The sequence below is a fragment of the Streptomyces sp. NPDC048419 genome, assembly GCF_043200415.1.
GTDB lineage: Bacteria > Actinomycetota > Actinomycetes > Streptomycetales > Streptomycetaceae > Streptomyces.
Window position 1 is genome coordinate 441,223 of the sequence record NZ_JBICXT010000002.1, and the last position, 114,059, is coordinate 555,281.

Sequence of the window (114,059 nt, forward strand, 5' to 3'; positions counted from 1 at the left end):
GGCCCGCACCAGGGTCGAGGTCACCAAGGACGAGACCGGCGTCGTACGGGAGGCCCGCACCCAGGCCCTCGCCCCCCGCGCCACCTCCGGAAGCACCGCCGACCTCCCCTGGACCAACGCGGCCGAGGCCCCCGACGCCGTGGTCCTGCGCCGCAGACGCAACGGCAGCTGGCGGCCGGTGACCGCGGCGGCCTTCGCCCGCGAAGTCACCGCCGTGGCCAAGGGGTTGATCGCGGCGGGCCTCGAACCGGGCGGCCGGGTCGCGGTGATGTCCCGCACCCGCTACGAGTGGACGGTCCTGGACTTCGCGATCTGGGCGGCGGGCGGCCAGACCGTCCCCGTCTACGCCACGTCCTCGGCCGACCAGGTGGAGTGGATCGTCCGCGACTCCGAGGCCCGCTTGGTCGTCGCCGAGACCGCCGAGAACGCGGCCACGGTGGCGACGGGCACGGCCCGCCACGAACACCCGCCCCGCGTCTGGCTGTTGGACGAGGACGCCCTCGCCGACCTCACCGCGCTCGGCGGCGACCTGCCCGACGAGGAGGTCACCAAGCGCCGTACGGCACTCACCCCCGGCACGACCGCGACGATCTGCTACACCTCCGGAACCACCGGAAAACCGAAGGGCTGCGTGCTCACCCACGCCAATCTGCACGCCGAGGCCGCCAACACGGTCGAGCTGCTGCACCCCATCTTCAAGGAGGTCACGGGCCAGGTCGCCTCGACCCTGCTCTTCCTCCCGCTCGCCCACATCCTCGGCCGCACCCTCCAGATCGCGTGCCTGATGGCCCGTATCGAGATCGGTCACTGCCCGAGCATCAAACCCGACGAACTCAGGCCCGCGCTCAAGGAGTTCCGGCCGACCTTCCTCGTCGGCGTCCCGTACCTCTTCGAAAAGATCCACGACACCGGCCGCGCGACCGCCGAGAAGATCGGCCGCGGCGCCTCCTTCGACCGCGCGGACCGCATCGGCGTCCGCTTCGGGGAGGCGTACCTGAACAAGTTCCTGGAGACGGGCAAGGGACCCGGCCCCGGCCTCTACGCCGCCTGGGCCCTGTACGACCTGCTGGTCTACCGCCGCGTGCGCAAGGAGCTCGGCGGCCGCATGCGCTACGCCATCAGCGGCGGCTCCCCCCTCGACCGCAACCTCAACCTGTTCTTCTACGCCGCCGGCATCATCGTCTACGAGGGCTACGGCCTGACCGAGACCAGCGCCGCCGCCACCATCGTCCCGCCGCTGAAGCCCCGCCCCGGCACCGTCGGCGTCCCGGTCCCCGGCACGGCGGTGCGCATAGCCGAGGACGGGGAGGTGCTCATCAAGGGCGGGGTCGTCTTCGGCGCGTACTGGAACAACCCGGCCGCCACCGACGCCGTGCTCCAGGACGACTGGTTCGCCACCGGTGACCTGGGCGCCCTCGACGAGGACGGCTATCTCACCATCACCGGCCGCAAGAAGGACATCCTCGTCACCACCGGCGGCAAGAACGTCTCCCCGGCCGTCCTGGAGGACCGCCTGCGCAGCCGCCCGCCGATCGGCCAGTGCATCGTCGTGGGCGACAACCGTCCCTTCGTGGCCGCCGTCATCACCCTCGAACCGGAGGCCGTGGAGCACTGGCTGACGGTCCGTAAGCTGCCCCGGGACACCCCCATGTCCGAGGTGGTGCGGGACCCGCGCATGCGCGCCGACGTCCAGAAGGCCGTGGACTACGCCAACGAGGCCGTCTCCCGGGCCGAGTCGATCCGCGCGTTCACCCTGGCGGAGGGTGAATTCACGGAGGACAACGGCCTGCTCACGCCGTCGCTGAAGATCAAGCGCCATGCGGTGACGACGGCGTACGCCGAGGAAATAGAGGCGCTGTACGCCCGCTGACGTCCCTGGACCGGTCACTCAAGCGGGTGACCCATGTCGAGCCGTCCGACTCAAGTGGGGCAATAAGGTTATATATGACTAAGCGTCACTGAACATAGGATCTGCGGTGAAGGAGGACGAATGATCCCTCGCCGCCGGTCCGCCCTCGTACGGCTGGCACTCATCACCGCCGGAGTGCTCACGCTGGCCTCACTCGCCTGGGGCCCGATGTCCTCGCTCGACGACGACCAGAACCCGGACCCGCCGCCGGTGGTACCCACCGCGCCCGGCCCCACGCCCGCGCCGGCGGAGGTGCCGCCCTTCCCCGCGGGCGCGGACAGCGAGCGGCCCGCGTTCGGCGCCTTCCTCGACTCCGAGGCCGCAGGTGTGGCGCGGATGCAGAAGTTCAGCAGCTGGCTGGGCGGCACCGAACTGCGCGTCGGGCACACGTATCTGCCGGGCGACGTGTGGAGCAACATCGAGGGCGGCAACGGCTTCCTGGACGGCTGGGCCCAGTGGCGGCGGGCCGAGGCCGACCGGATGCTCGTGCTCAACGTCCCGCTGATGGAGCACAACGAGGCGGATTTCTCCGACACGGCCGTCAGGCGGCTGCTCCGGCGCGCCGCGGCCGGCGCCTACGACGAGCACTTCCGGGTCCTGGCGCAGCGGCTGGTCGACCTGGGCGCGACCGACACGATCCTGGTCCTCGGCTGGGAGATGAACGGCACGACGTACACGCACCGTTGCGGCCCCGACCCCGAGCACTGGAAGGAGTACTGGCGGCGCATCGTCACCGTCATGCGCTCGGTGCCGGGCCAGAAGTTCAGGTTCGACTTCGCCCCCACCCGCGGCACGGACGCGATCCCGTGGCCGGAGTGCTATCCCGGTGACGACGTCGTCGACATCGTCGGCATGGACTCCTACGACCAGCCCCACGGGATGTCCTTCGACGAGCAGGTGTCCGAGCCCTACGGTCTCCAGTTCCACGTGGACTTCGCGCGCCGGCACCACAAGCCGTTCTCGTATCCGGAGTGGGGCCTGTTCCGCAACGGCGACGACAGCACGTACATGCTGCGGATGCTGGCCTGGATGGACGAGCAGAAGCCGCTGTACAACACGCTCACCGACTACTGCCCGCACGGCGTGTGGCAGTGCGGCGGAAATCCCCGGGCCTCCGCCCTGTACCGAGCGGTGCTGTCCGGCGCCCCCGCGCCGAGGCCGGCACCGGGTCCGCCGGTCCCCGCCCCGCCAGGACCGCCGACGCCGCCCGCGGTGACCCCTCCGAGGCCGACACCGGTGCCGCGACCGACACCCGTGCCGACGCCGCCTCCGAAGTGAGCGCTACCCGTGCGCCTGGAGGTCGGGCTTCCTGCGCAGGACCTTCTTGGCCGCACGCCGGGCCGTGGCGTGCGAGACGGAGGCCGCCAGCAGCGGCGCGGTGAGCGGACCGGCCATCAGGAGACGTTCGTTGTGGACCGTCTCGGGACACCAGCGGTACTTGTACGGCTCGTCACCGCGCAGCATGCTCAGCACCCGGCCCTCGCCGCCGGAGGCGAGTTCGCTGGACGCGCGCAGCAGCATCGTCGCCACGTCCAGCTTGCTGTCCCGCAGCCGCGGATGGAAGCCGTACAGATACTCGCCGGTCAACCCCCCTGACAGCAGATGGAGGTTGACCGCGACCACCGTGCCCTCCAGCAGGAACTCGGTCACCGCGGCCTGCCCGGAGCGGGCCATCGGGACCACCGAGCGGGTCAGATGCTCCACGAACCGTGGCCGGGTGTGCTCCGGTGTGACCTTCTTGCCCTCCCACTGGAGCCGGTGCAGCTCGATCAGGCGCCGTACCGCGTCCTCCGTCTCGTCGTGGCCCACCACGCGCCATTCGACACCGAGCCGGCCGATCCGGTTCACCTTGTTGCGGATGCGCTGGGCGCGCGTCGTCGGCAGCCGCTTGATCAGGTCGCTCATGGGCAGGGCGGGCAGCTCCAGGCACGTCGAGTCGCGCAGACGGCAGCGCGGACCGCGCCAGTGCCGGTAGATCTGCTCCACCGCGCTGCCCGGCCGGACGTCGCGGAAGTCGACCAGCGCGGTGCGGGCCGCGCGGGCCAGGGCGTCCGCCAGTGCCTGGCCGCCCTCCTCGGCGGCCGCCTCGTCGAGCAGCACGTCGCGGAAGTCGGAGATGGCGCCGCCGATCGGCACCAGCCGGGGCACCGGTCGCCGCACGCTCATCAGCGGTGCGGCGCCCACGAGTTGGCGATCCCGCCGGACCAGGAAGAGCCGCAGCCCGCCGGGTGTGCCGTACGACAGCCACCAGGAGTGCAGCCAGGCGTGGGTCTGGAACGGCGTCGCCGACGGGCAGGACGCGTGCAGCCGTCCCCACTCCTCCGCCAGCGCGGTGAACGCCGCCTCGTCCGTGCACAGTTCGACCGACAGGGCGCGGCCGGCCGCGCTCACCCGAGCTTCCCGTGGGCGTCCACGGCGTGGGTCGGGGCGGGCACCGTCGCCTGCTCCCGGACGGCCTCCGCGGACCGCCGCGGCCGCGCCAGCAGCGCGAGGCCGCCGAGCAGACCTCCGGCGCTCGCGCCCACCAGCCCGGTCAGCTTCCAGGACGGCGACGACGGCTCGGTGGGCCGCAGGGCGGGGGAGAGCCGCTCGAGGCGGATGCCGGTGGCCTTCTTGGTGCGGTCCGCCTGCGTGACGAGCGCGCCGGACACCGCGTTGGCGATGCCGGCGGCCCGGGCGGGGCTCGAACCGGTCGCCGAGACCGAGACCATCGGCGCGTCCGGCGAGGAGGCGACCTGCACGCTGTCGCGCAGCGCCGCCGCCGGTACGCCCGCCGTCCGCTGCGCGTCCCCGAGCACCGCGAGCTGCGGCGCCACCCGGCCGTACGCCTGCGCGAAGCCGAGCGCGTCGGCGCAGTCGACGTCCGAGCGGCCGGCCGCCACCGCGACGACGGAACTCGTCGCCGTGTACTGCGGCGGCTTCGCCAGCCCGTACGCGCCACCGGCCACGGCGCCGAGCAGCGCGCCGGCCGGCAGCAGCCACCACGTGGGCAGCCGCCTCGCGCGGGCGCGCGCACGGCGCGACAGCCGGGCGGGTCGAACGGGGTTGTCGGTCATGAGGAACTCACTTCCAGGGTCGAGCCGGACAGAGCGGCCGTGTACACATCCATCAACTGCCGGGCGCTGTTCGCGATGTCGTAGCGGCGCACGGCGTCCGGCGCGGTGCGCCCGCCGGGGCCCGCCGCACGCAGCCGCAGCAGTTCCCGCGCGTACGCGCCGGAGCCGCCGGTGATCCGCCGGGCGCCGGGCGCCGCGTCCGGCGGCAGGTCCTGCACGGCGGGGCAGCTCGCGTACAGCACGGGCAGCCCGGCCGCCATCGCCTCCACCACGGCCAGCCCGAAGGCCTCCTCGGCCGACGGCGAGGCGAGCACGTCCATCGCGGACAGCAAGGCGCCGACACCGGGCGCGTCGTCGCCGGGGCCCGGCAGATACGGCCGTTCGCCGGCCAGCACCAGCCGGTCCGCGACCCCGAGCCCCCGGGCGAGGCGCCGCAGCGCCTCCACCTCGGGACCGCCGCCGACCAGCAGCAGCCGTACGTCACCGGGCAGCCGGGCCAGCGCGTGCACGAGCAGGTCGAAGCGTTTGCCGGGGGCGAGGCGCCCCACCCCGCCGATCACGTACGCGTCCGCGGGCAGCCCGTGGAACGCCCGCGCCTCCTTGCGCCGCACCTCGTCGAAGGCGAACCGGGAGGCGTCGATGCCGTTCGGGACGACGTAGATGCGCGACGCCGGCACGCCCCACTGCCGCAACCGCTCGGCCACCGCCGGGGAGACGGCGACCGTGGCACGGCCCAGCCGCTCACCGGCCAGGTACAGCGCCCGTACGCCCGCGGTCAGCGGCCGGCCCTCCAGCCGGGTGTCGCCGATCGAGTGCTCGGTGGCGACGACGGCCCGAACTCCCGCCAGCCGCGCGGCGATCCGGCCGTAGAGGCAGGCCCGGTACAGGTGGGTGTGGACGACGTCGTAACGGCCGGCGCGGATCAGCCGGGTGAGGCGGGGCAGCGCGGCGAGGTCGCGGTTGCCGCCCATCCCGAGGTGGGTGACGCGGACACCGTCGGCCGCCAGGCCCGCGGCGACCGGGCCGGGGTTGGTCAGGCCCACCACGTCGCACTGCGCGGGAAGGTGCCGCAGCAGCAGCCGCAGTTGCTGTTCCGCACCCCCCACACCGAGACCGGTGATGACGTGCAGCGCCCTCACGCGGCCACCACGGCGCGGCCGAAGCGCCGGGCCAGGCGCCGCTTCAGCTCCAGCCGGGGCGCGGTGTCGGCCCGGCCGAGGTGGATGCGGGGCAGCGCGAAGTCGCCGCAGCCCTCGGGACCGGGGGAGATCGCGCAGGCGTAGCGGTAACCGGCCCGGCGCACCGCGGTGGCGACGCGCTCGTCCAGGTAGCCGTACGGGTAGCAGAAGCCCTCGACGTCGCGGCCGGTGATGTCGGCGAGCAGCCGTCGGCTGTCGCCGACCTCGCTGTGCAGCACCTCGTCCGTGGTCCTGGTCAGGTCGAGGTGGGTCAGGCCGTGCGAGGCGACCTCCATCCCCGCCGCCGCGACCCGGCGGATGCCGTCCGTGTCGAGCAGCGGCTTGCGCGGCCCGTGGGGCTCCCAGCCGTTCTCGCCGCCGAGCCGCCCGGGCAGCACGAACACGGTCGCCGTGCACCCCCAGCGGTGCAGCACGGGCAGCGCGGTACTCGCGAAGTCGGCGAACCCGTCGTCGAAGGTGAGCCCGACCAGGCCGCGCTCCGCGCCGCGGGCGCGTGCCGCGAGCAGTTCCCGCATGCTCACGCCGCGCAGACCGCGGCCGGTCATCCAGGCGAGCTGGCGGCCGAGGCGTTCGGGGGTGACGGTGACGTTGTACGGGTCGTCCGGGCAGTCCGAGACGGAGTGATACATGGCCACCCAGGCGGCCGGCCCCCGCCGGGCGAGGGTGCGCCCGGGCGGTCGTGGGTTGGGCCCGGCCGTGGGCGATGCGGTGGAAACGTCAGTGACCATGGCCCACCTTTCGTGTGACGGAGTTACGGATGTACTGCGCGACAGGAAGCAGGAGGGACCGGGCGCCGGCGGCGTCGAGAAGCCAGGCCAGCGCCAGGAAGACGGTGGTCACGCAGGTGCAGCAGGCGGCGACGGCGGCCGCGGGGGAGGCGAACAGCCCGGAGCAGAACAGGCCCGCCCCGGTGGCGCACACCGCCGCGAACAGCGGCCGGGCCAGCTCGGCGAGGAGGCGGCGCACGCGCACGGGCACGCTGCCCGGGCCCAGGCCGTGCAGCAGGAGCAGCGCGGTGCCGGTGATGCCGGCCGCGTTGGCCGCGGCGATGCCGCACGCGCCCCAGGGCCCGACGGCCCAGGTGCCGACGGCGACGGTGGTCAGCGCGCCCACGCCCATCGCGCCCAGCGGGAACCAGGTGGTACGGCCGGCCGCGAAGTACGACCGCACGAGCGCCCCCACCAGCGTCTGCCCGAGCAGCCCGGTCGCGTACACCCGCATCACGGAGGCGGTGGCGGCGGTGTCCCGCGCGGTGAACGCGCCCCGCTGGAAGAGGAGCTGGACGATCTGCGGGGCGCAGGCCAGCACCACCGCGGCGCCGAGCAGGACCAGAGAGCCCATCAGCACCAGATCCCGCTCGACGCGGTCCCGGGCCCGCCTGGTGTCGCCCTCGGCGATCGCCTGCGCCACCACCGGGAAGGTGACGACGCACACCATGCTCGACAACGACATCGGCAACTGGGCCACCTTCTGCGCGTAGTTGAGGTGCGAGATGGCGCCCGCGGGCAGCCCGGAGGCGAGGTAGCGCTCGATCAGCACCTGCGACTGCCGGCACAGGGCGAACAGCAGCACCGCGCAGACGAGGCCGGGCGCGAGCGGCCGGCCGCCGTCCCCGTCGTAGGCGAGGGCCCGGCGTCCGGGCCGGCGGGCCAGCCGCCGAGCAAGGGCCGGCGCCTGTACGGCGACCATGAGGCACCCGCCGAGGGCGACGCCGAGCGCGGCGGCCCGCACGCCCCAGTGCGCGCCGAGGACGAACATCGCGGTGATGATCGCGACGTTGTAGGCGATGTAGATCGCGCCGGGCGCGAGATACGAACGGTGGGCGCGCAGCGCCGCGCTGCAGTACCCGGCGAGACCGAAGCTCAGCACACAGGTCGCGGTCAGCCGCGTGCAGGCGACGGCGAGCGACACGTCGCGCAGACCGGGCGCGAGGACGGACACCACCAGCGGTGCCCCGGCCACGAGCGCGGCGGACGTGGCGGCGAAGGCCAGGCACAGCCGGGGCAGCGAGGAGGCGACCAGGGCGCGCACGGGGTCGGGCCTGCCCCTCCCGCGGGCCCGCAGCGCCAGCGCCGCGCTGAACGCCGGCACCAGCACGAACGACAGGCCGTCCTCGATCAGCAGGGTCGCCGCCAGTTCGGGCACCGTCCAGGCCACCAGGAACGCGTCGGTCTCCGCGCCGGCGCCGAAGAGATGCGCGAGCGCCTGGTCCCGGCCGAGCCCGAGGACCGCCCCGGCGATGGAGAGCGCCGCGCTGAGCAGGGTCGCCCGGGCGAGGAAGCGGCGCGAGGGCGCGCCGCCGACCGGACGGGCGGCAGCCGGGCCGGAGCTGCCGCCCGCCGGGAGCGGGCCGCCCGTACCGGTGATCCGGTCCGGCGCACCCGCCGTCCTGGCGGGTCCGGGCCTCACAGGGCGCCCGATTCCGCGCCCGGTTCCGTGGCCGGATCCGTCGCCGACGAGCCCGCCAGCGCCCACCAGGCGACGAAGCCGAAGCAGACGGCCGTCATCGTGGTGGAGGGTCCGCCGATGTCGGCGTAGAGGAAGTTGACGAGCTGCCACAGCAGCAGGCCCGTGGCCGCGAGGGCGCAGTCCCGGGCGCGTCCCGCGCGCCGCAGCCGGCGCAGCGAGCAGACCAGGAGGGCCGGCCAGCTGCCGGCCACGGTGAGCAGGCCCAGCAGGCCCTGCTCGCTCAGCAGCAGCATGTACATGTTGTGCGGGGAGAGCAGGGGCTGGCGCTTGTAGGCCTGGCCGGCGCCCCCGGTGTCGCTGCCCGACGACAGCGCGAGCGAGGCGTGGGCGTCCCGGTAGGCGGGGAAGGCCTTCAGGCCCACGCCGGTCACCGGGTGCTCGCGCCACATGTCGGTGGCCGCCGCCCACATGGTGTACCGGTCGACGACCGACTGGTCCGGCGCGTCGGTGACCTGGGTGATGCTGGTCAGCCGCTCCTGGAGCGCCGCGGCGCCCACGCCGAACCCGCCCACGAGCACCACCGCGGCCGCGCCCGCCGCCGCGAGCACCGCCAGCGCCCGCCGCACACCGGCCAGCAGCAGCTGCGTACCGCAGGCCACGGCCGTGGCGATCCAGGCGCCCCGGCTGAAGGACAGCGCGAGCGGCACGAGCAGCGCCAGCGCGCATCCCGCGGCCACGATCCGCTGCCGCCGCGCGGGCGTCCCGAGCGCGAGAGCGGTCAGGGCCACCACTCCGCAGGCGACGACGCTCGCCATCCCCATCACGTCGGACGGCCCGAAGGTGCCCACCGCCCGGATGTCGGCGCCCTGGTACGAGGCGCCGGTCCCGGTGAGGTACTGGTGCACCCCGACCGCGCCCTGCCACAGCGCGAGCCCGGCCAGCGACCACAGCACCAGCCGCGCGTCGCGCCGGCCGCGCACCAGCAGCACGACGGCGAGCGGAACGAGCACGAACACCTGGAGATAGCGGGCCAGTCCGGTGATCCCGTCACCGGGCGTCATCGCCCCGGTCGCGGCGACCGCGATGCCCACCACGGGCAGCCCGAGCACCACCGCGGCGGTCCGGGTCAGCGGACGCCGCGCCTCCCGTACGGTGCGCACGGCGGCCCAGAGCACGGCCAGTCCGCAGGCCGCGTCGGCGGGCGAGGCACCGCTGTCCGACGCGGACGGCAGCCCCATCAGGGCGATCACCGCCACGACGGGCAGCACGGGGGCGACCCGGCCGAGCACCGCCGGCGACGGCACGAACGGTACGGAGGCCGCCGAGGGAGAGCTCACCCGCACTCAGCTCCCCGTCGGCCGCACGAACAGCACCGCCGTGCGCACGAGGATGCAGATGTCCTGCCACAGCGACCAGTTGTCGATGTAGGCGTTGTCGAAGCGGCACCGGTCCTCGATGGAGGTGTCGCCACGCAGCCCGTGGACCTGGGCGAGCCCGGTGATCCCGGTCCGCATCCGGTGCCGCTCCCGGTAACCCGGATGGGTCTGGCTGAACACGGCGACGAAGTAAGGCCGTTCGGGCCGCGGCCCGACCAGGCTCATGTCGCCGCGGCACACGTTCCACAGCTGCGGCAGCTCGTCCAGCGAGGTGCGGCGCAGGAACTGGCAGAAACGGCTCATCTCCTGCTCGTTCGCCACGCTCCAGCGGGTCGCCGCCTCGTGCGCGCTGGCGGGCCGGTGGGTGCGGAACTTCAGCAGCGTGAACGGCCGCCCGTCCTTGCCGATCCGTTCCTGCCGGAACACGACGCCGGGCCCGTCCATGACCCGCAGCACGACCGCGCACACCAGCAGCACCGGGCAGACGAGCAGCAGCAGCGAGCCCGACAGCACCAGGTCCAGCACCCGCTTGCCCAGACCGCCGCGCCTGTGCCCGCCCGCCGGCCACAGCAGCCGGCGCGAGAAGCCCGCCAGCTGCCCGGCACTTTCCCGCCGCCCGCCGAAGCCGTACGACGGCGAACCGGCGTCCAGCTCCCACAGCACGCAGCCGTACGCGGCCAGGTCACGCAGCAGGGCGGTGCGTTCCACCCGGGTGGCGGGCCCCACGACCAGCACGGTCTCCACGCCGTTCTGGATGACCGCCCGGTGCGTCTCCTGGTCCGTGGTGAGCACCGGCAGCTTGGGGCCCTCGCCCGAGCCGGTGAGGAGGTCCAGGGAGTCGGTGACCAGGCCCACCGGCCGTACGCCGCAGCCCGGTTGGCGCAGCAGCGCCGCCGCGACCGGCCGGGCCGCCGCGACCGGTCCGACGATCAGGGCGGGCTCGGGCCGGCGCCGGGCGGCCCGGCGTCCGTGCGCCGCCCGGCCCGCACAGGCCGCCGCGCAGTGCACGCCGAACGCACCGGCCAGCACGGTCAGCGGCACCGGCCGCAGCGGGGAGAACGCCGCCACCGCCGTCCAGCCGACGCCGATCCGCCCGCAGACGGCGGGCAGTTCGTCGAGCACACCGCGCACGAGGGCGGTGTCGTACAGACGGGCGTGCCGGTTCAGCGCCATCACGCCGAGCGCCAGCAGGGCGATGACCAGGGGATACGCGAGGGCTCCGGGCACGACGAGCGCCCCCAGCAGTGCGGCGGCGGAGTCGGCGAGGGGCAAGAACACCCGGGAGGCCCGCCGCGGACGGCGGCGGCTGCGTCCGGCGGGCAGTCGGCGTCCGGCCACGGGGCCGCGCGGCGGGAGGACGGAGACAGCGCGCTCTGCCGCCCGCGGCTGCTGCCCCGCAGGAGGGGGAACGGTACTTTCCGCAGTCATCAGGTGATGCACTTCCTGCTCTAGTTGGATACGACGGCAGGCGTGACGACGATGCCGGGCAAGGCGCGGTACACGTCGATCACTGCGTCCGTCGCGTGTCGTAGATCGTGGGCGGCGAGCACGTGCCGCCGGCCCTGTGCGCCCAGCGCCGCGCGCAGCGGCTCGTCCCGCAGCAGCGCCGTCGTCGCCCGCGCCAGCGCGCCGGGGTCCTCCGGCGGCACCAGGCAGTGCGGCACCAGCTCCGGCGGCAGGCTCTCGCGCGCTCCGTCGACGTCCGTGACGACGACCGGCCGGGCGCAGGCCATGGCCTCCAGCGGGGCGAGGGCCATGCCCTCCCAGCGGGACGGCAGCACCACGACGTCGGCGGCGCGGTACCAGGGGGCGGCGTCGGCCGCGGTACCGGCGAAGGTCACCGAACCGGGCGCCGCGGCGCGCAGCCGGTCCGCGTCGGGACCGTCGCCGACCAGCACCAGGCGCGCACGGGGCAGCCGCCGCACCACCTCGGGCCAGGCCCGAAGCAGTACGTCCTGCCCCTTCTGACGGCACAGCCGGCCCACGCACACCACGAGCGGCCCGGTCCCGGACCCGGCGCGGTCACCCTCCGGAAAGAACCTGAGGGTGTCGACCCCGTTGGGGATCACCTCCCAGGCCGCGCCGATTCCGACCCGCTCCCCGGTGCGCCGCTCCGCCTCGCTCACGCACAGCACACGCGTCGCCCACCGCGCCCCCCACCGCTCCCAGCCCAGCGCCATACTCGCGACGACACCGTGCGCGGCCTCGAACGACCAGGCGTGCGGCTGGAAGACGGTGGGGATACGGCCGCGTACGGCGAGCCGGGCCGCGAGGCCCGCCTTGGCGCTGTGCGCGTGCACCAGATGCGGGCGTACCGCGCGCAGGATCCCCGTCAACTGCCGTACCTCACCGGGCAACCGGTGCCCCGGCGAGCGGGTCGCGTCCCAGCGCAGCACCGTGCAGCCCTGCGCGCGCAGCGTGTCCGACAGCGTGCCGCCCGCCGGACAGGCGACGGTCACCCGCAGCCCCGCGGCGAGCTGAGCGGCCGCCAGGTCCGTCACGACCCGCGCGACTCCGCCCTCGACGGGCTGGGCGACATGCAGGACGTGAGGGACGCGTGGGGAATTACTCATGAGCGACGCTGCCCTTCCGAACAAAAGAGTCCGAGCCGGGGGCCAAGACGTGCGGCTCGTGTTCTTGATATAAAATCCCGCACCCGTTCGAGAGCGTGCGTTCCGTTGTTCAACCGGCATCGCTGAAATCACGAGGTGAGCCACTCTAGCCGCTCATCCGTATTTAGCCGCGAACCCGCCAACTGTGTCGGAATGGTGGCGTTTCCATGGGCTATTTGTCATCTTCGGCCACCCATATGGAGCAGCGACCCTTGCAGGTCCGTTCGTATGAGTTCCTCGAACTGCAGGCGACAGGGTTTCCAGGACGTCCGACCCTCGTTAGGCGGGGGGAAGTGAGGCTTACAAAAGAAAGGCACACGATGAAGACTCTGAAGGCTGCCGCCGTCGTCGCAGGCTCCCTGGCCGTGGCCGGCGTCGCCGTGCCGGCTGTCGCGCTGGACATGCCGGCGCAGGGCCTGGTGGACAGCGGAAAGACCGTCGCGAGCGGCGTCCCCACGGCAGCCAAGGTGTCGACGAACTACGTGGGCAAGGACGTCGAGCAGGTGGCGCAGAACGTGAAGGACGGCGTGAAGACCAGCGTGAAGGGCGCCGGAGTGAAGACCCCCGTCGTCGGCGGCGCCCTGCCGCAGCCCGCTCTGCCGGGTTCCGTCGACGGGCAGCTGCTCGGCGGTCTTCCGCTCGGCAAGTAGCCGACAGGGGCGGTACTGCGCGCCCTCGGGTTCGACGATCAGGGCCGGCTCCATTCCGGGAGCCGGCCCTTCGGTATTTCCCGGGGGAGCGCAATCCCTGTGCGCTGGGCCAAACGAAGGACAGGCAGTGACCGTTACCGGCGCGGTGCCGTTGATCCCATTGGAACAGCCCGGCGTGGACCGCATTGCGGAGCGCCGGCAGGAATGTCGTGGCGGACGGGCGCCTTTCCTCCTTGTTGGCCGCCCCTTCGAGCGACGAACCTGCCGGACTTCGCCGGCCGCCTCCTGACCGCGGGGCCTGTCGGCGTCATTTGCAGCAGACGCTGACAGGCCCCGCGGCCTTTTTCTGTCCGTGCCACTCGGGTTCTGTTCGCGACCCGGGCACGGAAAAGCCGATGGCGGCCCACCGGAGAGTTCCGGCGGGCCGCCATCGGGCGAAAAGGCAGATCAGAGGAGCAGGCCACCCGCGTACCCGGAGTTCTGCGACTGGTCGACCTTGGCGGTGTTGCACGCGGCGTAGTGCGAGTTCGGGGCCAGGATGACACCGAGAACGGCACCGTTGGACCACGGAGCGATGCAACGACCGTCGACAACCGTGCCGTTGACGACGGCAACGCCCTGCTGCGGGGCGTTCACGACGACCGGCGACGACGAGAAGCCGTTGCCACCGGTGACGTCGGTGTTGTTGTCGCTGGCCGCGGCAGCCCCACCGGTCGCGAGGACGATGCCGGCGGCGATGGCGGAAATGGCCGTAACCTTGTTACGCATAAGATGCGCCTTTCGGTGGGCAGTTGGGGATTTCCGTGTTCCGAATGACTCGGAACAGGTCAGAGGAGCAGACCGCCCTTGTAGGCGGAGTTCTGCGACTGGTCGATGTCCGCCGTGTTGCAGGCGGCGTAGTGCGAGTTCGTGGCGAGGACGCCGCCGAGGACGGCGCCGTTGGACCACGGAGCGATGCAACGACCGTCGACAACCGTGCCGTTGACGACGGCGACACCCTGCTGGGGGGCGTTCACGACGACCGGGGAGGACGAGAAGCCGCCACCACCCTTGACGGTGGTGCAGTTGTCGGCCGCGGCGGTGCCTGCCGTGGCGAGGACGACGCCGGCGGCGAGGGCGGAAATGGCCGTAACCTTGTTACGCATGAGTTGCGCCTTTCAGAGCTGAATGTGGGTGTTGCACCTGATCCGACTTGCTCGGGCAGGGGTCAGAGGAGCAGGCCACCCACGTGGGGGGCGTTCTGCGACTGGTCGATGTCCGCCGTGTTGCAGGCGGCGTAGTGCGAGTTCGGGGCGAGAACGCCCGCGAGAACCGCTCCGTTCGACCATGGCGCGATGCAACGGCCGTCGACGACCGTGCCGTTGACGATGAGAACACCCTGCTGCGGGGCGTTCACGACCACCGGGGACGACGAGAAACCGCCACCACCCTTGATTTCGGTGTTGTTGTCGTGAGCCGAAGCAACTCCGACGCTGCTGACCACAGCGCCGAGGGTGAGGGCAGTGATGACCGCGAACTTCCTGGGCAACTCAGTTCCTTCCTCAATTCACGGTTGCGCACGCTTGCATACCAGGAAACCTTGATATGCGCGTATAAGTCACGGGAAGAGCGGCTAAACAGGGCTGATTCCATCGGATGGCGCAATGTCTGGTGCCCCGGCAGTGTCAACGGGGAATGGAGAGGGAATCCTTGCGGCCCAAATGAACGACAATCCGAAAGGCCGGGACGGGGGCCGGGCGGGGAAAGCCGGGCGCACTCCGGTCCAGGACGGGCCGTGCGGGGGCCGTAGGGACTGGGGGCCGACGCGTTTCCGGCCCACCGGAAGGGAGAGGGCCGGTGGGCCGGAGAGATGCTGCGTGGGTCCCGGCGGGTTCGCTCCGCCGAGTCCCGGGCGCGGTGTCGGTCTTGGGTCACGGCCGCGAAAGCGTCGTGAAGCCGTGAGGGCTTTCGCCGGTGCTGCCGACTCCTACTGTCTGCCTGGTGTCACTTGCCGAGCAGGCTGCCGAGGCCGGCGGACGTCGGTGCCTGCAGCGGGTGGACCTGGACGGAACCCCGGCCGGCCGGGTTGTGCACCGGGATGGTGGGCTGCTTGCCGGCGTTCGGGTCCATGCCGTCCAGGTAGACGCCGGAGGCGCCGCCCGAAGGCTTCTCGTCGAACGCGCTGCCGTTGGTGATCTTGCCGTCCCGGGCGATGCGCGTGACGACGTCGGCGGCCGGTACGACCGCCGGAGTGACCTTGGTCGGCGACATGACGCCGAGCAGGCCGGCCGAGGGGGCGGGCGCGACGGCGGCCGACGCCGCGGCTGCGGCACCGCCCACGAGCCCCGCGCCGATGGCCAATGCAGCAGTGGTGAAAACTGCCTTCTTCATGATTCACCTCGGTTGAAAGTTACCTCTGATCCGACGGCTGGAGAACATAGCAGTCGATGCACTGTGCAAATCGACGCGTTACTCCATACGCATGAAATTCGGAGGAGTGAAGAATGCTTTCCCAAGACGTCTTGCCGAGGGATTCACATCGTCGGTGAATCGATTGATCGTATGGTGCGCCGGGTGTCGGCCACACGGGTAGTCCGGGGGAGGAATTCCAGTGGGGTGCCCGGTGCTTCGGCGGGGCCGGCCGCCGAACGGCCCTACCCTCGCGGCCATGACCGCCGACAGCAGCAAATACACGCCGACCGCGTCCTCCGCCGGGGCCGCCGGGTTCACCGGATCGGCTCTCGGGAAGTCGCTCGTCTGGTCGGAGGAGTTCGACATCCCGATCGCCTGGGGCACGAGGTGGGTCGGTGACAGGACCAGCGCCTATCGCTACGCCGGTCACAACCCGGACGACAACAAGCTCGACTGGCTCGACCCGGGCTGCGTGACCGTGTCGGGCAGCGTGGCCACCTTCACCGCCACCCCGGCGCACCACACCCTCGAGAACGGCCGGCAGGCCTGGCGGACCGGCCTGCTCACCACAGAGTACTCCGACGAGGGCTTCCAGGTGCGTACCGGCGACTACGCGGAGGTCCGCGTCAAGCTGCCGTGCCGGGCGGGCGCCTGGCCGGCGTTGTGGACCTGGAAGGACGGCGGGAACGAGGTCGACACCTTCGAGTATCACCCGGACAACCCGCATCTGCTGGAGCTGTCCAACCATGTCAACGACGCCTGCACGTATTACACCGACGCCGACACGGTCGTCCCGGACGGGTGGGTGACCCTCGGCAGTCATTACGGCCAGCGCTCCGTCGACTGGTACGTGGACGGCGAGCGGGTCTTCCGGGACGGCACCGGCGTCGGCCGCGGCTGGTCGGCGTACCTGATCCTGAACCTCTCGCTGAGCGCGGGCGAGTACCACCCGGCTCCCTCCGGCAAGGAGCCGGTCACCTTCGCCGTCGACCATCTGCGCGTGTACCGCTGAGGGGTTCGCCCGGCGGCCGTCCCTCCAACGGGGTGTCAGCGGTTGCAGACCGCGACGGGCGATTTCACCGTGGGCTCAAGATCCGACGCATTCGAAAGGAACACCCATGCGTGGTCTGTCCGCACGGCGTATCGCGGCCACCGCCCTCTGCGCCACCCTTCTGGTCGGCATCACCGGTCCCGCCGCCGTCGCGGCCGACACGGCCCGGGAAAGCACCCATGCCTCGTCCCGGGGAGCACCCGTCCCCGGCGCGGACGCGCTGCTCGCCCAGGTCAAGAGCCTCGGTGACCTGGGCAGCGTGCTCACCCCGGTCTCCGCTCTGCTCGACGCGGTACTGAAGGCCGACAACGGCCAACTCTCCGCCGACGAGGCGCAGAAGCTCATCACCGCCGTGAAGGACGCCATCACCAAGATCACCGCGCCGGCCTCCACCGTGCCCGGTGCCGCGACCGCGCCGGTCGCTCCCCCGAACTCCACCGTGGCTTCGCCGGTGAAGCTGCCGTCCCTCTCGCAGCAGGGCGCCCACGGGAAGAACCCTGCGCCCAAGGACCTCAAGGCCGATGCGCTCGCCGGTCTGCAGAAGGCGCTGGACACCCTGCTCGCGGCGGTGACCTCCGGCGATGGGAGCAAGGTCGTCCCGGCGGTGACCGGCGTGCTGACCACGGTGGTCAACTTCCTCGCCGCGACGCTGCTCAACAGCGGACTGCCCGCCCCGAACCTGCCGGGTCTGCCCACCCTGCCGTCGCTGCCGTTGCCGGTGGGGTGAGCCTCCTGATGCGCCTTCGGTGATCCAGTGATCAAATGAGGTGAAGTGAGTTCGTGCACTCCGCCGCCGGGCCGTCTCTCATGACGGTCCGGCGGCGGAGTTTTTGCACCGTCGTCGTCCCGCGGGGATCTCATATGTCTTCCGGGCGCGGGGTTTCCGGCCCGGACGGAAGTCGTTGAGCGTGGCATCAGCTTTTCCCGTGCGGCGCCTGACGCCGCGAAAGGAACACGATGACGCTTCTGAAGGAAGATGCGCGGTGACCTCCACCCCGAGCGAGACGCGCCCCTTCGACCTCGCCCAGCTCGGCACGCTCGTCCTGCTGCCCTGGAGCAGCGGGGCCGCCGACGGTGCCGACATGCCGTATCTGCTGGCCTACTCCCTCGGGGACGCCGAGGGCGGCCCGCAGGCGACGGCCGCCGCGGTCGAGGGGCTGCTGGCGAGCAACGGGCTGACGGCCGGCGGAGCACTCGTCGACGGGACCGCTGCCGGAACCGGTCTGGCCATCACGCTGCGCGTCGAGGGCGGGGAGGCCGTCGTCGACCTGCCGCAGCTGGGCGCCCGGTGCGCCGCTCCGCCCGCCTGGCTGACGGCCGTCGCCGAACGCGGCTACGCCTACCTCGTGTTCACCACCCGCCCCTGGCCCGAGGGCAGACCGGGTCTGCCGATCGAGCCCGAGGCGCTGACCTCCTTCGTCGGCGCCGAGCAGACCCTGCGGGCCGCCGCACACGTCGTCCTGCCGACGCAGGGCCCGCACGCCTGATGCGGCGGGCCGGGAGCGGCCCCGCGCTCGCCGTGCTGCTGGTGCTCACGGGCGCGGCGGGGCTGCTGGCCTCCTGGGTCATCACCATCGACGAGTTCAAGCTGCTGAAGAACCCCGCCTTCGTCCCGGGATGCAGCCTGAACCCGGTGGTGTCCTGCGGCAGCGTGATGAAGAGCGCCCAGGCCTCGGTCTTCGGGTTCCCCAACCCGATGCTGGGCCTGGTGGCCTACGCCGCCGTGATCTGCGTAGGCATGAGTCTGCTGGCCGGCGCGGAGTTCCCCGGCTGGTACTGGCTGACCTTCGGGGCGGGCTGTCTGTTCGGGATCGGGTTCGTGTCCTGGCTCCAGTTCGAGTCGCTGTACCGGATCAACGCGCTGTGCCTGTGGTGCTGTCTGGCCTGGGCCGCGACGATCCTGCTGTTCTGGTACGTGACGTCCTTCGTCGTACGGGCCGGCTTCCTGCCCGCGCCAGGCCCGGTGAAGAGCTTCTTCGCGGAGTTCACCTGGGTGCTGCCGGTCCTGCACATCGGCGTCGTCGGCATGCTGATCCTGACGCGCTGGTGGGACTTCTGGACCGGCTGACCTCTACGGAGTGCCAGGAAAGGGCCGTTTGGCGGTATCGGTGGTGACGGTGCGACCCGACCTGTGGTTTACCGCTGCGGACATCAGGGTCTGTCCGAAGGAGTGAGCCATGACGGTCAGTGCTGACGACGGTGCGCCGACGGGCGCGGAGCAGGAGACCGGTATCCGGGCCGACGACGTGCCGGAGCGGCGGACATGGCGGGTGATAAGGCGCGGGCTGCTCGCCTCCGCCGCGGCCCTCGCGCTCGCCCCGCTGGTCGCCGCCACGCGCGCCCCGCGGCCCGGGGCCGGTGGCGAAGGCCCGCGGGACATGGAGGAGCAGGCCTTCGATGAGGTGTACCACGGCCGTCGCATCAAGGGCACACCGGAGGCCGGCGGGGCGTACGGGCCCGAGGGGTGCGCGTGGGAGGTCACCGTGGACGGCCATCCGTTGCATCTGATGCGCCGTGCCGACGGCACCTGGCTGACCATGGTCGATCACTACAGCTCGTACCGGACCTCGCTGGAGGCGACCCGGGCGGCCGTCGACGAGCTCGGGCCCGGGCGGCGGCTGCGCGATCTGGCGCCGAGTCCGTTCGGCGAGCGGGAGGGGCACATGGGGGGACAGCATGGCGTACGTGCGTAAGAACGTGGGCAAGCTGACGGCGGACGAGCGGCGGCGGTTCGTCAACGCGCTGCTGGAGATCAAATGGCGTGGCGTGTACGACGAGTTCGTACGGCTGCACATCTCCTACTACACCGCCGACGGCGACAAGGGGCTGCGCGCGGCGCACATGGGGCCCTCCTTCCTGCCCTGGCACCGGCGCTTCCTGCTGGACCTGGAGGGGGCGCTGCAGCGGGTCGACCCGTCGGTGACGGTGCCGTACTGGGACTGGACGCGGGACCGTTCGACGACGGCCACGCCCTGGACCGACGACCTGCTCGGCGGGAACGGGCGCAGCCCCGACCATCAGGTCGTCAGCGGGCCGTTCGCCTATGGGCAGGGCTACTGGCCGATCAAGGAGGGCGTCACCGACGGCGCGTTCCTCACCCGGAACTTCGGGCGCCCCCGGGACCCCATCGAGCTGCCGACGAAGAAGGACCTGGACGCGGCACTCGCCGACAAGGTCTACGACACCTCGCCCTGGGACTCCACCTGTACCAAGGGGTTCCGCAACAAGCTGGAGGGGTGGGGGACCGGCAGGGACCACGTCGCCTGGCGCAACCACAACCTCGTGCACCGCTGGGTCGGCGGCGCCATGCTCGGCGGTGCGTCCGTCAACGACCCGGTGTTCTGGCTGCACCACGCCTTCGTCGACATGCAGTGGACCCGGTGGCAGCAGCGGCACCGGAAGAGCGCGCGCTATCTGCCGGCCGCTCCGCCTGGGGCCGGCGACGACCAGCACGGGCGGATCGTGGCCCGGAACGAGAGCATGCCGCCGTGGAGCGTCACGCCGCGTGAGATGGAGGACGTGAGCGGGATCTACCGGTACGCCTGACCGGCCGGGCCGGGCTCTCGGCCCAGGCGCCGTACCGGTTCTCCGTCCAGGAACGCGCGGATGTCGTCCACCGCCTCGCGGTAGTACGTCTCGTAGTTCGACCGCGAGACGTAGCCGAGGTGGGGGGTGGCGAGCAGGCGCGGGGCCGTGCGCATCGGGTGATCGGCGGGGAGCGGCTCGGTGTCGAAGACGTCGACGCCCGCGCCGGCGATGCGGCCCTCGTGCAGTGCGGCGAGCAGGGCGTCCTGGTCGACGATCGCCGCGCGGGAGGTGTTGACCAGGTAGGCCGTGGGCTTGAGCAGGGCGAGTTCGGCCGGGCCGAGCAGGCCGCGGGTGCGGTCGCTCAGGGCCAGGTGGACGGAGACGTAGTCGCTGTCCGACAGCAACTCCTCCTTGGAGGCGGCGAGCTGGACGCCCACCTCGTCGGCGTACTCCTTGGTGAGGTTCTGGCTCCAGGCGCTGACGTGCATGCCGAAGGCGAGGCCCACGTGCGCGACCCGGCTGCCGATCTTGCCGAGGCCGAGCAGGCCGAGCCGGCGGCCGTGCAGGTCGGCGCCCACGGTCTGCTGCCAAGGCCCGCCGGAGCGCAGGGAGTTGGTCTCCTCGACGATCCCGCGGGCCAGGCCGAGCAGCAGGGCCCAGGTCAGTTCGACGGGCGGGGTCGAGGTGCTGGCGGTGCCGCACACGGTGACGCCGTGCGCCTCGGCGGCGGCGTGGTCGATGACGCTGTTGCGCATCCCGGAGGCGACGAGGAGCTTCAGCCGGGGCAGGCGGGTGAACAGGGAGGCCGGGAAGGGGACCCGCTCGCGCAGGGTGACGACGATGTCGAAGTCGGCGAGGACGGCGGCCAGTTCGTCCTCGCCGGCGAAGTGCCCGGGGAAGCTGACGGTCTCCACCCGGTCCGCCACGGGCGACCAGTCGGCGATCTCGGTCGCGACCTGCTGGTAGTCGTCGAGCACAGCGCAGCGCAGCCGCACGGCGGGTCCCTTCGTCGGTGTCTCGGTGCAGGTCAGTAATAGTCCCGCATGAGGGCGGTGGCCCAGTCGGGCTGGGTGGTGGGTCCCTGCGGGCCGAACTCGGCCATGTACGGCTTGATGTCGAGTACGGGGGTGCCGTCCACCGCGTCCAGGCCCTGGACGTGCAGGTCGAGCCCGTCGGTGTGCAGCAGGCGGCAGCGGGAGACGCCGAGGCGGCCGGGGCGGTTCTTGCCGCGCTGAGCGAAGATGCCGACGAGGGGCCAGTCGGTGTTGCCGCGCGGATGGCGGGCGCCGGTCTGGATCTTCCCCTCCGGCACGCGGTCGAAGTGGTAGACGACCTCCAGGTGGGAGAAGGCGTCCAGGCCGGCCAGCGCGTCGGGGCCGAAGCGGTCGGCGTCCAGGCGGATGACGGAGGTCACCGGACCCCAGTCGTCGTCCCTGACCTCCTCGCGGCCGCCGATCACCCGGGCGACCGGGTGGACGACCACTGCGGTGTTCTCCGGCACGGCAACTGCCTTTCGTCGGCGGGTTCTTGTGCCGGCAATTGTGCGTGATGGGCGTTCGGCCGGCGAGCTGCCGCGCCTTGGCCCGGACTGGGCGGCGTAGCCGCGGTCACGGCGAAGGCCGCGGTCCGGTCGTGCACGCGCGCGTGCGAGAGCCGGCGGAGTCGGCGGCATCGGCGGCGTCGGTGGACCGGGGCGACGACCGGCTCTCTGTGCACTGCGGGATCGCGCTGGAGTACGGGCCGCGGTTCAACGCCATGCGCCGGGAGCGGGCCGCGTGGGCGGCCACGCGGATCGAGTGAGCCTCTGTCCACAGGGGTCCGGACGTGCTCGTACGGACACCTAGACTGAACGGGCGCGGTGCGGCGCGCGGAACAGGGCGGGACGGGAGTAGGACTGTGGCGGCAGACACCGGTGGCTTCGAGGATCCCTCCGCCGAGGTGCTCACGGAGGCGGCCGCCGCCTTCGGGCTGCTGGCGTCCTCGGCCCGGCTGCACATCGTGTGGGCGCTGGCGCAGGGCGAGAGCGATGTCACGCATCTCGCGGACCGGGTCGGCGGCGCGCTGCCCGCGGTCAGCCAGCATCTGGCGAAGCTGAAGCTCGCCGGACTGGTGCGCTCCCGTCGCGAGGGCCGGCGCCAGATCTACTTCGTGGACGACTCCGACGTCGTGACCGTGGTCCGGGTGATGGTGGGCCAGCTGTCGGCGCGGGCCGAGGGGGCCTCCGCGCCCGTGCACAGGCTGCGCGGGACCGGTGGCTGACAGCGCCGCGGCCCCGGAACCCGCGGACGGCGCATCCGTCGGCCGGGTCTTCGGCGCGGTGGGGGAGCCCGGTGCGGCGACCCTGCTCCAGACGCTGCGGCACCTGGACAGCGGCCCGCGCGGCCTGACCGAGGCGCAGGCGGCGGAGCGGCAGGCCCGCGTCGGCCCCAACACGCTGCCGGGGCACCGGGAGTCCTCCTGGCCGACGGCGTTGCTGCGGAGTCTGCGCGACCCGTTCACCGCCGTACTGCTCTGCCTCGGCCTGGTCTCGGCGGCCGTCGCCTCCTGGGGCACCGCCTGCGTGATCCTCCTGCTGGTGGCGGTGAGCTGCGCGCTGCGGGCGTCCGGGGAGCACCGCGCCGACCGGTCCATGGCCGGGCTGCGCGGCCTGGTCGCCACCACGGCCACCGTTCTGCGCCGGGACGGGGAGGACCTGCCGCCGGACGTGCGGGAGATCCCCGTGGACGAGCTGGTGCCCGGGGACGTGATCCGGCTCGGACCGGGCGACCTGGTCCCGGCCGACGTACGGCTGCTGCGCGCGCAGGGACTGACCGTGCATCAGGCGCCGCTCACGGGCGAGTCGGCGCCCGTGGCCAAGGACGCCGACGACGCGGCGGCCACGGCCGGCGGCGGTGGCTTCGACCGGCCGCAGCTCTGCTTCCAGGGCAGCAGTGTGGCCTCCGGGAGCGCCACCGCGGTGGTTCTGGCGACCGGCGCGCGCACCCGGTTCGCCGCCGCGCACAGCGGTGACGACGACCGGCGGGAGGCCAGCGCCTTCGACCGGTCGGTGCACGGGATCTCCTGGATCCTCATCCGGTTCATGCTGCTGACTCCGCCGCTGGTCCTCATGGCGGGCGCCGCGCTGCGCGACCGCGGCCCGGAGACGCTGCCGTTCGCCGTCGCGGTCGCCGTCGGGCTGACGCCGGAGATGCTGCCGGTCATCGTCACCCTGTGCCTGGCGCGCGGGGCCTCGCTGCTGGCCCGGCAGCACGGCGTGATCGTCAAGCGGCTGCCCGCGCTGCACGACCTCGGCGCCGTCGACGTGCTGTGCCTCGACAAGACCGGCACGCTCACCCAGGACCGCCCGGTCCTGCACCAGGCCCTCGGCCCCGGCGGGCGGGACGACCCCGAGGTGCTGCGCTGGGCCGCGGTGAACGCCTGGTGGACCCTCCAGCTCGCCGACCTGCCCGCACCGGACGCCCTCGACGACGCGCTGCTGGACGCCGCCGACGAGGACGACGTCATGGCCTGCGACGGCGTGGCGGCCCTGCCCTTCGATCCGCTACGGCGCCTTGCCACCGCCGTGGTCCGTACGCCGGGCCGGCTGGGCGTGCACACCCTGGTCGTCAAGGGAGCCGCCGAGACCGTACTGGAGCGCTGTGTCCTCGCGGACGAGGAGCGCGCGGAACTGCTCGCGCTCGCCGCACGGCACGCGGACGAGGGGCTGCGGGTGCTGGCGGTCGCCACCGCCGGGCGCACGGCACGCACGCGTGAGTACACGCCGGCCGATGAACGGGGCCTGGAATTCCGGGGTTTCGTCACCTTCAAGGACGCGCTCGCCCCGACCGCCGCCGCGGCGCTGCGGGTCCTCGCGGGACGGGGCGTGTCCGTACGGGTCCTCACCGGTGACCATCCGGGCACCGCGGTGCGCGCCTGCCAGGACCTGGGCATCGACGTGCCGCCGGGCGGCGTCCTGACCGGTGAGCGCCTCGACGGCCTGACCGACGGCGAGCTGGCCGAGGCCGCCGCCCGTACGGTCGTCTTCGCCCGCTGCGCCCCCGAGCACAAGGCCCGTGTCGCCACCGCGCTCCGCGCGAGCGGGCACACCGTCGGCCACCTCGGCGACGGGGTCAACGACCTGCCCGCCCTGCGCGCCGCGGACGTCGGCATCGCACCGCGTGACGCCGTGGACGTCGCGCGGGAGAGCGCGGACCTGGTCCTCGCCGAGAAGGACCTCACGGCGATCGACCACGGCATCGCGGCCGGACGGTACGCGGGCGGCAACATCGCCACGTATCTGCGCATCACCCTGTCCTCCAACCTCGGCAACGTCATCGCGATGCTCGCGGCCGGCCTCCTGCTGCCCTACCTGCCGATGCTCCCGGCGCAGGTGCTGGCGCAGAACCTGTGCTTCGACGCGGCCCAGCTCGCCTTCACCCACGACCGGCCGCATCCTTCGGTGCTGCGCCGTCCGACCGTGCTGCGCCCGCGCCGGCTGCTGCGCTTCATCACGGGCTTCGGCGTCCTCAACGCGGTTGCCGACCTCGCCACCTTCGGGGTGCTGGCGTTCGCTCTGAGCGGGTTCGAGGGGCTGGCGGACGCCTCGGCGTTCCACTCCGGCTGGTTCACCGAGAACCTGCTCACGCAGGCGCTGGTGATGGTGCTCCTGCGCGCCGGGCGGCGGCATGTGGCCGGGGGAGGCCCGGGCCCGATCGGCTGGGCGGCCGGCGCGCTGGCCGCCGTAGGGCTGCTGCTGCCGGTGTCTCCGGCGGGGCCGCTGCTCGGGCTGTCGCCGTTGCCGCTGCTGTACTACCTGCTGCTGGCGGCCGTACTCGCCCTGTACGCCGTGGGGTTGGTGGCGGTCCGGGCGCGGGACGAGCGGCGCATCTAGCGTCTTGCCGAACCGGACTCGGTTTTCTTGGTTGTACAGTTGCGCAATGTAGCAACCATTAACCGTGGAGAAGGGTGGGCGGCATGCTCCGCAACGGACTGGAACCGTGGCACCTGCTGGTCGTGGCGATCGTCATCATCTTGCTTTTCGGATCGAAGAAGCTGCCCGAGGCCGCCCGCGGGCTGGGCAAGTCGATGCGCATCCTCAAGAGCGAGGCCAAGGCGATGAAGGACGACGACGGCGCCGTGCACTCCGCGCCCGGGGACGGCACGATCCACTGAGCGCGGGGCGTGGGGGCCGGGGGAGCCGCACTGTAACCGCGTTGTCGCAGCGTGTGCGTGTGGTGTAAACCACCTGCGCGCTCAGACACAGTTGCTATATTGCGCAATCATCCAATCCGTGGGGTGCGCCCTGACGTGCGGGGCGGTGTCCTGCTCCCGGCCGTCGCGCCGGCGATTGGCGTCGGCCAGAGCAGAGGGAGTGGGATTTGAGCGACCCCTGGGGCGAAGGCCGCGGCCGTTCGGCCACACGTGCCCGCTCGGCCGCGCGCGACAGGTCCGCCGTACGCGATCGCTCGGCGCCCGTGCCGCGCCAGCGCCACGCGGACGACGACGGACCCCGTCGCCCGTCGCACGGAGGCCGGGCGGCCGCCCGGCAGGCGACGCACTCCCGGGGACGCCGCTCGAACCGGCGGGCCAAGCCCGCAGTCCGGCGCAGGAGGTTCGCGCGCATAGCCCTGCTCACGGTGTCGGCGCTGATCCTGGTCACCGCGGGTGCGGGCGCGTGGCTCTACGAGCACCTGAACGGCAACATCAACAGCGTCTCGCTCGACGGCAAGGGCGGCCAGGAGAAGGCGGACGCCTTCGGCCGGACCCCGATCAACATCCTGGTGATCGGCTCGGACGGCCGGAACAACGCCGCCGACTGCAAGCTGGGCGGCGGCTGCGGCTCGGCGAGTTCGACCGCCGGGCACAACGCGGACGTGGAGATGGTGGTGCACGTCTCCGCCGACCGCTCCAACGCCACGGTGATGAGCATCCCGCGCGACACCATGACCGACGTCCCCGCCTGCAAGGACTCGGACACCGGACAGTCGACGCCCGGCTTCCACGGGCAGATCAACAGCGCGCTCCAGTACGGCGCGGCCTGCCAGGTCGACACCGTCCACCAGCTCACCGGCATCACCATCGACCACTTCGTGATGCTCGACTTCTCCGGCGTGGTGAAGATGTCCGACGCCGTGGGCGGGGTGTCGGTGTGTGTCAGCGACAACGTCTACGACACGTACTCGCACCTGAAGCTCTCCAAGGGCACGCACACCCTCAAGGGCGAGGCGGCCCTCGAGTTCGTCCGCTCCCGGCACGGCTTCGGCGACGGCAGCGACCTCGGCCGTACGGTCTCCCAGCACCTCTTCCTGGGCGCCATGATCCGCAAGTTCAAGAGCGCGGGCACCCTGGCCAACCCCGCCAAGGTCTACTCGCTGGCCGACGCCGCCACCAAGGCGCTGACCGTGGACACCGGCCTCGGCAGCGTCAGCAAGCTCGTCGACCTGGCGACCGACCTGAACAAGGTGCCGTCGAAACGGATGACGTTCACGACTATGCAGACGGCGGCCGACCCGACCAACGCCGACCGTGTCGTGCCCGCGGCCGCCGCGAAGTCGCTCTTCGCGACCATCGCCGGCGATCAGTCCCTGACGTCGAGCAACGGCAAGAAGAAGTCCGCGACGTCCGCGTCCCCGTCGGCCGTGGCCACCGTGCCGGCCTCCGAGGTCGCCGTGGAGGTCGAGAACGGCACCACCACCGCCGGACGCGCCTCGGTGATCGCCCAGGCCCTCACGGCCAAGGGCTTCAGCCAGAACACGACGACCGGCAATGCCCCCGCACAGTCCTCGAAGACGACGATCACCTACGGCCCCGGCCAGAAGGCGCAGGCCCAGACGGCTGCCGAAGCGCTCGGTCTGCCCGCCTCGCACCTCACCCAGGGCAGCACGGCCGGTGTGGTCCTCGTCATCGGCAGCGACTGGCCGACCGGCACCGCCTACGGCTCCTCGGGCGGCTCGTCCTCGGCCCACGCGGACACCCACGCGGCGGTCGCCGACGCCCACGCCCAGACCGCCGACAAGGCCAAGAGCTGCGCCAAGGTGAGCCCTTACAAGACGGTGCAGATCAACGGCGTCCCGATGACCCCGGCGCAGGCGTACGCGGCTGCATCCACGAAGAAGGACTCGGCGCCGTAGCGGGCCCGGGCACGGCTCCGCCGCCCCGGCCAGCAAAAAGCCCTCCCGGAAGGGAGGGCGGAGACGGTGCGCCCCCGGCAGGACTCGAACCTGCGGCCAAGCGCTTAGAAGGCGCCTGCTCTATCCACTGAGCTACGGGGGCCGGGTGTGTGGCCTCTGTCGTGGTGCCCGGTGCGGGCTGATCCGTGACGTCGCCGGGGACAAGGATAGGGCTGCCGCGTCCATGTCCCTGTTGCTTCGCCTCCGTGGCTCGATGTGGAGGTTCGGTGAAGCGGTCCTGATAATCGCAGGCAGGTACGAATCGTGCACCGCTTTTGGGCTCTGGCGCACCGGGTGTTGTGCACTCGTTATGCCTGGACTGTGCCCGCGTCCCAGTCATCCCTTCCGTCCCTTGTGTCCTATCGGCGCGCAGACATGCTCATATGCTTCAGAATTCCCCTAAAATTGGGCATTCTTCGCATGTGGTGACCTTGGACGTACGGCCTCAGCTGCTCGACGCACTCTCCGCCCTGCGCGACCGTGTCGCCGCCGCTCGCTTCCCGCTCCCTCTGGCGGGAGCTCCACGCGCGCGTGCCAACCGCGACGAACTGCTCGCACAGCTAGACGACTACTTGGTGCCCCGGTTGAAGGAGCCCGAAGCGCCCTTGCTGGCCGTGGTGGGCGGTTCCACCGGTGCCGGCAAGTCGACCCTCGTCAACTCGCTCGTGGGACGGCGCGTCAGCGAGGCGGGCGTGCTGCGGCCAACCACGCGGACACCGGTGTTGGTGTGCCATCCGGAGGACCATCACTGGTTCAGCGGGATGAGGGTGCTGCCCGATCTCACGCGCGTGTGGGTGCCCCATCAGGACGCCGGGGACGAGTTGTTGCTCCCCGGGGAGGACCCCGCGCGCGTACTGCGCGTCGAGACCGCCGACACGATGCCGCGCGGCCTCGCCCTCCTCGACGCCCCCGACATCGACTCCCTCGTGGCCGACAACCGCGTCCTGGCCGCCGAACTCGTCTGCGCGGCCGACATCTGGATCATGGTCACCACGGCAGCCCGCTACGCCGACGCCGTCCCCTGGCATCTCCTGCGCACCGCCAAGGAGTACGACGCCACCCTGGTGACGGTGCTCGACCGCGTGCCGCACCAGGTCGTCTCCGAGGTGTCCCGGCAGTACGGCGCGCTGCTCACCAAGGCGGGCCTCGGCGACGTGCCGCGCTTCACGGTGCCCGAACTGCCAGAGTCCGCCTGGGGCAGCGGGCTGCTGCCGGCCACCGCCGTGGCCTCGCTGCGGACCTGGCTGGTGCACCTGGCGCAGGACCCGGCCGCCCGTCAGCACGTCATGGCCCGTACCGCACAAGGGGTGCTCAACTCCCTCAAGGCGCGGATGCCCGAACTCGCCAGTGCCGCCGCCGCCCAGTACGCGGCCGCCCTGCGGCTCACCTCCGCCGTCGAGACGGCGTACGACAGCGAGCACGCGCGCGTGCGGGGGCGGTTGCAGGCCGGCGCCGTGCTCGCGGGGGACGCGCTGAAGCGGTGGCGAGCGTTCCCGCTCGACTGCTCCGGCAGTGAGCTCCTCGACGCGCTCGTGGAGAGCCTGGCGGCCCTCCTGCTGTGCTCCGTCGCCGCCGCCGACGAGCGCGTCGAGGACGCCTGGCGGCGCGAACCCGCGGCGCGCGCACCGGAGCTGACCGAACGCGACCCGTCCCTGGAGAGCGCCGAACACCGCATCGGGCTCGCCGTACGTCGGTGGCGGCGCGAACTCGAGGAGTTCGCCGAGGAGGAGGTGCGCGAGCTCGACCGCAACGTCGCGCCGGACCCCGAGCTCATCGCTGTGCTCGTCGCCACGGTGCTGCTGGGCGGCCGCCGGGCGCGCTCGGCCGGAGAGGGCCTCGCCGAACGGATCGGCGCACACGGGGCGCTGCGCCTGCGCGACCGCGGCGGGCGGCTGCTCACCGAGCACCTCGACCGGGTCATGCACACCGAACGCGAGCGCCGCCTCGCGCCGCTCGACGCCCTCGACGTCCACCCCGAGCCCCAGGCCGAACTCATCGCCGCGCTGTCCGTACTGCAGAAGGAGAGGTGACCGGTGACTGCCGTCACTGACCAGGACCACACGGATCACGCCGATCAAGCAGGCGACAAGGGCGCCACCGGGGACGGGCGTTCCGAGCGTCCCGATGAGGGCGCCTCCGAGGAGGGAACGTCCGGGAAGAAGGCCTCCGGGAAGAAGTCCTACGGGGCGGACACCTCTGGAGCGGACATCTCCGAGGCGGGCGATTCACGCAAAGGCGCCTCAAGAAAAGGCACTTCCGAAGGGGGCTCCTCCGGAAAGGGCAACACCGGGAGGCGCATTTTCGGGAAGGGCGGAAAGGGGCGCACCGGGGAGGCGGAAGCCTCGGGGCGCGAGTCCGACGGCGGCAGGCGCGACAGCAAGCGAGCGGAGAAGGGTGGCGGGCGCGAGAACGACAGCCACGCGCGCGTGGAGCGCGGTGACACCTCCCGTCGCGGGGACTCCGCTCGTACGGACGCCACGGATTCCGGCGGGGCCTGGGACGACGGGCTGATCGCGCGGCGCGTGAGCGAGGAGACCGCCGTGGCCGAGCATGTCCTCCCCGTGGAGACGCGGGGATACGGCGCCCAGGTCGCGGGACCGCTCGTGTACGACGCTCCCCTGCGGTCGCGGCTCGAGGCGATGCGGGAACTCGTGGGGCTCTCGCGCACCCGGCTCGACAGCCGGACGCTCGCCGAGGCCGGCCGAGTGCTGGACGAGGCGGCGGCGCGCCGCCGGCTGTCCGGACAGCACACCGTCGTCGCCATCGCGGGCGCGACGGGCAGCGGCAAGTCGCAGCTCTTCAACGCGCTGGCCGGGGTGCCCATTTCGGAGACCGGCGTACGGCGGCCCACCACGGCGACGCCGATCGCGTGCAGTTGGAGCGACGGCGGGGCGAGCCTCATCGAGCGGCTCGGCATCCCGCCCCGGCTGCGCCGTCGCCCACTGCAGAACCCCGAGACCGAGGCGCAGTTGCGCGGGCTCGTCCTGGTCGACCTGCCGGACCACGACTCGGCCGCCGTGCAGCACCGCGAGCAGGTGGACCGCGTCCTGGCCCTCGTGGACGCCGTCATCTGGGTCGTCGACCCGGAGAAGTACGCGGACGCGATGCTGCACGAGCGCTATCTGCGGCCCATGGCGGGACACGCGGAGGTCATGTTCGTCGTCCTCAACCAGACCGACCGGCTGCCCGGCGAGGCGACCGAACAAGTCCTCGACGACCTGCGGCGGCTGCTCGACGAGGACGGCATCGCGCTGGGCGAGTACGGCGAACCCGGTGCGACCGTGCTCGGGCTGTCTGCACTCACCGGTGAGGGCGTCGGGGAACTGCGCGAGGCGCTCGGCCAGTTCGTGGCGGAGCGAGGAGCGCCCGCGCGCCGGATCGCGGCCGACCTGGACACCGCCGCGGCGGGGCTCCGGCCCCTCTACGCCACGCGGCGACGGACCGGCCTGAGCGAGGAAGCGCGCGACGAGTTCGCCGCCCGGCTCGCGGACGCGGTGGGTGCCTCGGCCGCGGGCGAGGCGGCCGAACGGGCCTGGCTGCGCAACGCCAACCGCGCCTGCGGAACGCCCTGGCTGCGCCTGTGGCGGTGGTACCAGGACCGGTCCGAACCGGCCACGGGGCGGCTGTCGTTGCGCGCCCAGACGGACGAGGAGGCCACGGCCCGCCAGCGGGTCGAGCAGGCGGTACGGACACTGGCCGACCGGGCCTCGACCGGGCTGCCCGCACCCTGGGCGCAGGCGGTGCGCGAGGCGGCCGTACGTGGTTCTCAGGGGCTGCCCGAGGCGCTGGACTCCCTGGCGACACGGACGGGTCTGCCGCCGGGCCGTCCGCCGCGGCCCGGCTGGTGGCCGGCGGCCGTACTGGTCCAGGCGTCGATGACGCTCCTCCAAGTCGTCGGCGGACTGTGGCTGTTGGGGCAGATCGTCGGGTTCATGGCGCCGAACCTGGGCGTGCCGGTGCTGCTGATGCTGGCCGGGATCATCGGGGGGCCGATCGTCGAATGGAGCTGCCGCATGGCCGCACGCGGCCCCGCTCGCCGCTACGGCACCGAGGCGGAACGGCGTCTGCGGGAGGCGGCCGCCGGGTGCGGGAGAGCCCGGGTGCTGGATCCGGTGGCGGCCGAACTGCTGCGGTACCGGGAGGTGCGCGAGCAGTACGGGCGGGTGACGGGGGTGGGAACGGCCGGAGTGTGACGGCCGGCCCGCCGTCCCATGATCACTCGTCAGGGTCGTCCTGCGCCCACGTGTCCGGATGCTCGGCCGAGTGTTGGCAGGGGCGTTTGGCGGGGGTGTTCGGTAGGGGTGTTCGCTAGGGGTTTTTGGTAGGGCGCTCGTCCAGGTGACGAAGTTATCCACAGGCGGTGGATAGTCCACAGGGCTCAGCGGGCTCGGCCCGGCGGAGGCAGTCTGGCTCTGCGGCGATCACGGCACACACGGTCGCCGCGGCAGACGCAGCCGTACGGGACGAGCCCGTAGGCATGTCCGCCCGGGCCCCGGGGGCTGGGCGAGGGAGGGGTTCGTGATGAACGAGACGATCATCTGCGCCGTGGGGAACGTGGCGACGCAGCCGGTGTTCAGGGAGCTGGGGACGGGGTCTTCGGCGCGGTTCCGGCTGGCGGTGACCTCGCGTTATCTGGACCGCGAGAAGAACGAGTGGACCGACGGCCACACCAACTTCTTCACGGTGTGGGCGAAGCGGCAGCTCGCCCTGAACGTGTCGGCGTCGCTCAACGTCGGCGATCCCGTCATCGTGCAGGGCAGGCTCAAGGTGCGATCGGAGGTGCGCGAGGGGCAGAACTGGACGTCGGCGGACCTCGATGCGGTGGCGATCGGCCACGACCTCACCCGGGGGACCTCCGCATTCCGGCGCACGGGCAGGCCGGAGGCGGGTGCGACCGCCGCGGCTCAGCAACAGCCGGAGCCCAACTGGGAAAGTCCGCCAGGGGATTCGGACGGGGCCTCGGCCCAACAGGTCCCGGAGCCAGCGGCGGTGACGTGATGTCACTCCCTGCCCCGAGCTGACCGTACTGCGGCTTATCGGCGAATGCGTTCCGAGCGATCCGGTGGATTTGTCGATAAGCCCTGCTCACGTGCCGTGTTGGCGATAACGATTCCGATTCGGATCGCTTGTCCGACGGTATGACCGGCAAGCGCGGTGCGCCGCGTCCTTAGGATGCCGGGCATAGCTCTCGGGGCTTCTGATTCTGCAGGTGGGACCACACCCCCACGTCAATGGTCCTGCTCGAAGGGGAATTTGGTGCTTTCTTCTTTCTCCGCGTGGTCCGCACGCAGGCGGGGGCCCGCCCGCCTCGCCGCCGCGGCGTTGGTGTCCGGTCTCGTGGCCGTCGGTGTGTTCGCCGGTGCCGGAACGGCCGCGGCGGACACGCAGCAGACGACACAGAGCCAGGGCGGGGCGACCGCCACCATAGGTGCGCTCAAGACGTTCGGCGCCGCCGTGATCCACGACACCGGCGGGGACGAGCAGGTCTCGGCGGGTCTCTTCGAGATGTCCGTCGATGGCGGCGGCACCCTGCAGACGTACTGCGTCGACCTCCACAACCCCACCCAGCGGGACGCCAAGTACCACGAGGCCGCCTGGAGCGGCACCTCGCTGGGGACCAACAGCGACGCCGGCAAGATCCGTTGGATCCTGCAGAACTCCTACCCGCAGGTCAACGACCTCGCGACGCTGGCGGCTAAGGCCGGCGTCAAGGGCGGCCTGACCGAGCAGGACGCGGCGGCCGGCACGCAGGTGGCGATCTGGCGCTACTCGGACGGGGCCGACGTCGATGCCGTCGACCCGCAGGCCGAGCGGCTCGCGGACTATCTCCAGAAGAGCGCCGTCGCCCTGCCGGAGCCCGGGGCGTCGCTGACGCTCAGCCCGTCCGCGGTCTCCGGTCGCCCCGGCGAGCTGCTCGGTCCGGTGACCGTGCACACCAACGCGGACGGCGTGGCCGTGGCGCCGCCGGCGGACGCGGCGACCAGCGGGGTGCGGATCGTCGGCAAGGACGGCAAGCCGATCACCTCCGCGGTGAACGGCAGCCAGATCTTCTTCGACGTGCCCGAGGACGCCCCCGCAGGATCGGCCGAGATCACCGTGCAGGCCTCGACCACCGTGCCGGTTGGCCGCGCCTTCACCTCGGAGACCCGTAGCCAGACGCAGATCCTGGCCGGCTCCAGCGAGTCGACGGTCTCGGCACCCGCGAGCGCGACCTGGTCGCAGACGGGGGCGATACCGGCACTGTCGGCGGTGAAGAACTGCACCAAGGGCGGCCTGGACATCACCGCTGCGAACACGGGCGACGTGGCGTTCACCTTCGAGCTGATGGGGGCCGGGTACAGCATCCCGGCGGGGGAGTCCCGCACGGTGACGATCCCGCTGCGCGAGGACCAGGCGTACGACTTCACGATCAAGGGACCCGGCGGCCTCGGGAAGCGATTCGCCGGCGTGCTCGACTGCCAGACCCAGGGCACCGAGAGCGGCGACGCGACCCAGATCCTCAGCGCACCGAGCCCCGCGACGGTGGGCGGCACCGCGGACGACACCAACCTCGCCGCGACCGGCGGTTCCAGCACCACCCCGCTGATCGCGGCCATCGCCATCGCCTTCGTGCTGATCGGCGGCGCGGCGCTGGTGTTCCTGGGCAAGAAGAACGCACCGACGCAGGACTGAGCGGACGGCAGACACGGGTCCGCTGCCGCTCCGGGGGCATGGGTCCGCTGCCGCTCCGAGGCACAGGTCCTCCGTCGTTCTGGCCACTTGGGTCGACGATCGCCTGCGGCGCACGGGTCGCCGTCGGTCTGCGGGCAAGGGCCGCCGATCGCCTGCGGCGGCGCGGTCTACGCTCGCCTGTGGCGGCGCGGGCCCTCTGTGGCTCTAGGGGCACGGTCCCCGGTTCGTCTGCGGCGAGACGGGCCGCCGATCGCCTGCACCGGCACGGTCCTGGTTCGTTTGCGGCGGCGCTGTCTTCGTTCGCCTGTCGCGGCGCGGCCCTCCGTTGCTCCGGCGGCACGGTCCTCGTGCGTCCCCGGCAGCACGGGTCGCCGCGCGCCCGCGGGGGCGCCGTCCTCGTTCGTCTACGGCGGCACGGTTCCCGGTCGCCTACGGCCGCGCGGGTCCTCGAGCGATCCGGCCGTCGGGGCCCCGGACGGACCGTCCGGCGGGCAGGATGGGTTCATGGTCAATCCGGACGCACCGCCGACGCCTCGTGACGCCTCGGGTTCCGTTCTGTCCCTGTGGTCGAAGGACTCGGTCCTGTCGATCGGGTCGGTGGGATCGGTGCTCTCGATCGGCTCCGTCGGCTCTGCCCTGTCCGTCGGCTCGTTCGGCAGCGCCCTGTCCGCCGGATCGATCGGCTCGGCGCTCTCACTGATCTCGGCCGGCTCCTGGCTGAGCACGGGATCAGTGCTGTCCGCGCAGTCACGGTGGTCGGTACTGTCCTGGCGCTCCTCGCGCGAAGTCTGGTCGGCCGGGGCGGTGGGGGCGGCCCTGGCGGCCCTGCTCCTGGCCCAGAAGTCGCCGAGAAGGAGCACCGGCCACCGACCGTGACGGCCGCGCTACCGCCACCGACGGTGGAAGCGCAGGTCAGCGCCCTACCGCCATACGGGTTTCCTTCACAGGGTGGACGTCAGGCAAGATGGGGTGTATCTGCCCACTGCCAGATTTCAAGCTGCCGGACGGTTTCTCTTGGCTGAGTTCATTTACACCATGCGCAAGGCGCGCAAGGCGCACGGCGACAAGGTGATTCTCGACGACGTCACCCTGAACTTCCTCCCGGGTGCCAAGATCGGCGTCGTCGGTCCGAACGGTGCCGGTAAGTCGACCGTGCTGAAGATCATGGCGGGGCTGGAGCAGCCGTCGAACGGCGACGCCTTCATCTCGCCCGGTTACAGCGTCGGCATCCTGATGCAGGAACCCACGCTGACCGAGGAGAAGACCGTCCTGGAGAACGTCCAGGAGGGTGTCGCCGAGGTCAAGGGCAAGCTCGACCGGTTCAACGAGATCGCCGAGCTGATGGCCACCGACTACTCCGACGCGCTGCTCGAGGAGATGGGCAAGCTCCAGGAGGACCTCGACCACTCCAACGCGTGGGACCTCGACGCTCAGCTCGAGCAGGCCATGGACGCGCTCGGCTGCCCGCCCGGCGACTGGCCGGTCACCACCCTCTCCGGTGGTGAGAAGCGCCGCGTCGCGCTCTGCAAGCTGCTGCTCGAAGCCCCTGACCTGCTGCTCCTCGACGAGCCCACCAACCACCTCGACGCCGAGTCCGTGAACTGGCTGGAGCAGCACCTCGCCAAGTACGCGGGCACCGTCGTGGCCATCACCCACGACCGGTACTTCCTCGACAACGTGGCCGAGTGGATCCTCGAACTCGACCGCGGTCGCGCGTACCCGTACGAGGGCAACTACTCCACGTACCTGGAGACCAAGCAGACCCGTCTCAAGGTCGAGGGTCAGAAGGACGCCAAGCGCGCCAAGCGGCTCAAGGAAGAACTCGACTGGGTGCGGTCCAACGCCAAGGGCCGGCAGGCCAAGTCCAAGGCGCGTCTGGCCCGGTACGAGGAGATGGCCGCCGAGGCCGAGAAGATGCGGAAGCTGGACTTCGAGGAGATCCAGATCCCGCCGGGCCCGCGGCTCGGCAGCATCGTCGTCGAGGTCAACAACCTCAACAAGGCCTTCGGCGACAAGGTCCTCATCGACGACCTGAGCTTCACGCTGCCGCGTAACGGCATCGTCGGCGTCATCGGCCCGAACGGCGCCGGCAAGACCACCCTCTTCAAGATGATCCAGGGGCTCGAGGACCCCGACTCCGGCAGCATCAAGGTCGGCGAGACCGTCAAGATCTCGTACGTCGACCAGAGCCGCGAGAACATCGACCCGAAGAAGACCCTCTGGGCGGTCGTCTCCGACGAGCTCGACTACATCAACGTCGGCCAGGTCGAGATGCCGTCGCGTGCGTACGTCTCCGCCTTCGGCTTCAAGGGCCCCGACCAGCAGAAGCCGGCCGGCGTGCTCTCCGGCGGTGAGCGCAACCGCCTCAACCTCGCGCTCACCCTCAAGCTCGGCGGCAACCTGCTGCTCCTCGACGAGCCGACGAACGACCTGGACGTCGAGACCCTCAGCAGCCTGGAGAACGCGCTGCTGGAGTTCCCCGGCTGCGCCGTGGTCGTCTCCCACGACCGGTGGTTCCTGGACCGGGTCGCCACCCACATCCTCGCCTACGAGGGCGAGTCCAAGTGGTTCTGGTTCGAGGGCAACTTCGAGTCGTACGAGAAGAACAAGATCGAGCGGCTCGGTGCGGACGCGGCGCGTCCGCACCGTGCCACCTACAAGAAGCTGACCCGGGGCTGATCGATCTTGCGGCACATCTACCGCTGCCCGCTGCGCTGGGCGGACATGGACGCGTACGGCCACGTCAACAACGTGGTCTTCCTCCGCTACCTGGAGGAAGCCCGTATCGACTTCCTGTTCCGCCCGGACAAGGATTTCCAGCAGGGGTCCGTGGTGGCGCGCCATGAGATCGACTACAAGCGGCAGCTCGTCCACCGGCACGCGCCCGTGGACATCGAGCTGTGGGTCACCCAGATCAGGGCGGCGTCCTTCACCATCACCTACGAGGTGAAGGACGGCGACCAGGTCTACGTCCGGGCGTCGACGGTGATAGTGCCGTTCGACTTCGAGGCCCAGCGTCCGCGGCGGATCACCGCGGAGGAACGGGACTTCCTCGAGGAGTACCGGGACGACGACAAGGAGGAGGCCGTCGCCGCATGACGGTGCTCCATCTCGCCGACGAGGGGGAGGCGGCCGACCTCGCTGCCTTCCTCTCCCGGCTGATCCACTACGACCGTTCGGCGGCGGTACGGCTGCAGGCCGCCGGGACCGCGCTCGCCGTCTTCGGGCGGCCGCCGTCCTTCGAGGTGCTGGCGGTCCGCGCGGTGCGGCTCGCGAAGCCGTACGAGAACGGGCTCGACGTCACGCTGGACGTGACCGTCTCCGCCGGTGAACTCCTGGAGTCCGTCGACGAGTCGGCGGCGACGGCGCAGGTGCCGGCTGCGGTGACGGGGCCGCCGTGGGCCGGGGTGCTGCCGCCACGCGGCGGCTGGCGTGCCGAGTCCGGGCTGCCGGCGCCGAATGCGCTGCATGCCACCGTCCGCGCGGCGGTCGCCGAATTCCGGTCCCGTACGCAGGAGTTGCCTGAAGAGCGGCGTACGCGCGCCGAACTCGACCGGATCGGGCGGGAGATCTGGTCCCGGACGGTCGGGGACACGCGTCTTCCGGTACGGGTCGCGCACGCGGCGCAGTCGCTGGGCTTCCTCCGGGCCGATGTGCCCGTGGACCTGTTCTCGTCCGGGGCGTGGCTGCGGTTGCGTACGCCCTTCGGGTCTGTCGCCGTGCGGCGGGCGGGACTCGGGGCGCTGGACGTCAGCGTCCGCTGAAGTCTTCCCGCGGCGCGGGCCGTCAGTCGTGGTCGCTGTCGTCCGGCCATACGCCTATGTGGTCCGGCTCCAGTTCCAGGGCGACCCGGTCGCGCATGCCCAGGGTCTGCGTGTACTCGGCGGGGAGCTGGAGGCGGCCCGCGCGGTCGAGCATGGCGTATTCGCGTGCCACCACCGTCTCGCGGCCCGTCGCCTCGTCGACCTCGCTGCGGCGCAGGACCTCCGTGGAGGTGCGGCCGTCGCGGATGGCCACCGTGCGGCGGACCTCGCCGGCCACGGCCTGGTCGTGGGTGACGATCACGACGGTCGTGCCCAGCTGTTCGTTCGCGGTGCGGAAGGCGGCGAAGACCTGCTCCGCGGTGTGGGAGTCGAGTTCGCCGGTGGGTTCGTCCGCGAGCAGGACGGCGGGGTTGTTGGCGAGGGCGACGGCGATGGCCGCGCGTTGCTGCTGGCCGCCGGACATCTGGTGGGGGCGGCGGTCCCGGCAGTCGGGGATGTCCAGCAACTCCATCAGGTGCAGGGCGCGTTCGATCTGCTCGCGGCGTGACTTCCTGGGGTGAGCGGCCGTCGCCCGGCCGGTGAGCTGCATCGGGAGGGCGATGTTCTGGGCCGCGGTGAGGTAGGGCAGGAGGTTGCGGGAGGTCTGCTGCCAGACGAAGCCGACGGTGGTGCGGCGGTAGCCGAGGCGGTCCTTCGCGGTCATCGTGAGCAGGTCGCGGCCGGCTACGCGGGCCGCGCCCGCGGTGGGGCTGTCCAGGCCGGCGAGGATGTTCATGAGGGTGGACTTGCCACTGCCGGACGCGCCGACGAGGGCCATGAGTTCGCCCTCCCGGACCAGGAGGTCCAGGCCCTGGAGGGCCTGGACCTCAATGCCGTCCGTGGTGAAGATGCGGACCAGGCGGTCGCAGGTGATGAGGGCGTCGTGGCCGTAGGTGGGGCGGCTGCGGGCCGCGTCGGCCCGGGCGGCAAGGTCCGCCAGGGTGGGGTTGCTCGTGGTCATCGGAGGTCTCCTGCGGGGGTTGCCTGCTGGGGGAGTCGTTGACGCCGGCCCTGGGCGGGGCGCTGCCGGGGCGGGGAGCGCAGCCCGGCGGCGGGGTGCCGCCGCGAGGTGGCGGTGCGGCTGCCGTGGGAAGCCGTGCGAGAGCTCATCGCGTATCGCCCGCCCTCAGCTCCGCCACGGCCCCCCGCCGCCCCGTCCACCAGGCCTGTACCGCCGCGACTCCCACCGTCAGCAGGACGATCGCGGTCGCCGGGACCGCCAGGGACAGGGCGTCGGTGTGCAAGGCGGCTTCCTGCGTGGGGGATTGGGCCGTGGCCAGGGCGATGGCCGTCAGGTCGACGCCCGGGGACAGGAGGCGGATCGTGGCCCAGCCCGTCAGGGCGCCGCCCGCTGCCGCCAGCGCCGCCTGGGGGAGGGACTCCAGGATCAGGAGGCGACGCCCCTGCGGGCGGGTCAGGCCCATGGTGCGCAGGCGGGCCAGGAGCGCCGCGCGTTCGGGGGCGGTGCGGAGCAGGGAGAGGAGCAGCGCCAGGACGGCGTAACCGGCGCCGGCCGCCACCGCCGCGGTGTAGACGCGTTCGGCGCCCGACTGGAGGGGGGAGTCGACGTAGTTCGCCCGTTCCTCGGAGCGGAGTTGTACGTCCGCGGAGGCCGGGGCGACGCCGCGGAGGCCGGGTCCGTCGAGGTGGGTGCCGGTGAGCAGCAGTGCCGTCGGGCGGGATGCCGGGCCGGTCAGGCCGGCGCGGTCCACCACCAGGAAGTTGTCGCCGGTCACGGCGGGCGTGCGGGCCCGTACGGCCGCGATGCGGACGGAGATCGACGTGCCGTCCTCCAGGCGTACGGGGAAGGGCCGGGTGCCGTACGTCCTGGCGGTCGTGGGGGAGGCCAGCGCCGGGAGGGCGTCGCCGGCGCCCCGTCGCTTCAACTCACCTGCGGAGAAGGGGCCGATGCGGGTCGCGCGGGCCAACTCGGCGTAACGCGACGGGTCTACGCCCGCCAGTGGGACCGACTGGGTCAGGTCGGTCGGCCTTGCCTGGTACGTGATGCTCACCGGCGTCACGGCCCGTACGCCGGGTGTGCGGCGGATCCGGCCCGGCAGATCCGACGGCAACGCGCCCGTCGCCTCGATGCGCGCGTCGGCGCCGACCGTGAGAAGGGCCGCCTGGTCGCGTGCCTCGTGGACGCCCGCCAGGACCGAGCCGCCGAAGGCCGCCGTGGTGAGGGCGGTGAGCAGGGCCAGGAGGGGCAGGACCGCGGAGGCGGAGGTGCGGCCCGCGCGGGCCAGCGACAGGTGGCCGATCGCGCCGCGCAGACGGGCGGCCGGGCGGGCCAGGCCGCGCAGCGGGAAGGGGTAGAGGCGGACCAGCAGCAGGGCCGCGGCCACCCCTGTCAACACCGGCGCCAGGGAGGTCAGTTGGTCGCCCGACGCGCCCTGCCGGCGCAGGGTCTCCACCGCGCCCAGGGCCACGACGACCAAGGTGAGCTCCGCGACCGTACGGCGCCGGGAGGGCCGTACCGATGTCACGTCCGCGCGCGCGCCGTGCAGCCGCACCACCCGGTGGGCGGCCGCTGCCCGCAGGGGCAGGGCCGTGCAGGCGACCGCCGTGACCGTCGCCGCCGCCGCGACGGCGTAGGCGGCGCGCTCGCCCGGGAGTGCGAGCAGGGCCGCGCCGAGGCCCAGCGCTCCCGCGGGCAGGGCGACCACCGCCGTCTCGGCGGACAGGCGGCCCGTGAGGCCTCGCAGGGACGCGCCACGGGCGCGCAGCAGGGCGAGTTCGGTCCGGCGGCGGTCGGCGGCGAGGCCGCCCGCCAGCAGCAGGACGACGGCGGCCACGGTTCCGGTGCCGAAGGCGGCGACGGCGACCAGCGGGCGTACGCCGCCGCGGAGTTGCGTGAAAGCGGTCAGCACGTCGTCGAGGCCGGTGGTCACCGTCGTGGACGGGTCGGTCGCCGACCGCATCCTGTCCAGGGCCGGCCCTGCCTGCAAAGAGGCGATCGCCGACTTCAGGCGGTCCGCCTCATGGCCGTGGAGCACGGCGGGCGAGGGCGCCAACTGCCAGTAGCGCCACAGGTTTACGGGGGTGCCCAGCAGCGCCGGGGCGGCCTCGGGGGCGAGCAGCAGGGTGGCGCGCCAGTACTTGTCGTGGTCGGGGCCCGGCGCCAGGACCAGGCTCGGGCTGCGCAGCAGGGGCTCGGTGGACCAGTAGGCGCCGTCGGGGTCGCGCGGGGCGACGATGCCGGTGACCCGGACGGCGAGCGGGGGGCGTTCCACGCCGGGCACATGGACGACCGAACCGGGCTTGAGGTGCAGGCTCTTGGCGGTCTCCAGGGTGACGGCGGCCTCCACCTCGGCCGTCGCGGCGGTGACGTGGCGGCCGGCGCGCGGCAGGCGTCCGGTGCGGACCGTGGCGTGCTGCGCCAGCCCGTGCTGTGCGGCGAGGGTGAGCTGCGGCGGCAGCCCGCTCGGCCGCGGCAGCCAGGGGTCCGGTGCCGGCAGCGAGCCGGCGGTGCGCACCCCGTACGTCGACTGGCCGGGATCGACGGCGAGCGGGTGCGGGACGCCGGCGAGGACCTGCGTGTACTGCCCGCCGAGCGCGCCGGGGCGCAGCGCCTCCTCGCGCTGCTCCTGGGGCATGAGCAGGCCGGGCTGCTCGGCCGACACGTCCAGGCTGGTGCTCGCGGGCCGCGCCCGCTCCACGGCCCGGCGCAGACCGGCGTCCTCGTACCGGTCGACGGCCCGCGGGAACGCGGCCGCGAGACAGGCGGTCAGCGCCACGAGCACCGCCAGCGCACAGGCGGCACCGGGCGCGGCGCGCAGCCGCGTCCGGATCCATGGAGCCCGCACCGGGTTCATCCCGCTCATCCCGCTCACCCCCTCACTCCCCCTGCTCCCGCAGCGACACCGCCGGGTCACCCCGCCGGAGCGCCGGCACCGCCGTCACGAGCAGCGGTGTCAGGGCCACCGCCGCCAGCAGCAGGGCCACGTCCGGCACGGGGAGTTCGACCAGCACCCGCGGCACCGGGCGCGTGGCCTGCGCCGTCAGCACGATCAGCGGGATCACCGCCCGGGTCAGCACCGTGCCCAGCGCGGTGCCCACCACCAGGGCGAGCGCCACCAGGACGCCCTGCTCGACGGCGATCATGCGGGCCAGCCGGCGGCGCGGGGCGCCCAGGGCCCGTAGCACCGCCAGTTCGGCGCCCCGCTCCCGCAGTGAACCCGCCGCGCTCACCGCGAAGCCGACCGCGGCCAGTGCCGCCGCGACCCCGGCCGCCGCCGCGAACGCCGCCTCGGGGCCCGCGCCGAACGGGTCGTCCCGCAACTGCGCGGCCGTCTCGTCCCGCACCAGGACCTGCGACGGGTCGAGGTCGGGGAACGCGCGCAGGGCCGCGGCGACGCGGGCACTCTCGCCGGGATCGGTCCGCAGCCACCATTCCGTGGGCGTGATACTCGTCCCGTGCCGGGTCTCCAGCACGCGGTTCACGGACCGCAGATCGACCAGCAGACCGCCCCCGTTCGAGGAGCCGGTCGTCGGCAACTCCCGTACGGCGCGCACGATGTGCACCGGCACGCTCTCCCCGCCGACCGTCACGTCCAGCCGCTGCCCGGCGCGTGCCCCCGCCGACGTGAGGAACCGGTCGGTCGCCACCGCCGTGATCCCGGCCGGCGTGGGCTGCCGTACCTGCATCCGCACCGTCAGTGCCGGGGCGGCCCAGGTCTCGTCGGCCGGCACGTACCCGGTGCCGTAGGAGAAGGTCGGCGGCCCCGACGAACTCATGCCGAGCTTGGCGGGGTTGGTCTCCTCGTCCGGTGACGCGGTCTGCCCGTCGGTGCTCACGGAGGCCTTCCAGGAGACCGGCAGCGCCACCTTCCGCGCGGCGCCGTCCGTCCCCGTCGCCGTCAACCCGGAGAAGCGGAGCCGGTGTTGCTCGGGGTCCTTGATCGGCTGCGGCATCACCAGCTGCACGGCGGTGAGGGTCAGCGGTCCGCCGGACACGGGCACGTCCAGGGCGTGCGGCCGTCCGTCGGAGGGCAGTTGACCGGCCGGTACGTCGTACGGCGTCCCGTACGCGTCCTCCAGCGTGGCCGTCACGTCCGCCGTCGAGCCCGCGCCCGCCGAGCTGTGCAGGGACGCCGTCAGCCGCAGCCGGGTGGTGTGCGCGGGCACCTTCGCCCCGGCCGTCCGCCCCTTCGGGCCGAGCGCCGTGAGCAGCGGCCCTACGGATTGCGGCGCGAGGTCCCGGCGCATCAGCATCGTGTCCGCCGCGTGCGCGGTGTCCAGGGCCAGCAGCGTGGCCGTCCGGCTGCCGGCCAATGGGAGGTCGGTCCGCAGGACCGGCGCCGCCTGCCGCACGTGGGGGACGGCCGCGTACCTGTCCGTGCGCCCGAGCCCGCCCACCCCCTCGGCGAGGACACGCACCGGCGCCCCCGCCGCGAAGTCCGCCTGGTCGTCCTGCGAGCGGTCCCAGGAGGCGCCCTGCCCGATCGCGAGCATGCCGAGCGCGACGGCGAGGACCAGCAGCAGCACCGGGCCCGCACCGCGCATCGGGCGGCGGCTCAGCTGCCAGCCCGCCAGCGCCGCGGTCAGCCCGCGGCCGGCGGCCGCGCGGCGCTCGGCCAGCCGCGCCACCAGGGGCAGCAGCCGCAGGGTCACCACCGTGCCGGCGAGCAGCGCGAGGGCGGGCGCGGCGACCAGGAGCGGGTCGATGCCGAGGGTGCCGATGGGGGTCCCCCCGCTCGAGCGAATGTCGCCGGTCACCGCGCCCGACGTGTGCCGGCCGAGCTCCCAGTACGCCACCGCGGCCACCGCCAGCAGGCCCAGGTCCGCGCCCGCGCGCACCGGGGCGGGCAGGGCGTGGGCCCGGACCGGGCCGAAGCCCTCCACGGTCAGTGCGGGCAGCGTCACCGCCAGGGCGCACCCCAGCGCCACGCACGCGGCCACCAGCCACACCCCGGGCCGCCCCTCGGCGGGCACGTCCAGCCGCAGTCCGATCCGGGCCAGCGCACCGTGCCCGGCCAGCAGCCGGGTGAGCGGGCCCGACAGCAGGGGCGCGCAGACCACCGCGGGCACCGCCAGGAACAGCGCCTCCAGGGCGGCGAGCGCCGCGACCCGGGCGCGGGAGGCGCCGCGCGCCCGCAACAGCCGTACCTCGCCCGCGCGTTCGGCGCTCAGCAGCCGTGCCACCAGCAGCAGCGCACTGCCCGCGAGCAGCGCCAGCTGCAGCGCGACGATCAGCAGGGTGGAGCGGGAGACGAGCAGCGAGCGCTCGATCCGCCCGAGGACGTCGGGCAGGGAGGTGCTCGCGACCGTCGTGCCGCTCAGCGCGTGCCGCCCGCGCAGCGACGCGCTGCCCGCGCCGGCCGTCTCGCGCAGCTCACCGATCCGCCCGGTCGTCAGCGTCGAGAAGTCGGCCGTCGCCAGCCACGCGGACTGGCCGGCGCTCACCCGGCCGCCGCCGAGGACACCGGGGGCGGCGAGCAGCGGGCCGTACGTCGTGAAGCCGACCGTCTCGACGCCGCGGCCGCCCAGGTCGTCCAGCCGCCAGTAGGGCGCGTCCGGCCGGGCGGGCCGGTAGAGGCCGGTGAGCGTGACGCGCACCTTCGGGCCGCCGAGCCGGTCGGCGAGGGTGAGCCGGGCGCCGGGCTTCAGCCCGAGCCGCCGGGCGGCCGTCTCCGGGAGGGCGGCCTCGATACCGGTGCCGTCCCGTGGCGCCCGTCCCACGACGATGCGCACCTGCGTCGGGTCCAGCGCCGCGAGATACGTCAGGTCCGGTTCCCCGGACCGCTCGGCGGGCGGCTGGAGCGAGCGCGGAAGTCCGTACGGGCCCGAGCGCACCAGGGTCCGCACGGTCACCGGCAGCCCGTCGAACGTCCGCCGCGCGCCCTGCCGTACGGCGCTGTCGGCGGCCGCGCGCCCGCCGGCCGGCACGTCCGCCTTGACGATCAGGGCGCTGTCGGCGGCGATCTCGGGAGAGCGCAGCGAGTGGCGCAGGGCGGCGTCGCCGATCGCACCCGAGTAGGCGGTGAGCGTGGCCAGGACGGCGGTGGTCAGCAGGACGGTGAGCAGCGCGGCCGCGAGCAGGAGACGATGGGCGCGAGCCCGTAGCAGGACGAACCGTGCCACCGCACCGAACGCCGTCACGCCCAACCCCCGTGGTTGTCCAGACCTCCGGGCGATGCTGTCAGAGGGGGCGGCTCACGGGTAAGCGCTTGTACGGCGGGCTTGACCGGATCGTGACCGGATTCCGGCGTACTGCGACCGGAATCCGCACGTCATACGGTCACGGTCAGTCCGGAGTGTTGATCATCGACGCCGCGGCGTACGTCAGGTAGTTCCACAGCTGGGTCGCGTGCTCCTCGGACAGGCCCAGGTCGTCGACCGCGTCGCGCATGTGGCGCAGCCAGGCGTCGTGCGCCTCGCGGTTCACCGTGAAAGGGACGTGGCGCATGCGCAGCCGGGGGTGACCGCGGTTGTCGCTGTACGTCGTCGGGCCGCCCCAGTACTGGATCAGGAACAGGGTCAGGCGCTCCTCGGCCGGGCCGAGGTCCTCCTCGGGGTACATGGGCCGCAGGACCGGGTCCTCCGCCACGCCCTCGTAGAACCGGTGGACCAGGCGGCGGAAGGTCTCCTCCCCGCCAACCTGCTCGTAGAAGGTCTGCTCCTGCACCGTGCCGCGCCGAATCTCATTCACCCGTCCATGCTCTCAGACGGCGGGAACCAGGACTTGAGGCCTAGGGCCTGTCCTTCGGATCAGGCCCTGGGTCCCTCGCGAAACGCCGGATTCCGGATCGGGCCGCTCCGGCGCTCGCCTCGTGCCCCGGGTCGCAGGACAGTGGACGTATGGGCGCGCATGCTCTCGACGAGAGCGACAAGGACCTCGCCGACCTCGCGGCCTCGGCGCGGGCGGAGCTCGTGCGGGAGATCGAGGCGGCCGGGGCCTGGGCGGACGACCCGGTGTGGCGGGAGGCGTTCGCGGCGGTCCCGCGCCATCTCTTCGTGCCGTACTACTACGTCGGCGTCGTCGGCGGCTACGAACGGCGCTGGGGCGAGAGCCCCGATCCGCGCACCCGGGAGAAGTGGATGCGCGGCGCCTACGCGGACGCCCCGCTGGCCACCCGGCTGCGCGACGGCGAGCTGCTCTCCTCCAGCAGCCAGCCGTCGCTGATGGCGATGATGCTGGCCGAGCTGCGGGTCGAGGACGGCGACCGGGTCCTGGAGATCGGCGCAGGCACCGGCTACAACGCGGCTCTGCTGGCCCACCGGCTCGGTGACGACGGCCTGGTCACCACCGTCGACCTGGAGCCGGAGATCACCGAGTCCGCCAGGCGGCACCTGGAGGCCGCCGGGCACCACCCGGCCGTCGTCACCGGCGACGGCGCGCGCGGGGTCCCCGAACGCGCGCCCTTCGACCGGATCATCGTGACCTGCGCGCTGAACTCCGTGCCGCGCGCCTGGCTCGCCCAGTGCAGCCCCGGCGCCCGCATCCTGGCGCCGTTCGCCACCGGCCTGATCGTCCTGACGGTCCGGGACGCCGGCCGCGCGGAGGGGCGCTTCCTGCACACGCCCGCCTACTTCGTTCCGCTGCGCGGCGCGGGCCGCCCCGACCGGGAGCCGGACGACCTCGCCGGGATTCCGCGCCGGGCCAAGGAGCAGGAGCGGTTCCGGTTCCTGCTCTCCCTGACCCGCGGCACCCTCGGCCCGCAGGAGGCCCTCGACCTGTGGGAGCGCGAGGACCAGCCACCGCGCGAGCGCTACGGCATCACGGTCAGCGGCGAGCGGGAGTGGGCCTGGCTGGACGACCCGGAGGGGCCTTACGTGTGGCCCCTCCCGGTCTAGCTGCCAAGACTCAGCCGCGGCGGATCGTGATCGTCGTCCAGGCGCCCACGTGCACCCGGTCGCCGTCCTGGAGCGGCACCGGCACGAAGGGCTGGATCGGCTCCTCGGAGTTGTTGACCGTGGTGCCGTTCGTCGAGTTCTGGTCGACGACCGCCCAGCTGCCGTCCGGCTGCTGGACCAGCACCGCGTGCTGGTGCGAGACGCCCGGGTCCTCCGGCGGCACGGCCAGGTCGATGTCCGGGGTGTCGCCGGTGGAGTGCCGGCGGCGCCCGATGGTGATCTGGTTGCCGCTGAGCGTGCGCTGCTGCTCGGGCGAGTACGCGGGCAGGTTCAGGCCCGCGGCCTCGGGGCCGGAGCGCTGCATCATCGCCATGAAGTACTCGCGGTCCGGGCCGATCGTCGCCAGCCAGGTGGCCGGACCGGCGGGCGGCTGCCCGTAGCCCTGGCCGGGCGGCGGGGGTGGGGCCTGGGTCGGGCCCGGCTGCTGGGGGTAGCCGTAGCCACCGCCCTGACCGGGACCACCGGGGCCACCGGGGCCTCCCGGACCGCCGGTCGGCGGGGAGATCACCCAGTCGTCCTCACCGCCGCCGAAGGACGGGCCGCCGGGCTGCGGCGGACGCCCCGTCTCCTGCGGGTATCCGGGCGGGGCCGGCGGACCGGGCTGGTGGAACGCCTGCGGCGCGCCACCGGGGGCACCGGGACCGCCGGGCGCACCCGGGCCACCGGGACCGCCATGTCCACCGGGACCGGTGGGCGGCGGCGGGACCGGGCGGGACGGGTCCTGGCCGAAGCCGGAGGGGTCCTGGCCGAAGCCGGACGGGTCGCCGAAGGGGCTGCCGGGGCCCGACGGGCCCGCGGGGTCCGAGCCGTAGGGCGGGCTCGGCGGGATCGGCTCGGCGGGACGGTTCATCTGCGACGGGCGCGAGCCCTGGTACTCGTACGAGTCACCGGCGCCGCCGTACGACGGGCCGGGGCCACCGGGACCGGGGCCACCGGGACCAGGGCCGGGACCGGGCGGCTGCTGGAAGCGCACCGCCGGGCCGGGCGCCGGCGGGCGCGGGGCGGCCGGGGTGTACGACGTCGCCGTGTTCGTCAGGAAGTTCCACCGGCACTCCTCGCAGAACGGCGCGCCGCCCTCGCGGGGCGTACGGCACTGCGGGCAGAGCTCCGGCTCGTGGTCCGGTACGGCGGACAGATGGCCACGGCCACCGGGCTGAGGGCCCTGGCCGGGCGGCGGGAAGCCGTAGCCGCCACCGGGCGGGGGCGGCGGAGGGGGCGGGGGCACGGCACCGGCCATGCGGTGACCGCAGACCTCGCACCAGTCGTCGGAACCCGACTGGTGTCCGTTCGGGCAGGTCGGCATGTCGGCGCTTCCCCCTCTCCTTTTCCGGCCTTCCGGCCGGGTTTCTCCAACCCCAGGGGGGCCGGGCTCGCTCTTTGCCAGGTCACTTCTTTACGCGAACAGTCTTTGTCGACCGGGTTTCGAGCGTCATCTCGTCGGCCTCCTCGACCTTCGCCTTCAGTCGCACAGTACCGGTCGCGGCGTCGACAACGTCCACCACCTTCGCAAGCAGTTTCGCAGTATCCGCGTTTCCGGAGACACTGGCGAGTTGAACGGCACGGCCCAGTTTGGCCGTTGCTCCGTCGAAATCTCCCGCTTTGCGTAGATCGAGCCCCTGCTGGATGGCCTGTGCCAGTTCCGCCTGCCCCGTGTAGTGGGCGACCTGAGGGTTGATCGACGTGGACGCGGCCATGTCGTCGGTCCACACGGCCCGTACGAGGCCCTGGGCGCCGAGGTTCTGCGCGCTGCCGTCGGGCTGCGGGATGACCAGCGAGACCCGGGCGGCGAGCATCTCCTGGCCGATGCCCGCGGACGGCACCTCGACGCATACGTGGTAGTCACGGGACTCGTCGCCCCAGGAGCCGGTGGGGTAGTCCCCGGCGCGCGGACCCGCCTCCGTGCGGCGGTCGGTCAACTCCTCGACGGTGGGCGCGACTTGCTTGACGAACTTGATGGCGGTGCCGACCGGCGTCCACAGCCGCAGGGTGACGTCGGCGACCTCCTTGCCCATGGCCGTCTCCATCATGTGCGTGAAGTCGGCGGCGAGGCCGGCCGGGTCGGCGACGATGTCCGCCGTGCCGAGGAGCGCCGAGGCGATCCCTGTGACTTCTTTCACTTCCCAGTCGGTGCCCACGCCCCGTGCGTCACAGGTGAACCGTCCGGCACAGGAGTCCAGGGAGGCCTTGAGGTCCTCGGGCGACTCGTGCTCGTTGCGGCCGTCGGTGAGCAGGATGCCGTGACGGATGGCGACGTCGGCGGAGGCGAGCAGGCGGTCGGCCAGGCGCAGCCAGGTGCCGATGGCCGTGCCGCCGCCCGCACTGAGCTTGCGCAGGGACTGCTTGGCCTGCTCGCGGGTGGTGGCGTCGGCGACGGCGAGGCGCCCGCCGCCCGGGTAGACCTCCTTGGCGACGTGGGTGCCGCCGATCACCGCGAAGTGCACTCCGTCGCGCAGGGTGTCGACCGCGGCGGCCGTCGCGTCCCGGGCGTTGCGCATCTTCGTCGGCGGGTAGTCCATCGAGCCGGAGCAGTCGACCATGATCGCCACGGCCGCGGACGGGCCCTGTCCCGGCGTGTAGAGGTGGGGTGCGGCCACGGCGCTGCCGACCGTGCCGCCGCCGGTGGCGGTCACCGTGACGATGGCGTTGACCTCGCGACCGCCCTCCGGCAGGTACTCGTTCTGGTACACGTCCATCGAGAACTGCGGCACGTTCGACTTCGAGAAATTGGCCATGCCTACTCAAATCCCCCTTGAAAACCTCACAGTTGTGAGGTGATTCCTGGAAGTGGACCGGTCCCCTCCGGTCCGTCGAGACCGTCCCCGTACGCGGCCTCAGGCCGATCCTGCCCCCTGAGGCACGGCCGGGAACGGGACGACGGCCACTGTTACGTTGTCGTGGCCCCCGCCGTCCAGGGCATGGCCCACCAGTACGCGGGCGCTGTGCAGCGGACGGGTCGCGGCGTCCGGCGGGACGACCTCGGCCATCTCCTCCGCCGCCTCGGCGTAGTTCCACAGTCCGTCCGTGCACACCACCACCACGCCCGGCCGGTCCGGCTTGAAGGAAGCGGTGTGCGGCTCCAGTTCGTAGGCGTCCGCGCCGAGCCAGCCCGTGATCGCGTGGGCACGCTCGTCGGCGTACGCCTCGGCCTCGCTCATCAGGCCCGCGGAGACCATCTGCGCCGCCCACGAGTCGTCCTCGGTGAGCCGGGCCGGGGGCGAGGTGCGGTCCACCGGGATCCAGTAGACGCGGCTGTCGCCGACCCAGCCCACGACCAGCAGCCCGGGGGTCACGATCGCGCCGACGATCGTGCACGCCGGCGCGTTCTGGTGCGGGCTGTGCTCACGGGCGGTGGCGGGCTCGTCGGCCAGGGCGTTGACCGCGTGCGAGGCGGCCACGATCGCGTCGTGCATGGCCTGCTGCGGGTGGGTGCCGCGCGGCAGGGCGGTCAGCAGCGACTCGTTCGCGGCCCGTCCGGCGGCGAACGAGGCGTCGTCGGGGCGGGTCGCCGAGGAGACGCCGTCGCAGACCACGGCCACGGACGCGGGGGAGCCGTCCGGGAGGGTGGTCAGGCCGATGCCGAACGCGTCCTCGTTGCGGTGGTGGCGCAGACCGCGGTCGCTGACCGCGGCGATCGGTCCGGCCTCCTGCTCCATGTGGTCGCGCTCGCGGGGCTGGGCGTGCCCGCAGTTCTCACAGTAGCCGTCGCTGTCGACGCGGCCCGCGCGGCAGGCCACGCAGAGCTTGATGGGTGCGGAGAGGTCGGCGATGCGCGGGTCCGGTGCCTGGAGCGGGTACTCGTCGGGCTCCGGCGGCCGGTCGAAGCGCACCCCGGAGGCCGGGGAGACCGGCGAACCCGTGGGCTGCTCCGGCGGCAGCGGGGAGTCGCTCGAGTCCGTCCCGGGCAGGTCCGCCGAGCGGTGCGTCGCCGCCGGGGTGTCGGCGCTGTCCGGCTCCGCGGCGAGCGGCCAGGCCTCACCGCCGTCGCCGTCGGGCGAGGGCGGCTCCGAGCCGTTCAGGGCGATCGTCGGGTGGTCGTCCGGCGGTGCGGGGACCGCGGACAGGTCGTATCCGCACGCGCCGCAGAAACGGTCGTCCGACTCGAGCGGCCACTCGCAGCTCGGGCAGTTCGACAGGGCGGCCTGCTGGGGCATCTGCGACATCAACTACACCCACGTCCGGGGGCGGTAACGGTTGGCACGTTCCACCAGGTCGATCCTCTCCTCGCCGCCGGGCGCCAGCCGGGCCAGCGTGCGGTACGAACGCTCCAGGCCGAAGCGGAGGCCCCGCTCGTCCAGATCGCTGCCGAGTAGCGCCCGTTGCGGGACGGGCGCGGAACTCTGGCCTCCGGAGAGTATCCAGTCCAGCGCGCAGCCGAGGACCTCGGCCGACAACTGCTCCCGGCGCGCCGGGTCCAGACCGTAGGCGTCCAGCGCCTCGACCTGCCGCGCGGCGGCGGTCAGGTCGTCCAGGAACGCCACGTCACCTGCGGTCGCCGTACGCCCGCGCAACCGCGCCCGCACGGCGGCCACCCGCGCGGCCGTGTAGTGGATCGACGACTCCGGAACCGACTCCAGCGTCCGTACGGCGCTCGGCCGGTCCCCGGTGGCGAGCTGGACGCGGGCCAGGCCGAAGGCGGCGCTGACGTAGCTCGGGTCGGTCGCCCACACCAGGTGGTAGTACTCGGCCGCGTTGTCCAACTGGCCCAGCACCTCGGCGCACAGGCCGAGCGCCAGCTTGGGCGCGGGCTCACCCGGGAACGCGTCGTAGATCGCGTCGAAGGCGAGCGCGGCGCCCTCGTGGTCGCCCGTCACCAGCGCGGCGACGCCCCGGTACCAGACGACGCGCCAGTCGTCGGGCCGCTCCTCCTCCAGGTTGAGCAGGGCCTCCAGCGCGGTGTACGAGTCGCCGTTCTCCAGCCAGGCGCGGATCTGCCGCAGCCGTGTCTCGATCGACGGCGAGGGCGCGGCGGCCAGCGCGCCGAGCAGCTCGGCCGGCGCGGTCGTCATCAGGCCCGCGAGGAAACCGGCGTTCGGGTCGGAGGGGTCGACGCGGGGGACCGGCAGGGCGAGGGCCGCGGCGGGGGAGTCGACGGACTTGACGATCGACGGGGAGCCGTCGGGCGAGGAGGCCAGCCGGGGCTGCTGCTTGGCCTTCGGCAGCGCACGGGTCCCGAGCAGCGACACGTCCCCCTGCAGTTTGGGGAACAACTCCGTGTCGGTGACTCTGAGTTCGGGTCCGAACTGGGTCGACAGCGCGGGCCGCGCCCGCCCCGACTGCAGGGAGACGACCTCGCGCAGCACGCCCGTCAGCTGCTCCGCCATCTCCTGCGCGGAGGCGAACCGGCGGGCCGCGTCGGGGTCGGTGGCGCGGACCAGCAGGCGGTAGAAGGACTCGTAGGTGCGGAAGACCTCGATGTTGTCCGGGTCGGGCAGCGAGTCCACGAAGACGTTCGTGTAGCCCTGGAAGTCGAAGGTCAGGACCGCGAGCGTACGGGCGACCGTGTAGAGGTCGGACGCCACCGACGGGCCGACCTCGGCGACCTCGGGCGCCTGGTAGCCCACCGTGCCGTAGATCGCCGACTCCTCGTCGTCCATCCGGCGCACAGCGCCCATGTCGATGAGCTTGAGCTGGTCCTCGGTCTGGATGGCGTTGTCGACCTTGAAGTCGCAGTACAGCAGGTTGCGGCTGTGCAGATGGCCGAGCGCCTCCAGCGCCTCGATGCCGTACGCGCACGCCTGCTCCACCGGCAGCGGATCCCGCTTGCCCGCGGACGTACGGCGCGAATTGGCGATCTCCTTCAACGACTTGCCGCCGACGTACTCCATGACGATGTAGCCGTCCAGGGAGCCGGTGCGCTGGTCGAGGTGCTCGACGAAGTTGTAGATCCGCACGATGTTGGAGTGCTCGATCTCGGCCAGGAAGCGCCGCTCGGAGATCGCCGCCGCCATCGCGTCCTGGTCGCCGGTGTCGAGCAGGCCCTTGAGGACCACCCACCGGTCGGAGACCGCCTTGTCGACAGCGAGGTAGACCCAGCCGAGCCCGCCGTGCGCCAGACAGCCCACGACCTCGTACTGGCCGTGCACCACGTCGCCCGTCTTCAGCTTGGGCACGAAGGAGTACGGGTGGCCGCACTTGGTGCAGAAGCCCTCCGTACGGCCCGGCCGCTCACCGCGCGCCCGGCCGACCGGAGCCCCGCAGTCGGAGCGCGAGCAGAACCGCTTGCGCTCGGGGACCTCCGGATTGTCCAGGACCATCGCGCGCGGGTCGGGCCGCGGCACGTCCGGCACCAGCACCAGGCCCACGCCCAGCCGGCCGCGGCCGCTGGTGTTGGTGCTGGAACCGGAGCTGCGCACCGACACGGAACGGCTGGAGGAACGGCCGGACAGGGACCGGGAGAGCCGCCCGGAGACCGAGCGCCGCGACTTCGACGACTGCGAGGACGTACGCGAGCTGCTGCGGCTGCTGGACCGCGAACTGCCGCTGCCCCGCGAGCCCTTGCCGCCGCCCGTGATGCCGGTGGCCGGCGAGCTCAGCATGCCTCCCCCGGAGGGGGGACCCCCGGCCGAGACGACCGGTGCGAGGCCGCAGGTGTCGCAGTACAGCTCACCGCCGCCCATGTCCTCGTAACTGCCCTCGCAGCCCGGCCGCTGGCACTGCTGCTGTGCCTGGCTCATGACGTCACAGCACCCCCTTCGTCACTCACGCTCCCGGCCCCCTGCGGTCCACGGGTCCGCTCTGACCCGGCACCCGCGGGGTGCTCAGCGCTTCGGCGGCCGCGTGCTGATAGCGCAGCACGGCCTGTTCGGCGACGCGCAGGTCGCAGGGCGCGCTCCACAGCATGCGGCGCGCCGCGTCGTACCTCTCGATCAGGAACGGGTCCTCGGCGAGCCCGTGCCGGGCCACCTTCGCCTTGTACGCGTCGAGGCGGCCGCGCAGCTCCGCGCGGACCGCGAGCGGCGCGGTCACCGCGGTCAGCGACTCGCGGGCGCGCAGCAGTTCGTCCTCCGCCTTCTCCTCCAGGGACTCCAGGAGCGGGGAGAGCCGGTGCCACTGCGCGTGCCTGCGGTAGTCGGCGGCCGTCGCCAGCTGCTCCTGGAGCTGGGTCGGCGGACCGCTGACGACCGGCACCTCCGTGGCGGCGATCTTCGCGAGGACCTCCCCGCGCGCGGTGCGCGCCTCGGCGAGCGTGCGGTCCGCCCGGCTGAGCACGTCCCGCAGCCGCACCAGCCGCTGCTCGGCGTCCTGCCGGACGGTGAGCACGGCGTCGATCTCCCGGCGCACGTCCTCCAGGGCACGCGCCTCACGGTCGTAGACGGTGGTGTCCGGACGGCCGCCGCCGGGCGCCGAACTCCCTTGCGCGGGCAGCCAGTACGCGAGCGGGTCGGAGATCACCTGCTCGCGCAGGGAGGTCAGGGTACGCGTGATGCGCTCGAGGTCGTCGCCGGCCGGGTGCTCCCCGGGGCGCACGCCGACGGAGTGGGCGAGCTTACGGGTGCGCTGGAGCTCCGCGGCCAGTAGATCGATCCTCGCGGGCAGCGCCGACCAGACCGCGTCGGCGGTGACGACCATGTCCAGGCTCGTCGCGTACAGCTCGTTCATCACGTCGACCAGGGCGGCCAGCGAGAACCGCCGGCTGAGCTTGCCGGAACCGCCGTGCAGGGTCGGCGCGTTCGCCGTGACCGTGGCGGAGCCCGCGACGGTCACGGCATCGCCGCGCAGCAGTTCGGTCAGTTCCACGAGGTCCTCGTGGCTGGACCAGCGGCGCCGGGAGCGGATGTTCCGGGCGGAGCGCAACGCGTCGGTGTAGGCGTCGAAGTAGGTCCACAGCAGCGTGATCGACGCGTCCGCGGCAGCCCAGCGCTCCTCGGTGACGCCGGTGAGCTCCGCGCCCTCGAGGAGTCTGCGGCCCGCGTGGTCCTGCAGGGCGAGGAGCGAGGTCTCGATCGCCTCGTGCTCCGCGCCGAGCCGCGCCAGCGCACGGTCCACCTCGTCCCGGTCCATCACCGGCCCGGCGGGGTCCGTGACGCCCATCGATCACCTCTCGCTGCTGTCGTGTGCCGTCGTGTGGTCCGTGCCGTCCGGTCTGTGAAGTCCCTCTGATGATCGGTCACTTGTAGTGGGCGGCGGGAGGGGTCGCCGACGTCGACTTCTTGTCGCCCTGGTCCATGGTGGGGTGCAGCCACTTCGCGTACGAGGCGGCCCATCCACCGTTCTTGATGTAGTTCTGCAACGTCCGGTTGACCTGGCGTACCAGATCGTCGGAACCCCGTTTCATCGCCACGCCGTAGTACTCGTCGGTGAACAGACCGCCCTTCAGTTCGACCGTGGGGTCCTGCGCGGCCTGGCTCGCGGCGAGCGCGCCGTCGGTGACCACCGCGTCGACCTCGCCGAGCTGCAACTTCACCAGGCAGTCGAGCTGGTTGGGGACGACGGTGCTGATGTCGGTGGAGGCGGGGATCTTGCGGCCCTTGTCCGCCCGCAGGCTGTCGAGCGCGGTGGACCCCTCGGCCGAGCAGACCTTCCTCTTGGCGAGACTGCCGTCGTAACCGGTGATCGTCGAGGTCTTGGGTGCGAGGACCTGCTGGCCGGTCCTGAAGTACGGCGCGGAGAAGGCGACGTCCTTCAGGCGGTCGCAGTTGATCGTCATGGTGCGCACCACCATGTCGACCTCACCGCTCTGGATCGCCGGAACGCGCTGGTTGGTGGGGATGGCCTTGAAGGAGACCGCGTTCGGATCGCCGAGGAGGTCCTTGGCGATCTGGTGGACGAGGTCGATGTCGAAGCCCTCCAGCGCGCCGGAGGTGTTGTTCGGGTTGAGGTAGCCCCAGCGGTAGCTGTTGGTGTCGACGCCGACGATCAGCCGCCGGTCCTTGCGGGCCTTGATCTTGTCGACGACGTCCGTGCCGCCGCCGGACGGCGACAGGCTCTGGTCCTGCGGGGCCACGCCGTTGTCGCACTTCGTGTCCGCCCTGGCCTGGGTGCCGTGGGCGAGGCGCTGGCCGCCGCTGTCCGGGGTGCCGCTCGACTGGGTGCGGGGCAGCAGCAGGACGAAGGCCAGGGCCAGCACGCAGACGGCCGCCATCGCGCCGACCCCGCCCCAGCCCCGCAGCCCGGCTCGCAGACGTCGGGCCAGACGGTGTGCATCCATCTTCACGCCCCCTCTCACCGGTACTCCGACAGCCTGCGCCCGATGCCCAGCACCGCGCCGACCGCGCCCAGCACGGCCAGGACCGCGGCGCCGTACGGCAGTCCGGTCAACGCGTCCTTGCCGTTGCCCGCGGCCTGCTTGAACTCCGCCTGCTCGTGCAGGAGCGCCGTCTGCAGGGCCTTGTCCACGTTGTCGAAGCACACGCTCGTCGGATCCTTGCCGACGCCGATGACCTTGTCACGCGCCTGCTGGTACTCGCCCTTGTCGTTCAGGCCCTGGGCGACGCCGTGCCGGTCCTTCCACGCCTGCATGAAGCTGTTGGCGTCCTTCACCGGCTTCTTGCCCGCCGAGTCGTCCGCGAGGCCGTCGGCCTTGGTCAGCGACTTGGCCAGTCGGCCGATCTGGTCGTCGTAGCCGAACGCGTAGGCGTCCACGGGCTTGCCGCTCACGTCCTTGGTGTCCGCGCCGCGGCGGATCAGGCTGAGGTTCTCGTCGCTGCGGGCGGTCAGGGACGCGATGCGGGCGTCGTGCAGGACGTTGAGCGAGCGGACGCCGTGGTCGTAGGAGTCGTTCAGCCCGGAGCGGGCGACGGTGTGGCCGACGACCAGCCAGAGCAGCACCACCGCGGAGGCGGCCGAGGCGGTGACCAGGCCGTGGTTCAGCACCCGGTTGGTGCGCAGGTAGTTGCGGCGCTGGGCCCAGGCCAGACCGCCGAGCGCGAGGAGGCCGAGGCCGATCGCGGCCCACGGGAACGACTTCGCGTCGGCGTAGTCGGACTGGAGCCGCTGGTTCTCCTTCTGGTAGAGGTTCTCGGCCTTGGGCAGCATCTGCTGCTGCATCTGCTCGTTCGCCGCCCGCAGGTAGGCGCTGCCCACCGGGTAGCCCTGGCGGTTGTTGGCCCGGGCCGTCTCGATCAGGCCCTTGTACTGCGGGAGCAGGGTGTTGAGGTCCTCGATGGTCTTCGCCGAGTCGGACCCCGCCTTGGAGTTGGAGGCGGCGGTGACGAGCTTCTGCGCGGCGGTGCGGATGTCGTCCTCGTACCGCTTGCGCATGGCCGGCTTCTCCTGCGGGCCCGCGAGATAGCCGCTGGCCGCCGCCGTGTTGGCGTCGGCGAGGGAGCGGTAGATGTCGGCCGCGTCGGAGCTGAGCGGCTGGCTGCTGGTGAGCACGTCGTCGGCGGCCGTCGCGCGGTCGGTCATCTGCCAGGCGGTGACCGCGCCGAACGCGACGACGAGGAGGGCGACGAGCGCGCCGATGATGCGCAGCCGGCCGGGCTCCGTCGTCGCCGCTTCACGCAGCCGGTCGGCGCCTTCGGCGAAGGCCGTGCGGCGCGTGGCGGCGGGTGCGGGTGCGGGTGCGGGGGCGGGCGTGACGGCGGGGCCCGGGGGCGGCGGGGCAGCGGGCTGCCCCTGCTGCGGCGGTACGGCCGGCATCGTGGGCACGCCGGATCCCGGTGGCGCCGCACTGCTCTTCGGCGGGTGTGTCACTTCGACCTCCCCCATGGTCATCCGTCGCCGCAAGTATCCCTGGCGGGTGCTGCCGGCGGCAGGGCAGGGTTCCGCATCACCCTGCCCATGAATACGCCTGGGGAATCAGTTCGGTTCCGGTCCGGGGCCGGTGCCCCGGACCCTTGCTGCGGCCCGGCTGATTATGGCTGGCCGGAGCTCAGGATTCGAAGTGGGCGCGCACCCTTTCGTGCACCTCCGTCCCCGCGTCCACCCGGTCCAGGCCCAGCAGCGCGGCGCCCAGCACCGGACTCGCCGTCACCACCCGTGGCACCGCCTTCGGTGCCCGCACCGCCAGCAACTCGCGGATTTCGTCGCCGAGTTGGGGATGCTGGGCGGCCAGGACGCCGCCGCCGAGCAGGACCGGGGTCTCCTCCTCCAGCAGGTCCAGGCGGGTCAGGGCCACCGTCGCCATCGTGACCACCTCGTCGGCGAGCCGGTCGACGATCGCGCGGGCGATCGGGTCGCCGTCCGCCGCCGTCGCGAAGAGCACCGGCGTCAGTTCGTGGCGGCGGTCGTGCGGCACCTGCTCCAGGTGCAGCGCCTCGATCAGCGCGAGCATCGTGGGCAGGCCGAAGTGGGCCGGGAGCGTGCGGGCCAGCTCCGTGGGCCCGCCGCGGCCGTCCTCCGCGCGCGCGGCGAACCACAGGGCCTCCTCCGCCAGGCCCCACCCGCCGCCCCAGTCACCGGAGATGCGTCCTATCGCGGGGAAGCGTGCGGTGCGGCCGTCGGGGCGCATACCGACGCAGTTGATGCCGGCGCCGCAGACGACGGCCACGCCGCGCGGCTCGGTGATGCCCGCGCGCAGGATGGCGAAGGTGTCGTTGCGGACCTGCACGGCCGTGCCCCACGCGCGTGCGTGCAGCGCGGCCGCCAGCTGTTCCTCCTCGACGGGGAAGTCGGCGTTGGCCAGGCATGCGGAGACCTGGTCCACGGAGGTCACCCCCGCCGCGGCGAACGCGGTGCCCACCGCCTCGGCGAGGGCGTCCACGGCCGCCTCCACACCCACCACCGGCGGCCGGAACCCGCCGCCGCGGGCGGTGGCGAGGACGCTTCCGTCGGCCGCCACGACCGCGACGTCGGTCTTGCTGTTGCCCGCGTCGACGGCGAGGACACGTGCGGTCATGCCCACGCGAGATGCTCCCGGTTGTGTGCGATCAGCTGGTCGGTCAGGGCGTCCGCGTACGCGTACTGCCCGATGAGGGGGTGGGCGAGCAGGGCGCGGAAGACCCGGTCGCGGCCGCCGCGCAGCGCCGCCTCCAGGGCCAGGTCCTCGTACGCGGTCACGTTCGCCATCAGGCCCGCGTACAGCGGGTCGACGGCGGGCACCGCGAGCGGGAGCGCTCCCTTCGAACCCACGGCGGCCTGGACCTCGATCACCGCGTCGTCGGGCAGGAAGGGCAGCGTGCCCCGGTTGTAGGTGTTGACCACCTGGTACGGGCTGCCGCCCCCGCCCAGCAGCGCGGCCGCCAGGTCCACGGCCGCCTCCGAGTAGTAGGCGCCACCCCGCTTGGCGAGCAGCTCCGGCTTCTCGTCGAGGGCCGGGTCGCCGTACATCTTCAGCAACTGCCGTTCCATCTCCGCGACTTCGGCGGCCCGGGAGGGCTTGGTGCGCAGCTCCCGTACGACCTCGTCGTGGGCGTAGAAGTAGCGCAGGTAGTACGACGGGACCACGCCCAGGCGGTCGAGCAGGGTCCGGGGCAGCCGCAGGTCGCCGGCGATGGTGTCGCCGTGCTCGGCCAGCAGCTTGGGCAGCACGTTCTCGCCCTCGGGACCCTCCAGGCGTACGCCGGTCTCCCAGGTGAGGTGGTTGAGGCCGACGTGGTCGAGGTGCACGTCGGAGGGCGCGACGCCCAGCATGCCCGCGAACTTCCGCTGGAAGCCGATCGCCACGTTGCACAGGCCGACCGCCTTGTGGCCGGCCTGGAGCAGGGCGCGGGTGACGATGCCGACCGGGTTGGTGAAGTCGATGATCCAGGCGTCCGGGTTGGCGCGGTGGACGCGTTCGGCGATGTCCAGGACCACCGGGACCGTGCGCAGCGCCTTGGCGAGGCCCCCCGCGCCGGTCGTCTCCTGGCCGACGCAGCCGCACTCCAGCGGCCAGGTCTCGTCCTGCTCGCGGGCCGCCTGCCCGCCGACGCGGAGCTGGAGCAGCACGGCGTCGGCGCCGTCGGCGCCCGCCTCCAGGTCGGAGGTGGTGACGATACGGCCGCTGTGGCCCCGCTTGGCGAAGATGCGCCTGGCGAGGCCGCCGACCAGCTCCAGGCGCTCGGCGGCCGGGTCGACCAGCACCAGCTCCTCGATGGGCAGGGTGTCGCTGAGCCGCGCGAAACCGTCGATGAGTTCGGGGGTGTAGGTCGAGCCTCCGCCGACCACGGTGAGTTTCATACGTGGTTAACCCTTCACTCCGGTGAGCGTGACGCCTTCGACGAACGCCTTCTGGGCGAAGAAGAACACGAGGATCACGGGGGCCATGACCAGCACGGTCGCGGCCATGGTGAGGTTCCAGTCGGTGTGGTGCGCGCCCTTGAACGACTCCAGGCCGTAGGACAGGGTCCAGGCACCGGGGTTCTCCGACGCGTAGATCTGCGGGCCGAAGTAGTCGTTCCAGGCGTAGAAGAACTGGAACAGGGCCACTGCCGCGATGCCCGGCTTCGCCATCGGCAGGACGACCTTCAGCAGGGTGCGCAGCTCGCTGCAGCCGTCCACCTTCGCCGCGTCCAGGTACTCGTTCGGAATGGTCATCAGGAACTGGCGCAGCAGGAAGATGGAGAACGCGTCGCCGAACGCCATCGGGATGATCAGCGGCCACAGCGTGCCGGACAGGTCCAGCTGCTTCGCCCAGAACAGGTACATCGGGATGATGACCACCTGGGGCGGCAGCATCATCATCGAGATCACCAGCATGAGCGACAGACTGCGGCCGCGGAAGCGGAACTTGGCGAGCGCGTACGCCACCGGGATCGAGGAGGCGACGGTCAGGACCGTGCCCAGCCCGGCGTAGATCAGCGTGTTCTTCCACCAGGTCAGAAAGCCCGGGGTGTCGAAGACCTTCTTGTAGTTGGACCACTCCCAGGTGTGCGGGATCAGGTCCCGGCTGAGCGCCTGGGTGTCGCTCATCAGCGAGGTCAGGAGCACGAACACGAAGGGGAGGACGAAGAAGAGCGCGGCGGCGACGCCGAGCGAGTGGATCGCTATCCACTCCAGCATCGTCCGGCGCCGGGCCGTGCGCTCCGCGGGCGAGACCGGTGCCTTCAACTGCACCGGTTTGTCCAGGACTTGGGCCATGGTCAGTCACCTGCCAGGTTGAGACCGCCCCGGCGCCGCATCAGGAACGCGGTGAACACCATGGACAGGGCGAACAGGACCAGGGCGACGACGCACGCGGAGCCGTAGTCGAAGCGCTGGAAGCCGAGGTTGTAGACGAGCTGGGGGAGGGTCAGGGTCGACTTCTCCGGGTAGCCGGGCTCGAACTGGGTGCCCGCCCCCTGGATCACGCCGGAGGCGACCTTCCCGGCGATGAGCGGCTGTGTGTAGTACTGCATCGTCTGGATCACGCCGGTGACGACGGCGAACATGACGATCGGCGAGATGTTCGGCAGCGTCACGTACCGGAACCGCTGCCAGGCGGAGGCGCCGTCCAACTCGGCCGCCTCGTACTGCTCCTGGGGCACGTCGAGCAGGGCGGCCATGAAGATGACCATCAGGTCGCCGATGCCCCACAGGGCGAGCAGGGTGAGGGCCGGCTTGGACCAGCTGGGGTCGTTGAACCAGCCGGGGGCCGGGATGCCGACCTTCTCCAGGATCGAGTTGACCGGGCCCGTGCCGGGGTTGAGCAGGAAGGCGAAGGCCATCGTCGCGGCCACCGGCGGGGCCAGGTAGGGCAGGTAGAACAGGGTGCGGAAGACGCCCGTGCCCGTCTTGATCTTGGTGATCAGCAGGCCGACGCCGAGGCCGAAGACGACCCTCAGCGTCACCATCACCAGCACCAGCCAGAGGGTGTTGCGCAGGGCCGGCCAGAAGAAGGGGTAGTGCTCGAAGACGTACGTCCAGTTCTTCGTCCCGCTCCACGTCGGCGGCTTGAAGCCGTCGTAGTGCATGAAGGAGAAGTAGACCGTGGAGATCAGCGGATACGCGAAGAAGACCGCGAAGCCGATCAGCCAGGGCGACATGAAGGCGAGGGTGCGCAGCGCCGACCTGCGGCGCTTCGACGCCAGGGTGATCGTGGTCATTACTTCGCCTGCGCGATGTCCGTGTCGATCTGCGCGGCCGTCTTCTTCAGGCCGGCCTTGAGGTCGGTGACCTTTCCGCTCTCGTAGTCGTACCCGAAGTTCTGGATCGTCGTCAGGTACACGCCGCCGTTGATGGAGGCGGGAGACGTCGTGGAGTTCGGGTTCGCGGCGATGTCCAGGAACGTCTTGAAGCGCGGGTCGTACTTCAGCTTCGGCGACTTCAGGGCGGTGAGCGTCGAGGGGACGTTGTGGATGGCGTTGGAGAAGTTCACCACCGCGTCCGTGTCCGTGGTCATGTACTTCACCAGTTCCCACGCCGCGTTCTGCTTGTGGCTGGTGGCGGCGATGCCGGTGATGGTGCCGGTGATGTAGCCCTTGCCGTACTGGCTCGCCTGGTCGTCGGGGACGGGCAGCGGGGCCACGCCGATGTCGAACTTGGGCTTGGCGTCCAGGGCCATTCCCAGGCGCCACTCTCCGTCGAGCTGCATGGCCACCTGGCCGGTGTGGAAGGGGTGCTTGACGCCCCATTCGTCGCCGAGCTTGGAGCGGTAGGTCTCCAGCTTCCTGAAGCCGCCGAGGTCGTCGACGAGCTTCTTCTGGAGCGTGAACCCGGCCTGGAAGGCGGGGTCCGTGGCGAGCTCGGACTTGCCCGACTTGTCGAAGTACGTCGGCGAGAACTGCCCGAAGTAGTGCTCGGTGGTGGTCTCCCAGCCGTGGTAGTTCGGCATGAAGCCGAGCTGCTTGTAGCTGTCGCCCTGGGCGATGGTCAGCTTCTTCGCGTCGGTCTCGAACTCGGACCAGGTCTTCGGCGGGGCCTTGATGCCCGCCTTCGCGAAGGCCGTCTTGTTGTAGTAGAGCCCGTAGGCGTCGCCCAGCAGCGGTGCGGTGCAGCGGTTGCCGTCGAACTGCGTGTACTCGTTCATCGCCTTCGGGAACGTCGTCTCCGGGTCGATTCCCGCCTTCTTGAAGAAGGGGTTGAGGTCGACCAGGGCGCCCGAGGAGCAGAACTTGCCCACGTTGTTGGTGGTGAAGGAGGAGATGACGTCCGGGGCCTTGCCGCCGCCGGTGCGCAGGGCCTGGTTGATCTTGTCGTCGGTCATGTTGGCGACGACGTTCACATGGATGTTGGGGTGTGCCTTCTCGAAGCCGGCGATCAGGGAGTTGACGGCCTTCACCTCGTTCGGCGCGCTCCAGGCGTGCCAGAAGTTGATGGTCGTCTGCTTCGAGGCGTCGTCGTCGGCACCGGAGGAGGACTGACCGGTACAGGCGGTGGCGAGGAGGGCGAGGGAGGCGGACGCGGCCAGGGCGACGACCGCCTTCCGGGACGCTCCGGGTGCGACTTTCCAGGACTTTCCGGGCATGGCAAGGTCTCCCAGGTGCGGGACGGGGTGGGTGAGAGGGGAGGCGCGGGGTGAGGCCGAAGGGGCAGAGGTTCAGCGGGAGGTGTCGAAGACCTCGTCGCGGGTGGCCGCGAGCGCGCTCTCCAACGCGCCCCGCAGCACGGGATGTTCGGGTACGCCGCCGACCACGAGCCGGGGCCGGGAGGCCGCCAGCTCCTCCAGCTCGGCCTGGACGAGGGCGCGCAGCACCTCGCCGCCCATGGTGAGGGCGCTGCCGCTGAGGACGACGAGTTCGGGGTCGAGGACGGAGACGAGTGAGGCGAGACCGGTGGCGAGGCGCGTGGCGTAGGTCTGGAGCAGCTGCCGGTGCGGGCCGTCGTCGGACTCGGCGGCGCGGGCGACGAGAGCGGCGGCGGACTCGGCGTACGGTCCGGCCGGGATGTCCTCGATGCCCAGGCTGCGGGCCAGCTTCGGGATGGCCTGCGAGCCCGCCAGCTCCTGGTAGCCGCCGCTGTTGGCCTTGGTCACCTGGCGGACCAGGGGGACGCCCGGCACCGGCAGGAAGCCGACCTCGCCGGCGCCGCCGGTCCAGCCGCGGTGCAGCCGCCCGCCGAGGACGAGGGCGGCACCGAGGCCCCCCTCGTTCCACAGCAGCACGAAGTCCTCGTGCCCGCGGGCCGCGCCGAGTCGCTGCTCGGCGACGGCGGCGAGGTTGACGTCGTTCTCGTACTCGACCGGCATCGGCAGCGCGGCGGCGACTTCGTCGAGCAGGCTCGGGGTGTGCCAGCCGGGCAGGTGCGAGGCGTAGCGCAGGCGCCCGGTGTTCGGGTCGAAGGCGCCGGGGGTGCCGATGACGATGCGGTGGACGTCGTCCCGGGCGAGGCCCGCGGCCTTCACGGCGCCGTCGAGCGCGTCGGTGACCTGCCGGACGACGGGCTGGGCGGGCCGCCGGCCCGGGGTGTGCAGTTCGTAGGAGCCCACCGTGCGGCCGGTGACGTCGGCGACGGCGGCCAGGATGCGCTCCGGGGTGACGTCGAGCCCGGCGGCGTGGGCGGCGGCCGGATTGACCTCGTACAGCTGGGCGTTGGGGCCGGGCCGGCCCTCGGTGGTGCCGGTGGCGAGGACGAGGCCGGCCGCCTCCAGACGGGCGAGCAGCTGGGAGGCGGTCGGCTTGGACAGGCCCGTGAGCTTGCCGATCCGGGTGCGGGACAGCGGGCCGTGCTCCAGGAGGAGGTCGAGCGCGGCGCGGTCGTTCATGGCGCGCAGGACGCGCGGGGTGCCCGGCGTGCCGGCCGTTCCTGCCATGGGGGCGCCACCTGCCTTTCGACTGCCCGAAGCTTCTCATTGATCACTGTTAGGAAAGTTTCCTATTGGCTGGAAAGGAACGTAAGCCCAGGGCGAAGGGGGCGTCAATAGAAACCGCCCCCGAGGCAACAGACTCGTTACCTCGGGGGCGGTGGTGGTGCCGGCGGGCCGGTGGCCGCTACTTCGTCGGGGGCCGCTGCTGCACGATCGGGGACGCCGCCGCGGCCTGCGGGGACTCGCTGTTGGCGAACACCGAAGGGGCCGCGACCGCGGCCGTCGGGTCGGGTATCTCCTCCTCCGGCGGGGCCGTCGCGCCGCCCACGATGCGGATGTGCGCCGCGTCGAAGGCGCGCTTGATGCGCCAGCGCAGCTCGCGCTCCACGGTGAGGGACTTGCCGGGCATCGTCTTCGCGGAGACGTGGATCACCATCGAGTCCAGCAGCACGCTGTCCAGGCCGAGGACCTCGATCGGGCTCCACAGGAGCTCGTTCCAGGGCTCCTCCGCGCTCATCTTCTCGGTGACCTCGTCGAGTACGGCCTTGGCCCTGTCCAGGTCCTCGGACGCCTTCACGGTCACGTCGACGCCGGCCGTGGCCCAGCCCTGGGAGAGGTTTCCGATGCGCTTGACCTCGCCGTTGCGGACGTACCAGATCTCTCCGCCGGCGCCGCGCAGCTTGGTCACGCGCAGGCCGACCTCGATCACCTCGCCGGAGGCGACGCCCGCGTCGATGGAGTCACCGACGCCGTACTGGTCCTCGAGGATCATGAAGACGCCGGAGAGGAAGTCCGTGACGAGGTTGCGGGCGCCGAAGCCGATCGCCACGCCCGCGACGCCGGCCGAGGCCAGCAGCGGTGCGAGGTTGATCTGGAACGTGCCGAGGATCATCAGCGCCGCGGTGCCGAGGATCAGGAAGGAAGCGACCGAGCGCAGCACGGAGCCGATCGCCTGCGAGCGCTGGCGGCGGCGCTCGTTGTTGACCAGCAGCCCGCCGAGCGCGGTGCCTTCCGCGGCCTGGGCGGTGCGGGTCATGCGGTCGATCAGCTTGGTGATCGACCGCTGCACGATCACGCGCAGCACGATCGCGATCACCGCGATCAGCAGGACTCTCAGCCCGATCGCCAGCCACGTCGACCAGTTCTGCTCGACCCAGCTGGCCGCGTTGGTCGCGCCCTCCTGGGCGTCCTGGAGCGTGGGAACCGCCGGTGTCGTCGACTCCGAGGGGGTCGGTGACGGCGACGAACCGGCGGCCAGTAGGACGGCGGGCAAGGACACGGCGGGAACCTCCAGGTGCAACGATCCGCTCCACCGGCAGATGGTCAAGGTCACGAAAAGGTCACCGGCGGTGCGGGGGCACCACACTAGCGGGGCTTGGTGTGTGGATCCTTGCCATCTTCTGGGGAGAGATGGCGCTCACGTGGGGATGAACAGGTGGGATGAAGAGTTCGCCGTCCTGAGGATGAACGAGATGTGGTCGAAAACACTCCCAGCCCGTTACCGGGACATGGTGGCGCTTCCACCAGGCCAGAGGAGAGACTGACTGCAGATCGTCCCGGCGCGAGCCACGCGCCGCCGACGCACAAGGAGGCATCCGTGCCGCATGTCCTGGTCCTCAACGCGTCGTACGAGCCACTCGGCGTCGTACCGCTCCGCCGCGCGCTCGTCCTCGTCCTCGAGAACAAGGCAGTCTGCCTCGAGGAGTCCGGCGCCTTCATGCACAGCGCAACCGTCACAGTCCCCGCACCCAGCGTGGTCCGGCTCAAGCGATTCGTCCGGGTTCCCTATCGGGGGCCCGTTCCTCTCACCCGGCGGGCGCTCTTCGCACGCGACGGGGGCCGGTGCATGTACTGCGGTGGCGTCGCAACCAGCGTCGACCATGTCATTCCGCGCAGCCGCGGGGGCAAGCACGTATGGGACAACGTGGTGGCGTCCTGCCGCCGCTGCAACCACGTGAAGGCCGACCGGCATCTCTTCGAGATCGGCTGGCGGCTGCGCCACAAACCCGCTCCGCCCACCGGTCTGGCCTGGCGCATCATCGGCACCGGTCATAGGGACCCGCGCTGGCTGCCCTACTTGCAGCCGTACGGCGCGGAAGACGCCATGGCCCGGATCGACGGCATTTCCGCCTGACGTCCGGGCCTTCGCACACCCGTGGCCCCCAGGACACGCGGCACCTGGCGCCCGGCCCCGGGGCACCCCTGTGTCCCCGGGGCCCGACGTCGTGCTGCGCGGCCGGCTCCGGGGCGCGCGAAGGGCCGCCCGCACAAAGATCCGAGCCTGAGGCGTCCGACCGGCGCAGAACGTCCGGCGCAGAATGTGATGAGAGGCACGATGTTCCGTCCCGTACGTCTGCCCTCGCGCGGACGGGGTAGGGCTGCGGTAACCGTCGCCGTACTCGACCTAAGGAGGCCCCAGTGGCCGCATCGGCACATCTTCTGCTCTCGGCCCTTTCCAAACGCGAGGAGTTCGCCGGCTACGAACCCCATCTGTGCGCCTTCAGCGCGGAGGGCACCTGCGTCGAGACCCCGCTGACCAGCGAACCTCCCCTGCCGGACGCCGAGCCCCTCACCAGCGAACCGCCGCTCGCCGACGCCACGCCCCTGACCAGTGAGGCGGTGGGCCTCGAGCCGGACACCACGAGGCCCTAGATGACAGCGCAGGGGCCGGCCGAACCGCCCTCCGAGGACCTGACCCGGCTCGCCGCACTGCACGGCGTCGCCACCTCCTACAGCCCTTCCCCGGACCGCACGGTCGCGGCCTCCGCCACCGCCGTCACCCTCGCCCTCGCCGCCCTCGGCGTCGACGCCTCCGTCCCCGAGGCCGTCCGCGCCGCGCTCGCCGCCCGCGAGCAGGAGCTGAGCGAGCGGCTGCTGCCTCCGACGGTGGTGATCTGGAGCGGCGCCACGTCACCCGCGCTCACGGACCTCCCGGCCGGCACCCGGCTGCACGTCGAGACCGAAGAGGGCGAGAGCCGTTTTTCGGTCGACGAACTCCCGCCCGGTGTCCACCGGTTGACGGCCACCGCACCCGACGGCCGTACTGCTGAGGTCCACCTGGTCGTCGCCCCGCCCCGGCTGCCCACGCCCACCGCCCGCTCGTACGGCCTGCTCGTCCAGCTCTACTCCCTGCTCTCGCAGCGGTCCTGGGGCATGGGCGACCTCGGTGACCTCGCCGAACTCGGTGCCTGGGCAGGACGCGCGCTCGGTGCGGGCTTCGTCCAGGTCAACCCGCTGCACGCGGGTGTGCCCGGCGCCCCCACCGACCCCTCGCCCTACCGCCCCTCCTCCCGCCGCTTCCCCGACCCGGTGCACCTGCGCGTCGAGGACGTCCCCGAGTACGCCTATGTGGAGGACCCCGAGCGGCTGCGGGCGCTGCCGGCCCGCGCGGCCGAACTGCGCGCCTCGGTCCTGGAGAAGGGCGCGCTGATCGACCGGGACGCGGTGTGGGAGCTCAAGCGCCAGGCGCTGGAGCTGATCCGCGAGGTGGAGCTGGGGCCCGGACGGCGCGCCGCCTACGTCGACTTCCTCGCCGAGCAGGGCGAGGCCCTGGAGGACCACGCCACCTGGTGCGCACTGGCCGAGGTGCACGGCTCCGACTGGAGCCGCTGGCCCCAGGCGCTGCGCGACCCCCGCTCGGCCGAAACGGCCCGGGCGCGCGGCGAGTTGATGGACCGTGTCGACTTCCACTGCCGTCTCGCCTGGCTCACCGACACCCAGCTCACCGAGGCCCAGCGGGCCGCGCGCGAGGCCGGGATGCCGATCGGGATCGTGCACGATCTCGCGGTCGGCGTGCACCCGCAGGGCGCCGACGCCTGGGCGCAGCAGGAGTACTTCGCGGCCGGGATGTCGGTCGGCGCCCCGCCGGACGCCTTCAACGCGCGCGGTCAGGACTGGGGCCTGCCGCCCTGGCGGCCGGACCGCCTCGCCGAGTCCGGCTACGCGCCCTACCGCCGCCTGCTGCGGGCCCTGTTCCGCTACGCGGGCGCCCTGCGCATCGACCACGTCATGGGCCTGTTCCGCCTCTGGTGGGTGCCACAGGGCCATCCGCCCACCGAGGGCACCTACGTCCGCTACGACGCCGAGGCCATGCTCGCGATCCTCGTGCTGGAGGCCTCGCGCGCCGGAGCGATCGTCATCGGCGAGGATCTGGGCACGGTCGAACCCGGCGTGCGCGAGAAGCTGCGCGAGCGCGGGGTGCTCGGCACCTCGGTCCTGTGGTTCGAGCGGGACTGGGACGGCGACGGCCGCCCGCTGCCGCCGGAGAGCTGGCGCGCCGACTGCCTCGCCACCGCCACCACCCACGACCTGCCGTCCACCGCGGCGCGCCTGACCGGCGAGCACGTGGAACTGCGCCACCGCCTGGACCTGCTGACCCGCCCGCTGGAGGAGGAGCGCGCGGAGGCGGCGGCCGACGCGGGGGAATGGCTGGCCCTGCTCGGCCTTCTCGGCCTGCTGCACGGCACGGGCGGTGGCCACGCCGTGTCGGAGGAGGAGGCGCAGATCCAGGCCGTGCACCGGTTCCTGCTGCGCACCCCGTCCCGCATGGTCGGCGTCTGGCTGCCCGACACGGTCGGCGACCGCCGCCCCCAGAACCTCCCGGGGACCTGGGACCAGTACCCGAACTGGCGGCTGCCGATCGCGGACGCCGAGGGCCGCCCGGTGACGCTGGAGGAACTGGCACGCTCACCCCGGCTGCACGCGCTGATGGAGGTGCTGCGGACGGCGCCGCGGGAGTAGCGGCGAGCAGGGCGCCGGCGGGCGCGGGGTCCCGTACGGCACCCCGGACGAGCGCCCCCGATCGGCGTTCGCTACTTTTGGGACCGTGGACAAGAAGAACGCCCTGCGCGCCGGCGCCCTGGCTGCCGGTACGACGCTGATGATGCTGCTCATGACGTCCCCCGCGCTCGCGCTGACCCGCGACGACGGCGACGATCCCGGCAAGGGCCTGAGCGTCATCGAGACGCTCGGCCTCTACGTGCTGATCCCGGTCGGCCTGTTCGCCGTGATCGCGGGCCTGGTCTTCGCCCTGGACAAGTCCAAGGACCGGGAGCCGAAGGCCAAGGCGAAGGCCTGATCCCCCTGCTTCAGAGGGCGTCGCCCCGCGCCGTGACGGCGGGGACGACGCCCTCGGTGTGTTCACGGGCGTCGGGCGCCGTCAGGGGCTCGGCGCCGTGAGATAACGCTGGAGCGTCGGCGCCAGCCACGCCACGATCTCCTCGCGGCCGAGCGACACGGTCGGCGGAAGCCGCAGCACATAGCGCGTGAGCGCCAGCCCCAGCAGCTGCGCGGCAGCGAGCCCGGCCCGCGCGGGGGCCTGTTCGGGATCGGGGCACACCGTGAAGGCGACCGGGACCAGCTGGTCCCGGAAGACGCCCTGCATCCGCTCCGCCCCGGCCCGGTTGGTCGCCCCGACCCGCAGCAGGGCCGTCAGCACCTCGTTCTCCTCCCACATGCCGAGGAAGTGCTCCACGAGCGCCCGGCCGACGTCCCGCCGGGGCAGCGCGGCCACGTCCGGCATCGACAGGTCGATGGAGACCGCCGCCGCGAACAGGCCCTCCTTGTTGCCGTAGTAGCGCATCACCATCGACGGATCGATGCCCGCGTCCTTGGCGATCGCGCGGATGGTGGCCCGTTCGTACCCGTCGGCGGCGAAGTGCTCGCGGGCCGCGGCGAGGATCGCGTCGCGGGTGACGGCGGAGCGCCGACGGGCCCCGGAACCGGAAGCCGTGCTGCTGCTGTCGCTGACTTTCACATCAACAAGCGTAGGCCAACATGCGTTGGCCAACAAGTGTTGACTTTCATTGTGAAGCGGTTCTACGGTGGTCAACGAGCGTTGGCAAACATCCGTAGGCAAACAAGCGTTGGCAACCCGGAGGTCATCATGCGGAACCAGCACTCCGTGATCGTCGTAGGCGCGGGCCCCGCCGGTCTTCTGCTGGCCGGCGACCTCGCCGCCGCCGGCGTCCCCGTCACCCTGCTGGAGAAGCGGCCGCACAGGATCAGCAACCTCTCCCGCGCCTTCGTCCTGCACGCCCGCACCCTCGAGCAGCTCGACGCCCGCGGCCTCGCCGACGGCCTGGAGAAGGCCGGACGGCCCCTCGACAGCCTCCGCCTCTTCGGCCGCCTGAGCATCGAGCTCGGCACGCTGCCCTCCCGCTACAACCACCTCCTCGTCATCCCGCAGTACGAGGTGGAGAAGGCCCTCCAGCAGCGCGCCGTCGAGGCCGGCGTGGACTTCCGCTACGAGACCGAGGTGACCCAACTGGCCCAGGACGGCGACGGCGTGACGGTCGAGGTCCGCACGGGCGGCGGGGAGGCCCAGACCTTTCGCGCCGCGTACGTCGTCGGGACCGACGGCATGCGCAGCGCCGTGCGCGAGGCGATCGGGCTGCCCTTCCCCGGCCACTCCGTCATCCGCTCCGTCGTCCTCGCGGACGTACGGCTGGCCGAGCAGCCCGAGAACCTGCTCACGGTCAACGCCGCCGGTGACGCCTTCGCCTTCCTCGCGCCCTTCGGCGACGGCTACCACCGCGTCATCGCCTGGAACCGCGCGCGCAACGTGCCCGACAGCGAGCCCCTCGGCCTCGACGAGGTCAAGGAGGTCACCCGGCTCGCCCTCGGCCACGACTTCGGGATGCACGACGCCCGCTGGATGTCCCGCTTCCACAGCGACGAACGACAGGCCCCCGCCTACCGCGTGGGCCGGGTCTTCCTCGCCGGGGACGCCGCGCACGTCCACACCCCGGCCGGCGGCCAGGGCATGAACACCGGGCTGCAGGACTCGGCCAACCTGAGCTGGAAGCTGGCCGCCGTCATCCAGGGCCACGCGGCCCCGGCCCTGCTCGACAGCTACCAGGCCGAGCGGCACCCCGTCGGCAGGTCGGTGCTGCGCAGCAGCGGCGGCATCGTGCGTCTGGCGATGGCCAAGCGCCCCTGGACGCTGGCGCTGCGGGCCGCGCTCACCACCTTCCTCAGCAACGTCGGCCCGGCCCGGCGCAAGGCGGTCGGCGGAATCACCGGCATCGGCTTCCGCTACCCCGCACCGCGCGGCGCCCACCGCCTCACCGGCACCCGCGTCCCGGACGTGGCCCTGGAGGGCGGCCGCCTCTACGAGGCCCTGCGCGGCGGCCGGTTCGTGCTGATCACCCCGGAGCCGTACGAGACCGCGGGCGCCCGCAAGGACCGCCTGACCGCGGAGCGCTGGGCGAGCGACCGGCGCACGACCGTCCTGGTCCGCCCCGACGGGTACGTGGCCTGGGCGGCGGACTCGGCGGACGGCACCGCGATCGAGGAGGCGATCGACGCCCACGTCGGATGACGGGCATCCACCCTCAATCGTTCAGTACAACTGAAAAAATCAATCGAAAACATTCGATGGACGTGACAGGTACGGCGCTGCGACGGTGGACGCACAAGGACCACAGGAACCACCGACCAGCGAAAGGAACTGCGTGACCGCCGTCCTCGAAAGGACCACCCGCACCACCCCGATCCCGAGGGCTGCCGCCCTCGGGATCACCCTTGCCGCCCTCGCCACCGTCGTGTGGTCCGGCAGCTTCGTCACCTCCCGCGCCCTGCACGACAGCGTGCCCCCGGTGCAACAGGCCTTCTGGCGCTGGCTGGTGGCGCTGGTGGCGGTCGCCCCCTTCGGCGCCCGGCAGGCCTGGCGGCAGCGGAGGGCGATCCGGCGGCACGCGGGTTTCGTGCTCCTCGCCTCGCTCCTCGGCGTGACCGTCTACAACACCCTCGTCAACCAGGCCGGGTTGACGACCCCCGCCGCCGACATGGGCATGATCATGGCCGCTTCGCCGGTACTGATGGCGGCCTTCGAGCGGGCGGGGGGTGCGCGACCGGGAGTCCGCAGGACCGCCGGGCTGCTGATGGCGTGCGGGGGAGTGATGCTCCTGGTCGGCGGCGGCGCGGGCTTCTCCTTCGGCGACCTGTGGATGATCGCCGCCGCCTGCTGCTTCGGCTCCTACAGTGCGCTGCTGCGCCGCAAGCCGGCCGAACTCGGCGGCAGCGCCTTCCTGTTCACCACATTCCTGTTCGGTGCCGCCCTGCTGCTGCCCGCCCAGGCCGTGAGCCTCACCGTCCAGGGCGGCTTCACGCCCACGCCCGGCACCGTCCTGCCCCTCCTCTACGTCGGCGTGGCCTCCTCCGCGATCGCCTTCTTCGCCTGGAACAAGGCGATCGCCCTGGTCGGCGCGGCCCGCGCGGGAGCGGTCTACCACCTCCAGCCCGTCTGCGTGGCCCTGCTGTCCTGGGCGGTGCTCGGCGAGCGGGTCGGCCCGGCACAGGCCCTGTGCATGGCGCTGATCCTCGGCGGCGTGGTGCTGGGCGCCGCCGTATAGGTTGCCGCCACGGCCGATAGGTTGCCGCCATGGCCGAGTGGGACATCCGGAAGCTGCAGATCCTGCGCACGCTCAGGGAGCGGGGGACGGTGACCGCGACCGCCGAGGCGCTGCGGATGACGCCGTCGGCGGTCTCGCAGCAGCTGACCAATCTGGCGAAGCAGCTCGGGGTGCCGCTGCTGGAGGCGGACGGGCGGCGGGTGCGGCTGACGGACGCGGCGCGGCTGGTGCTGCGCCATGCGGAGGCGGTGTTCGAGCAACTGGAGTGCGCCGACGCCGAGTTGGCGGCCTACCTGCACGGTGAGGCGGGCGAGGTGCGGGTCGGCGCCTTCTCCACCGCCGTACCCGCCCTCGTCGTACCGGCCGTGCGGGCGCTGCGGGACGCGCACCCCGGGGTGCGCGTGCGGGTGCGGGAGGCGGAGGCCGGGGAGGCGTACGAGCTGCTGGCCGCCGGGGACGTGGACCTCGCGCTGTCCCTCGCCGCGCACGCGCCGACGTCGGCCGGCCCGCGCTTCACCCGCGTCCCGCTGCTCGCCGACCCCCTCGACGTCGCCCTGCCCCGCGACCACGCCCTCGCCGCCGCGGACGGGCTGCGCCTCGCCGACCTCGCCGAGGAGCCGTGGATCTTCGGCGGCAGCGGGCCCTGGTCGGACATCACCCGCGGAGCCTGCGAGGCGGCCGGGTTCAGCCCCGTACAGGCGCACTCGGCGGCCGGGTGGACGGCGATCCTGGCGATGGTGGAGGCCGGGATGGGGGTCGCGCTGGTGCCGCGCACGGCGGCGGTGCGCCGGGGGGGGGCGTGGCGATGCGGGAGCTCACCGCGGACCGGCCGCGCCGGCACGTGGTGGCGGCGGTGCGCAAGGGCGCCGGGGAGGGCGCGGCCGTGGGGCGGGTGCTGGAGGCGCTGCGGACGGTCGCCGCGGGGTATTCCGGTGCCGTCGGCCCCGGCGCGCGATAGCGTCACCCCGTCCCCGCGTGACGCAATTCCCCGGGACGTCGCTCCCGGATTCCCGGAGGTGCCCGTGGTCGCCGACGTCTGTGCCAGCTGCGGAAAACCCCTGCCCGCCCGAGCCGGCCGCACCGGCCGCAGCTCCCTGTACTGCTCGCCGGCGTGCCGGCAGAAGGCGTACCGCAGGCGGCAGGGTTCCGAGGAGCCCGGAGCGGCCGGGGTGGACGGTCTGATCGAGGACATCGCCCGGCAGGTGAAGGAGCTGGCGCCGCAGCCGCCCTCCGTCCTGTACTCGGGCGTGACCGACCTGTCGTCGTCGGTCGCACGGCTCAGACGGGTGGCGCGGCTGGCCCGGGACACGGCGAAGGAATCCGTCATGCCGGGCCCCGTGACGGAACACCCCGGCGCCGCCGAGTCCCTGCTCACCGAGTCCGACTTCGCCGTCCTCACCGAGTCCCACCGCCGCGAGATCCAGGTCCACTGCTACCGCATGACCGGCTCCTACGACGACGCCGAGGACCTCGTGCAGGAGACGTTCCTGCGGGCCTGGCGGGCCCGGGAGGCCTTCGAGGGGCGGGCCGGCGCCCGCACCTGGCTGTACCGCATCGCCACCAACGCCTGCCTGGACTTCCAGCGCCGCACCGCCCGCCGCCCGCAGCGCTACGAGCCGGTCGCCGGCATGAACCACGGCACCGGCGAGGCCCCCGACCGCCTCACCTGGCTCCAGCCCTACCCCGACGACCAGCTGCCCTCGGCGGAGGAGCAGCCGGAGGCCGCCGCCGTCTCCCGCGAGACGCTGGAGCTGGTCTTCCTCGCCGCCCTCCAGCACCTGCCGCCCCGCCAGCGGGCCGTGCTGGTCCTGCGGGACGTGCTGGGCCTGACCGCCGCCGAGACCGCCGAGGCCCTCGGCCTGACCGTGGCCTCGGCCAACAGCGCCCTGCAACGGGCCCGGCCCACCCTGCGCGACCACCTGCCCCGGCAGCGCGCCGACTGGACCGCCACGGAGCCGACGGAGGCCCAACGCGCCGCCCTGCAGCGGTACATGGCGGCCGCCGAGGGACTCGACTTCGCCGCGATGACCGAGCTGCTCAGCAAGGACGTCCGGCTCACCATGCCGCCGAACCCGTTCTGGTTCGCGGGCCGGGACGCCCTCCTGGAGTTCCTGCGCCCCACGCTCGACCCGGCGTCACCGATGTTCCTCGGCCACTGGCGCCACCTGCCCGCCCGCGCCAACGGCCGGCTCGCGGCCGGGGGTTACGTCCGCAGGCCCGGCACGAACGTCTACCGCGCCCAGGTCCTGGACGTCCTGCGCTTCGACGCCGAGGACCGCGTCGTGGAGATCACGTCCTTCGAGCCGCACCTCTTCCCCGCGTTCGGGCTGCCGCTGCGGCTGTGAACGGCCGGCCGATGAGCGTCCGCGACAGCGTGCGTCTGTATGAGCACCTCGTACGGAACACCTCTCAAGGAGATCATCATGCAGCTCACCGACAAGACCGCGATCGTGTACGGCGCCGGCGGCTCCATCGGCGGTGCGGTCGCCCGCGCCTTCGCCGCCGAGGGTGCCCGGGTGCACCTCGTCGGGCGCACCCGGAAGACCCTGGAGGCGGTGGCCGCGGACATCGGGAACGCCGACGTGGCCGTCGTGGACGCCCTCGACGAGGCGGCCGTGGAGAAGCATCTGGACCAGGCCGGCGACGTCGACATCTCCTTCAACCTCGTCACGCGCGGCGATGTGCAGGGCGCCCCGCTCACCGACATGCCCGTGGACGACTTCATGCGGCCCGTGGTCAACGGCGTCCGTGCCAACTTCATCACCGCGCGCGGCGCCGCCCGCCGGATGGCCGAGCGCGGCTGCGGAGTGATCCTCACCCTCAACAGCGGCTCCGCGCACGGCAGTCCGATGATGGGCGGCACCGGCCCGGCCGACGGCGCGATCGACACGCTGGTGCGCAACCTCGCGGTGGAGTGCGGGCCGCGCGGCGTGCGGGCCGTGGGGCTGTGGGCTGCCGGGGTGCCCGAGACGTTCACCGTCGAGAAGCTCTCCGCGGTGAACCCGGCGATCGACGAGGCGGCTGTCGAGGGCATCGTCGCGGGCCTGGCCGGGATGCGGATGACGCGCCGCAACCCCACGCTCGCCGACGTCGCGGCCGCGGCCGTGTTCCTCGCCTCCGACCACGCGGCCGGCATCACCGGCACGTTCGTCAACGTCACCGGCGGCATGATCGCGCGCTGACCGCGGGAGCGTCGATCGCGGGAACGCCGACCGCGGGAACGCGGACCGCGCGAACGAGAAAGGGCGCCCGGTGCAGCACCGGGCGCCCTTTCTCGTACGGGCGACTACGCCTGCGCGTCCGCCGCCTGCGCCCTCAACGCGCGCTCCACGCCCGAGCGGGACTCGGAGACCAGGCGGCGCAGGGCCGCGCCGGGCTCGGCGGAGGCCAGCCAGGCGTCCGTCCGGTCCAGCGTCTCCTGGGAGACCTGGACCGCCGGGTAGAGGCCGATCGCGATCTGCTGGGCGATCTCGTGCGAGCGGGAGTCCCAGAGGCCCTTGACGACCTCGAAGTACTTCTCGGCGTACGGCGCGAGCAGCTCACGCTGGTCGGTCTGGACGAAGCCGCCGATGACGGCCTCCTGGACGGCGTTCGGCAGCTTGTCGGACTCGACGACCGAGGCCCACACCTCCGCCTTCGCCTCCGCGGTCGGGCGGGCGGCGCGAGCGCCGGCCGCGTGCCGTTCACCGGCGGCCGTACGGTCCCGCTCGTACTCGCCGGCGATCTCCGTCTCGTCGTAGCGGCCGACCGCCGCGAGCCGATGCACGAGCGCCCAGCGCAGCTCGGTGTCGACGGCCAGGCCCTCGATCGTCTGCGAGCCGTCCAGCAGCGCCTCCAGCAGGTCCAGCTGCTCAGGCGTACGGGCCGTGACCGCGAACGCCCGCGCCCAGGCGAGCTGGTGGTCGCTGCCCGCCGCGGCCGCGCGCAGATGCGCCAGCGTGGCGTCGGTCCAGCGGGTGAGCAGGGCCTCGCGGGCGGACGGGTCCGCGTACAGGTCGATCGCGAGCTTGACCTGGCGGTGCAGCGACTGCACGACGCCGATGTCGGACTCCTTGCCGACGCCCGACAGGACCAGCGAGAGGTAGTCGCGGGTGGCGAGCTCCGCGTCGCGGGTCATGTCCCAGGCCGAGGCCCAGCACAGGGCGCGCGGCAGCGAGGACTCGAAGTCGCCGAGGTGCTCGGTGACGAAGGCCAGCGACTGCTCGTCCAGGCGGACCTTGGCGTACGACAGGTCGTCGTCGTTGAGCAGCACGACGGCCGGGCGGCGCCGGCCGGCCAGCTGCGGCACTGCGGTCAGCTCGCCGTCGACGTCCAGCTCGATGCGGTCGTCACGGACCAGCTTGCCGCTGTCGGCGTCGAGCTCGTACAGGCCGACGGCGATGCGGTGCGGGCGCAGCGTGGGCTCGCCCTTCGCGCCGGCGGGGAGCGCCGGGGCCTCCTGGCGGATGGCGAATGAGGTGATCACCCCGTCGGCGTCCGTCTCGATCTCCGGGCGCAGCACGTTGATGCCCGCCGTCCGGAGCCACTTCTTCGACCAGGTCTTCAGGTCGCGGCCGGAGGTCTCCTCCAGCGCGCCGAGCAGGTCCGACAACCGCGTGTTGCCGAAGGCGTGGCGCTTGAAGTAGGCCTGCACGCCCGCGAAGAACTCGTCCATGCCGACGTAGGCGACGAGCTGCTTGAGGACCGAGGCGCCCTTGGCGTAGGTGATGCCGTCGAAGTTGACGAGCACGTCGTCGAGGTCGTTGATCTCGGCCATGATCGGGTGCGTGGAGGGCAGCTGGTCCTGCCGGTAGGCCCACGTCTTCATGGAGTTGGCGAAGGTGGTCCACGAATGCGGCCAGCGCGAGCCGGGGTGGTGCGCCTGGCACGCGATGGACGTGTAGGTGGCGAACGACTCGTTCAGCCACAGGTCGTTCCACCACTCCATGGTGACCAGGTCGCCGAACCACATGTGGGCCAGCTCGTGCAGGATGGTCTCGGCGCGCAGCTCGTAGGACGCGTCCGTCACCTTGGAGCGGAAGACGTACTGGTCGCGGATGGTGACCGCGCCCGCGTTCTCCATCGCGCCGGCGTTGAACTCCGGCACGAAGAGCTGGTCGTACTTCTCGAACGGGTACGCGTAGTCGAACTTCTCCTGGAACCACTCGAAGCCCTGCCGGGTGACCTCGAAGATCGCGTCCGAGTCCAGGTACTCCGCGAGGGAGGGGCGGCAGTAGATGCCCAGCGGGACGCTCTGCCCGTCCTTCTCGTACGCGCTGTGGACGGAGTGGTACGGGCCGACGATCAGCGCGGTGATGTAGCTGGAGATCCGCGGGGTCGGCGCGAACTCCCAGACGTCGTCCTTGGGCTCGGGCGTCGGGGAGTTGGAGACGACGGTCCAGCCGGTCGGCGCCTTCACGGTGAATTGGAAGGTCGCCTTCAGGTCCGGCTGCTCGAAGGAGGCGAAGACGCGGCGGGCGTCCGGGACCTCGAACTGGGTGTAGAGGTAGGCCTGTTCGTCGACCGGGTCGACGAAGCGGTGCAGGCCCTCGCCGGTGTTGGTGTAGGCGCAGTCGGCGACGACCCGCAGGACGTTGGTGCCCTCGAGCAGCTCCGGAAGGGCGATGCGGGAGTCGGCGAAGACCTCCGCCGGGTCGAGCGCGTCGCCGTTGAGTGTCACCTCGTGGACGGCCGGGGCCACCAGGTCGATGAAGGACTCGGCGCCGGACTCGGCCACCGCGAAGCGCACCGTGGTCACGGACCGGTAGGTGCCGCCCTCCTGCGCGCCGGAGAGGTCCAGATCGATCTCGTACGAGTCAACGGTGAGCAGCTTCGCCCGCTGCTGCGCCTCTTCGCGGGTCAGGTTTGTGCCAGGCACCGGGTCATCTCCTCGTCAATGTGTCGGTTGCGCCATCCTTCCATGTGGCGGGGCGCGTGAACCGAGGGCTATCCCTCGTATCCCCCGAGCAGGGTCACGTCCGTTTCCCGCCGGTCATCCTGCGGCGCCCGCGCCAGCCTGGACGTATGACGACCTACACGGCACGACCCATCGCCCCGTCCGTCCTCAAGGAACTGCGCACCGCCGACGACGCGGGCCGCCCCGCGGCCCCCTTCACCGACGACGAGGGAGGCGCCCCGCTGCGCTGCTGCCTGCGCCGCAGCGAGGCGGGGGAGCGGATCGCCCTCGTGTCGTACGCGCCGCTGCGCCGCTGGGCCGCCGAGACGGGCGCCCGGCCGGGTGCCTACGACGAGCAGGGCCCCGTCTTCGTCCACGCGGACGACTGCCCGGGCCCGGACGGCGGCGCCGGCTACCCCTTCACGGGCGCCCACCGCACGGTCCGCCGCTACTCCGCCGACGGCCACATCCTGGGCGGCGCCCTGGTCGCCGCCCCGGACGACGACGCCTTCAAGAACGCGTTCGACGACCCGACCGTGGCACTGCTCCACGTCCGGGCCGTCGAGTACGGCTGTTTCCTCTACGAGGTCAGGCGGGCCTGACCCCCGCCGCGTCAGCCCTTCAGCTCCGCCGCCACCAGCTCCGCGATCTGTACCGCGTTCAGGGCCGCGCCCTTGCGGAGGTTGTCGTTGCTGATGAACAGGGCGAGGCCGTTGTCGACGGTCTCGTCGCGGCGGATGCGGCCGACGTAGGAGGGGTCCTGGCCGGCGGCCTGGAGGGGGGTCGGGATGTCGGAGAGCTCGACGCCGGGGGCGTCCTTCAGCAGCTCCGTCGCGCGCTCCGGGGAGATCGGGCGGGCGAAGCGGGCGTTGACCTGGAGGGAGTGGCCGGAGAAGACCGGGACGCGCACGCAGGTGCCGGAGACCTTCAGCCCGGGGATCTCCAGGATCTTGCGGGACTCGTTGCGGAGCTTCTGCTCCTCGTCGGTCTCGTTCAGGCCGTCGTCGACGAGGTTGCCGGCCAGCGGCAGCACGTTGAAGGCGATGGGGCGCTTGTAGACGCCGGGCTCCGGGAAGTCGACCGCCCCGCCGTCGTGCGTCAGCTTGTCCGCGTCGGCGACGACCTTCTGCGCCTGGCCGTGCAGCTCCGCCACGCCCGCGAGCCCCGAACCGGACACCGCCTGGTACGTGGCGACGATCAGCGCCTCCAGGCCCGCCTCGGCGTGCAGCGCCTTCAGGACCGGCATCGCGGCCATCGTCGTGCAGTTCGGGTTGGCGATGATGCCCTTGGGGCGGTTCGCGATCGCGTGCGGGTTCACCTCGGAGACGACCAGCGGGACCTCGGGGTCCTTGCGCCAGGCGGAGGAGTTGTCGATCACGACCGGGCCCTGCGAGGCGACCTTTTCGGCCAGCGCCTTCGAGGTCGCGCCGCCCGCGGAGAACAGGACGATGTCCAGGCCGGAGTAGTCGGCGCTCGACGCGTCCTCCACCGTCACGCCGTCCAGCTCGGTCCCCGCCGAGCGGGCCGAGGCGAACAGCCGCAGCTCGGTGACCGGGAAGTTCCGCTCCTTGAGGATCCTGCGCATGACCGTGCCGACCTGACCGGTGGCTCCGACGATTCCGACCCTCACGGTGACTCCCTCTGCGTGTTCATGCCTGGTGCGGCTTCTGCGTGTCTGCGGCGTTTCCATGATGCGGCCGACCCGGGTCCGCCTGTCCAATTCTTTGCACTCCATGCTCGAGGAGTGGAACGCCCGGGGGTGTGACGTCCGCCTCTGGACAAGTTCTCCTGCGTGCGCCGAACGTTTCCGTGCGCTGCGACGTCGTAGAGGAAACGCGGTGAGGGGGGTGGCTTGTGCTGCGCAGCAAGGCCCGCCGTGCGCCGGAGGGCGACGATCCTCTGGACACGGCTCAGGAACGCCGGGTGCGGGCGGTGCTCGCGCTGGGCGGGGTGCCGCAGGCGGACCTGCCGGACGGGGTGCAGCAGGTGCGGCTGCGGCTGCTGGAGCGGGCGGCCAAGGGGTACGAGGCGCCGCGCGACGTCTCCGCGTGGGCGGCCGTCGTCGCCTCCAACCTGGCCATGGACTGGCACCGCGCCAAGCGCCGCCAGGAGCGGATCGGCGAGCGGCTGGCCTCGCTGCGGCAGCTGGAGCACCCCTCGGGCGAGGACACCAGCGTGCTCTCGCTCGCCGTCGCCCAGGGCCTCGACGAGCTGCCCGACGCCCAGCGCCAGGTCGTCGTCCTGCGCTTCTACGCCGACCTGCCGGTCCGCTCGATAGCCGAGGAGCTCGGCGTCCCGGAGGGCACGGTCAAGAGCCGGCTGCACACGGCGGTACGGGCCCTGCGCGCCCGCCTGCACGAGGACGAGGTGGTGTGAACATGGCCACGGAACACAACGGCGCCGACGCGCTCATGGCCGCGCTCACCGGCGAGGACCTGTCCGGGGAGGCCCGCGCGGACGCCGCCTTCATGACCGGGTACCGCGAGGCCGGGGCCGACCTGGCGCTGCTCCGGGAGCAGCTCGCGCTCATCGGGGACGCGCTGGCCGCCGAGGCGCCGCCCCGGCCGGAGCCCGCTCCCGTACGGGCGCCCCGGGACCGGCACCGGGCGCGCAGGTTCGCCTTCGCCGCCGTCACCGTGGCCGCCGTCGGCGGGATGCTGGCGGGGATGGGGTGGCTGATGGCGCAGGACGGCGGTTCCGCGGACTCCGCGAGCAGCGACGCGAAGGCGGCGCCGTCGCCGGCCGCGGACGGCGCCTCCCTCGCGAGCCCCGGCTACCTGGCCTGCATGCGTCTGATCGCGGAGGGTGACGTCACGGACGTGCAGCCGGTGCCCGCGGTCACCGGGCAGGAGCGGATCACCCTGCACGTGACCCGCCCGTACAAGCCGGCGAAGAGCGCGAAGGAGGTGGTCTTCGTGCTCGACCAGGGCCTCGTCGACAAGGGCCTGCACAAGGGCGACCGCATCCTGGTGGCCCTGCCGGAGCACTCGGCGATCGCGGACCGTGTGGTCGTCGGCGCGCAGGAGATCACGCGCGAGCGCGCCGGGCTCGTCCGGGCGCTCCCCGGCGCGGCCGCCCTGCGCTGCGGCGAATGAGAAAGGGCGGGCGCCCGTACGGACGCCCGCCCCGTTGCCGTGGTCAGGACTACGGCGTGACCTTCTCGATCTGCACGCTGCCGAGGCCCGCGACCGTGCCGCGCGCGTTCACCAGCTGGACCCGGCCGAAGAACTCACGGCCCTCCGGGGCGGCAGCCGCGGCGGTGACGCTGCCGGAGACGGTCGCCGAGTCGCCCGTACCGAGCTTGACCGGCGCCGACTCGTCGACGCTGACGGTGCCGAGCGAGGAGGAGAAGAAGACGTCCCGGTAGTCGTACGCCGTGGAGCCGGACGGTACCGAGTAGCCCGCGACCTCGATCGTGTACGTGCCGGCGGCGGGCGAGGCGATGGAGACCGCCTCCTCCGAGTCGCCGTCGGCGGACTGGCCGACCACCGTGCCGGCCGCGTTCTTGACCGTCAGGTCGAGGTCGGCGGCGGTGTCCGAGACGTTGCCGATGGCGACGTCCAGCGACTTGGCGCCCGCGGGCACCTCGACCGTGGTGGTCCGGGTGTCACCCTCCTTGATGGACGGGCGGGCCGACTTGGCGGAGCCGAGCGGGCCGCCGACCAGGTGGCCGTCGAGGGCGGCGAACGCGTTGGTCGCCTTCCAGGAGACGGCGGCCGGGGTGCCGACCTTGGCCTCGGGGACCGTCACGGTCTCCGGGTCGAAGGCCGCGCCGTAGACGGCGGCGTCCAGCTTGTAGGGGTTGTCGAGCAGCGGCGAGGTGCGGCGCGACTCGACCTCGATCTCCCAGACGCCGGGCTGCGGGTCCGCGTACGAACGCACGTCGGGCTTGCAGCCGTTGGTGTTCGGGTAGTTGCTGTAGCAGTACGGGGTGCCCGTGTCCTCGACCGGTACGCCGTAGGGGTGGATCGAGATGAAGCGGGTCTGGCTCTTGTCCTTGAGCCCGCCGATCGCGACCTCCAGCGCCTTGGCGCCCTCGGGCACGGTCAGGAAGTACGACTGCGTGCTGTTGCGCTGCACCGTGTTCGACGCGGAGTAGGTGTACTTCACCGGCGTCGAGACCACCACGGTGGTGAGGATCTGCTTGTCGACCCCCTCCGTCCTCGGGTCGTCGACCTCGAGGATCGCGCTCTTGAGGCCCGCGGACCGCGGGCCCGCCTGCACCTTGACGGTGACGGGCTGGTTCAGCGGCAGCCTCACCTCGTCGGAGCCGACGATGCGGAAGGTGTCACCGGCGTTGTTCGCGAAGTGCAGCTCGTGCCGGATCGCCTTGTCCGGGCCGGAGGTGCGGGTGACGGTGACGTCGTACGTCTTCTTCTGCCCGGCCTTGAGGCCGCCCTCGCGGTCGTAGAGGCCGGTGCCGAAGCCCGGCGTCTTCAGTGCGAAGTCGATCGCGGTGTCGACCGGCGCCTTCACCGTGTACTCGTGCGCGGAGGCGCCGTCGCGGATCGCGTCCCAGGCGTCGACGATGTCGATCAGGCCCGCGCCCTCCTCGTACGCCTGAACACCCTTGACGTGGTCGGCGGTCGAGGTCAGGGCCGTGCGCAGGGTGGCCGGCTTCAAGTCGATGTGCTTCTGCTCGGCGGCGCTCAGCAGCAGCGCGGACGCGCCCGTGGCCTGCGGGGAGGCCATCGAGGTGCCCTGCAGCATGGAGTAGCCGGCCGGCAGCGGGTAGCCCGCCTCGGCGACCGGGGAGCCCGGCAGCCAGGTCTGCGTGGAGTTGATCGAGGCACCCGGCGCGGACAGGGTCGGCGTGAAGCCGCCGTCCTCACGCGGGCCGCGCGAGGAGAAGGGCATCATCGCGTACTTCTTCTCCACGGCGGAGCCGTAGTTGGACGCCCAGGTCTGCTTGGAGATGGTCGCGCCGACGGAGATCACCTTGTCGGCGAGGCCGGGGTCGCCGATGGTGTTCGCGCCCGGGCCGGAGTTGCCGGCCGAGATGACCAGCTGCACGCCGTAGGTGTCGATGAGGCGCGTGTACAGCTCGGAGCGCGCGTTGTTGCCGTCGTTGAGTGCCGGCAGGCCGCCGATCGACATGTTGACGATGTCGACACCGCGGTTGACGACGAGGTCGATCATGCCCTCGGTGAGCGCGACGTTGGTGCAGCCGCCGGTCCAGGTGCAGGCACGGGAGGAGACGATCTTCGCGCCCGGGGCCGCACCGTTCATCTTCCCGCCGAACAGGCCGTGGGCGGAGGTGATGCCGGCGACGTGCGTGCCGTGCTCGGACTCGATGACGCCGATGTTGACGAAGTCGGCCTTCTTGCCGACCCAGTCGCCGCCGTAGGGGTCCATCGGCACGTCCTTGCGGATCTGCACGACGAACGGCTGGCGCTCCACGACGTCGGTCTTCGGGTCGTCGGTGCCGAAGTAGCCGACCTGGTACCCGTCCTTGTACGGCTTCATCGGCTCGTCGTCGCCGAAGTCGTAGTTGTTGTCGAGGTCGACGCGGACGGTCCCGGCGGCGGGGTCGTAGAGGACGCCCCACTTGTCCGTCGTGTCACCGTCGCGGTTCGCGTCGCCCTTGGCGTCGCCGCCCGCGGTGGCGGACTCGCTGAACGTGCTGACCTCGTACGAGCCGGCCGGCGCCGTCCAGGTCCGGCCGCCGTAGGTGAAGCTGGGGCCGGAGACCGGGGTCACCATCGGCCGCCAGGTGGCGTCGCCGTCGACGATCGGGTCGGTCGCCGTCACCCAGTCGACGATCTTCCGCTCGCCGGTGGTGGTCTTCTGCAGGGCCGGGTGGCCGAGGTCGACGCCCGAGTCGAGGATGCCGATGGTGACACCGCGGCCGTCGGACTTCGGGTGCTCCTTCACGAAGTCGACGGCGCCCGTCTCGAAGGACGGGTTGTAGGGGTTCTCGGCAGGGGTGTTCCTGCCCGGCGCCGGATAAGTCTTCGTGGTGGAGGCGGACTTGGCGGCGCTCTTGGCGCTCGGGTCGTCCAGCGGTATCTCCTTGCGCAGGTCGATGCCGTGCACGGAGGAGAGCTTCGCGGCGGCGGCGATGGCCGACTCCGCCTTCGAGGTCGGGACGGTGGCGCGGACGTAGCCGAGCTTGTCGTAGGTGCGGCCCACCGAGCCGCCCTTGACCGCGTCCAGCTTGCCGGCGACCTGCTCGGTCTGCCCCGGCGCGGTGGCGATCATCATCGTGACGTTCTTGGCGCCTTCGGCCTGAGCCTCGGCGAGCAGGTCCGCGTCGTCCGAACCGAGCTTGTCCTGCGCGGACTTGACGGTGGCGTCCGCGGGCGTGGCGGCGGACGGACCGTCGGCGGAGAAGGCCATGGGTATCGGGCCGGCCGCGGAGAGCGCGGCTACCAGACCGGCGGCCACGGCTATGCGGGCCACGCGTCTCGCGCCGGATATCGGATCGCGCTGGGGGTGGGTCATCGGCATCCCTCGTACGTGAAGTTCCTGTGCCGGACGAGCGCACAGCTTTACCCAAGGGACAGTTGTTTGGGAAGTGTTGACCGAAACGAGGGGCAGGTATGGGGAAAACCCCCGATGCCCTTTAGCTGGATGAGTCCCCAATAGCACCAAATGGTGCGGCGGTTCAGGATTCTTTGGAGCGGGCGTAGTGCCGGGACGCCTTCGCCCGGTTTCCGCAGGCCGCCATCGAGCACCAGCGGCGGGTGCCGTTCCGCGACGTGTCGAAGAAGTGCAGGATGCACGCGTGCCCCGAGCAGGCGCGGATGCGGTCGGGGGCGGCGGAGAGCAGCTCCAGGTAGCCGCGCGCGGCGAGCCAGGCCGGGCCCCAGGACGGGTCGACGAACTCGGGCACCTCGCCGGGGCCGCCGGTGGTGAGCGTGGCCCGGATGCGCCCGTGCGCGAGGACGGCGTCGACGGCGTCCGCCCCCTGTGCGAGTGATCCGTCCACGGCCTTCTTCAGGGCGTCGCGGGCCGCCAGCGTGTGCCGCAGGGTCGCCTCGTCGGCCGTGAACCGCCCGTCGAGCCCGTTCGCCGCGAGCCACACGGTGAGCCCGTCGAGGTCGTCGAGCAGATCCTGCGTGACCCCCTCCTTGTTCCAGCGCGTGTTGAGCAGGTCGAGCGCGAGGGGCTCGCCGGTGAGGGGGCGCGGGTCGGTGGCGGACATGGGGGCTCCTTCCGGGCTAACCACTGAAGAGTACGTGACCGGTTGACGTTCTTCGATTATAACCGCTAAGTTTGAGTACGACGGTTACAACGGACTGGGGGAGACCCATGACCCTGAACACCGGCCACATCGGCCTGAACGTCACCGACCTCGACCGCTCGCTCGCCTTCTACCGCGACGTCCTGGGCTTCGTCCTCGTCGGCGAGGGCAAGGAGGAGGACCGGCGGTACGCGTTCCTCGGTGACGGCGAGCGGCTCGTCCTCACCCTCTGGCAGCAGGCGGGGCAGCCGTATGACGGCGGCCGCGCGGGCCTGCACCATCTGGCCCTGGAGGCGGAGTCGATCGAACGGATCAGGGAGTACGAGGAGGCGCTGCGGGCGTACGGCGCCGACTTCGCGTACGAGGGCGTGGTGGCCCACCGCGAGGGCGCGGCGTCGGGCGGCATCTTCTTCCACGACCCGGACGGCACCCGCCTGGAGATCTCGGTGCCGAGCGGCGCAAACGGCGCTCCCGCGCCCCACGAGGCGGCCCCGACCTGCGGATTCTTCTGATGACGGGCGTCTATCACGCGGGGTCGCGGGCGCTTCAGGACCGGGCCGGCGTGCGCGAGAGCGCCGATCACGTGGGCCGGGCGATCGGCGAGGGGATCAAGCCGGTTGCGGCCGCCTTCCTGGAGCTCCAGCCGCTGCTGGTGCTGGGCGCGGCCGACCCGTCGACGGGTGCGGTCTGGGCGTCGCCGCTGGCCGGTCCGCCCGGCTTCGTCCGTGCGACGGGCCCGCTCCAGATGTCGGTGACGGGCGGCGTCCTCCCGGCGGACCCCCTCGCGGCGGCGCTCGCGACCGAGGGCACCCAGGTGGCCACCATCGCCCTCGACCCGCGCACCCGCCGCCGGATGCGCCTCAACGGCCGCCTCCGCCCGACGGCGCGGGGCTTCGCGGTGACGGCGGAACGGGTGTTCGCGAACTGCCCCAAGTACATCCAGCGCAGGGAGTCGTACGAGGTGGTGGCGGGCCCCGCTCCCGGCCGGACCGCAAGAAGCGGCGAACTCTCCTGCCTCCAGCGGGAGTTCATCGAGACGGCCGACACCTTCTTCGTCGCGACCGTCCACGAGGGGCGGGTCGAGGTGAGCCACAAGGGCGGCAACCCCGGCTTCGTACGGGCCGGTTCACCGCACGAGCTGAGCTGGCGGGACTACCCGGGCAACTCCATGTTCCTGACCCTGGGCAACATCGCCTCCGACCCGCGGGCGGGCCTGCTGTTCCTCGACTGGCAGACGGGCACGGTGCTGCAACTGACGGGCGAGGCACGGACGGAGGGCGGCGAGGACGGGGAGCTGCGGGTGCGGTTCGTGGTGACGGAAGCCGTCCGGACGCCGTCCGCGGTCCCGCTGCGCTGGTCGGCGCCGGAATACTCGCCTGCCAATCCCACCCGGGCGCACTAACTTCCTTGTGTGCGCCGAAAATTGAGGGTGGCGGCCTACGCCATGTGCATCCGTGACGAGAAGATCCTGCTGGCCCGCTGGCTCGACGACGAGGGCCGCCCCGAGTGGACCCTGCCCGGCGGCGGAATGGAGCACGGTGAGGATCCCTACGACACCGTGCTCCGCGAGGTGGAGGAGGAGACCGGCTACCTCGTCGAGATCACCGGCCTGCTCGGCGTGAACTCGATCAGCCGCACCGCCTCCCGCCGCTTCGGCCGCAAGGTCGACCACCAGGGGCTGCGCCTCGTCTACGAGGCCCGCGTGACCGCAGGCGTCCTCCGCCCCGAGATCGGCGGCTCCACGGACATGGCGGCCTGGCACCCCCTCACGGAGGTCAGCACGCTGAACCGCGTCGGCCTGGTCGACGTCGGACTGAGGCTGTGGCGGGAGCGGCCGGTGACGGGACGGGTGACGGCAACGGCCGAAGAGTGACGGAGGCCACTTCCACAAGGCCGTGAACTGCCTTGTGTACCCCGAAAGATGAACACGGAGTGACCGCCCCCCGGCCGCGCGACGAGCGGTCGGGGGCGTGCCGGGTGGGCCAAGATCCACGTACGGTGATCGGTGTTGCGCGTTGCCGTCTCGTTCACGCGCAGGTCATTCCCGGTGCCAAGCATCCAGAGCGAGCGGGAATGTTCGCGACAGCGATCGCCCGCGACCACTGCCGACGCGTTCGCACTCGGGGAGATCGCGCCATGTCGCGCATACGCTCTGTCGCCGCCAGCATCCCGGCGGTCAACCGCCGTACCGTCCTCGCCGCCACCGGCGCGGCGGCCGTCTCCGCGGGCGTCGGTTACGCCCTGCGGCCGACCGACAGCCACGCCGCCACCGAAGCCGGCACGGAGACGACCCGGGTGGTGGCGCAGTCGCGCCGGGCCCCGGCCGCGCCTCTCGCGCCGTACACCAAGGGCACCACCCTCGCGAGCGTCGCCGCCCCGCGCTCCGGTTCCGGCTACCGCCGCCTCGGCGACGGCCCGGGCTGGACCCGCGTGGTGCGCAGCGACCTGGCCGCCGCCAAGTCGGGCCGGGCCGGCCGCCGTACCGCGCTCGCCGCGTTCGTGCAGCTCACCGACCTGCATCTGATCGACGCCCAGCACCCGATGCGCCTGGAGTACCTGCGCTCCACCGACAAGCACGCCTGGCGCCCGCACGAGGCGCTGACCGTGCAGGGCGCCATCTCGCTGGTCGAGCGGATCAACGCGCTGCGCGGCGCCCCGGTCACCGGCTCCGCGCTGCACTTCGCCATGACCACCGGCGACAACACGGACAACAACGCCAAGTCCGAGCTGGAGTGGTTCCTCAAGATCATGAGCGGTGGGCGGATGGCGCCCAACACCGGCGACCCGCGCCACTACGAGGGCGTCCAGAACAGCGGTCTGAAGACCTACTGGCAGCCCGACTCCACCGTGCGCGACGGCGACAAGCAGCTCGGTTTCCCGCACCTTCAGGGCTACCTGGCCGCCGCGATCCGCGAGGTGCGGAGCCCCGGTCTGAACCTGCCCTGGTACTCCACGGTCGGCAACCACGACGCCATGCCGCTCGGCTGCTACGGCCACGGCGACTCCTGGCTCGCCGAGTACGCGTTCGGCGGCAAGAAGCTGATGTCGCTGTCCGCGTCCGAGGCGACGAAGCTGCAGAACCACATCAAGAGCGGCAACGACCCGAAGGGCCTCGCCTTCCGCGACCTGCTGAAGGCCCACGCCCGCGACATGCGCTCGGTCACGCCCGACCCCAAGCGCGCGCCGTACACCCCGGCCGACTACCTCAGGGCCCATCTCGACCCGGCGTACCGCGGTCTCGGCCCGGTCGGCCACGGCTACTCCACCGCCAACCTCCAGTCGGGCACGCAGTACTACACCTTCCGCATCGCCGACGACGTCGTGGGCATCAGCATCGACACCACCGACCCGGGCGGCCACTACGAAGGCTCCATCGGGACGGCCCAGCTGAACTGGCTGGAGAAGCAGCTGAAGGACAATAAGGACTCGTACGTCGTCGTCTTCAGCCACCACACCAGCAAGACCATGACGAACACCGGCCATGTGGACCCGGCCCGCCCCAACGAGCGCCGGCTGGGCGGCCAGGAGGTGCTCGCCACCCTCGGCCGCCACCGCAACGTCCTCGCCTGGGTGAACGGCCACATCCACCGCAACGACATCACCGCGCACTCGTCGACGGCCGGCGGCTCCTTCTGGGAGATCTCCACGGCGTCCCACGTGGACTATCCGCAGCTCGCCCGGGTCATCGAGCTGGCGGACAACAAGGACGGCACGATCTCCCTGTTCACCACGCTCGTCGAGTCCGCGGCCCCGCACCGCACCGACTTCTCCGACCTCACGCAGACGGGTCTCGCGGCCCTGTACCGCGAGGTGTCGTACAACGCGCCGGGCGCGAGCACGAGCCTGGGCGGCGACGCGAACGACCGCAACACGGAACTGGTGCTGAAGAAGGGCTGAAAGCGGCCCAACCGGCCCGCGACGCGTCAACCCGCGCACCGCGGGCCGGGTCTGATCCCCCGTCCGAGCTCGCCGCAGGGCGAGCGCAGAGTGAGATGGGGGAGAGAAGACATGAACAGAGGCGTCCGTACGACCCTGGTCGCGGCGACGGCCCTGGCGCTGTCCGCCGCCCTGGCCGGCCCCGCGATCGCGGCCGCGCCCGCCGGAACCGCCGGCGGCCACGACGCGACCCGGCGGGCCGTCGAGGCCGTGGTGCAGGAGGGCGTGCCCGGGGTGACGCTCACCGCGAGGGAGGGCCACGCCACCTGGTCCACCACCGCGGGTGTGGGCAACCTCCGCACCGAAGCGCCCCGTTCGGCCCACGACCGCTACCGCGTCGGCAGCATCACCAAGACCTTCGTCTCCACCGTGCTGCTCCAGCTGGAGGCGGAGGGCCGGCTGTCGCTCGACGACACGGTGGACAAGTGGCTGCCGGGCAAGGTCCGCGGCCACGGCCACGACGGCCGCACCATCACGCTCCGCCGGCTCCTCAACCACACCAGCGGAGTCTTCAACTACACCGCCGACGAGGGCTTCGGCCGCAAGTACTTCCTCAAGGACGGGTTCTTCGAGCACCGTTACGACCGCACATCCCCCGCGGACCTGTTGGCGATCGCGATGTCCCACAAGCCGGACTTCGCGCCGGGCACCTCGTGGAACTACTCCAACACGAACTACCTGCTGGCCGCGATGGTGATCGAGAAGGCCACGGGCCGTCCCTACGGCGCCGAGATCCGCGACCGCGTCATCGCGCCGCTGCACCTGACCGCCACCTCGGTCCCCGGCACCCGCGTCACCGTCCCGCAGCCCAGCAGCCGCGCCTACTCCAAGCTCGCGCAGACGACGACCGGCCCGACGTACGAAGTCACCACCCTGAACCCGGCCATCGCCTACGGCTCCGGCGAGATGATCTCGGACTCCGCCGACCTCGACCGCTTCTACTCGGCCCTGCTCGGCGGCCGCCTCCTCCCGCCCCACCAGCTGAAGGAGATGAAGACCACGGTGAAGATCGAGGGCGCGCCCAACGTTCGTTACGGGCTTGGCCTGATGGACCGCACCCTGTCCTGCGGCGGCGGCCGCGAGGTCCACGTATGGGGCCACGACGGCGGCATCCACGGCTCCTCGTCCGACGCGGTGACCACGGCGGACGGCCGGCACTCCCTGGCGCTCAACCTCAACGGGGACTGGACGGGCGACACCGGCACCGTGATCCAGGCGGAGTTCTGCGGAGGCTGAGCACGAGGAGGGGCCGCCCGGTCGGTCCGGCGGCCCCTCCTCTCCCCTCCTGATGCCGGCCCGGTCCGTCACTACCGGGGCAGCACCACGACGTAGGCGGCGGGTTCCCGGTCGCCGGACGCCATGAGCGCCGTGCGGACGACCGCCGCCTGCTGCTCCATGGAGTCACGGAGCTTCCTGGGCGTGACGTGGACGACCGTGATGCCGAGGCGCTCCAAGTGCTCGCGCTTGCGGGCGTATTCGGACCACAGCGCGTCATCGTCCTGCCGAAGGCCTTGCCGCGGGGCCCGGGTGTCCAGCTCCACGGCCACGGCCTGCTCGGGCCAGTAGGCGTCCAGGCCGCCGAGGTGGGGGCCGCCGGGCAGGCGGAGGTCGACGTTCCACACCGGGTCGGGCAGACCGTACTCCTGGACCATCCGGTACAAGCGGTCCTCCGCGATCGCGCGGCCCTCGGCCAGCAAGGAGTCCACCGCGTCCACCACGTGCGGGCGGCCGAGCAGCTTGGCCTGGTTCAACGCCCGCACCACCGAGGCCGGTTCGCAGTGGCCGCCGCGCACCGCCTCCGTCAGCAGCCGGCGCACTGTCGAGGCGTCCGCCAGCTCCGACACCGCGTCCGCCAGGGCGCGCGGCACCGGCGCGACCGGAACTCCCGTCACCGCCTGGGGAGTCGGCAGGGCCGGCGTGCGGACGATGCGCGCGCAGCCCGTCGAGCGCAGGCGGCGCAGCCGGGGGACCAGGACGTCGATCTTCTCCAGCGAGAGCAGCGGCGGCGCGGAGGTGAAGCCGTAGAGCGCCAGGGCCGCCAGGCCGGTGACCATGGCCTCCTCGTAGACGGGCCGGTGCGGCTCGTCCGGGCCGGGCTGGGCCGGCACACCCGGCGCCGACTCGCGCGAGGCGTACATCAGCACCGCGTGCAGCCGCTCCTCGCTGGTCGGCGGACCCGGGTGGAGGAGGAAGACACCCGGGAGGATCTGCTGCCAGGCGCCGCCGGCCCGGCACTGGTCGTTCATCTCCGCCGACGAGACCCCGTGGGCGCGCAGCTGAGCCGTCGTCAGAACGCGGCGGTGCACCTCGGAGAGGTGACGCAGGGGGCGGGGGGAGGCCGGGGGGAGCGGTGCGTTGTGGTTCATGACTCGGGGTTTCCCGCGCCCGGTCGGTTCTTTAACCGCTGTTACACGCCCGTCGACGAATGCGGACAAGGCATCGCTAAAGGACGGGTGTTCGGATGCCGATAGGGCACGGAAAACCCCTGGTCCATTCGGGTTGGGCCAGGGGTTACGGGTCCTATTGACCGGATTCCGTAACGGTCACGGGCCGATCAATCGTTGGCCAAAGCTTGGGCGCGCAGGGCCCGTGCCAGATCGTCCCGCGCCTCCAGCACCAGCCGGCGCAGCGCGGGCGCGGCGCCCTCGTGCGCGGCGAGCCACGCGTCCGTCGCCTCCAGCGTCGCGGGCGAGTCCTGGAGCGCCGGGAACAGGCCGCGCACCACGTCCATGCCGATCTGGATGGACCGCTCCGTCCAGAGCCGCTCGATCACCGCGAAGTACTTCTCCGCGTACGGCGCGAGCAGTTCGCGCTGCGAGGACTGCGTGAAGCCCGCGATCGTCGCCTCCACCAGGGCGTTGGACAGCGCGTCGGACTCCACGACCTGGGCCCACGCCTGCGCCTTCACCGCCGCTGCCGGCCGCGCGGCCAGGCAGCGGACCTGATGGCGCCTGCCCGAAGCCGTGTCGTCGCGGGCCAGTTCGGCCGCCAGCACCGGCTCGTCCGCCGCCCCGTGCGCGGCGAGCGGCTCCAGGAACGTCCAGCGCAGCTCCTGGTCGACCTCCAGGCCCTCGATCTTCTCCGTGCCCTCCAGCAGGCCCCGCAGCAGGTTCAGGTCGTCCGGCGCGGAGGCCACCGAGGCGTAGAACCGTGCCCACGCCAGCTGGTGCTCGCTTCCCGGATCGGCCGCCCGCAGGTCCCGCAGCGCGGTGTGGGCCAGCATCTCCCCGCCCCTGGGCCGCCACGACGCGGGCGAGTAGTGGACCAGCGCCGAGCCGGCCCACGCATGCAGCATCTGCAGCACGCCGATGTCGGACTCGCGCCGCCCGAACCGCATCACCAGGTCGATGAAGTCGGGGGCGGGCAGCAGCGCGTCCCGCGTCATGTTCCACAGCGCCGACCAGCACAGGGCGCGGGCCAGCGGGTCGGTCATCGCGCCCAGGTGCTCGCGCAGCGTGACCAGGGAGGTCTCGTCGAAGCGGATCTTGCAGTACGTCAGGTCGTCGTCGTTGACCAGGACCAGCTCGGGTGCCTGCTGTCCGGCCAGCTCCGTCACGACCGTGCGCGGGCCGTCGACGTCCAGCTCGGCGCGGGCGTACCGCACCAGGCGTCCGTCCTCGTGGCGGTACAGGCCCACCGCCACGCGGTGCGGCCGCAGTTCGGGGTGTGACTCGACGGCGTCCTGCACCACCGCGAGCTCGTCGATACGGCCGTCGGTGGTCAACAGCACCTGCGGGGTGAGCGAGTTGACGCCGGCAGTCTGCAGCCAGCCGCGCGCCCACGTGCCCATGTCCCGGCCGCTGGTCTCCTCCAGCGCCGACAGCAGGTCGCCCAGCCGGGTGTTGCCGTAGGCGTGCCGCTTGAAGTAGCGGCGGGCGCCCTCCAGGAAGGCGTCCTGGCCGACGTACGCAACGAGTTGCTTCAGGACGGAGGCGCCCTTGGCGTAGGTGATGCCGTCGAAGTTGAGCTTGGCGTCCTGCAGGTCGCGGATGTCGGCGGTGATGGGGTGGGTGGAGGGGAGCTGGTCCGCGCGGTAGGCCCAGGCCTTGCGGCGGTTGGCGAAGGTGATCCAGCCGTCGGTGAAGCGGGTGGCGCCGACCAGGGAGAACGCGCCCATGAAGTCCGCGAAGGACTCCTTCAGCCACAGGTCGTCCCACCACTCCATGGTGACCAGGTCGCCGAACCACATGTGGGCCATCTCGTGCAGGATGACGTTCGCCCGGCCCTCGTAGGACGCGCGCGTCACCTTGCCGCGGAAGATGAACTCCTCGCGGAACGTGACCAGTCCGGGGTTCTCCATCGCGCCGAGGTTGTACTCGGGGACGAACGCCTGGTCGTACTTCCCGAAGGGGTACGGGTAGTCGAAGTGGTCGTGGAAGAAGTCCAGGCCCTGCTTGGTGACGAGGAAGACGTCGTCGGCGTCGAAGTAGGGCGCGAGGCCCTTGCGGCACAGGGCGCCGAGCGGGATCTGAAGCTTCGTGCCGTCCTCGAAGGTCCGCTCGTAGGAGTCCGTCACGTAGTGGTAGGGGCCCGCCACCACGCAGGTGATGTACGTCGAGATCGGCTTCGTCTCCGCGAACCGCCACACGCCGTCCGAGGGCTCGCCCGCGCCGTTGCTCCAGACCGTCCACTCCTCGGGGGCGCGTACCTCGAAGCGGTACGGGGCCTTGAGGTCGGGCTGCTCGAAGTTGGCGAAGACGCGGCGGGAGTCGGCCGGCTCGTACTGGGTGTACAGGTACACCTCGCCGTCCTCGGGGTCGACGAAGCGGTGCATGCCCTCGCCGGTGCGGGAGTAGGCGCACTGGGCGTCCACGACCAGCTCGTTCTCGGCGGCGAGGTCCTCCAGGAGGATGCGGGAGCCGTCGAAGACCTGGCCGGGGTCGAGGTCGCGGCCGTTGAGTGAGACGGAGGTCACACTCGGTGCGATCAGGTCGGCGAAGGTGGTGGCACCGGGCTCGTTGCTGCGGAAGCGGATCGTGGTGACGGAGCGGAAGGTGCGGGGGCCGTCCCCGGCGTCCTCGCCCACCGCCGAACGCAGGTCCAGGGCGACCTCGTACCCGTCGACGGACAGCAGGGCGGCCCGCTCCCGGGCCTCGTCGCGGGTCAGATTCTCACCGGGCACGGGCGGTACTCCCTCGGCTGGCGTTCGGTATGTGGACAGGGCCGATCCTGCCATGTGCTCCTGACAGTGGGCACCGGGAATCGGGCGGTCGCTCGGGAATGGGGCGGGTGATGCGCGGCGTTGTCAGTTGAAACAAACACTTTTCCGAGGAGAGCCATGTCCGAGAGCGCGACCACCTCCGCCAAGACCCCCGTCGACTTCTGGTTCGACCCGCTGTGCCCCTGGGCCTGGATGACCTCCCGGTGGGTGCTGGAAGTGGAGAAGGTCCGGGACATCGAGGTGCGCTGGCACATCATGAGCCTGGCGGTGCTCAACGAGGACAAGCTGGACAAGCTGCCCGACGAGTACCGGGAGATGCTCGCGACCAAGGCGTGGAAGCCGGTGCGCGTGGTGACCGCGGCCTGGCAGAAGCACGGCGCGGACGTCCTCGGCCCGCTCTACACCGCGCTCGGCACCCGCTTCCACAACAACGGCGAGGGCCCGACCACCGAGGCCATCGCCGGCGCCCTGGCCGACGCCGGCCTGCCCGCCGACCTCATCGACTACGCCGACCAGGAGGACTTCGAGTTCGACGCTGAGCTGCGCGCCTCCCACAAGGAGGGCATCGACAAGGTCGGCCAGGAGGTCGGTACCCCGGTCATCGCCGTCCCCGGCGCGGACGGCGAGCAGATCGCCTTCTTCGGCCCGGTCGTCACCCCGGCCCCCAAGGGGGAGGCCGCCGCCAAACTCTGGGACGGCACCCTCGCGGTCGCCTCGGTCCCCGGCTTCTACGAAATCAAGCGCACCCGCACGGCGGGCCCGGACTTCAGCAACCTGTAGGACTCACTTGGGGGCGGCCTCCTTCCGGAAGCTCTCGGGAAGGAGGCCGCCTTTTCCCCTGTTCAGATACGGCTGGTACCAGAGGCACTGCCCTGCGGTGCAGCGCCAGAGGTTGCCCACGTAGAAGCGGGCGCCCCTCTTCTCGCGGACCGCTGTCTTCTCCGCCGGGTTGAGTGGACGGAACTTCTGTCTGCTGTGGCAGGTCGGGCACTCCCGTTCGATCTCGGTCATCGAAGCCTCCTCGCGGTCGCCGCTGACTCCCCGGCGGTAGTACAGCGCGTACTCGGTGAAGGCGCCCCCCGAATCGCCGAGTCGGTCAGGCGCGGGCGCGGCCGCGGGCCTCCGCCAGGCGGGACATGTGGGCCTCGTAGGCCTTCGTGTAGTACGCCGCCCGGGTCGGGTCGGGGTCCACCACCGTGGTCGGGCGCGTCCAGGCCGGTGCGTCGAGGGAAACCCCGTACCGCTCCGCCGCCGCCAGCACCGCCCCCCGCGCACCCACCTCGCCCTCGACGACCCGGAGCGGGCGGCCGAGCGCGTCGGCGAGGAGGCGCATCCAGGCGGGGCTGCGGGTGCCGCCGCCGCAGACGGCCAGGGAGCCGGTGAGGCCGGCGGCCTCCAGGCAATGGCGGGCCGCGTAGCCGATCCCCTCGCAGGTCGCGCGGATCAGGTCGGCCTTCGTGGACTCCAGGGAGACTCCGGTGAGTTCGGCGCGCAGCCGGGGTTCGACGAAGGGGGCGCGCTCGCCGGAGGGCGCGAAGTACGGCAGCACGCGGACGCCGTTCGCGCCGGGCGGGGTGTCCGCGAGCAGCGCGTCGACCTCGTCGTGGTGGACGCCCGTCGTCGTCAGTACCCAGTCCAGGGCCGCGGTTCCGACCATCGCGGGCATGGCGCGCAGCCAGTGGCCGGGACGGTCGGTGGAGATGTACAGGCCGGCCGGCTCCCCGGTGAGGTCCAGGTCGGTGGTGGCGACGAGGCTGGCCAGGCAGGTGCCGACGATCAGCAGACCGTCACCGGGAGCGGTCACCCCCGCGCCGAGCGCGCAGGACGGCAGGTCGTACGGCCCGTTCGCGAGGCGGGTGCCCGGCGGCAGTCCCTCGACCGCCTCGGCCGTGGTGATCGGGTCGCCGACGGGGGCGAGCAGCCCACGCCGGTGAGTGAGCCCCAGCAGCTCCACGACCCGGTTGTCGTATGCCCGGGTGCGCGGGTCGAGGAACGGCATCGACGCGTCGGAGACGTCCGTGGTCGCCGGCGCGCCCGTCAGCCGGCGGAAGACCATGTCCTTGCAGTACAGGGCCGTGCTCGCGGCGTCCAGCGACGCGGGCTCGTAGCGGTCGAACCAGGCCAGCAGCGGGCCGGGGCACCCGGGGAACATGGCGCTGCCCGTGCGCCGGAACACCGTCTCGAAGGTGCCGTCCGCCAGCCACTGGTCGAGCAGTTCATGGGCCCGGCCGTCCATCCAGGAGGCCGCGGGACGCACCGGGCGCCCCTCCTTGTCGACCAGCCACACCCCGTCGCCCTGCCCGGTCAGCCCGGCCAGCTCCACCGGCTCCCCGACCCGGGACGTCAGCTCCCCGAGGACCGCGAGGACGGCCGCGTACACCTCCTCCATGTCCTGCTCGGCCACGCCCCCGTGCAGGGCGAGGCCCACCGGGCGTGCCTCGACGGCCAGTTCACGCCCGTCGCCGTCGAAGGCGGCGGCCTTCACCATGGACGTGCCCACATCGATACCGACGTACATGTCGCCTCCCGGCTCGTCAGGTCAGGCAGTTCCTCAGGGTGGCAGTTCGTCAGGGCGGGGCGATGAGTCAGGTCAGACAGTGCGCCGGTGGCTCTCCGCGCCCCCAGCGCCCCACCTCCTCGGCGGCGATCCGGGCCGCCTTCTCCGCCACCGCGCGCGAGGCCCCGCCCAGATGCGGCGTCATCACCACACGGTCGGCCAGGCCGAACAGCCGTGAGTCGGCGGGCACCGGCTCCTCCCCGAACGTGTCCAGGGCCGCCGCCGACACATGACCGCTCTCCAGGGCGTCGCACAGCGCCTCCTCGTCGATCAGCGGCCCGCGCGCCACGTTCACCACCACCCCGCCCGGAGGCAGCAGCGTCAGCTCACGGGCGCCGATCAGGCCACGCGTCTCCGCGGTCAGCCTGGCGTGCAGGGTGATCACCCGGGAACGGCGCAGGAGCTCGTCGAGCGATTTCATGCGCAGACCGAAGATCTGGCCGCGCAGATAGGGGTCGTACACCATCACCTGCGCGCCGAAGGCGCACAGCGCGCGGGCGACCCGGCTGCCGACGGCGCCGTAGCCGACGAGCCCGACGGGCAGGTCCTCCAGCTCCAGACCGCTGTGCTCGTACGTGTAGTACGTCGCTCCTTCCCAACTGCCCTGCCCCGCCAGCAGGTTGTGCGCCTGCGGGATGCGGCGCAGGGCCGCCAGCATCAGGCCGACGGTGAACTCGGCGGTCGCAGCGGCGTTGCGGCCGGGGGCGTAGCAGACGCGCACGTCGTGCCGCTTGGCCGCGTCCAGGTTGACGTTGACCGGGCCGCCCCGGCAGACGACCACCAGCCGCAGTTCCGGGCAGGCCGCCAGGACGCGCTCCGTCACCGGGCCCATCTGCGTGACCAGTACCTGGGCACCGGCGAGCGCCTCGATCAGCTCGTCCTCGGCGTCGCTGGCCTCCGTCACCTCGGCCACCGGCCCGAACGGCTCCAGCGGCCAGCCGAGGGTCAGTTCCCGCACATCGCAGTCGAGTTCACGGGTGACCGCCGCGGTGATGAGCGACGGCAGGATGAAGTGGTCGCCGGCGGCGACGACACGCACGGGTTCGCTCATCGCAGCAAGTCTCCTGTCTCGGCGTCGAAGACATGGGTCAGGCGCGCCTCGGCGGTGACCCGAACGGGCTCGTCGTGGGCGAGGCGCACCTCGGGTCCGGTGAGGACGACGAGGGGGCGCTCCACGCCGTCCAGGGCGAGGGTGGCGATGCCCGCCTCCAGCAGCGGCTCAAGGGCGACGACCTTGGCGGGCAGACCCTCGTCGCCGCCCAGGCGCAGATCCTCGGGCCGGATGCCGACGACCACCTCGCGGCCCTCGGCGACCGGCACGGGCAGGGCGATCCGTACGGCGTCCGAGAGGCGGACGCGGCCGTCGTCCGCGACGACCCCCGGCAGCAGGTTGATCGCGGGCTCGCCCACGAAGTCCGCCACGAACAGGTTCGCGGGGCTGTCGTAGATCTCGTAGGGGCTGCCGAGCTGCTGGATGACGCCGTCCTTCATCACGGCGATCCGGTCGGCGAGGGACAGGGCCTCCTCCTGGTCGTGGGTGACCAGGATCGTCGTATGGCCCAAGTCCCGCTGGATGCGCTTGAGTTCGCGGCGCGTGGTGTCGCGCTGGGCGGCGTCCAGGTGGGAGAGGGGCTCGTCCAGGAGCAGGACGTCCGGTTCGCGGACGAGCGCGCGGGCGAGGCTGACGCGTTGCTTCTGGCCGCTGGACAGGCCGGCCGGGTGGGCGTCGAGGACGCCGGTGAGGTCCACGCGGTCGGCGATCTCGGCGACCTTGCGCCGCACGTCCCCCCTGACGCCTCGCCGGCGTGCCTTCAGCCCGAAGGCCAGGTTCTCCGCGACCGTCAGCGGCGGGTACAGCGCGTAGTTCTCGAAGGCGACCCCGATGTTGCGGGCCTGGGCGGGGCGGTGGATCACCGACTCTCCGCCCACCAGGATGTCCCCGCCGGTCACCCTCTCCAGACCGGCGATCATCCGCAGGGTGGTGGACTTGCCGCACCCCGAGGGGCCCAGCAGCCCGATCAGTTCCCCGGAGCGCAGTGCGAGGTCGATGCCGCGTACGGCGTCCACCGGCGGCCGCCCCCGGGAGCGGTACGTCTTGCGCAGATCACGTAGTTCCAGCTCGGTCATCGCTGCCCTTCGTGCCTCTCGTGGCGCAGATCTCGTACGGGACCTTGTGCTCGTCCAGATCCCGCAGCGCCTCGGCCGACGCCCCGTCGTCGACGAGGAGCAGGTCGAAGCGGGACAGCGGGACGACCCGGTGCAGCGCGACCCGGGCGAGCTTGGTGTGGTCGATCAGCAGGACGTTGCGGGCGGCCGCGTCGAGCATGGCCCGCTTCACCGACACGATGTGCTGTTCCTGGTGGTATGCGTAACCCCCGTGCACGGCGGACGTCGAGGTGAAGCACACGTCCACGCGCAGCTGCCCGACCGCCTCCACGCAGGACACCCCGAGGAAGGAGGAGTGCAGCGGGTCGTAGTCGCCGCCGAGCGCCATCAGATGGATGCCTCGCTGGTCGGCGAGGAGGTTGATCGCCTCCAGGAAGTTGGTGACCACGGTCAGCGGTGTGATCTCGCCGAGCCGCAGACGGCGGGCTATCTCCAGGGTGGAGGTGGAGTCGTCCAGCATGATCGCCATGCCGGGCTCTATGGATTTCAGCGCGTGCTCGGCGACGGCGGCCTTCTCGGCGCGCATCGTCTTGAGCCGGTACTGGACGTTGGACTCGAAGACGCCGGACGGCTGCGCGGTCACGCCACCCCTGAACTTGCGGACGATTCCCTGCCGTTCGAGCTCGTCGAGGTCACGGTGGATGGTCATCAGGCTCACCCCGAAGCGCCCGGCGAGCTCGGCCGCGGTCGCCGAGCCGTCGGCCAGGACCTGCTCGGCCATGGCGGCCTGCCGGGCCGCGGGTCCCTGCTGATGCGCACCGCTGTTGTTGCTCATCGTGTCCCGATCAGTCGTCCTGGGCGCCCGGGCCGGTCGGCCTCGAACAGCAGCAGGTTCTCAGGCCGGACCGTGAGACGTACCGGATCGTCGGGACGCAGTCCCGCCGTGTCGCCCCGCGGGGCCACCAGCGACAGGTGCTGCCCGCCCAGCCGGACGGTCACCTCGACGCTGCGGCCGAGCACCTCGGTGACGTAGACGGTGCCGGTCAGCTCATGACCGCCGGTGCCCTTCAGCGCGACGTCCCGGGGGCGTACGCCGACCAGGACGTCCGTGCCGGGCCGCGCCCGTGCCGCGAGCGGCAGCTCCACCTTCCCGTCCGCCGACCGGAAGCTCCCGTCCTCGGCGAGCGCCCCCGGCAGCAGGTTGATCCGCGGCCGGCCGAACGCCCGCGCCACCTCCGTGTCGTGCGGCCGGTACCAGATCTCCTCCCGCGTCCCCGTCTGCACGATCCGCCCGTCCCGGATCACCCCGATCCGGTCGCCGAGCGCCAGCGCCTCGACGGAGTCGTGGGTGACGTAGAGCGTGGTGGTGTGCTGCACGGCCCCGATCGCCTTCAGCTCGGCCCGCATCTGCTGGCGGAGTTTGGCGTCGAGGTGGCTCAGAGGCTCGTCCAGCAGGAAGGCGCGGGCGGGCCGGACCAGCACCCGGCCGAGGGCGACACGCTGCCGCTGCCCGTTGGAGAGCTGACCGACCTGCCGGTCCAGCAGGCCGCCGATGCCGAGGAGTTCGGCGATCGCGCCGACCCGGTCGCGAGCCTCGGCGGCGGGCAGGCGGTGGCGCGGCGAGCGGAGCGGGGAGACGAGGTTGTCGTAGGCCGAGCGGTGCGGGTAGAGGGCGTAGCTCTCGAAGCACATCGCCACACCCCGGTCGTACGGCTCGACGCCCGCCATGTCTTCGCCGCCGAGCAGCACCGTGCCCATGTCGGGCCGCTCCAGCCCGGCGATCGTCTTGAGCGTGGTCGTCTTGCCGGCCCCGGACGGGCCGAGGAGGCAGAAGAACTCCCCTTCAGCGACGTCCAGTTCGAGCCCGTCGAGCGCGGTGACCTTCCCGTACGCCTTCCTGATGCCGCGCAGCCCGATCACGACTTCACCGCCCCGAACGACAGCCCCCGCACCAGATACCGCTGGATGGTGAGGGCCAGCAGCAGCGGCGGTACGACCGAGACCAGGGCCGCCGCGGCCGTCAGGTTGTACTTGGGGCGGTCGCCGCCGAGGAAGGACAGGGCGCCGACGGTCACCGTCTGGGCCTCGCTGGAGGTGAGGATCAGCGGGAAGACGAAGTTGTTCCAGGCGAAGATGAAGGCCAGCAGCGACACGGCCGCGACGCCCGGCTTGACCAGCGGCAGGGCCACCTTGAAGAACGCCTGCTTGCGTGTGTAGCCGTCCAGCAGTGCCGCCTGCTCCAGCTCCGGGGTGAGATCGGCGAAGTAGGACCGCATGATCCACACGATCAGCGGCAGGGTGACCAGTTGCAGGACCCAGATCATGCCGACGTACGTGTCGAAGAGACCGAGCTTCTGGTACAGCACGAACAGCGGGATGATCACGGTGAGTTCGGGCGCGAACCGGAACGACAGCAGCGTGAACATCAGGTTCTCCGAGCCCTTGAACCGCCAGCGCGCCGACGCGTACGCCGCCGGCAGCCCGACCACGAGCGACAGCAGCACCGCCCCCACCGACACCACCAGGCTGTTCACGAAGAACCGCACGAACGGAATGCCCTCGCTGTCGCCGAGGACCGTCCGGTAGGCGCCGAGGGTCGGGGTGAACGAGAAGTAGGTGCTGAAGAGCTGGTCGGCGGGCTTCAGCGAGAGGATCACCATCCAGGCGATCGGAAACAGGGCGAAGACGAAGTAGAGGACGAGGGCGGCGTCCGCGAGCCACCCCAACAGGCGCTTCCTGAACGTCATTTCGCCTCGGCCGCCTTCCGCTGGATACGGCCCAGATGGCGTACGAGCACCATCGCCGCGAGGTACACCACGGCCCACAGCACGATCGTGTAGCTGATGCCGAAGCTGTAGCGCTGGAAGCGGATCGCCTCCAGGTACGCCCGGATCTGCAGGACCACGGTCGAGTCGCCGGGCCCGCCCTCGGTGAGGGCGTAGATGATGTCGAAGACCTTCAGCGAGTCCATGAACCGGAAGATGACCGCGACCAGCACGTACGGCCAGAGCATCGGCAGTGTCAGCCGCCGGAAGGTGTACCACCGGCCCGCGCCGTCCACGGCCGCCGCCTCGAACGGGGAGGTGGGCAGCGACCGCAGACCGGCCAGGGCGAGGATCGACACGAACGGGGTGTAGACCCAGACGTCCACGGCGATCGACGACAGCAGCGCGCCCGTCGGGGTGTCCGTCCACTGAACTCCCCCCAGCCCGAAGGGTTTCAGCAGATGGTTCACCACCCCCACCGACGGCTGGAGCATCAGCTTCCACATGATCGCGGCGATCACCGGGGCGATCATCAACGGCAGGATGAGGATCTTCTCCAGCACCCGGCCGACGCGTGAGGAACGGTGCAGCAGTAGCGCGACGGCGACCCCGAGCACGGTTTCGACGGCGGCGGCCCCGACCGCGTAGAGGACGGTCACCCAGGCCGAGTTCCAGAAGGCCTCCTGGGTGAAGACGGTCTCGTAGTTCTGCAACCGCACCATGTCCGGCTGCGGTTTGCTCGCCGAGAAGTCGAACAGCGTGTAGTAGAGCCCGAGTCCGAACGGGTAGAGGATTCCGCAGGTCAGCAGGAGTGCCGGAACGATCAGAAGGTACGGGCGCAGGGTGAGCCGCCAACCCATGGCGCTCAGTCCACCTTGGTGGCGAGGTCGCTCGCCAGCCCGTTCAGCACCGACTTGGCGTTCTTGCCGCCGTAGATCTCCTGGAGGGCGGCGGCCCAGCTGGTGGTGGCGTCGAAGAACTGCGCCTGCGGAGTGAACTGGATCTTCGTCTGGTCGACGACCGTCTCGAAGGTCTCGATGAAGCCCGGCAGATGCCGCATCTTGTCCTTGTACGCGGCGTCCTGGCTGATCGACTTCCGCACGGGGTCGATGTGGTTGTAGGCGATCGCGCCCTTGCGCAGGTGCTCTTTACCGGTCGCCCACTGTAAGAACAGCCAACTGGCGCTCTTCTTCTTGCTCTTGGCGTTCATGCCGAGCGACCAGATCCACATGTTGGTGGCGAGCGAACCGTCCGGCCCCTTCGGGCCGGGGTGGAAGGCGATCTTCCCGGAGGCGGGACTGGCCCCCTTCACGGCCTGGAAGTAGGCAGCCGTGTCCGCGTCGAAGAGCATGCCCGCCTTCTTCGCGCCGAGGTCGCTGGAGCACTGGTACCAGGTGTACGACGTCCAGGACGGCGGCCCGCCCTGTTTGACCATGCCCGCCCAGTCCTGGGTGAAGGCGACGGCCTCGGGGGTGTTCATGGCGGGCTTGAGCCTGCCGCCCTCCACCGTGAAGTCGTGCAGGCCGTTGCGGGCGTACATGGTCATGAAGCCGGGGTGGATGGTGGCCCAGCTGCGCGAGCCCCGCACGGCGATCCCGTACATGCCGTCGTAACCGGCCCCGGGCGCCTTCCTCTTGATGACCCCGGCGATCTCGCGCAGGTCGTCGAAGGTCTCCGCCGGCTTCAGGCCGAGCTTCCCGAAGACCTCGGTGTTGTAGGCGACGACGTTCGTCTCCCAGCCCCAGGGCAGCGCGTACTGGCCGCCCTGGCCGAGCGGGGCGCCCGCCTTCAGCGACCACTGGTCGGACCGGAGCAGGTTGGGGAAGAAGTCGGCCTGGTCCCATTCGGCGCCGGTGGCCGAGGAGTTGCGCATCCAGGGCCCCAGGTCCTCCAGCCAGCCGGGCGGCCCGTACTGCCACACCATGTAGGCGCCGAGCATGAAGACGTCGTAGGAGGCCCGCCCGCTGGAGAGGTCCACGGTGAGCTTGTCGAAGTAGTTGTCCTCGGGGAAGACGTCGTACTCGACCTTGATGCCGGTGCTCGCGGTGAAGGACTTCAGGTCGGCGATCAGGGCGTCGGTGTAGGGGTGCTTGTTGAGCAGCGCCTTGACCGTCGTGCCCTTCTCCCTCTTCCAGTCGAACGAGCCGGTGACGTCGTCCGCGGCCGAGCCACCGCCCTTCTTGGCGTCGTCGCCGCCGAAACCCGCGCCGCAGGCTGCCAGCAAGGGCGTGGCGGCGGCCCCGGCGGTGAGGGCGAGGAAGCGTCTGCGGTCGTGCGCGTGCGTGTCCATCCGTGACCTCCGAGTGGGGCGGGTCCGGTGCGCTGTGGCGGTGGGGGGAAACACGTCGAGTCGACTCGTTAACAGAGGGTGTAACGGCGGAAGTTGCGCGTCAATCCCTCGCGCAAGCGAAAACCACGCGTCAATATCGGAGAGTGGCGTGAAGTTCACAGGACGGTCCGAGATGTCCGGGAGGCAGGGATGCGGGACGAGCAGGAGGCGTGGCTGGGGATCGACCTCGGTACGCAGAGCGTCCGCGTGCTGGCCGTCGCCGGGGACGGCACGGTCCTCGGCGGCGGCTCGGCCCCGATCGGCGGGCGCCGCGAGCGGGAGCGGCACGAGCAGGATCCGGGGGACTGGTGGCAGGGGGTGTGTGCCGCCTCCCGGGCCGCGCTCGGCCCGGTCGCGGGCCTGCGGATCGGCGGGCTCGCGGTGTGCGGGACGTCCGGGACGGTACTGCTGACGAACGGGACGGGACGGCCGCTGAGCCCCGCGCTCATGTACGACGACGGGCGGGCCGCGGAGCAGGCGGCACGGGCGCGGGAGTCGGGCCTCGCCGTGCAGAACACGTGGGCGCTGCCGAAGGCACGCTGGCTCGTCGAGGAGTACGGGCGGGGGCGGATCACCCACCAGCCCGACGTCATCACCGCGCGGCTCGTCGGCAAGCCGGTGCCGACCGACTCCAGCCACGCCCTCAAGACGGCCTACGACGTCGGGCGGGAGGCCTGGCCGGACGTCATGGGCCTGCCCAGGGAGGCACTGCCCGACGTCGTCCGGCCCGGCACCCCGCTCGGCGAGGTCTGCCCGGCCGCGGCCGAAGCCACCGGCATCCCCGCCGGCACGCCCGTCGTCGCCGGGATGACCGACGGCTGCGCGGCGCAGATCGCGTCCGGGGCGCTGCGACCCGGCTCCTGGAACTCCGTGCTGGGCACGACCCTCGTCCTCAAGGGCGCCGCCGCCGAGCCGGTCCACGACCCGTCCGGGGTGGTCTACAACCACCGGGCGCCGGACGGGAGTTGGCTGCCGGGTGGCGCGTCGAGCGTCGGCGCGGGGGTGCTCACCGCGGTCTTCGCGGGCGCCGACCCGGTGGCGATGGACGCGCGGGCGGCCGCGTTCGAGCCCGCGGGCGCGGTGGCCTACCCTCTGGTGTCGCCCGGCGAGCGGTTCCCGTTCCTGGCGCCCGGCGCCTCCACCCTGATGCTGGGCGAGCCGGCGGGCGACGCCGACCTGTGGGCCGCGCTGCTCCAGGGCGTCGCCTTCACCGAACGGCTCTGCCTGGACTACCTGCACCACCTGGGCGCCCCGCTGGACGGCCCGCTCACCTTCACCGGCGGCGGCGCCCGCAGCCCGTACTGGAACCAGCTGCGCACCGACATCCTCGGCCGTCCGGCCCGCGTACCCGAGCAGACCGAACCGGCACTGGGCATGGCCGCACTGGCCGCGCACGGGACGGGCTCGGGTCCCCTGGTGGACATCACCGACCGCATGGTCCGCATCGGCACCCGCCTCGAACCGCGCTCCGACCGCACCGCCCGCTTCGCCGAGCCGTACGCCCGTCTGATCGACGAGCTGACGGCCCGCGGCTGGCTCCCGTCGGCGGTGGCGGGACACGCCCGCACCCGGCTCCGGCAGACCCTGGAGGGCGCCGCGCACCGCGATACTTCGGACTCATGAGTACGACGCTGCTGCTGGCCCGGCACGGGCAGACCGTCTGGCACGCCGAGAACCGCTACGCCGGGGTGAGCGACGTGGCCCTCACCGACACGGGACGCGCGCAGGCCGAGGCGCTCGGGCGCTGGGCCGCCGCCCATCCCGTCGACGCGATCTGGACGTCCACCGTCTCCCGCGCGATCCTCACCGCCGAGCCCGCCTGCCGGGCCCTCGGGCTCACCTCGCACCGCGAACACGCCCTGCGGGAGTGCGACTTCGGGGTGGTGGAGGGCCGCACGCTCGCCGAGTTCGCGAAGGAGGACCCCGACGCGGCGGCGGCCTTCCGCGCCGACCCGGTGGCGCACCCCTTTCCCGGCGCCGAGGACCCGACGGAGGCCGCCGAACGGGGGGCCGGTGCCCTGCGGCGCATCGCGGCCGCGCACGAGGGCGGGCGCGTCTTGGTCCTCGCCCACAACACCCTGCTGCGCCTGGTCCTGTGCCGGCTGGTGTCGATCCCGCTCGCCGACTACCGCCGCGTGCTCCCGCGGCTGCGCAACGCCGCCGTCACCGAACTCCGTGTGGAGGCCGGTTCGGTCGGGCTGATCTCCCTGAACGTGCCGTGCGAACAGGAGCCCGGGTAAGGCGGGCGCAGGGCATGGGAAGCCCCCGCGAGTCATGTCCTCGCGGGGGCCTCCGTCATTCCGCCTGCCGGGTGAAGGGTGAGAAGACGATCACGAGGCAGGACGTTTCCGGGTGGCCGGGCGGCTCAGGGCGCCGGCAGCAGCACGTCGGCCCGGGACCTCGCGGCCGCGTAACGCCGGGCCACGTCCTGCCAGTTGACGACGGCCCACATGGCGTCGATGAAGTCGACCTTCTGGTTGCGGTACTGGAGGTAGAAGGCGTGCTCCCAGGCGTCGAAGACGAGGATCGGCACCGCTCCCTGCCCGACGTTGCCCTGATGGTCGTAGACCTGCTCGACGACGAGCCGCCCGCTCAGCGGTTCGTGGGCGAGGACGCCCCAGCCGGACCCCTGCGTGGTGGCGGCGGCTTTGGTCAGCTGCGCCTTGAAGCCGGCCAACGAGCCGAACGACTCCGCGATCGCGTCCGCCAGTTCACCCACCCCGTCCGCCGCCAGCGGCTCACCGCCGCCCTCCTTCGGGCCGGTCATGTTCCACCAGTAGATCGAGTGCAGGATGTGCCCCGACAGATGGAAGGCCAGGTTCTTCTCCAGCCCGTTCAGCGCCCCCCAGCTCTCCTTCTCCCGCGCCTCCGCCAGCTGCTCCAGGGTGTCGTTGGCGCCCTTCACATATGCCGCGTGGTGCTTGTCGTGATGCAGCTCGATGATCTCGGGACTGATCACGGGCGCGAGCGCGGCGTAGTCGTACGGCAGCTCAGGAAGCGTGTAGACGGGCATGGGGGTCCCCTCCGACCTCTTATTGCAAAGAACTTGCAAGTACACGTTAACAACAAGAAGGCCCCCGCGGGTGCACCGCGGGGGCCTTTCTGAGCTGGTGGCGGGTCAGGCCGTGGTGCGCGCCTTCGCCTTCTGCCACGCGTACCCGATCACCGCCAGGACCGCGGTCATGGCGCCGGTGCCGTAGAGCTGGACGCGGGTGTCCGGCTCGCGGGCCATCAGGACGAAGATCGTCGCCATGGCGGCCAGGGCGAGCCAGGTGAGCCAGGGGAAGGCCCACATGCGGACGGTGAGCTTCTCGGGGGCCTCCCGTTCCAGGAGCGCGCGCAGGCGGAGCTGGGAGGCGGCGATGAAGATCCAGACGACGAGGATGACCGCGCCGATCATGTTCAGCAGCCAGGGGAAGACGTCGTCCGGACGCCAGTAGCTGAGCACGACGCAGACGAAGCCGAAGACCGAGGAGGTGAGGACCGCAAGGCGCGGGACGCCGCCGGAGACCCGGCCCAGCGCCTTCGGGCCCTGGCCGCGCTCGACCAGGGAGTAGGCGATGCGCGAGGAGCCGTAGATGTTGGCGTTCATCGCGGACAGCAGGGCGACGAGGATGACCACGTTCATCAGCTGCCCGGCGCCCGGGATGCCGAGCTGTCGCAGGGTGGCGACGTAGGGGCCGGCCTCGACGACCGCCTCGGAGTCCCACGGCACGAGGGTGACGATGACCGCCATGGAGCCGATGTAGAACACCGCGATGCGCCACATCGCGGTGCGGACCGCGCTCGCCACGCCCTTGACGGGATTCTCCGACTCGGCGGCGGCGATGGTCACGGTCTCCAGGCCGCCGTAGGCGAAGACCGAGGCGAGCAGGCCGATGACCAGGCCCTCGCTGCCGTTCGGCAGGAAGCCCCCCTCGCCGGTGAGGTGGGCGGTCCCCGGGGCGTCGGTGCCGGGCAGCACGCCCGCGATGGCCAGGACGCCGAGGACCAGGAAGAGGCCGATCGCGCCGACCTTCAGGGCCGCGAACCAGAACTCGAACTCGCCGAAGTTCTTCACCGCGGCGAGGTTCGTCGCGCAGAACACCACCATGAACAGGGCGACCCACGCCCACTCGGGCGTCCCCGGCAGCCAGCCCGTCACGATCTTCGCGGCGCCGATGCCCTCCAGACCGACGGCCGTGCAGAGCAGGACCCAGAAGGCCCAGCCCGCGGTGAAACCCGCCCAGGGGCCGATGGCACGCTCGGCGTGCGCCGAGAAGGAGCCCGACGACGGATACGCGGCCGACATCTCGCCGAGCATCCGCATCACCAGCATCACGAGCAGGCCGGAGAGGGTGTAGGCGATGACGATGGAGGGTCCGGCGGCGGCGATACCCGCGCCGGAGCCCACGAACAGGCCCGCGCCGATGACGCCGCCGAGGGCGATCATCGAGAGATGGCGCTGCTTGAGGCCGTGGGACAGGGTGGCGGTGTCCGCCTGGGCCGACGGCGTGTCGGCCGTGGTGGTGCTGTTCTGCATGGGCGCGGCTCGTCCAATGCGTGAGATGGGCAAAAACGCCCACAGTGTGGGCGGCCTCACCGCTCGGAGGGAGAAGCCGCCCACTATCCGGACGCGCCGGAGACACTGAGTGATCGAGACGCTACGCGGCCACGGAGGTGTAGTGCGACGCGTCGCCCTCGATCGAGTAGCTCTCCTTGCCCTCGATGCCGACCGGCACGTCACCGGCGACGGTCACCCGGTGCAGCCGGCGCGGCAGCCCGTCGTAGTTGTCGACGGCGTAGTGCTGGGTGATGCGGTTGTCGAACAGGACGAGCTGGTTCGGCGACCACCGGTGGCGCAGGATGTTCTCCGGACGGGTGACGTACGCCTGCAGCAGGTCGAGGATCTTGCGGGACTCACCGGGCGAGAGGCCCACGATCCGCTGGGCGAACCCGCCGATGAACAGCCCGCGTTCACCGGTCAGCGGGTGGACGCGGACCACGGGGTGGACCGTGCGGTACTTGATCGAGGTGAACTGGGCGCGCTGGGCGGCCTGTTCCTCGTCCACGTCCTCCTCCGGTACGGCGTAGTCGTAGTCGTTGGTGTGCTCGGCCCACAGGGTGTCGGCCAACCGGCGGAGGGAGTCCGGCAGTTGGCGGTAGGCGGCCGCCGAGTTGGTGATCAGCGTCTCGCCGCCGTACGGCGGGAGCGTGATGCTGCGCAGGGTGCTGGCCTGCGGCGGGTTGAGGACGAAGGTGACGTCGGTGTGCCAGTGGTTGGCGGCGCGCCCGCGCTCGCTGTCGACGGGCAGCACGTTCGGGACCCCGTCGACGGAGGAGACCGTCGGATGCGCGGTGGTGATGTCGCCGAAGTGGCGGACGAAGGCCTGCTGGCCGTCGTCGTCCAGGTTCACGTCGTCGAAGACGAGCGCCTTGTGGACGTTGAGGGCCTCGCGGATCGCGGCGGCGGTCTCCTCGCCGAGGGGCCGGGAGATGTCGGCGCCCAGGACGCGGGCGCCGATGTGGGCGGTGACCTTCTGGATCTCGATGCCGGACATGTGCGGGTCCTTTCAGACGAGGGCGGGCTGGGCGGGCGGGACGTGCTGGTTGGCGGGGCGGGGGAGGCCGTAGCGCTCGCGCAGGGTGCGGCGCGGCCCGTACTCGCTGCGGAGCAGGCCGCGGGCGCGCAGGATCGGGACGACCTGGTCGACGAAGGTCTCCAGGCCGGAGGGCAGCACGGCGGGCATGATGTTGAAGCCGTCCGCCGCGCCCTGGGTGAACCAGGTCCCGATCGCGTCGGCGACCTGCTCGGGCGTCCCGGCGAAGGTGAGATGGCCGCGGCCGCCGCCGAGCCGGCCGATCAGCTGCCGGACGGTGAGGCGTTCGCGCCGGGCCAGCCGGACGACGAGTGTGTAGCGGCTCTTGGCGCCCTCCACGGCGTCCTCGGACGGCAGGCTGTCGGGCAGCTGTGCGTCCAACTCCAGGGTGCCGGGTTCGAGTTGGAGCAGCCGCTCCAGGCGGTCCACGCCGTGCCGGTGCACGATGTGGTCCTCCAGGAGCTGCTCGTTCGCCCGCGCCTCCGCCTCCGTCGAGCCGATGACGGGCACGATCCCGGGCAGTACCTTGATGTGCTCGGGGTCGCGGCCGGCCGCCGCCGTACGGGACTTGAGGTCGGCGTAGAAGGCCTGCGCGTCGGCGAGGGTCTGCTGGGCGGTGAACACCGCCTCCGCGTGGCGGGCCGCGAACGCCTTGCCGTCCTCGCTCGACCCCGCCTGCACCAGCAGCGGGTAACCCTGCGGCGAGCGGGGGACGTTGAGGGCGCCCTCGACGCTGAAGTACGTGCCCCTGTGCCGGGGCGGGTGGATCTTCGCGTCGTCGCCCCAGACGCCGGCCGCCTTGTCGCCGACGATCGCGTCGTCCTCCCAGCTGTCCCACAGCTTGAGGGCGACGTCCAGGAACTCGGCGGCGCGTGCGTACCGCTCGGCGTGCGCGGGCTCCGCCTCCAGACCGAAGTTGCGCGCGGCCTCGGCACCCGCCGTGGTGACGATGTTCCAGCCCGCCCGGCCGCCGCTGATGATGTCCAGCGAGGCGAACTTGCGGGCCAGGTTGTAGGGGGAGTTGTAGGAGGTGGACGCGGTGGCGATCAGCCCGATGTGCTCGGTCGCGGTCGCCAGCGCGGTCAGCAGGGTGAGCGGTTCCAGAGCGCCCGCGGGTCGCTGCGCGATGTTGTTCCACAGCTGCGGACCGTCGGCGAGGAAGAGCGAGTCGAAGGTGCCGCGCTCCGCGGTCCGGGCGAGCCCGACGTAGTGGTCCAGCTCGACGTGCGCGTACGGATCGCTCTCCGGGAGCCGCCAGGAGGCTTCGTGGTGACCGGTGTTCATGAGGAAGGCGTTGAGGTGGAGCCGGCGAGTCATGCGGTGTCCGTTTCTTTCCGGTCTTGCGGGTCTTTCCGGCGGGGGGCGGGCAGCTCTGTTCCGGCGTTCACGCGGCGTCCTCCGTGACCCCCAGCGCCGCCAGCAGCCGCGACCGGTACGCGTCGCGCGGGCGCTCGTGGTCGACGGGCAGATCGAGGCCGATACGGCCCTCCTCCAGGACCAGCACCCGGTCCGCGAGGACGATCGCCTCGTCCACGTCGTGCGTCACCAGCAGCACCGACGGCCGATGGCGCCGCCACAGCTCGCGCAGCAGGCCGTGCATCTTGATCCGGGTCAGCGCGTCCAGCGCCCCGAACGGCTCGTCCGCCAGCAGGAGTTCGGGCTCGCGGACGAGCGAGCGGGCCAGCGCGGCGCGCTGCGCCTCGCCGCCGGACAGCTCGTTCGGCCAGGCCCGCTCACGGCCCTTGAGGCCCACCTCGGCGAGGGCCTCGCGCCCCAGCTGCGCCGCCTCCTTGCCGTCGAGACCGAGGAGTACGTTGTCCAGCACCCGCCGCCACGGCAGCAGCCGCGAGTCCTGGAAGACCACGGACACCCGCTCCGGGGCGGTCAGCTGCCCGCTCCCGGCGACCTTGTGGTCCAGGCCCGCGATCGCCCGCAGCAGCGTGGACTTGCCGGATCCGCTGTGCCCGAGGAGGGCCACGAACTGCCCGGCGGGGATGTCGAGGTCGATGCCGTCGAGCACCGTGCGGTCCTCGAACGAGCGGGTCAGGCCGCGCAGTTGGACGGCGGGCCGGGTCAGCTGCTCAGTGTGCGGCGCCACGACAGCACCCTCCGTTCGACGAGACGGACCGCGCTGTCGGAGATCAGACCGAAGACGCCGTAGACGAGGAGGCCGACGAGGATGACGTCCGACTGGCCGTAGTTCTGGGCCTGGAACATCATGTAGCCGAGCCCGCTGGTGGCGTTGATCTGCTCCAGCACCACGAGGCCCAGCCAGGAGCCGGTCACGGCGAGCCGGAGTCCCACGAAGAATCCGGGCAGCGCGCCGGGGATGACGATCTGGCGGACGAACTGGAGCCGGGACAGCCCCTGCACCTCGGCGAGTTCGACGAAACGGCTGTCGATGCCGGACAGCGCGGCGTGCGTGTTCAGATAGACCGGGATGTAGACGACGATGGCGATGATCGCGATCTTGAACGTCTCGCCGATGCCCAGCCACAGGATGAACAGCGGGATCAGGCCCAGGGTCGGGATCGCGCGGTTGAGCTGCACCGTCCCGTCGATCAGTGCCTCGCCGACCCGGCTGAGCCCGGACGCCAGCGCGAGCACGACCCCGGCGGTGAGGCCGATCGCGAAGCCGTACGCGGCCCGCTCCAGCGAGGTCAGGATGTCGGTGGGCAGGGTCCCGGCGCTCCACAGCCGGCCGGCCGTCCCCAGAACCGTCCAGGGAGCCGGGATCGCACCGGTGTCGAGCTGCCCAGCTGCGGACGCGGCGGCCCAGAGCCCGACGAGGAGGGCGGGACCGATCAGGCCCGAGGCGGGCAGCGGCCGGCCGGGGGACAGGCCGCGCCGTTGCCGCCGTCGTGGCCGGTGGCCGCCCTTGCGGTCCGTGACCGGCGCGGTGGTGGACGTGGTGGTGGTCGTGGTGGTCATGGCGGTCACCTCCGGTACTCCGCCGGTACGGCCTTGGCGGCGATGTCCTCGAAGCGGTGGTCGAAGAGCGAGGAGACGTCGAACTTCTTCACGAAGCCGCCCTCCGCGAGCAGATCGGCGGTCTCCTGCTCCCACTTGATCGCTTCGGTCCAACCGGGCGGGAAGAGCGGCTTGTTGGCGAGCTCGGTGATGCCCTGCGCCTGCGCGAGGGTGAGGTTCTGCGTCTTGACGTAGAACTGCTCGTTCCAGGCGTCGGGGTGCTCGTACGCCCACACCTGGCCCTTGGCCCAGGCGGGGATGTACGCGGCGACCGCGGCGGCCTTGGCGGGGTCGTTCAGTACGGTGACCGGCGCCCACAGCAGGTTGAGCAGGTCGACGACGTCCGTGGTGATGACGCGGGCGCCCTTGGACTCGTACTGCTGGAGATAGGCGGGCGCCTGGCTGTTGGCGAGCGGTGCGATGTCCACCTGGCCGGACTGCAGGGCGGTCAGGAACTGGTTGCTGGTCAGCGGGACGAGCTGGGCGTCGTCGTAGGCGAGGCCCGCCTTCTTCAACGCCCGCAGCAGCACCACCCCTTGGGCCTGGCCCTGCGAGAAGGCGAGCTTCTTGCCCTTGAAGTCCGCGACCGTCCGGATGTCGCTGCCCGGCTTGGTGGCGAACAGGTAGTTGGGCTTCCGGGTCAGATTGATCGCGACGATCTTCGCGTCGAAGCCCTGGTAATGCGCCTGGATCGGCGGAATGCCCGCGTTGTTGGCGAGGTCGAGCGACTTGGCGCGGAAGGCGTTGATGACATCGGGGCCCGCGCCGATGTTCAGCCAGTTCGACACCTTGAACGGCACGTCCAGTTTCGCCAGCCGGAACTGGACCTGCTGGACGCTCTGGTACGAGGCGATCTTCAGGCTCGTACCGGCCGGGACCTTACGGGCCAATGGCGCGGACGAGGCCCCCTTGGTCTCGGCGGCCGCACTTCCGTTCGCGCAGCCGCTCAGTCCGGCGACACCGGCCGCGGCACCGAGAAGCGAGGTGAGAAAGAGCCGTCTGTCGACACCCGGCACAGGGGATGCAGGCATGGGAGAACTCCATGGATCGAGAACGA

Annotated in this window: 97 protein-coding genes, 1 tRNA gene and 1 pseudogene (1 of these 99 running past the window's edge); 43 read left to right on the top strand and 56 right to left on the bottom strand. The window is 72.0% G+C overall.

Going from position 1 to position 114,059, the window contains the following annotated elements; genetic code table 11:
• Together ACGFYN_RS05950 and ACGFYN_RS05955 are read left to right on the top strand one after the other, a co-directional pair.
• Positions 1 to 1,870, top strand: partial view of an AMP-dependent synthetase/ligase gene (locus tag ACGFYN_RS05950; protein ID WP_393864519.1) — the 3' portion only. The gene continues 50 nt to the left of window position 1, outside the view; 1,870 of the gene's 1,920 nt are visible here — the last part of the coding sequence; its start codon lies beyond the left edge, outside the window; it ends in the stop codon at positions 1,868 to 1,870.
• A 120-nt stretch (positions 1,871 to 1,990) separates the two neighbouring features.
• Positions 1,991 to 3,187 carry a glycoside hydrolase family 26 protein gene (locus tag ACGFYN_RS05955; protein ID WP_393864520.1) on the top strand — a complete coding sequence of 399 codons (1,197 nt, stop codon included), beginning with the start codon at positions 1,991 to 1,993 and terminating at the stop codon, positions 3,185 to 3,187.
• 3 nt (positions 3,188 to 3,190) lie between these two features.
• Here the strand turns inward: ACGFYN_RS05955 and ACGFYN_RS05960 are convergent, their stop codons facing one another.
• From ACGFYN_RS05960 to ACGFYN_RS05995, 8 genes are read right to left on the bottom strand one after another with little or no spacing between them, the layout of a single operon-like run.
• Positions 3,191 to 4,300 carry a GNAT family N-acetyltransferase gene (locus ACGFYN_RS05960; RefSeq protein WP_393864521.1) on the bottom strand — a complete coding sequence of 370 codons (1,110 nt, stop codon included), beginning with the start codon at positions 4,298 to 4,300 and terminating at the stop codon, positions 3,191 to 3,193.
• On the bottom strand, positions 4,297 to 4,965 hold the full coding sequence (locus ACGFYN_RS05965) for a lipopolysaccharide biosynthesis protein (RefSeq protein WP_393864522.1): 669 nt from the start codon (positions 4,963 to 4,965) through the stop codon (positions 4,297 to 4,299). The genes ACGFYN_RS05960 and ACGFYN_RS05965 overlap by 4 nt, the downstream gene beginning before the upstream one ends.
• The gene (locus ACGFYN_RS05970; protein WP_393864523.1) at positions 4,962 to 6,104 is read right to left on the bottom strand and encodes a glycosyltransferase; all 1,143 of its coding nucleotides are present in this window, start codon (positions 6,102 to 6,104) and stop codon (positions 4,962 to 4,964) included. Before ACGFYN_RS05970 ends, ACGFYN_RS05965 begins: the two co-directional genes overlap by 4 nt.
• Positions 6,101 to 6,892: a polysaccharide deacetylase family protein gene (locus ACGFYN_RS05975; RefSeq protein WP_393864524.1), complete on the bottom strand. Its 792-nt coding sequence runs from the start codon at positions 6,890 to 6,892 to the stop codon at positions 6,101 to 6,103. The genes ACGFYN_RS05970 and ACGFYN_RS05975 overlap by 4 nt, the downstream gene beginning before the upstream one ends.
• Positions 6,882 to 8,573: a lipid II flippase MurJ gene (locus ACGFYN_RS05980; protein ID WP_393864525.1), complete on the bottom strand. Its 1,692-nt coding sequence runs from the start codon at positions 8,571 to 8,573 to the stop codon at positions 6,882 to 6,884. The genes ACGFYN_RS05975 and ACGFYN_RS05980 overlap by 11 nt, the downstream gene beginning before the upstream one ends.
• Complete coding sequence (locus ACGFYN_RS05985; protein WP_393864526.1) at positions 8,570 to 9,910, bottom strand: O-antigen ligase family protein; 1,341 nt, start codon at positions 9,908 to 9,910, stop codon at positions 8,570 to 8,572. Before ACGFYN_RS05985 ends, ACGFYN_RS05980 begins: the two co-directional genes overlap by 4 nt.
• A 6-nt stretch (positions 9,911 to 9,916) precedes the next feature.
• Positions 9,917 to 11,377 (bottom strand): exopolysaccharide biosynthesis polyprenyl glycosylphosphotransferase, encoded by a 1,461-nt coding sequence (locus ACGFYN_RS05990; RefSeq protein WP_393864527.1) that lies wholly within the window; start codon positions 11,375 to 11,377, stop codon positions 9,917 to 9,919.
• Positions 11,378 to 11,397: 20 nt separating this feature from the next.
• On the bottom strand, positions 11,398 to 12,522 hold the full coding sequence (locus ACGFYN_RS05995; protein ID WP_393864528.1) for a glycosyltransferase: 1,125 nt from the start codon (positions 12,520 to 12,522) through the stop codon (positions 11,398 to 11,400).
• 359 nt (positions 12,523 to 12,881) lie between these two features.
• Here ACGFYN_RS05995 and ACGFYN_RS06000 point away from each other — a divergent pair, with 359 nt between their 5' ends.
• On the top strand, positions 12,882 to 13,211 hold the full coding sequence (locus tag ACGFYN_RS06000; protein ID WP_393864529.1) for a hypothetical protein: 330 nt from the start codon (positions 12,882 to 12,884) through the stop codon (positions 13,209 to 13,211).
• Between the two features lie 447 nt (positions 13,212 to 13,658).
• Here ACGFYN_RS06000 and ACGFYN_RS06005 read toward each other — a convergent pair whose 3' ends face one another.
• The 4 genes from ACGFYN_RS06005 to ACGFYN_RS06020 all read right to left on the bottom strand — a co-directional run bounded on the left by ACGFYN_RS06005 (position 13,659) and on the right by ACGFYN_RS06020 (position 15,581).
• Complete coding sequence (locus ACGFYN_RS06005) at positions 13,659 to 13,979, bottom strand: hypothetical protein (RefSeq protein WP_393864530.1); 321 nt, start codon at positions 13,977 to 13,979, stop codon at positions 13,659 to 13,661.
• Between the two features lie 59 nt (positions 13,980 to 14,038).
• Positions 14,039 to 14,356, bottom strand: coding sequence for a hypothetical protein (locus ACGFYN_RS06010; RefSeq protein ID WP_393864531.1), 318 nt, complete (start codon positions 14,354 to 14,356; stop codon positions 14,039 to 14,041).
• A 62-nt stretch (positions 14,357 to 14,418) separates the two neighbouring features.
• Complete coding sequence (locus tag ACGFYN_RS06015; protein ID WP_393864532.1) at positions 14,419 to 14,739, bottom strand: hypothetical protein; 321 nt, start codon at positions 14,737 to 14,739, stop codon at positions 14,419 to 14,421.
• Between the two features lie 455 nt (positions 14,740 to 15,194).
• The gene (locus ACGFYN_RS06020) at positions 15,195 to 15,581 is read right to left on the bottom strand and encodes a hypothetical protein (protein ID WP_393864533.1); all 387 of its coding nucleotides are present in this window, start codon (positions 15,579 to 15,581) and stop codon (positions 15,195 to 15,197) included.
• 277 nt (positions 15,582 to 15,858) lie between these two features.
• Here ACGFYN_RS06020 and ACGFYN_RS06025 point away from each other — a divergent pair, with 277 nt between their 5' ends.
• From ACGFYN_RS06025 to ACGFYN_RS06050, 6 genes are all read left to right on the top strand, one after another.
• Positions 15,859 to 16,614 (top strand): beta-glucanase, encoded by a 756-nt coding sequence (locus tag ACGFYN_RS06025; RefSeq protein WP_393864534.1) that lies wholly within the window; start codon positions 15,859 to 15,861, stop codon positions 16,612 to 16,614.
• A 106-nt stretch (positions 16,615 to 16,720) separates the two neighbouring features.
• Entirely contained in the window at positions 16,721 to 17,380 is a 660-nt protein-coding gene (locus tag ACGFYN_RS06030) for a hypothetical protein (protein ID WP_393864535.1), read from the top strand.
• A 256-nt stretch (positions 17,381 to 17,636) separates the two neighbouring features.
• Positions 17,637 to 18,140: a DUF5949 family protein gene (locus tag ACGFYN_RS06035; RefSeq protein WP_393864536.1), complete on the top strand. Its 504-nt coding sequence runs from the start codon at positions 17,637 to 17,639 to the stop codon at positions 18,138 to 18,140.
• Positions 18,140 to 18,721 (top strand): vitamin K epoxide reductase family protein, encoded by a 582-nt coding sequence (locus ACGFYN_RS06040; RefSeq protein ID WP_393864537.1) that lies wholly within the window; start codon positions 18,140 to 18,142, stop codon positions 18,719 to 18,721. The genes ACGFYN_RS06035 and ACGFYN_RS06040 overlap by 1 nt, the downstream gene beginning before the upstream one ends.
• A gap of 109 nt (positions 18,722 to 18,830) precedes the next feature.
• Entirely contained in the window at positions 18,831 to 19,346 is a 516-nt protein-coding gene (locus tag ACGFYN_RS06045) for a tyrosinase family oxidase copper chaperone (protein WP_393864538.1), read from the top strand.
• Positions 19,330 to 20,199, top strand: coding sequence for a tyrosinase family protein (locus ACGFYN_RS06050; RefSeq protein WP_393864539.1), 870 nt, complete (start codon positions 19,330 to 19,332; stop codon positions 20,197 to 20,199). Before ACGFYN_RS06045 ends, ACGFYN_RS06050 begins: the two co-directional genes overlap by 17 nt.
• On the opposite strand, the gene ACGFYN_RS06055 is transcribed toward ACGFYN_RS06050, so the two are convergent.
• Both ACGFYN_RS06055 and ACGFYN_RS06060 read right to left on the bottom strand, forming a co-directional pair.
• A complete protein-coding gene (locus ACGFYN_RS06055; RefSeq protein WP_393864540.1) occupies positions 20,184 to 21,176 on the bottom strand; it encodes a D-2-hydroxyacid dehydrogenase family protein in 993 nt (330 codons plus the stop codon). The two genes, ACGFYN_RS06050 and ACGFYN_RS06055, sit on opposite strands and share 16 nt — an antisense overlap.
• Positions 21,177 to 21,208: 32 nt before the next feature.
• Positions 21,209 to 21,682, bottom strand: a complete 474-nt coding sequence (locus ACGFYN_RS06060; protein WP_393864541.1) for an SAM-dependent methyltransferase — start codon at positions 21,680 to 21,682, stop codon at positions 21,209 to 21,211.
• Positions 21,683 to 21,813: 131 nt separating this feature from the next.
• Between ACGFYN_RS06060 and ACGFYN_RS06065 the strand changes: the two genes are divergently transcribed.
• The 5 genes from ACGFYN_RS06065 to ACGFYN_RS06085 all read left to right on the top strand — a co-directional run bounded on the left by ACGFYN_RS06065 (position 21,814) and on the right by ACGFYN_RS06085 (position 27,290).
• Positions 21,814 to 21,981: a hypothetical protein gene (locus ACGFYN_RS06065; RefSeq protein ID WP_393864542.1), complete on the top strand. Its 168-nt coding sequence runs from the start codon at positions 21,814 to 21,816 to the stop codon at positions 21,979 to 21,981.
• 96 nt (positions 21,982 to 22,077) lie between these two features.
• Positions 22,078 to 22,440: an ArsR/SmtB family transcription factor gene (locus ACGFYN_RS06070; protein WP_393864543.1), complete on the top strand. Its 363-nt coding sequence runs from the start codon at positions 22,078 to 22,080 to the stop codon at positions 22,438 to 22,440.
• On the top strand, positions 22,433 to 25,051 hold the full coding sequence (mgtA, locus tag ACGFYN_RS06075; protein ID WP_393864544.1) for a magnesium-translocating P-type ATPase: 2,619 nt from the start codon (positions 22,433 to 22,435) through the stop codon (positions 25,049 to 25,051). Before ACGFYN_RS06070 ends, mgtA begins: the two co-directional genes overlap by 8 nt.
• Positions 25,052 to 25,134: 83 nt before the next feature.
• On the top strand, positions 25,135 to 25,332 hold the full coding sequence (gene tatA / locus ACGFYN_RS06080; protein ID WP_393864545.1) for a Sec-independent protein translocase subunit TatA: 198 nt from the start codon (positions 25,135 to 25,137) through the stop codon (positions 25,330 to 25,332).
• A 464-nt stretch (positions 25,333 to 25,796) separates the two neighbouring features.
• Positions 25,797 to 27,290 carry an LCP family protein gene (locus ACGFYN_RS06085; RefSeq protein ID WP_393864864.1) on the top strand — a complete coding sequence of 498 codons (1,494 nt, stop codon included), beginning with the start codon at positions 25,797 to 25,799 and terminating at the stop codon, positions 27,288 to 27,290.
• A gap of 69 nt (positions 27,291 to 27,359) precedes the next feature.
• On the opposite strand, the gene ACGFYN_RS06090 is transcribed toward ACGFYN_RS06085, so the two are convergent.
• A tRNA-Arg gene (locus ACGFYN_RS06090) sits at positions 27,360 to 27,432 on the bottom strand.
• Positions 27,433 to 27,751: 319 nt separating this feature from the next.
• Between ACGFYN_RS06090 and ACGFYN_RS06095 the strand changes: the two genes are divergently transcribed.
• The 8 genes from ACGFYN_RS06095 to ACGFYN_RS06130 all read left to right on the top strand — a co-directional run bounded on the left by ACGFYN_RS06095 (position 27,752) and on the right by ACGFYN_RS06130 (position 37,765).
• Entirely contained in the window at positions 27,752 to 29,359 is a 1,608-nt protein-coding gene (locus tag ACGFYN_RS06095; protein WP_393864546.1) for a dynamin family protein, read from the top strand.
• A gap of 3 nt (positions 29,360 to 29,362) precedes the next feature.
• Positions 29,363 to 31,522 (top strand): GTPase, encoded by a 2,160-nt coding sequence (locus tag ACGFYN_RS06100; protein WP_393864547.1) that lies wholly within the window; start codon positions 29,363 to 29,365, stop codon positions 31,520 to 31,522.
• Positions 31,523 to 31,850: 328 nt separating this feature from the next.
• Positions 31,851 to 32,327 (top strand): single-stranded DNA-binding protein, encoded by a 477-nt coding sequence (locus ACGFYN_RS06105; protein WP_393864548.1) that lies wholly within the window; start codon positions 31,851 to 31,853, stop codon positions 32,325 to 32,327.
• Between the two features lie 258 nt (positions 32,328 to 32,585).
• Positions 32,586 to 34,001 (top strand): Cys-Gln thioester bond-forming surface protein, encoded by a 1,416-nt coding sequence (locus ACGFYN_RS06110; RefSeq protein ID WP_393864549.1) that lies wholly within the window; start codon positions 32,586 to 32,588, stop codon positions 33,999 to 34,001.
• A 504-nt stretch (positions 34,002 to 34,505) separates the two neighbouring features.
• Entirely contained in the window at positions 34,506 to 34,877 is a 372-nt protein-coding gene (locus ACGFYN_RS06115) for a hypothetical protein (protein WP_393864550.1), read from the top strand.
• Between the two features lie 138 nt (positions 34,878 to 35,015).
• A complete protein-coding gene (ettA, locus tag ACGFYN_RS06120; RefSeq protein ID WP_393864551.1) occupies positions 35,016 to 36,680 on the top strand; it encodes an energy-dependent translational throttle protein EttA in 1,665 nt (554 codons plus the stop codon).
• Between the two features lie 6 nt (positions 36,681 to 36,686).
• A complete protein-coding gene (locus ACGFYN_RS06125; protein ID WP_393864552.1) occupies positions 36,687 to 37,100 on the top strand; it encodes an acyl-CoA thioesterase in 414 nt (137 codons plus the stop codon).
• Positions 37,097 to 37,765 (top strand): hypothetical protein, encoded by a 669-nt coding sequence (locus tag ACGFYN_RS06130; RefSeq protein WP_393864553.1) that lies wholly within the window; start codon positions 37,097 to 37,099, stop codon positions 37,763 to 37,765. Before ACGFYN_RS06125 ends, ACGFYN_RS06130 begins: the two co-directional genes overlap by 4 nt.
• 22 nt (positions 37,766 to 37,787) lie before the next feature.
• On the opposite strand, the gene ACGFYN_RS06135 is transcribed toward ACGFYN_RS06130, so the two are convergent.
• The 4 genes from ACGFYN_RS06135 to ACGFYN_RS06150 form a co-directional block, all read right to left on the bottom strand.
• The gene (locus ACGFYN_RS06135; protein WP_393864554.1) at positions 37,788 to 38,765 is read right to left on the bottom strand and encodes an ABC transporter ATP-binding protein; all 978 of its coding nucleotides are present in this window, start codon (positions 38,763 to 38,765) and stop codon (positions 37,788 to 37,790) included.
• A gap of 145 nt (positions 38,766 to 38,910) precedes the next feature.
• A complete protein-coding gene (locus ACGFYN_RS06140) occupies positions 38,911 to 41,619 on the bottom strand; it encodes an FtsX-like permease family protein (protein ID WP_393864865.1) in 2,709 nt (902 codons plus the stop codon).
• Positions 41,620 to 41,641: 22 nt separating this feature from the next.
• On the bottom strand, positions 41,642 to 44,905 hold the full coding sequence (locus ACGFYN_RS06145; RefSeq protein WP_393864555.1) for an FtsX-like permease family protein: 3,264 nt from the start codon (positions 44,903 to 44,905) through the stop codon (positions 41,642 to 41,644).
• Positions 44,906 to 45,050: 145 nt separating this feature from the next.
• Positions 45,051 to 45,455 carry a globin gene (locus ACGFYN_RS06150; RefSeq protein WP_393864556.1) on the bottom strand — a complete coding sequence of 135 codons (405 nt, stop codon included), beginning with the start codon at positions 45,453 to 45,455 and terminating at the stop codon, positions 45,051 to 45,053.
• A 149-nt stretch (positions 45,456 to 45,604) separates the two neighbouring features.
• Between ACGFYN_RS06150 and ACGFYN_RS06155 the strand changes: the two genes are divergently transcribed.
• A complete protein-coding gene (locus tag ACGFYN_RS06155) occupies positions 45,605 to 46,600 on the top strand; it encodes a methyltransferase domain-containing protein (RefSeq protein WP_393864557.1) in 996 nt (331 codons plus the stop codon).
• Positions 46,601 to 46,610: 10 nt separating this feature from the next.
• On the opposite strand, the gene ACGFYN_RS06160 is transcribed toward ACGFYN_RS06155, so the two are convergent.
• The 14 genes from ACGFYN_RS06160 to ACGFYN_RS06225 form a co-directional block, all read right to left on the bottom strand.
• The gene (locus tag ACGFYN_RS06160; RefSeq protein ID WP_393864558.1) at positions 46,611 to 47,963 is read right to left on the bottom strand and encodes an FHA domain-containing protein; all 1,353 of its coding nucleotides are present in this window, start codon (positions 47,961 to 47,963) and stop codon (positions 46,611 to 46,613) included.
• 82 nt (positions 47,964 to 48,045) lie between these two features.
• On the bottom strand, positions 48,046 to 49,392 hold the full coding sequence (locus tag ACGFYN_RS06165; RefSeq protein ID WP_393864559.1) for a VWA domain-containing protein: 1,347 nt from the start codon (positions 49,390 to 49,392) through the stop codon (positions 48,046 to 48,048).
• Between the two features lie 99 nt (positions 49,393 to 49,491).
• Positions 49,492 to 50,820, bottom strand: a complete 1,329-nt coding sequence (locus ACGFYN_RS06170; protein ID WP_393864560.1) for a PP2C family serine/threonine-protein phosphatase — start codon at positions 50,818 to 50,820, stop codon at positions 49,492 to 49,494.
• Between the two features lie 3 nt (positions 50,821 to 50,823).
• The gene (locus tag ACGFYN_RS06175; RefSeq protein ID WP_393864561.1) at positions 50,824 to 53,334 is read right to left on the bottom strand and encodes a tetratricopeptide repeat protein; all 2,511 of its coding nucleotides are present in this window, start codon (positions 53,332 to 53,334) and stop codon (positions 50,824 to 50,826) included.
• A 25-nt stretch (positions 53,335 to 53,359) separates the two neighbouring features.
• Positions 53,360 to 54,691 carry a hypothetical protein gene (locus ACGFYN_RS06180; RefSeq protein ID WP_393864562.1) on the bottom strand — a complete coding sequence of 444 codons (1,332 nt, stop codon included), beginning with the start codon at positions 54,689 to 54,691 and terminating at the stop codon, positions 53,360 to 53,362.
• Positions 54,692 to 54,767: 76 nt separating this feature from the next.
• Complete coding sequence (locus ACGFYN_RS06185; RefSeq protein ID WP_393864563.1) at positions 54,768 to 55,808, bottom strand: glutamate ABC transporter substrate-binding protein; 1,041 nt, start codon at positions 55,806 to 55,808, stop codon at positions 54,768 to 54,770.
• A gap of 14 nt (positions 55,809 to 55,822) precedes the next feature.
• Positions 55,823 to 57,295, bottom strand: a complete 1,473-nt coding sequence (locus ACGFYN_RS06190; protein ID WP_393864564.1) for a hypothetical protein — start codon at positions 57,293 to 57,295, stop codon at positions 55,823 to 55,825.
• Positions 57,296 to 57,473: 178 nt separating this feature from the next.
• Complete coding sequence (locus ACGFYN_RS06195; RefSeq protein ID WP_393864565.1) at positions 57,474 to 58,445, bottom strand: N-acetylglucosamine kinase; 972 nt, start codon at positions 58,443 to 58,445, stop codon at positions 57,474 to 57,476.
• On the bottom strand, positions 58,436 to 59,701 hold the full coding sequence (locus ACGFYN_RS06200) for a 6-phospho-beta-glucosidase (protein ID WP_393864566.1): 1,266 nt from the start codon (positions 59,699 to 59,701) through the stop codon (positions 58,436 to 58,438). Before ACGFYN_RS06200 ends, ACGFYN_RS06195 begins: the two co-directional genes overlap by 10 nt.
• 6 nt (positions 59,702 to 59,707) lie before the next feature.
• Positions 59,708 to 60,601, bottom strand: coding sequence for a carbohydrate ABC transporter permease (locus ACGFYN_RS06205; RefSeq protein WP_393864567.1), 894 nt, complete (start codon positions 60,599 to 60,601; stop codon positions 59,708 to 59,710).
• A gap of 2 nt (positions 60,602 to 60,603) precedes the next feature.
• Positions 60,604 to 61,545 (bottom strand): carbohydrate ABC transporter permease, encoded by a 942-nt coding sequence (locus ACGFYN_RS06210; RefSeq protein WP_393864568.1) that lies wholly within the window; start codon positions 61,543 to 61,545, stop codon positions 60,604 to 60,606.
• Positions 61,545 to 62,906, bottom strand: coding sequence for an ABC transporter substrate-binding protein (locus ACGFYN_RS06215; protein ID WP_393864569.1), 1,362 nt, complete (start codon positions 62,904 to 62,906; stop codon positions 61,545 to 61,547). The genes ACGFYN_RS06210 and ACGFYN_RS06215 overlap by 1 nt, the downstream gene beginning before the upstream one ends.
• Positions 62,907 to 62,978: 72 nt before the next feature.
• Positions 62,979 to 64,190, bottom strand: a complete 1,212-nt coding sequence (locus tag ACGFYN_RS06220; protein WP_393864570.1) for an ROK family protein — start codon at positions 64,188 to 64,190, stop codon at positions 62,979 to 62,981.
• Between the two features lie 178 nt (positions 64,191 to 64,368).
• Positions 64,369 to 65,463 (bottom strand): mechanosensitive ion channel family protein, encoded by a 1,095-nt coding sequence (locus tag ACGFYN_RS06225; RefSeq protein ID WP_393864571.1) that lies wholly within the window; start codon positions 65,461 to 65,463, stop codon positions 64,369 to 64,371.
• Between the two features lie 318 nt (positions 65,464 to 65,781).
• On the opposite strand from ACGFYN_RS06225, the gene ACGFYN_RS06230 reads away from it, so the two are divergent.
• From ACGFYN_RS06230 to ACGFYN_RS06245, 4 genes are all read left to right on the top strand, one after another.
• Positions 65,782 to 66,318 (top strand): HNH endonuclease, encoded by a 537-nt coding sequence (locus tag ACGFYN_RS06230; RefSeq protein ID WP_031476758.1) that lies wholly within the window; start codon positions 65,782 to 65,784, stop codon positions 66,316 to 66,318.
• Between the two features lie 284 nt (positions 66,319 to 66,602).
• Positions 66,603 to 66,836, top strand: coding sequence for a hypothetical protein (locus ACGFYN_RS06235; protein ID WP_393864572.1), 234 nt, complete (start codon positions 66,603 to 66,605; stop codon positions 66,834 to 66,836).
• Complete coding sequence (gene malQ, locus ACGFYN_RS06240; RefSeq protein ID WP_393864573.1) at positions 66,837 to 68,924, top strand: 4-alpha-glucanotransferase; 2,088 nt, start codon at positions 66,837 to 66,839, stop codon at positions 68,922 to 68,924.
• Positions 68,925 to 69,009: 85 nt separating this feature from the next.
• Complete coding sequence (locus ACGFYN_RS06245; protein ID WP_393864574.1) at positions 69,010 to 69,261, top strand: hypothetical protein; 252 nt, start codon at positions 69,010 to 69,012, stop codon at positions 69,259 to 69,261.
• An 81-nt stretch (positions 69,262 to 69,342) separates the two neighbouring features.
• On the opposite strand, the gene ACGFYN_RS06250 is transcribed toward ACGFYN_RS06245, so the two are convergent.
• Positions 69,343 to 69,939: a TetR family transcriptional regulator gene (locus ACGFYN_RS06250; protein ID WP_393864575.1), complete on the bottom strand. Its 597-nt coding sequence runs from the start codon at positions 69,937 to 69,939 to the stop codon at positions 69,343 to 69,345.
• 129 nt (positions 69,940 to 70,068) lie between these two features.
• Here ACGFYN_RS06250 and ACGFYN_RS06255 point away from each other — a divergent pair, with 129 nt between their 5' ends.
• The 5 genes and pseudogenes from ACGFYN_RS06255 to ACGFYN_RS06275 all read left to right on the top strand — a co-directional run bounded on the left by ACGFYN_RS06255 (position 70,069) and on the right by ACGFYN_RS06275 (position 75,720).
• Positions 70,069 to 71,505, top strand: coding sequence for an FAD-dependent monooxygenase (locus ACGFYN_RS06255; RefSeq protein ID WP_393864576.1), 1,437 nt, complete (start codon positions 70,069 to 70,071; stop codon positions 71,503 to 71,505).
• 133 nt (positions 71,506 to 71,638) lie between these two features.
• Complete coding sequence (locus ACGFYN_RS06260) at positions 71,639 to 72,538, top strand: DMT family transporter (RefSeq protein ID WP_393864577.1); 900 nt, start codon at positions 71,639 to 71,641, stop codon at positions 72,536 to 72,538.
• A 29-nt stretch (positions 72,539 to 72,567) separates the two neighbouring features.
• Positions 72,568 to 73,496 (top strand): annotated as a pseudogene (locus ACGFYN_RS06265) (LysR family transcriptional regulator).
• 64 nt (positions 73,497 to 73,560) lie between these two features.
• On the top strand, positions 73,561 to 74,883 hold the full coding sequence (locus tag ACGFYN_RS06270; protein ID WP_393864578.1) for a sigma-70 family RNA polymerase sigma factor: 1,323 nt from the start codon (positions 73,561 to 73,563) through the stop codon (positions 74,881 to 74,883).
• Between the two features lie 78 nt (positions 74,884 to 74,961).
• Positions 74,962 to 75,720, top strand: coding sequence for an SDR family NAD(P)-dependent oxidoreductase (locus tag ACGFYN_RS06275; RefSeq protein WP_393864866.1), 759 nt, complete (start codon positions 74,962 to 74,964; stop codon positions 75,718 to 75,720).
• Between the two features lie 104 nt (positions 75,721 to 75,824).
• On the opposite strand, the gene pepN (ACGFYN_RS06280) is transcribed toward ACGFYN_RS06275, so the two are convergent.
• On the bottom strand, positions 75,825 to 78,395 hold the full coding sequence (pepN, locus tag ACGFYN_RS06280; RefSeq protein WP_393864579.1) for an aminopeptidase N: 2,571 nt from the start codon (positions 78,393 to 78,395) through the stop codon (positions 75,825 to 75,827).
• 146 nt (positions 78,396 to 78,541) lie between these two features.
• Between pepN (ACGFYN_RS06280) and ACGFYN_RS06285 the strand changes: the two genes are divergently transcribed.
• A complete protein-coding gene (locus ACGFYN_RS06285; RefSeq protein ID WP_393864580.1) occupies positions 78,542 to 79,015 on the top strand; it encodes a DUF1203 domain-containing protein in 474 nt (157 codons plus the stop codon).
• Between the two features lie 11 nt (positions 79,016 to 79,026).
• Here the strand turns inward: ACGFYN_RS06285 and ACGFYN_RS06290 are convergent, their stop codons facing one another.
• Positions 79,027 to 80,043, bottom strand: coding sequence for an aspartate-semialdehyde dehydrogenase (locus tag ACGFYN_RS06290; RefSeq protein WP_393864581.1), 1,017 nt, complete (start codon positions 80,041 to 80,043; stop codon positions 79,027 to 79,029).
• A 224-nt stretch (positions 80,044 to 80,267) separates the two neighbouring features.
• Between ACGFYN_RS06290 and ACGFYN_RS06295 the strand changes: the two genes are divergently transcribed.
• Positions 80,268 to 80,789, top strand: coding sequence for a sigma-70 family RNA polymerase sigma factor (locus ACGFYN_RS06295; RefSeq protein ID WP_393864582.1), 522 nt, complete (start codon positions 80,268 to 80,270; stop codon positions 80,787 to 80,789).
• A gap of 2 nt (positions 80,790 to 80,791) precedes the next feature.
• Positions 80,792 to 81,508, top strand: a complete 717-nt coding sequence (locus tag ACGFYN_RS06300) for a hypothetical protein (RefSeq protein ID WP_393864583.1) — start codon at positions 80,792 to 80,794, stop codon at positions 81,506 to 81,508.
• A gap of 49 nt (positions 81,509 to 81,557) precedes the next feature.
• Here ACGFYN_RS06300 and ACGFYN_RS06305 read toward each other — a convergent pair whose 3' ends face one another.
• The gene (locus tag ACGFYN_RS06305) at positions 81,558 to 84,857 is read right to left on the bottom strand and encodes a S8 family serine peptidase (protein WP_393864584.1); all 3,300 of its coding nucleotides are present in this window, start codon (positions 84,855 to 84,857) and stop codon (positions 81,558 to 81,560) included.
• 163 nt (positions 84,858 to 85,020) lie between these two features.
• Positions 85,021 to 85,560 (bottom strand): CGNR zinc finger domain-containing protein, encoded by a 540-nt coding sequence (locus ACGFYN_RS06310; RefSeq protein ID WP_393864585.1) that lies wholly within the window; start codon positions 85,558 to 85,560, stop codon positions 85,021 to 85,023.
• A 107-nt stretch (positions 85,561 to 85,667) separates the two neighbouring features.
• On the opposite strand from ACGFYN_RS06310, the gene ACGFYN_RS06315 reads away from it, so the two are divergent.
• The 5 genes from ACGFYN_RS06315 (at position 85,668) to ACGFYN_RS06335 (ending at position 90,771) form a co-directional block, all read left to right on the top strand.
• Positions 85,668 to 86,111: a VOC family protein gene (locus ACGFYN_RS06315; protein ID WP_393864586.1), complete on the top strand. Its 444-nt coding sequence runs from the start codon at positions 85,668 to 85,670 to the stop codon at positions 86,109 to 86,111.
• Positions 86,111 to 87,001 carry a pyridoxamine 5'-phosphate oxidase family protein gene (locus ACGFYN_RS06320; protein ID WP_393864587.1) on the top strand — a complete coding sequence of 297 codons (891 nt, stop codon included), beginning with the start codon at positions 86,111 to 86,113 and terminating at the stop codon, positions 86,999 to 87,001. The genes ACGFYN_RS06315 and ACGFYN_RS06320 overlap by 1 nt, the downstream gene beginning before the upstream one ends.
• A gap of 9 nt (positions 87,002 to 87,010) precedes the next feature.
• Entirely contained in the window at positions 87,011 to 87,472 is a 462-nt protein-coding gene (locus ACGFYN_RS06325; protein ID WP_393864588.1) for an NUDIX hydrolase, read from the top strand.
• A 263-nt stretch (positions 87,473 to 87,735) separates the two neighbouring features.
• Positions 87,736 to 89,496, top strand: a complete 1,761-nt coding sequence (locus tag ACGFYN_RS06330) for a TIGR03767 family metallophosphoesterase (protein ID WP_393864589.1) — start codon at positions 87,736 to 87,738, stop codon at positions 89,494 to 89,496.
• Positions 89,497 to 89,607: 111 nt separating this feature from the next.
• The gene (locus tag ACGFYN_RS06335; protein WP_393864590.1) at positions 89,608 to 90,771 is read left to right on the top strand and encodes a serine hydrolase domain-containing protein; all 1,164 of its coding nucleotides are present in this window, start codon (positions 89,608 to 89,610) and stop codon (positions 90,769 to 90,771) included.
• Positions 90,772 to 90,842: 71 nt separating this feature from the next.
• Here ACGFYN_RS06335 and ACGFYN_RS06340 read toward each other — a convergent pair whose 3' ends face one another.
• A complete protein-coding gene (locus tag ACGFYN_RS06340) occupies positions 90,843 to 91,901 on the bottom strand; it encodes a hypothetical protein (protein ID WP_393864591.1) in 1,059 nt (352 codons plus the stop codon).
• Positions 91,902 to 92,089: 188 nt separating this feature from the next.
• On the bottom strand, positions 92,090 to 94,657 hold the full coding sequence (pepN, locus tag ACGFYN_RS06345) for an aminopeptidase N (protein WP_393864592.1): 2,568 nt from the start codon (positions 94,655 to 94,657) through the stop codon (positions 92,090 to 92,092).
• Between the two features lie 156 nt (positions 94,658 to 94,813).
• Here pepN (ACGFYN_RS06345) and ACGFYN_RS06350 point away from each other — a divergent pair, with 156 nt between their 5' ends.
• Entirely contained in the window at positions 94,814 to 95,476 is a 663-nt protein-coding gene (locus tag ACGFYN_RS06350) for a DsbA family protein (protein WP_393864593.1), read from the top strand.
• Between the two features lie 3 nt (positions 95,477 to 95,479).
• Here ACGFYN_RS06350 and ACGFYN_RS06355 read toward each other — a convergent pair whose 3' ends face one another.
• From ACGFYN_RS06355 to ACGFYN_RS06395, 9 genes are all read right to left on the bottom strand, one after another.
• Entirely contained in the window at positions 95,480 to 95,707 is a 228-nt protein-coding gene (locus tag ACGFYN_RS06355) for a hypothetical protein (protein WP_393864594.1), read from the bottom strand.
• 85 nt (positions 95,708 to 95,792) lie between these two features.
• Positions 95,793 to 97,214: an FGGY family carbohydrate kinase gene (locus ACGFYN_RS06360; protein WP_393864595.1), complete on the bottom strand. Its 1,422-nt coding sequence runs from the start codon at positions 97,212 to 97,214 to the stop codon at positions 95,793 to 95,795.
• A 67-nt stretch (positions 97,215 to 97,281) separates the two neighbouring features.
• A complete protein-coding gene (locus ACGFYN_RS06365; protein WP_393864596.1) occupies positions 97,282 to 98,304 on the bottom strand; it encodes a 2-hydroxyacid dehydrogenase in 1,023 nt (340 codons plus the stop codon).
• Positions 98,301 to 99,380, bottom strand: a complete 1,080-nt coding sequence (locus ACGFYN_RS06370) for an ABC transporter ATP-binding protein (RefSeq protein ID WP_393864597.1) — start codon at positions 99,378 to 99,380, stop codon at positions 98,301 to 98,303. Before ACGFYN_RS06370 ends, ACGFYN_RS06365 begins: the two co-directional genes overlap by 4 nt.
• Positions 99,358 to 100,194: a DeoR/GlpR family DNA-binding transcription regulator gene (locus ACGFYN_RS06375; RefSeq protein WP_393864598.1), complete on the bottom strand. Its 837-nt coding sequence runs from the start codon at positions 100,192 to 100,194 to the stop codon at positions 99,358 to 99,360. The genes ACGFYN_RS06370 and ACGFYN_RS06375 overlap by 23 nt, the downstream gene beginning before the upstream one ends.
• Positions 100,191 to 101,279 carry an ABC transporter ATP-binding protein gene (locus tag ACGFYN_RS06380; RefSeq protein WP_393864599.1) on the bottom strand — a complete coding sequence of 363 codons (1,089 nt, stop codon included), beginning with the start codon at positions 101,277 to 101,279 and terminating at the stop codon, positions 100,191 to 100,193. The genes ACGFYN_RS06375 and ACGFYN_RS06380 overlap by 4 nt, the downstream gene beginning before the upstream one ends.
• Complete coding sequence (locus ACGFYN_RS06385; RefSeq protein WP_393864600.1) at positions 101,276 to 102,106, bottom strand: carbohydrate ABC transporter permease; 831 nt, start codon at positions 102,104 to 102,106, stop codon at positions 101,276 to 101,278. Before ACGFYN_RS06385 ends, ACGFYN_RS06380 begins: the two co-directional genes overlap by 4 nt.
• Positions 102,103 to 102,984: a carbohydrate ABC transporter permease gene (locus tag ACGFYN_RS06390; protein WP_393864601.1), complete on the bottom strand. Its 882-nt coding sequence runs from the start codon at positions 102,982 to 102,984 to the stop codon at positions 102,103 to 102,105. The genes ACGFYN_RS06385 and ACGFYN_RS06390 overlap by 4 nt, the downstream gene beginning before the upstream one ends.
• A gap of 5 nt (positions 102,985 to 102,989) precedes the next feature.
• On the bottom strand, positions 102,990 to 104,414 hold the full coding sequence (locus tag ACGFYN_RS06395) for an ABC transporter substrate-binding protein (RefSeq protein WP_393864602.1): 1,425 nt from the start codon (positions 104,412 to 104,414) through the stop codon (positions 102,990 to 102,992).
• A gap of 189 nt (positions 104,415 to 104,603) precedes the next feature.
• Between ACGFYN_RS06395 and ACGFYN_RS06400 the strand changes: the two genes are divergently transcribed.
• The gene (locus tag ACGFYN_RS06400; protein WP_393864603.1) at positions 104,604 to 106,076 is read left to right on the top strand and encodes an FGGY-family carbohydrate kinase; all 1,473 of its coding nucleotides are present in this window, start codon (positions 104,604 to 104,606) and stop codon (positions 106,074 to 106,076) included.
• Positions 106,073 to 106,693, top strand: coding sequence for a histidine phosphatase family protein (locus tag ACGFYN_RS06405; protein WP_393864604.1), 621 nt, complete (start codon positions 106,073 to 106,075; stop codon positions 106,691 to 106,693). Before ACGFYN_RS06400 ends, ACGFYN_RS06405 begins: the two co-directional genes overlap by 4 nt.
• A 125-nt stretch (positions 106,694 to 106,818) precedes the next feature.
• Here ACGFYN_RS06405 and ACGFYN_RS06410 read toward each other — a convergent pair whose 3' ends face one another.
• From ACGFYN_RS06410 to ACGFYN_RS06440, 7 genes are all read right to left on the bottom strand, one after another.
• Positions 106,819 to 107,466: a superoxide dismutase gene (locus tag ACGFYN_RS06410; RefSeq protein ID WP_393864605.1), complete on the bottom strand. Its 648-nt coding sequence runs from the start codon at positions 107,464 to 107,466 to the stop codon at positions 106,819 to 106,821.
• Positions 107,467 to 107,571: 105 nt separating this feature from the next.
• Positions 107,572 to 108,975: an amino acid permease gene (locus ACGFYN_RS06415; RefSeq protein ID WP_393864606.1), complete on the bottom strand. Its 1,404-nt coding sequence runs from the start codon at positions 108,973 to 108,975 to the stop codon at positions 107,572 to 107,574.
• 121 nt (positions 108,976 to 109,096) lie between these two features.
• The gene (locus ACGFYN_RS06420; RefSeq protein ID WP_393864607.1) at positions 109,097 to 109,993 is read right to left on the bottom strand and encodes a TauD/TfdA dioxygenase family protein; all 897 of its coding nucleotides are present in this window, start codon (positions 109,991 to 109,993) and stop codon (positions 109,097 to 109,099) included.
• 12 nt (positions 109,994 to 110,005) lie between these two features.
• Positions 110,006 to 111,349, bottom strand: a complete 1,344-nt coding sequence (locus tag ACGFYN_RS06425) for an LLM class flavin-dependent oxidoreductase (protein WP_393864608.1) — start codon at positions 111,347 to 111,349, stop codon at positions 110,006 to 110,008.
• Positions 111,350 to 111,416: 67 nt separating this feature from the next.
• Entirely contained in the window at positions 111,417 to 112,130 is a 714-nt protein-coding gene (locus tag ACGFYN_RS06430; protein WP_393864609.1) for an ABC transporter ATP-binding protein, read from the bottom strand.
• Complete coding sequence (locus ACGFYN_RS06435) at positions 112,106 to 112,963, bottom strand: ABC transporter permease (RefSeq protein WP_393864610.1); 858 nt, start codon at positions 112,961 to 112,963, stop codon at positions 112,106 to 112,108. The genes ACGFYN_RS06430 and ACGFYN_RS06435 overlap by 25 nt, the downstream gene beginning before the upstream one ends.
• Positions 112,964 to 112,968: 5 nt before the next feature.
• Positions 112,969 to 114,033 carry an ABC transporter substrate-binding protein gene (locus tag ACGFYN_RS06440; RefSeq protein WP_393864611.1) on the bottom strand — a complete coding sequence of 355 codons (1,065 nt, stop codon included), beginning with the start codon at positions 114,031 to 114,033 and terminating at the stop codon, positions 112,969 to 112,971.
• Positions 114,034 to 114,059 lie beyond the last annotated feature (26 nt).

Excerpts from the sequence above, each read along its gene's own strand:
- ACGFYN_RS05955 (WP_393864520.1), top strand. The coding sequence starts at position 1,991 with ATGATCCCTCGCCGCCGGTCCGCCCTCGTACGGCTGGCACTCATCACC.
- ACGFYN_RS05965 (WP_393864522.1), bottom strand. The coding sequence starts at position 4,965 with ATGACCGACAACCCCGTTCGACCCGCCCGGCTGTCGCGCCGTGCGCGC.
- ACGFYN_RS05975 (WP_393864524.1), bottom strand. The coding sequence starts at position 6,892 with ATGGTCACTGACGTTTCCACCGCATCGCCCACGGCCGGGCCCAACCCA.
- ACGFYN_RS05990 (WP_393864527.1), bottom strand. The coding sequence starts at position 11,377 with ATGACTGCGGAAAGTACCGTTCCCCCTCCTGCGGGGCAGCAGCCGCGG.
- ACGFYN_RS05995 (WP_393864528.1), bottom strand. The coding sequence starts at position 12,522 with ATGAGTAATTCCCCACGCGTCCCTCACGTCCTGCATGTCGCCCAGCCC.
- ACGFYN_RS06000 (WP_393864529.1), top strand. The coding sequence starts at position 12,882 with ATGAAGACTCTGAAGGCTGCCGCCGTCGTCGCAGGCTCCCTGGCCGTG.
- ACGFYN_RS06005 (WP_393864530.1), bottom strand. The coding sequence starts at position 13,979 with ATGCGTAACAAGGTTACGGCCATTTCCGCCATCGCCGCCGGCATCGTC.
- ACGFYN_RS06010 (WP_393864531.1), bottom strand. The coding sequence starts at position 14,356 with ATGCGTAACAAGGTTACGGCCATTTCCGCCCTCGCCGCCGGCGTCGTC.
- ACGFYN_RS06020 (WP_393864533.1), bottom strand. The coding sequence starts at position 15,581 with ATGAAGAAGGCAGTTTTCACCACTGCTGCATTGGCCATCGGCGCGGGG.
- ACGFYN_RS06025 (WP_393864534.1), top strand. The coding sequence starts at position 15,859 with ATGACCGCCGACAGCAGCAAATACACGCCGACCGCGTCCTCCGCCGGG.
- ACGFYN_RS06030 (WP_393864535.1), top strand. The coding sequence starts at position 16,721 with ATGCGTGGTCTGTCCGCACGGCGTATCGCGGCCACCGCCCTCTGCGCC.
- ACGFYN_RS06040 (WP_393864537.1), top strand. The coding sequence starts at position 18,140 with ATGCGGCGGGCCGGGAGCGGCCCCGCGCTCGCCGTGCTGCTGGTGCTC.
- ACGFYN_RS06045 (WP_393864538.1), top strand. The coding sequence starts at position 18,831 with ATGACGGTCAGTGCTGACGACGGTGCGCCGACGGGCGCGGAGCAGGAG.
- ACGFYN_RS06050 (WP_393864539.1), top strand. The coding sequence starts at position 19,330 with ATGGCGTACGTGCGTAAGAACGTGGGCAAGCTGACGGCGGACGAGCGG.
- tatA (WP_393864545.1), top strand. The coding sequence starts at position 25,135 with ATGCTCCGCAACGGACTGGAACCGTGGCACCTGCTGGTCGTGGCGATC.
- ACGFYN_RS06105 (WP_393864548.1), top strand. The coding sequence starts at position 31,851 with ATGAACGAGACGATCATCTGCGCCGTGGGGAACGTGGCGACGCAGCCG.
- ACGFYN_RS06115 (WP_393864550.1), top strand. The coding sequence starts at position 34,506 with ATGGTCAATCCGGACGCACCGCCGACGCCTCGTGACGCCTCGGGTTCC.
- ACGFYN_RS06130 (WP_393864553.1), top strand. The coding sequence starts at position 37,097 with ATGACGGTGCTCCATCTCGCCGACGAGGGGGAGGCGGCCGACCTCGCT.
- ACGFYN_RS06135 (WP_393864554.1), bottom strand. The coding sequence starts at position 38,765 with ATGACCACGAGCAACCCCACCCTGGCGGACCTTGCCGCCCGGGCCGAC.
- ACGFYN_RS06140 (WP_393864865.1), bottom strand. The coding sequence starts at position 41,619 with ATGAACCCGGTGCGGGCTCCATGGATCCGGACGCGGCTGCGCGCCGCG.
- ACGFYN_RS06155 (WP_393864557.1), top strand. The coding sequence starts at position 45,605 with ATGGGCGCGCATGCTCTCGACGAGAGCGACAAGGACCTCGCCGACCTC.
- ACGFYN_RS06160 (WP_393864558.1), bottom strand. The coding sequence starts at position 47,963 with ATGCCGACCTGCCCGAACGGACACCAGTCGGGTTCCGACGACTGGTGC.
- ACGFYN_RS06165 (WP_393864559.1), bottom strand. The coding sequence starts at position 49,392 with ATGGCCAATTTCTCGAAGTCGAACGTGCCGCAGTTCTCGATGGACGTG.
- ACGFYN_RS06170 (WP_393864560.1), bottom strand. The coding sequence starts at position 50,820 with ATGTCGCAGATGCCCCAGCAGGCCGCCCTGTCGAACTGCCCGAGCTGC.
- ACGFYN_RS06175 (WP_393864561.1), bottom strand. The coding sequence starts at position 53,334 with ATGAGCCAGGCACAGCAGCAGTGCCAGCGGCCGGGCTGCGAGGGCAGT.
- ACGFYN_RS06180 (WP_393864562.1), bottom strand. The coding sequence starts at position 54,691 with ATGGGCGTCACGGACCCCGCCGGGCCGGTGATGGACCGGGACGAGGTG.
- ACGFYN_RS06185 (WP_393864563.1), bottom strand. The coding sequence starts at position 55,808 with ATGGATGCACACCGTCTGGCCCGACGTCTGCGAGCCGGGCTGCGGGGC.
- ACGFYN_RS06200 (WP_393864566.1), bottom strand. The coding sequence starts at position 59,701 with ATGAAACTCACCGTGGTCGGCGGAGGCTCGACCTACACCCCCGAACTC.
- ACGFYN_RS06205 (WP_393864567.1), bottom strand. The coding sequence starts at position 60,601 with ATGGCCCAAGTCCTGGACAAACCGGTGCAGTTGAAGGCACCGGTCTCG.
- ACGFYN_RS06210 (WP_393864568.1), bottom strand. The coding sequence starts at position 61,545 with ATGACCACGATCACCCTGGCGTCGAAGCGCCGCAGGTCGGCGCTGCGC.
- ACGFYN_RS06215 (WP_393864569.1), bottom strand. The coding sequence starts at position 62,906 with ATGCCCGGAAAGTCCTGGAAAGTCGCACCCGGAGCGTCCCGGAAGGCG.
- ACGFYN_RS06220 (WP_393864570.1), bottom strand. The coding sequence starts at position 64,190 with ATGGCAGGAACGGCCGGCACGCCGGGCACCCCGCGCGTCCTGCGCGCC.
- malQ (WP_393864573.1), top strand. The coding sequence starts at position 66,837 with ATGACAGCGCAGGGGCCGGCCGAACCGCCCTCCGAGGACCTGACCCGG.
- ACGFYN_RS06255 (WP_393864576.1), top strand. The coding sequence starts at position 70,069 with ATGCGGAACCAGCACTCCGTGATCGTCGTAGGCGCGGGCCCCGCCGGT.
- ACGFYN_RS06275 (WP_393864866.1), top strand. The coding sequence starts at position 74,962 with ATGCAGCTCACCGACAAGACCGCGATCGTGTACGGCGCCGGCGGCTCC.
- ACGFYN_RS06285 (WP_393864580.1), top strand. The coding sequence starts at position 78,542 with ATGACGACCTACACGGCACGACCCATCGCCCCGTCCGTCCTCAAGGAA.
- ACGFYN_RS06300 (WP_393864583.1), top strand. The coding sequence starts at position 80,792 with ATGGCCACGGAACACAACGGCGCCGACGCGCTCATGGCCGCGCTCACC.
- ACGFYN_RS06305 (WP_393864584.1), bottom strand. The coding sequence starts at position 84,857 with ATGACCCACCCCCAGCGCGATCCGATATCCGGCGCGAGACGCGTGGCC.
- ACGFYN_RS06310 (WP_393864585.1), bottom strand. The coding sequence starts at position 85,560 with ATGTCCGCCACCGACCCGCGCCCCCTCACCGGCGAGCCCCTCGCGCTC.
- ACGFYN_RS06315 (WP_393864586.1), top strand. The coding sequence starts at position 85,668 with ATGACCCTGAACACCGGCCACATCGGCCTGAACGTCACCGACCTCGAC.
- ACGFYN_RS06320 (WP_393864587.1), top strand. The coding sequence starts at position 86,111 with ATGACGGGCGTCTATCACGCGGGGTCGCGGGCGCTTCAGGACCGGGCC.
- ACGFYN_RS06330 (WP_393864589.1), top strand. The coding sequence starts at position 87,736 with ATGTCGCGCATACGCTCTGTCGCCGCCAGCATCCCGGCGGTCAACCGC.
- ACGFYN_RS06335 (WP_393864590.1), top strand. The coding sequence starts at position 89,608 with ATGAACAGAGGCGTCCGTACGACCCTGGTCGCGGCGACGGCCCTGGCG.
- ACGFYN_RS06340 (WP_393864591.1), bottom strand. The coding sequence starts at position 91,901 with ATGAACCACAACGCACCGCTCCCCCCGGCCTCCCCCCGCCCCCTGCGT.
- ACGFYN_RS06350 (WP_393864593.1), top strand. The coding sequence starts at position 94,814 with ATGTCCGAGAGCGCGACCACCTCCGCCAAGACCCCCGTCGACTTCTGG.
- ACGFYN_RS06355 (WP_393864594.1), bottom strand. The coding sequence starts at position 95,707 with ATGACCGAGATCGAACGGGAGTGCCCGACCTGCCACAGCAGACAGAAG.
- ACGFYN_RS06360 (WP_393864595.1), bottom strand. The coding sequence starts at position 97,214 with ATGTACGTCGGTATCGATGTGGGCACGTCCATGGTGAAGGCCGCCGCC.
- ACGFYN_RS06365 (WP_393864596.1), bottom strand. The coding sequence starts at position 98,304 with ATGAGCGAACCCGTGCGTGTCGTCGCCGCCGGCGACCACTTCATCCTG.
- ACGFYN_RS06370 (WP_393864597.1), bottom strand. The coding sequence starts at position 99,380 with ATGACCGAGCTGGAACTACGTGATCTGCGCAAGACGTACCGCTCCCGG.
- ACGFYN_RS06375 (WP_393864598.1), bottom strand. The coding sequence starts at position 100,194 with ATGAGCAACAACAGCGGTGCGCATCAGCAGGGACCCGCGGCCCGGCAG.
- ACGFYN_RS06385 (WP_393864600.1), bottom strand. The coding sequence starts at position 102,106 with ATGACGTTCAGGAAGCGCCTGTTGGGGTGGCTCGCGGACGCCGCCCTC.
- ACGFYN_RS06390 (WP_393864601.1), bottom strand. The coding sequence starts at position 102,984 with ATGGGTTGGCGGCTCACCCTGCGCCCGTACCTTCTGATCGTTCCGGCA.
- ACGFYN_RS06395 (WP_393864602.1), bottom strand. The coding sequence starts at position 104,414 with ATGGACACGCACGCGCACGACCGCAGACGCTTCCTCGCCCTCACCGCC.
- ACGFYN_RS06400 (WP_393864603.1), top strand. The coding sequence starts at position 104,604 with ATGCGGGACGAGCAGGAGGCGTGGCTGGGGATCGACCTCGGTACGCAG.
- ACGFYN_RS06405 (WP_393864604.1), top strand. The coding sequence starts at position 106,073 with ATGAGTACGACGCTGCTGCTGGCCCGGCACGGGCAGACCGTCTGGCAC.
- ACGFYN_RS06410 (WP_393864605.1), bottom strand. The coding sequence starts at position 107,466 with ATGCCCGTCTACACGCTTCCTGAGCTGCCGTACGACTACGCCGCGCTC.
- ACGFYN_RS06415 (WP_393864606.1), bottom strand. The coding sequence starts at position 108,975 with ATGCAGAACAGCACCACCACGGCCGACACGCCGTCGGCCCAGGCGGAC.
- ACGFYN_RS06420 (WP_393864607.1), bottom strand. The coding sequence starts at position 109,993 with ATGTCCGGCATCGAGATCCAGAAGGTCACCGCCCACATCGGCGCCCGC.
- ACGFYN_RS06425 (WP_393864608.1), bottom strand. The coding sequence starts at position 111,349 with ATGACTCGCCGGCTCCACCTCAACGCCTTCCTCATGAACACCGGTCAC.
- ACGFYN_RS06435 (WP_393864610.1), bottom strand. The coding sequence starts at position 112,963 with ATGACCACCACGACCACCACCACGTCCACCACCGCGCCGGTCACGGAC.
- ACGFYN_RS06440 (WP_393864611.1), bottom strand. The coding sequence starts at position 114,033 with ATGCCTGCATCCCCTGTGCCGGGTGTCGACAGACGGCTCTTTCTCACC.